The organism is Pseudomonas sp. BR20 (assembly GCF_050780135.1).
Taxonomy (GTDB): Bacteria; Pseudomonadota; Gammaproteobacteria; order Pseudomonadales; family Pseudomonadaceae; genus Aquipseudomonas.
This window is the reverse complement of sequence record NZ_CP172012.1, coordinates 613,004-728,346: the sequence shown is the minus strand read 5'-3', so window position 1 is coordinate 728,346 and position 115,343 is coordinate 613,004. Positions and strand designations below refer to the sequence as shown.

98 protein-coding genes and 3 pseudogenes are annotated in these 115,343 nt (G+C 61.8%); 58 read left to right on the top strand and 43 right to left on the bottom strand.

The window, feature by feature from the left end; all coding sequences use genetic code 11:
- Positions 1-146: 146 nt before the first annotated feature.
- Positions 147-1,631, bottom strand: a complete 1,485-nt coding sequence (gene putP, locus ACHPFG_RS03190) for a sodium/proline symporter PutP (protein ID WP_131696830.1) — start codon at positions 1,629-1,631, stop codon at positions 147-149.
- The gene (locus ACHPFG_RS03185) at positions 1,621-2,010 is read right to left on the bottom strand and encodes a hypothetical protein (protein ID WP_431701585.1); all 390 of its coding nucleotides are present in this window, start codon (positions 2,008-2,010) and stop codon (positions 1,621-1,623) included. Before ACHPFG_RS03185 ends, putP begins: the two co-directional genes overlap by 11 nt.
- A gap of 81 nt (positions 2,011-2,091) precedes the next feature.
- Between ACHPFG_RS03185 and putA the strand changes: the two genes are divergently transcribed.
- A complete protein-coding gene (putA, locus tag ACHPFG_RS03180; RefSeq protein WP_431701584.1) occupies positions 2,092-6,045 on the top strand; it encodes a trifunctional transcriptional regulator/proline dehydrogenase/L-glutamate gamma-semialdehyde dehydrogenase in 3,954 nt (1,317 codons plus the stop codon).
- Positions 6,046-6,275: 230 nt separating this feature from the next.
- Positions 6,276-8,078 carry an acyl-CoA dehydrogenase gene (locus ACHPFG_RS03175; protein ID WP_431701583.1) on the top strand — a complete coding sequence of 601 codons (1,803 nt, stop codon included), beginning with the start codon at positions 6,276-6,278 and terminating at the stop codon, positions 8,076-8,078.
- On the opposite strand, the gene ACHPFG_RS03170 is transcribed toward ACHPFG_RS03175, so the two are convergent.
- A complete protein-coding gene (locus tag ACHPFG_RS03170; protein ID WP_017526490.1) occupies positions 8,075-8,365 on the bottom strand; it encodes a cell division protein ZapA in 291 nt (96 codons plus the stop codon). The genes ACHPFG_RS03175 and ACHPFG_RS03170 overlap by 4 nt on opposite strands.
- Positions 8,362-8,592, bottom strand: a complete 231-nt coding sequence (locus tag ACHPFG_RS03165; RefSeq protein ID WP_003187970.1) for a hypothetical protein — start codon at positions 8,590-8,592, stop codon at positions 8,362-8,364. The genes ACHPFG_RS03170 and ACHPFG_RS03165 overlap by 4 nt, the downstream gene beginning before the upstream one ends.
- 276 nt (positions 8,593-8,868) lie before the next feature.
- Here ACHPFG_RS03165 and ACHPFG_RS03160 point away from each other — a divergent pair.
- From ACHPFG_RS03160 to trxC, 6 genes and pseudogenes are all read left to right on the top strand, one after another.
- Positions 8,869-9,639: pseudogene (locus ACHPFG_RS03160) on the top strand (MCP four helix bundle domain-containing protein); the annotation flags it as partial.
- A complete protein-coding gene (locus ACHPFG_RS03155) occupies positions 9,622-10,494 on the top strand; it encodes a methyl-accepting chemotaxis protein (RefSeq protein WP_371914633.1) in 873 nt (290 codons plus the stop codon). The pseudogene ACHPFG_RS03160 and the gene ACHPFG_RS03155, both read left to right, overlap by 18 nt.
- 233 nt (positions 10,495-10,727) lie before the next feature.
- Entirely contained in the window at positions 10,728-12,470 is a 1,743-nt protein-coding gene (locus tag ACHPFG_RS03150) for a potassium/proton antiporter (RefSeq protein WP_131696834.1), read from the top strand.
- Between the two features lie 52 nt (positions 12,471-12,522).
- A complete protein-coding gene (gene mscK / locus ACHPFG_RS03145) occupies positions 12,523-15,906 on the top strand; it encodes a mechanosensitive channel MscK (RefSeq protein WP_431701582.1) in 3,384 nt (1,127 codons plus the stop codon).
- 48 nt (positions 15,907-15,954) lie between these two features.
- Positions 15,955-17,418 carry a protein adenylyltransferase SelO gene (gene selO / locus ACHPFG_RS03140; protein ID WP_431701581.1) on the top strand — a complete coding sequence of 488 codons (1,464 nt, stop codon included), beginning with the start codon at positions 15,955-15,957 and terminating at the stop codon, positions 17,416-17,418.
- Between the two features lie 152 nt (positions 17,419-17,570).
- Positions 17,571-18,005 (top strand): thioredoxin TrxC, encoded by a 435-nt coding sequence (gene trxC, locus ACHPFG_RS03135; RefSeq protein ID WP_431701580.1) that lies wholly within the window; start codon positions 17,571-17,573, stop codon positions 18,003-18,005.
- Positions 18,006-18,093: 88 nt separating this feature from the next.
- Here the strand turns inward: trxC and ACHPFG_RS03130 are convergent, their stop codons facing one another.
- Both ACHPFG_RS03130 and ACHPFG_RS03125 read right to left on the bottom strand, forming a co-directional pair.
- Positions 18,094-18,309, bottom strand: coding sequence for a DUF6124 family protein (locus ACHPFG_RS03130; protein WP_145335944.1), 216 nt, complete (start codon positions 18,307-18,309; stop codon positions 18,094-18,096).
- A gap of 469 nt (positions 18,310-18,778) precedes the next feature.
- The gene (locus ACHPFG_RS03125; RefSeq protein ID WP_053139210.1) at positions 18,779-19,549 is read right to left on the bottom strand and encodes a ParA family protein; all 771 of its coding nucleotides are present in this window, start codon (positions 19,547-19,549) and stop codon (positions 18,779-18,781) included.
- 336 nt (positions 19,550-19,885) lie between these two features.
- Here ACHPFG_RS03125 and ACHPFG_RS03120 point away from each other — a divergent pair, with 336 nt between their 5' ends.
- Genes ACHPFG_RS03120 through ACHPFG_RS03025 form a run of 20 tightly spaced genes read left to right on the top strand, consistent with a single transcriptional unit; the run spans position 19,886 to position 37,140 of the window.
- Positions 19,886-20,605 (top strand): beta-ketoacyl synthase chain length factor, encoded by a 720-nt coding sequence (locus ACHPFG_RS03120; RefSeq protein WP_431701579.1) that lies wholly within the window; start codon positions 19,886-19,888, stop codon positions 20,603-20,605.
- A complete protein-coding gene (locus tag ACHPFG_RS03115) occupies positions 20,581-21,393 on the top strand; it encodes a lysophospholipid acyltransferase family protein (RefSeq protein WP_167655581.1) in 813 nt (270 codons plus the stop codon). The genes ACHPFG_RS03120 and ACHPFG_RS03115 overlap by 25 nt, the downstream gene beginning before the upstream one ends.
- Entirely contained in the window at positions 21,371-21,640 is a 270-nt protein-coding gene (locus tag ACHPFG_RS03110; protein ID WP_131696840.1) for a phosphopantetheine-binding protein, read from the top strand. Before ACHPFG_RS03115 ends, ACHPFG_RS03110 begins: the two co-directional genes overlap by 23 nt.
- Positions 21,641-21,649: 9 nt before the next feature.
- The gene (locus ACHPFG_RS03105) at positions 21,650-21,904 is read left to right on the top strand and encodes an acyl carrier protein (protein WP_003187949.1); all 255 of its coding nucleotides are present in this window, start codon (positions 21,650-21,652) and stop codon (positions 21,902-21,904) included.
- Positions 21,901-22,446: a hypothetical protein gene (locus tag ACHPFG_RS03100; protein ID WP_259244938.1), complete on the top strand. Its 546-nt coding sequence runs from the start codon at positions 21,901-21,903 to the stop codon at positions 22,444-22,446. The genes ACHPFG_RS03105 and ACHPFG_RS03100 overlap by 4 nt, the downstream gene beginning before the upstream one ends.
- Positions 22,443-24,113 (top strand): AMP-binding protein, encoded by a 1,671-nt coding sequence (locus ACHPFG_RS03095; RefSeq protein WP_431701578.1) that lies wholly within the window; start codon positions 22,443-22,445, stop codon positions 24,111-24,113. Before ACHPFG_RS03100 ends, ACHPFG_RS03095 begins: the two co-directional genes overlap by 4 nt.
- Positions 24,106-24,840: a glycosyltransferase family 2 protein gene (locus ACHPFG_RS03090; protein WP_339541801.1), complete on the top strand. Its 735-nt coding sequence runs from the start codon at positions 24,106-24,108 to the stop codon at positions 24,838-24,840. Before ACHPFG_RS03095 ends, ACHPFG_RS03090 begins: the two co-directional genes overlap by 8 nt.
- Positions 24,837-25,772, top strand: coding sequence for a glycosyl transferase (locus ACHPFG_RS03085; protein ID WP_431701577.1), 936 nt, complete (start codon positions 24,837-24,839; stop codon positions 25,770-25,772). The genes ACHPFG_RS03090 and ACHPFG_RS03085 overlap by 4 nt, the downstream gene beginning before the upstream one ends.
- Positions 25,756-27,297: an HAL/PAL/TAL family ammonia-lyase gene (locus ACHPFG_RS03080; RefSeq protein WP_131696845.1), complete on the top strand. Its 1,542-nt coding sequence runs from the start codon at positions 25,756-25,758 to the stop codon at positions 27,295-27,297. Before ACHPFG_RS03085 ends, ACHPFG_RS03080 begins: the two co-directional genes overlap by 17 nt.
- Positions 27,290-27,715: an acyl-CoA thioesterase gene (locus tag ACHPFG_RS03075; protein WP_431701576.1), complete on the top strand. Its 426-nt coding sequence runs from the start codon at positions 27,290-27,292 to the stop codon at positions 27,713-27,715. The genes ACHPFG_RS03080 and ACHPFG_RS03075 overlap by 8 nt, the downstream gene beginning before the upstream one ends.
- Positions 27,712-28,302, top strand: a complete 591-nt coding sequence (locus tag ACHPFG_RS03070; RefSeq protein ID WP_431701575.1) for an outer membrane lipoprotein carrier protein LolA — start codon at positions 27,712-27,714, stop codon at positions 28,300-28,302. The genes ACHPFG_RS03075 and ACHPFG_RS03070 overlap by 4 nt, the downstream gene beginning before the upstream one ends.
- Positions 28,292-30,604 (top strand): MMPL family transporter, encoded by a 2,313-nt coding sequence (locus ACHPFG_RS03065; protein ID WP_431701574.1) that lies wholly within the window; start codon positions 28,292-28,294, stop codon positions 30,602-30,604. Before ACHPFG_RS03070 ends, ACHPFG_RS03065 begins: the two co-directional genes overlap by 11 nt.
- Before the next feature lie 33 nt (positions 30,605-30,637).
- Complete coding sequence (locus ACHPFG_RS03060; RefSeq protein WP_339451423.1) at positions 30,638-31,885, top strand: NAD(P)/FAD-dependent oxidoreductase; 1,248 nt, start codon at positions 30,638-30,640, stop codon at positions 31,883-31,885.
- Positions 31,882-32,616, top strand: coding sequence for a class I SAM-dependent methyltransferase (locus ACHPFG_RS03055; protein ID WP_259244935.1), 735 nt, complete (start codon positions 31,882-31,884; stop codon positions 32,614-32,616). Before ACHPFG_RS03060 ends, ACHPFG_RS03055 begins: the two co-directional genes overlap by 4 nt.
- A complete protein-coding gene (locus ACHPFG_RS03050) occupies positions 32,613-33,095 on the top strand; it encodes a hypothetical protein (RefSeq protein WP_131696850.1) in 483 nt (160 codons plus the stop codon). Before ACHPFG_RS03055 ends, ACHPFG_RS03050 begins: the two co-directional genes overlap by 4 nt.
- On the top strand, positions 33,092-34,258 hold the full coding sequence (locus ACHPFG_RS03045) for a beta-ketoacyl-[acyl-carrier-protein] synthase family protein (protein WP_431701573.1): 1,167 nt from the start codon (positions 33,092-33,094) through the stop codon (positions 34,256-34,258). Before ACHPFG_RS03050 ends, ACHPFG_RS03045 begins: the two co-directional genes overlap by 4 nt.
- Entirely contained in the window at positions 34,255-34,716 is a 462-nt protein-coding gene (locus tag ACHPFG_RS03040; protein WP_431701572.1) for a 3-hydroxylacyl-ACP dehydratase, read from the top strand. The genes ACHPFG_RS03045 and ACHPFG_RS03040 overlap by 4 nt, the downstream gene beginning before the upstream one ends.
- Complete coding sequence (gene fabG / locus ACHPFG_RS03035; RefSeq protein ID WP_431701571.1) at positions 34,713-35,441, top strand: 3-oxoacyl-ACP reductase FabG; 729 nt, start codon at positions 34,713-34,715, stop codon at positions 35,439-35,441. The genes ACHPFG_RS03040 and fabG overlap by 4 nt, the downstream gene beginning before the upstream one ends.
- Complete coding sequence (locus tag ACHPFG_RS03030; RefSeq protein WP_431701570.1) at positions 35,441-36,667, top strand: beta-ketoacyl-ACP synthase; 1,227 nt, start codon at positions 35,441-35,443, stop codon at positions 36,665-36,667. The genes fabG and ACHPFG_RS03030 overlap by 1 nt, the downstream gene beginning before the upstream one ends.
- Positions 36,668-36,693: 26 nt before the next feature.
- A complete protein-coding gene (locus ACHPFG_RS03025) occupies positions 36,694-37,140 on the top strand; it encodes a hypothetical protein (protein WP_431701569.1) in 447 nt (148 codons plus the stop codon).
- 64 nt (positions 37,141-37,204) lie between these two features.
- On the opposite strand, the gene ACHPFG_RS03020 is transcribed toward ACHPFG_RS03025, so the two are convergent.
- The gene (locus tag ACHPFG_RS03020) at positions 37,205-38,098 is read right to left on the bottom strand and encodes a LysR substrate-binding domain-containing protein (RefSeq protein WP_431701568.1); all 894 of its coding nucleotides are present in this window, start codon (positions 38,096-38,098) and stop codon (positions 37,205-37,207) included.
- 172 nt (positions 38,099-38,270) lie between these two features.
- Between ACHPFG_RS03020 and ACHPFG_RS03015 the strand changes: the two genes are divergently transcribed.
- Positions 38,271-39,497: an MFS transporter gene (locus ACHPFG_RS03015; RefSeq protein ID WP_431703435.1), complete on the top strand. Its 1,227-nt coding sequence runs from the start codon at positions 38,271-38,273 to the stop codon at positions 39,495-39,497.
- A 115-nt stretch (positions 39,498-39,612) separates the two neighbouring features.
- On the opposite strand, the gene hemE is transcribed toward ACHPFG_RS03015, so the two are convergent.
- The 10 genes and pseudogenes from hemE to pilM all read right to left on the bottom strand — a co-directional run bounded on the left by hemE (position 39,613) and on the right by pilM (position 54,051).
- On the bottom strand, positions 39,613-40,680 hold the full coding sequence (gene hemE, locus ACHPFG_RS03010) for a uroporphyrinogen decarboxylase (RefSeq protein ID WP_131696858.1): 1,068 nt from the start codon (positions 40,678-40,680) through the stop codon (positions 39,613-39,615).
- A 242-nt stretch (positions 40,681-40,922) separates the two neighbouring features.
- A complete protein-coding gene (locus ACHPFG_RS03005; protein ID WP_092489391.1) occupies positions 40,923-42,341 on the bottom strand; it encodes an FAD-dependent oxidoreductase in 1,419 nt (472 codons plus the stop codon).
- Between the two features lie 32 nt (positions 42,342-42,373).
- Positions 42,374-46,819, bottom strand: a complete 4,446-nt coding sequence (gltB, locus tag ACHPFG_RS03000; RefSeq protein ID WP_431701567.1) for a glutamate synthase large subunit — start codon at positions 46,817-46,819, stop codon at positions 42,374-42,376.
- A 351-nt stretch (positions 46,820-47,170) separates the two neighbouring features.
- A complete protein-coding gene (locus ACHPFG_RS02995; protein WP_131696860.1) occupies positions 47,171-48,724 on the bottom strand; it encodes an SPOR domain-containing protein in 1,554 nt (517 codons plus the stop codon).
- Between the two features lie 10 nt (positions 48,725-48,734).
- Positions 48,735-49,835: a 3-dehydroquinate synthase gene (gene aroB / locus ACHPFG_RS02990; RefSeq protein WP_122673881.1), complete on the bottom strand. Its 1,101-nt coding sequence runs from the start codon at positions 49,833-49,835 to the stop codon at positions 48,735-48,737.
- A gap of 125 nt (positions 49,836-49,960) precedes the next feature.
- The gene (gene aroK / locus ACHPFG_RS02985; protein ID WP_003171222.1) at positions 49,961-50,479 is read right to left on the bottom strand and encodes a shikimate kinase AroK; all 519 of its coding nucleotides are present in this window, start codon (positions 50,477-50,479) and stop codon (positions 49,961-49,963) included.
- A 4-nt stretch (positions 50,480-50,483) separates the two neighbouring features.
- Positions 50,484-51,740 (bottom strand): annotated as a pseudogene (locus ACHPFG_RS02980) (type IV pilus secretin PilQ); the annotation flags it as partial.
- 138 nt (positions 51,741-51,878) lie between these two features.
- Positions 51,879-52,850: a pilus assembly protein PilP gene (locus ACHPFG_RS02975; RefSeq protein ID WP_431701566.1), complete on the bottom strand. Its 972-nt coding sequence runs from the start codon at positions 52,848-52,850 to the stop codon at positions 51,879-51,881.
- A complete protein-coding gene (locus ACHPFG_RS02970) occupies positions 52,847-53,398 on the bottom strand; it encodes a PilN domain-containing protein (RefSeq protein WP_431701565.1) in 552 nt (183 codons plus the stop codon). The genes ACHPFG_RS02975 and ACHPFG_RS02970 overlap by 4 nt, the downstream gene beginning before the upstream one ends.
- Entirely contained in the window at positions 53,395-54,051 is a 657-nt protein-coding gene (pilM, locus tag ACHPFG_RS02965; protein WP_431701564.1) for a type IV pilus biogenesis protein PilM, read from the bottom strand. Before pilM ends, ACHPFG_RS02970 begins: the two co-directional genes overlap by 4 nt.
- Before the next feature lie 221 nt (positions 54,052-54,272).
- Between pilM and ACHPFG_RS02960 the strand changes: the two genes are divergently transcribed.
- The gene (locus ACHPFG_RS02960) at positions 54,273-56,732 is read left to right on the top strand and encodes a penicillin-binding protein 1A (RefSeq protein WP_431703434.1); all 2,460 of its coding nucleotides are present in this window, start codon (positions 54,273-54,275) and stop codon (positions 56,730-56,732) included.
- A gap of 148 nt (positions 56,733-56,880) precedes the next feature.
- Here ACHPFG_RS02960 and ACHPFG_RS02955 read toward each other — a convergent pair whose 3' ends face one another.
- From ACHPFG_RS02955 to rpmE, 3 genes are all read right to left on the bottom strand, one after another.
- Positions 56,881-58,149: a malic enzyme-like NAD(P)-binding protein gene (locus tag ACHPFG_RS02955; RefSeq protein WP_027605010.1), complete on the bottom strand. Its 1,269-nt coding sequence runs from the start codon at positions 58,147-58,149 to the stop codon at positions 56,881-56,883.
- Positions 58,150-58,329: 180 nt separating this feature from the next.
- Positions 58,330-59,136, bottom strand: a complete 807-nt coding sequence (locus ACHPFG_RS02950) for a thermonuclease family protein (RefSeq protein ID WP_431701563.1) — start codon at positions 59,134-59,136, stop codon at positions 58,330-58,332.
- Positions 59,137-59,150: 14 nt separating this feature from the next.
- Entirely contained in the window at positions 59,151-59,384 is a 234-nt protein-coding gene (rpmE, locus tag ACHPFG_RS02945) for a 50S ribosomal protein L31 (RefSeq protein WP_005784030.1), read from the bottom strand.
- A gap of 228 nt (positions 59,385-59,612) precedes the next feature.
- Here rpmE and ACHPFG_RS02940 point away from each other — a divergent pair, with 228 nt between their 5' ends.
- From ACHPFG_RS02940 to ACHPFG_RS02895, 10 genes are all read left to right on the top strand, one after another.
- Positions 59,613-61,832, top strand: coding sequence for a primosomal protein N' (locus tag ACHPFG_RS02940; RefSeq protein ID WP_431701562.1), 2,220 nt, complete (start codon positions 59,613-59,615; stop codon positions 61,830-61,832).
- A 110-nt stretch (positions 61,833-61,942) separates the two neighbouring features.
- Positions 61,943-63,679 (top strand): arginine--tRNA ligase, encoded by a 1,737-nt coding sequence (argS, locus tag ACHPFG_RS02935; RefSeq protein ID WP_027605013.1) that lies wholly within the window; start codon positions 61,943-61,945, stop codon positions 63,677-63,679.
- Between the two features lies 1 nt (position 63,680).
- A complete protein-coding gene (locus tag ACHPFG_RS02930) occupies positions 63,681-64,382 on the top strand; it encodes an SPOR domain-containing protein (RefSeq protein ID WP_027605014.1) in 702 nt (233 codons plus the stop codon).
- Positions 64,383-64,640: 258 nt separating this feature from the next.
- Positions 64,641-65,171, top strand: a complete 531-nt coding sequence (gene hslV / locus ACHPFG_RS02925) for an ATP-dependent protease subunit HslV (protein ID WP_010563201.1) — start codon at positions 64,641-64,643, stop codon at positions 65,169-65,171.
- A gap of 37 nt (positions 65,172-65,208) precedes the next feature.
- On the top strand, positions 65,209-66,546 hold the full coding sequence (gene hslU, locus ACHPFG_RS02920) for an ATP-dependent protease ATPase subunit HslU (RefSeq protein WP_131696866.1): 1,338 nt from the start codon (positions 65,209-65,211) through the stop codon (positions 66,544-66,546).
- Between the two features lie 149 nt (positions 66,547-66,695).
- Complete coding sequence (locus ACHPFG_RS02915; RefSeq protein ID WP_027605016.1) at positions 66,696-67,073, top strand: gamma-butyrobetaine hydroxylase-like domain-containing protein; 378 nt, start codon at positions 66,696-66,698, stop codon at positions 67,071-67,073.
- A 249-nt stretch (positions 67,074-67,322) separates the two neighbouring features.
- Positions 67,323-69,002 carry a class II poly(R)-hydroxyalkanoic acid synthase gene (phaC, locus tag ACHPFG_RS02910; RefSeq protein WP_131696868.1) on the top strand — a complete coding sequence of 560 codons (1,680 nt, stop codon included), beginning with the start codon at positions 67,323-67,325 and terminating at the stop codon, positions 69,000-69,002.
- A 146-nt stretch (positions 69,003-69,148) separates the two neighbouring features.
- Positions 69,149-69,994, top strand: a complete 846-nt coding sequence (phaZ, locus tag ACHPFG_RS02905) for a poly(3-hydroxyalkanoate) depolymerase (RefSeq protein ID WP_027605018.1) — start codon at positions 69,149-69,151, stop codon at positions 69,992-69,994.
- A gap of 88 nt (positions 69,995-70,082) precedes the next feature.
- Positions 70,083-71,765 (top strand): class II poly(R)-hydroxyalkanoic acid synthase, encoded by a 1,683-nt coding sequence (gene phaC / locus ACHPFG_RS02900; protein WP_431701561.1) that lies wholly within the window; start codon positions 70,083-70,085, stop codon positions 71,763-71,765.
- 27 nt (positions 71,766-71,792) lie between these two features.
- Positions 71,793-72,413, top strand: coding sequence for a TetR/AcrR family transcriptional regulator (locus ACHPFG_RS02895; RefSeq protein WP_131696870.1), 621 nt, complete (start codon positions 71,793-71,795; stop codon positions 72,411-72,413).
- Here the strand turns inward: ACHPFG_RS02895 and ACHPFG_RS02890 are convergent, their stop codons facing one another.
- A complete protein-coding gene (locus tag ACHPFG_RS02890; RefSeq protein WP_431701560.1) occupies positions 72,414-73,109 on the bottom strand; it encodes a response regulator in 696 nt (231 codons plus the stop codon).
- Positions 73,110-73,430: 321 nt separating this feature from the next.
- Between ACHPFG_RS02890 and ACHPFG_RS02885 the strand changes: the two genes are divergently transcribed.
- The 6 genes from ACHPFG_RS02885 (at position 73,431) to ACHPFG_RS02860 (ending at position 79,792) form a co-directional block, all read left to right on the top strand.
- Positions 73,431-74,009, top strand: a complete 579-nt coding sequence (locus ACHPFG_RS02885) for a fimbrial protein (RefSeq protein WP_131696871.1) — start codon at positions 73,431-73,433, stop codon at positions 74,007-74,009.
- Positions 74,010-74,031: 22 nt separating this feature from the next.
- Positions 74,032-74,817 (top strand): fimbrial biogenesis chaperone, encoded by a 786-nt coding sequence (locus ACHPFG_RS02880; RefSeq protein ID WP_431701559.1) that lies wholly within the window; start codon positions 74,032-74,034, stop codon positions 74,815-74,817.
- Between the two features lie 40 nt (positions 74,818-74,857).
- Positions 74,858-75,586 (top strand): fimbrial biogenesis chaperone, encoded by a 729-nt coding sequence (locus tag ACHPFG_RS02875; RefSeq protein ID WP_431703433.1) that lies wholly within the window; start codon positions 74,858-74,860, stop codon positions 75,584-75,586.
- Positions 75,587-75,763: 177 nt separating this feature from the next.
- Positions 75,764-78,301, top strand: coding sequence for a fimbria/pilus outer membrane usher protein (locus ACHPFG_RS02870; RefSeq protein ID WP_431701558.1), 2,538 nt, complete (start codon positions 75,764-75,766; stop codon positions 78,299-78,301).
- A 3-nt stretch (positions 78,302-78,304) separates the two neighbouring features.
- On the top strand, positions 78,305-79,246 hold the full coding sequence (locus ACHPFG_RS02865; RefSeq protein ID WP_184745478.1) for a fimbrial protein: 942 nt from the start codon (positions 78,305-78,307) through the stop codon (positions 79,244-79,246).
- Between the two features lie 18 nt (positions 79,247-79,264).
- The gene (locus ACHPFG_RS02860; RefSeq protein WP_259244510.1) at positions 79,265-79,792 is read left to right on the top strand and encodes a fimbrial protein; all 528 of its coding nucleotides are present in this window, start codon (positions 79,265-79,267) and stop codon (positions 79,790-79,792) included.
- An 87-nt stretch (positions 79,793-79,879) separates the two neighbouring features.
- Here ACHPFG_RS02860 and ACHPFG_RS02855 read toward each other — a convergent pair whose 3' ends face one another.
- The 3 genes from ACHPFG_RS02855 to ACHPFG_RS02845 form a co-directional block, all read right to left on the bottom strand.
- Positions 79,880-80,848: a phasin family protein gene (locus ACHPFG_RS02855; protein ID WP_431701557.1), complete on the bottom strand. Its 969-nt coding sequence runs from the start codon at positions 80,846-80,848 to the stop codon at positions 79,880-79,882.
- Between the two features lie 12 nt (positions 80,849-80,860).
- Entirely contained in the window at positions 80,861-81,283 is a 423-nt protein-coding gene (locus ACHPFG_RS02850; RefSeq protein WP_145335905.1) for a phasin family protein, read from the bottom strand.
- Between the two features lie 105 nt (positions 81,284-81,388).
- Entirely contained in the window at positions 81,389-81,664 is a 276-nt protein-coding gene (locus ACHPFG_RS02845) for a polyhydroxyalkanoic acid system family protein (RefSeq protein WP_339451448.1), read from the bottom strand.
- Between the two features lie 145 nt (positions 81,665-81,809).
- On the opposite strand from ACHPFG_RS02845, the gene ubiE reads away from it, so the two are divergent.
- The 12 genes and pseudogenes from ubiE (at position 81,810) to ACHPFG_RS02785 (ending at position 91,906) form a co-directional block, all read left to right on the top strand.
- A complete protein-coding gene (ubiE, locus tag ACHPFG_RS02840; protein ID WP_003171186.1) occupies positions 81,810-82,580 on the top strand; it encodes a bifunctional demethylmenaquinone methyltransferase/2-methoxy-6-polyprenyl-1,4-benzoquinol methylase UbiE in 771 nt (256 codons plus the stop codon).
- Entirely contained in the window at positions 82,580-83,203 is a 624-nt protein-coding gene (locus ACHPFG_RS02835) for a ubiquinone biosynthesis accessory factor UbiJ (RefSeq protein ID WP_431701556.1), read from the top strand. Before ubiE ends, ACHPFG_RS02835 begins: the two co-directional genes overlap by 1 nt.
- Complete coding sequence (ubiB, locus tag ACHPFG_RS02830) at positions 83,200-84,804, top strand: ubiquinone biosynthesis regulatory protein kinase UbiB (RefSeq protein ID WP_431701555.1); 1,605 nt, start codon at positions 83,200-83,202, stop codon at positions 84,802-84,804. The genes ACHPFG_RS02835 and ubiB overlap by 4 nt, the downstream gene beginning before the upstream one ends.
- 41 nt (positions 84,805-84,845) lie before the next feature.
- On the top strand, positions 84,846-85,238 hold the full coding sequence (gene hisI, locus ACHPFG_RS02825; RefSeq protein WP_012721796.1) for a phosphoribosyl-AMP cyclohydrolase: 393 nt from the start codon (positions 84,846-84,848) through the stop codon (positions 85,236-85,238).
- Positions 85,239-85,240: 2 nt separating this feature from the next.
- On the top strand, positions 85,241-85,573 hold the full coding sequence (locus ACHPFG_RS02820; RefSeq protein ID WP_027605032.1) for a phosphoribosyl-ATP diphosphatase: 333 nt from the start codon (positions 85,241-85,243) through the stop codon (positions 85,571-85,573).
- 26 nt (positions 85,574-85,599) lie between these two features.
- Entirely contained in the window at positions 85,600-85,878 is a 279-nt protein-coding gene (locus tag ACHPFG_RS02815) for a twin-arginine translocase TatA/TatE family subunit (protein ID WP_003171180.1), read from the top strand.
- Between the two features lie 10 nt (positions 85,879-85,888).
- Positions 85,889-86,299: a Sec-independent protein translocase protein TatB gene (tatB, locus tag ACHPFG_RS02810; RefSeq protein WP_167655604.1), complete on the top strand. Its 411-nt coding sequence runs from the start codon at positions 85,889-85,891 to the stop codon at positions 86,297-86,299.
- Positions 86,296-87,087, top strand: a complete 792-nt coding sequence (gene tatC, locus ACHPFG_RS02805) for a twin-arginine translocase subunit TatC (protein ID WP_027605034.1) — start codon at positions 86,296-86,298, stop codon at positions 87,085-87,087. Before tatB ends, tatC begins: the two co-directional genes overlap by 4 nt.
- Positions 87,084-87,791 carry a 16S rRNA (uracil(1498)-N(3))-methyltransferase gene (locus ACHPFG_RS02800; RefSeq protein WP_431701554.1) on the top strand — a complete coding sequence of 236 codons (708 nt, stop codon included), beginning with the start codon at positions 87,084-87,086 and terminating at the stop codon, positions 87,789-87,791. The genes tatC and ACHPFG_RS02800 overlap by 4 nt, the downstream gene beginning before the upstream one ends.
- A 125-nt stretch (positions 87,792-87,916) precedes the next feature.
- Positions 87,917-88,927: pseudogene (locus ACHPFG_RS02795) on the top strand (methyl-accepting chemotaxis protein); the annotation flags it as partial.
- A gap of 33 nt (positions 88,928-88,960) precedes the next feature.
- A complete protein-coding gene (locus ACHPFG_RS02790; protein ID WP_371929138.1) occupies positions 88,961-89,833 on the top strand; it encodes a methyl-accepting chemotaxis protein in 873 nt (290 codons plus the stop codon).
- Between the two features lie 165 nt (positions 89,834-89,998).
- A complete protein-coding gene (locus tag ACHPFG_RS02785) occupies positions 89,999-91,906 on the top strand; it encodes a methyl-accepting chemotaxis protein (protein ID WP_431701553.1) in 1,908 nt (635 codons plus the stop codon).
- 12 nt (positions 91,907-91,918) lie between these two features.
- Here ACHPFG_RS02785 and ACHPFG_RS02780 read toward each other — a convergent pair whose 3' ends face one another.
- The 19 genes from ACHPFG_RS02780 to hutU form a co-directional block, all read right to left on the bottom strand.
- On the bottom strand, positions 91,919-92,653 hold the full coding sequence (locus ACHPFG_RS02780) for an amino acid ABC transporter ATP-binding protein (protein WP_027605038.1): 735 nt from the start codon (positions 92,651-92,653) through the stop codon (positions 91,919-91,921).
- A complete protein-coding gene (locus ACHPFG_RS02775; protein WP_431701552.1) occupies positions 92,646-93,605 on the bottom strand; it encodes an amino acid ABC transporter permease in 960 nt (319 codons plus the stop codon). Before ACHPFG_RS02775 ends, ACHPFG_RS02780 begins: the two co-directional genes overlap by 8 nt.
- 94 nt (positions 93,606-93,699) lie before the next feature.
- Positions 93,700-94,497 (bottom strand): transporter substrate-binding domain-containing protein, encoded by a 798-nt coding sequence (locus tag ACHPFG_RS02770; protein WP_041160821.1) that lies wholly within the window; start codon positions 94,495-94,497, stop codon positions 93,700-93,702.
- A 210-nt stretch (positions 94,498-94,707) separates the two neighbouring features.
- Positions 94,708-95,517 (bottom strand): transporter substrate-binding domain-containing protein, encoded by an 810-nt coding sequence (locus ACHPFG_RS02765; RefSeq protein WP_431701551.1) that lies wholly within the window; start codon positions 95,515-95,517, stop codon positions 94,708-94,710.
- Positions 95,518-95,704: 187 nt separating this feature from the next.
- Positions 95,705-98,275, bottom strand: coding sequence for a glucans biosynthesis glucosyltransferase MdoH (gene mdoH, locus ACHPFG_RS02760; protein WP_431701550.1), 2,571 nt, complete (start codon positions 98,273-98,275; stop codon positions 95,705-95,707).
- Positions 98,268-99,947, bottom strand: a complete 1,680-nt coding sequence (locus ACHPFG_RS02755; protein ID WP_431703432.1) for a glucan biosynthesis protein G — start codon at positions 99,945-99,947, stop codon at positions 98,268-98,270. Before ACHPFG_RS02755 ends, mdoH begins: the two co-directional genes overlap by 8 nt.
- 323 nt (positions 99,948-100,270) lie before the next feature.
- Positions 100,271-100,708, bottom strand: coding sequence for a D-aminoacyl-tRNA deacylase (dtd, locus tag ACHPFG_RS02750; RefSeq protein ID WP_431701549.1), 438 nt, complete (start codon positions 100,706-100,708; stop codon positions 100,271-100,273).
- On the bottom strand, positions 100,705-101,676 hold the full coding sequence (gene pip, locus ACHPFG_RS02745; RefSeq protein WP_027605045.1) for a prolyl aminopeptidase: 972 nt from the start codon (positions 101,674-101,676) through the stop codon (positions 100,705-100,707). The genes dtd and pip overlap by 4 nt, the downstream gene beginning before the upstream one ends.
- Before the next feature lie 103 nt (positions 101,677-101,779).
- Positions 101,780-102,709, bottom strand: a complete 930-nt coding sequence (locus ACHPFG_RS02740) for an alpha/beta hydrolase (RefSeq protein ID WP_431701548.1) — start codon at positions 102,707-102,709, stop codon at positions 101,780-101,782.
- A 138-nt stretch (positions 102,710-102,847) separates the two neighbouring features.
- Positions 102,848-103,795: a choline ABC transporter substrate-binding protein gene (locus ACHPFG_RS02735; protein ID WP_431701547.1), complete on the bottom strand. Its 948-nt coding sequence runs from the start codon at positions 103,793-103,795 to the stop codon at positions 102,848-102,850.
- Between the two features lie 130 nt (positions 103,796-103,925).
- The gene (gene hutG / locus ACHPFG_RS02730) at positions 103,926-104,726 is read right to left on the bottom strand and encodes an N-formylglutamate deformylase (protein WP_431701546.1); all 801 of its coding nucleotides are present in this window, start codon (positions 104,724-104,726) and stop codon (positions 103,926-103,928) included.
- A gap of 11 nt (positions 104,727-104,737) precedes the next feature.
- A complete protein-coding gene (hutI, locus tag ACHPFG_RS02725) occupies positions 104,738-105,943 on the bottom strand; it encodes an imidazolonepropionase (protein ID WP_184745495.1) in 1,206 nt (401 codons plus the stop codon).
- Positions 105,944-105,958: 15 nt separating this feature from the next.
- Positions 105,959-107,497: a histidine ammonia-lyase gene (hutH, locus tag ACHPFG_RS02720; RefSeq protein ID WP_431701545.1), complete on the bottom strand. Its 1,539-nt coding sequence runs from the start codon at positions 107,495-107,497 to the stop codon at positions 105,959-105,961.
- A 33-nt stretch (positions 107,498-107,530) separates the two neighbouring features.
- Positions 107,531-109,039 carry a histidine ammonia-lyase gene (hutH, locus tag ACHPFG_RS02715; RefSeq protein ID WP_431701544.1) on the bottom strand — a complete coding sequence of 503 codons (1,509 nt, stop codon included), beginning with the start codon at positions 109,037-109,039 and terminating at the stop codon, positions 107,531-107,533.
- Between the two features lie 117 nt (positions 109,040-109,156).
- The gene (locus tag ACHPFG_RS02710; protein WP_051429333.1) at positions 109,157-109,981 is read right to left on the bottom strand and encodes a quaternary amine ABC transporter ATP-binding protein; all 825 of its coding nucleotides are present in this window, start codon (positions 109,979-109,981) and stop codon (positions 109,157-109,159) included.
- Positions 109,978-110,829: an ABC transporter permease gene (locus ACHPFG_RS02705; protein WP_017738813.1), complete on the bottom strand. Its 852-nt coding sequence runs from the start codon at positions 110,827-110,829 to the stop codon at positions 109,978-109,980. The genes ACHPFG_RS02710 and ACHPFG_RS02705 overlap by 4 nt, the downstream gene beginning before the upstream one ends.
- Positions 110,830-110,900: 71 nt before the next feature.
- The gene (locus ACHPFG_RS02700) at positions 110,901-111,866 is read right to left on the bottom strand and encodes an ABC transporter substrate-binding protein (RefSeq protein WP_431701543.1); all 966 of its coding nucleotides are present in this window, start codon (positions 111,864-111,866) and stop codon (positions 110,901-110,903) included.
- Positions 111,867-111,935: 69 nt separating this feature from the next.
- Complete coding sequence (locus ACHPFG_RS02695) at positions 111,936-113,396, bottom strand: purine-cytosine permease family protein (RefSeq protein ID WP_131696896.1); 1,461 nt, start codon at positions 113,394-113,396, stop codon at positions 111,936-111,938.
- A 141-nt stretch (positions 113,397-113,537) separates the two neighbouring features.
- Positions 113,538-115,208 (bottom strand): urocanate hydratase, encoded by a 1,671-nt coding sequence (gene hutU, locus ACHPFG_RS02690; RefSeq protein ID WP_053140434.1) that lies wholly within the window; start codon positions 115,206-115,208, stop codon positions 113,538-113,540.
- Between the last annotated feature and the right edge of the window lie 135 nt (positions 115,209-115,343).

Here is a 115,343-nt window from a genome sequence, read left to right as displayed (position 1 = left end):
AGCGCGCCCCAAACAAATCAGTAAAACCCTACGCGCGAGCGTAGGAGTCCTACTCAATCAAGCTCAAATCGCACGCAAAAAAAAGGCCCGCCATCCGTAGGACGCGGGCCTTCTTTTAATTCATTGAGCGCTCAGCGCCCGGCGAATCACTTATTGAGGTTGTAGTCTTTTTCCGCCGCATCAAAGCGCTCGACCATACCGGCTGTCGGCGCGCCCAGCTTGCTCACGACGTAGATCGCCAGGCTGGCGAAGATGAAGCCTGGGATGATTTCGTACAGGCCCAGCAGTTCGAAGTGCTTCCACACGATCACGGTGATCGCGCCGACCAGGATGCCGGCCAGTGCGCCGTTGCGGGTCATGTTTTTCCAGATCACCGAGATCAGCACCACAGGGCCGAACGCAGCGCCGAAACCGGCCCAGGCGTAGCTCACCAGGCCCAGCACACGGTTGTTCGGGTTGGCAGCCATGGCGATGGCGATCAAGGCCACCAGCAGTACCATCAAGCGGCCGACCCACACCAGTTCAACCTGGGAAGCGCTTTTGCGCAGGAAGGTCTTGTAGAAGTCTTCGGTCAGGGCGCTGGAACATACCAGCAACTGGCAGCTCAGGGTGCTCATGACGGCCGCGAGGATGGCCGACAGCAGGACACCAGCAACCCATGGGTTGAACAGGATCTTGGCCAGCTCGATGAACACACGCTCAGGGTTTTCAGTCACCGGGCCTGCCACTTCCGGGTGCGCCGAGAAGTAAGCAATACCGAAGAAGCCCACCGCCACGGTGCCGCCCAGGCACAGGATCATCCAGGTCATGGAGATGCGACGCGCGTTGGCGATCGACTTCACCGAATCCGCCGCCATGAAGCGCGCGAGGATGTGCGGTTGGCCGAAGTAACCCAGGCCCCAGCCCATCAGCGAGATGATGCCGATGAAGGTGGTGTTTTTCAGCATGTTGAAGTTGTCGGGGTTCTTGGCTTCGATGGCCAGGAAGGTGGTGTCGACGCCACCGGTGGCCAGCAGCACAATGATCGGCGTGAGGATCAACGCGAAGATCATCAGCGTGGCTTGTACGGTGTCGGTCCAGCTGACTGCCAGGAAACCACCCACAAAGGTGTAGGCAATCGTCGCCGCAGCGCCGGCCCACAGCGCGGTCTCGTAGGACATGCCGAAGGTGCTTTCGAACAGGCGGGCACCGGCCACGATGCCGGAAGCGCAGTAGATGGTGAAGAACACCAGGATCACTACGGCAGAGATGATCCGCAGCAGGCCGCTTTTATCTTCGAAACGGCTGGAAAAGTAATCCGGCAGCGTCAGGGCGTCGCCGTTGTGCTCGGTCTGTACCCGCAGGCGACCGGCCACGAACAGCCAGTTGAGGTAGGCACCGACGATCAGGCCGATGGCGATCCAGCTTTCCGACAGGCCGGACATGTAGATCGCGCCCGGCAGGCCCATCAACAACCAGCCGCTCATGTCGGAAGCACCGGCTGACAAGGCAGTCACCACGCTACCGAGGCTGCGACCGCCCAGGATGTAATCGGAAAGGTTGTTGGTGGAGCGATAGGCCATGAAGCCGATCAGCACCATTGCTGCGATGTAGATCACGAACGTGATCAGGGTTGGATTACTAACGCTCATAGAAGTGACGCCCTGGCTTTGTTTTTATGTAGCGGCGGTCTGTCAGACGGCCACCCACTGGAAGTAGGTAAACGTAACTGCGTGCCGCGCATTTATGACTGACGTTTCCCCAGGAAAGCCGCCAGCCGATGAACCAGACCATACAGTCGGTTGCACCTTGGGCGCGAATGCTATTCAACAAAGTAAATAAGGTGCAACCAGTTTCTTGGGAATAAGTTGCACCTAAGTGTAAAACACGTAAAACACCGGTTTTTTGCTCCTTTTCGGAGCAAGAACAGCCGATCTCAGAAGCAAACGCACCAGGGCGAAGCGGATTCCGTCCAGGGCCGTTTTTTTTCCGATCAACCGTCGAAAAATTCATGAATAAAATGGGTTGCACCCGGTTGCACCTCTTCCTGCGCAAAGCTAATCTTGCCGGCAGCTGATGCCACTCGGTAGTGGCACCCATGAGGATAAGAAAATGGCTACGACCACCCTTGGGGTCAAACTCGACGACCCGACCCGCGAACGCCTGAAAGCGGCCGCGACCTCCATTGATCGCACGCCGCACTGGCTGATCAAGCAGGCGATTTTCAATTACCTGGAGAAACTGGAGGGTGGCGCAACCCTGACCGAGCTCAATGGCTTGAGCAACAAGGATGCTGAGGACGCCGGCGAAGTCCAGGCCGACCACGCCCACCAGTGCTTCCTTGAGTTCGCCGAGAGCATCCTGCCGCAATCCGTCCTGCGCGCTTCGATCACCGCCGCTTACCGTCGCCCCGAGCCGGAAGTGGTGCCAATGCTGATCGAGCAGGCTCGCCTGCCGGTGCAAATGGCCGAAGCCACCAACAAGCTCGCCGCTTCGATTGCCGAAAAACTGCGCAATCAGAAGAGTGCCGGCGGCCGTGCCGGTATTGTTCAGGGCCTGCTGCAAGAATTCTCGCTGTCGTCCCAGGAAGGCGTGGCCCTGATGTGCCTGGCCGAAGCGCTGCTGCGGATCCCGGACAAAGGCACCCGCGACGCCCTGATCCGCGACAAGATCAGCACCGGCAACTGGCATCCGCACCTGGGCAACAGCCCGTCGCTGTTCGTCAACGCCGCCACCTGGGGCCTGCTGCTGACCGGTAAACTGGTCGCCACCCATAACGAAGCCGGCCTCACCTCGTCCCTGAGCCGCATCATCGGCAAAAGCGGCGAGCCGATGATCCGCAAGGGCGTCGACATGGCCATGCGCCTGATGGGCGAGCAGTTCGTGACCGGCGAAACCATCGCTGAAGCCCTGGCCAACGCGAGCAAATTCGAAGCCAAGGGTTTCCGCTATTCCTACGACATGCTCGGTGAAGCCGCCCTTACCGAACACGACGCGCAGAAATACCTGGCCTCGTACGAACAAGCCATTCACTCCATCGGCAAAGCCTCCCACGGCCGTGGGATTTATGAAGGCCCGGGCATCTCCATCAAACTGTCGGCACTGCACCCGCGTTACAGCCGTGCGCAGTACGAACGGGTGATGGATGAGCTGTACCCGCGCCTGCTGTCCCTGACCCTGCTGGCCAAGCAATACGACATCGGCCTGAACATCGACGCCGAGGAAGCCGACCGCCTGGAGCTGTCGCTGGATCTGCTCGAGCGCCTGTGCTTCGAGCCACAACTGACCGGCTGGAACGGTATTGGCTTCGTGATCCAGGCCTACCAGAAGCGTTGCCCGTATGTGATCGACTACGTAATCGACCTGGCGCGCCGCAGCCGCCATCGCCTGATGATCCGCCTGGTAAAAGGCGCGTACTGGGACAGCGAGATCAAGCGCGCCCAGGTCGAAGGCCTGGAAGGCTACCCGGTATACACCCGCAAGGTGTACACCGATGTTTCCTACATTGCCTGTGCACGCAAACTGCTGTCGGTACCGGAAGTCATCTACCCGCAGTTCGCTACGCACAACGCCCATACCCTGTCGGCGATTTACCATATCGCCGGTCAGAACTATTACCCCGGCCAGTACGAGTTCCAATGCCTGCACGGCATGGGTGAACCGCTGTACGAGCAGGTAGTAGGCAAAGTTTCCGAAGGCAAGCTCAACCGTCCATGCCGCGTATACGCACCGGTCGGCACTCACGAAACACTGCTGGCTTACCTGGTGCGTCGCCTGCTGGAAAACGGCGCCAACACCTCGTTCGTCAACCGCATCGCCGACCAATCCATCTCGATCCAGGAGTTGGTGGCCGATCCAGTGGCCAGCATCGAGCAGATGGCGACGCTGGAAGGCGGCTTCGGCCTGCCGCACCCGCGTATCCCGCTGCCGCGTGACCTGTACGGCAGCGACCGCGCCAACTCGGCCGGTATCGACCTGGCCAACGAACACCGCCTGGCATCGCTGTCCTGCGCCCTGCTGGCCACCGCGCACAACGACTGGAAGGCCGCGCCGATGCTCGGTTGCGCCGCCAGCGATCAAGCGGCGGCACCGGTATTGAACCCGTCCGACCTGCGTGACGTGGTCGGCCACGTGCAAGAAGCCACCGTCGAAGACGTCGACAACGCGATCCAGTGCGCCATCAGCGCTGGCCCGATCTGGCAGGCCACTCCGCCCGCCGAACGCGCCGCGATCCTGGAACGTGCCGCCGACCTGATGGAGGGCGAGATCCAGCCACTGATGGGCCTGCTGGCTCGTGAAGCCGGCAAGACCTTCGCCAACGCCATCGCCGAAGTGCGTGAAGCCGTGGACTTCCTGCGCTATTACGCGGTGCAGGCCCGCAACGACTTCACCAATGACGCGCACCGCCCATTGGGCCCTGTGGTGTGCATCAGCCCGTGGAACTTCCCACTGGCGATTTTCAGTGGGCAAGTGGCTGCTGCACTGGCCGCCGGCAACCCGGTCTTGGCCAAGCCTGCCGAACAAACCCCGCTGGTCGCCGCCCAAGCCGTACGCATCCTGCTGGAAGCGGGTATTCCGGAAGGCGTGCTGCAATTGCTGCCGGGCCAGGGTGAAAGCGTCGGTGCCCGCCTGGTGGGTGATGATCGCGTCAAAGGCGTGATGTTCACCGGTTCCACCGAAGTCGCGCGCCTGCTGCAACGCAACGTCGCCGGGCGCCTGGATGCCCAAGGCCGTCCGATCCCGCTGATCGCCGAAACCGGCGGCCAGAACGCAATGATCGTCGATTCCTCGGCACTCACCGAACAAGTGGTCATCGACGTGGTGTCCTCGGCCTTCGACAGCGCCGGCCAACGTTGCTCGGCCCTGCGTGTGTTGTGCCTGCAGGAAGATTCGGCAGATCGCGTGATCGAAATGCTCAAGGGCGCCATGGCTGAATGCTGCCTGGGCAACCCGGAGCGCCTGTCGGTGGACATCGGTCCGGTGATCGACGCAGAAGCCAAGGCCGGCATCGAGAAACACATCCAGGCCATGCGCGACAAAGGCCGCAATGTGTACCAGGTGGCGATTGCCGACGGTGAAGAAATCAAGCGCGGCACCTTCGTGATGCCCACCCTGATCGAGCTGGAAAGCTTCGACGAACTGCAACGGGAGATCTTCGGCCCGGTGCTGCACGTGGTGCGCTACAAGCGCAAGGAGATCGACCAGCTCATCGGCCAGATCAACGCCTCCGGCTATGGCCTGACCCTGGGCGTGCACACCCGCATCGACGAGACCATCGCCAAGGTGATCGACAACGTCAATGCCGGTAACGTCTATGTGAACCGCAACATTGTGGGTGCCGTGGTCGGCGTGCAGCCGTTCGGCGGCGAAGGCCTGTCGGGCACCGGTCCGAAAGCCGGTGGTCCGCTGTACCTGTACCGCTTGCTGTCGACCCGTCCTACCGATGCGATCGAGCAATCCTTCGTACGTGGCGACAAACTGGCGGCACCGGATGTACGTCTGCGCGATGCCATGAGCCAACCGCTGACCGCCCTGAAAACCTGGGCCGACAGCAATAAGTTCAGCGAACTGAGTGCCCTGTGCAGCCAGTTCGCCGCACAATCCCAAAGCGGTATCACCCGTCAGTTGGCTGGCCCGACCGGCGAGCGCAACAGCTACGCCATCCTGCCCCGCGAGCACGTACTGTGCCTGGCGGACGTAGAAGGTGATCTGTTGACTCAACTGGCGGCGGTATTGGCAGTCGGCGGTTCGGCGGTATGGCCGGAAACCGACCTGACCAAGGCGGTGTTCCCACGCTTGCCCAAGGAGATTCAGGCGAAAATCAAGCGCGTGGCCGACTGGACCAAGGACGAAGTGGTGTTTGACGCCGTTCTCCATCACGGGGATTCCGACCAACTGCGTGCGGTGTGCCAGCAAGTGGCCCAACGTGGTGGCGCGATTGTCGGGGTACATGGTTTGTCCCAAGGCGAAACAACAATTGCCTTGGAGCGCCTCGTGATCGAGCGTGCGTTGAGCGTTAACACCGCAGCTGCCGGCGGTAATGCCAGCCTGATGACCATCGGCTAACCCTGAAAATGCGGTAAACCCTGTGGGAGGGGGCTTGCCCCCGATAGCGGAGTGTCAACCAGTACATCTGATACTGACACACTGCTATCGGGGGCAAGCCCCCTCCCACATTTGATCGCATTTCAATTCCCCTCCCCTCGTTCTGCCTCTTCATCACCCAGATCAATCTTGCTATCCAGTCTTTATTCGCGCACTTAGACTCAGGCCAATTCCTCCAAAGGTAAGCCGCCATGTCCGAGACGCTGCTCAGTTCCCGCAATCTGGCTTTCGAGCTGTACGAAGTCCTCGATGCCGAGGGCCTTACCCAGCGCGAGCGGTTTGCCGAGCACAATCGCGAAACCTTCGATGCGGCCATCAGCACGGCCCGCAACATTGCCGAGAAGTACTTCGCGCCACACAACCGCAAAAACGACGAGAACGAACCACGTTTTGAGGACGGTAAGGCGATTCTGATTCCGGAAGTGAAACCGGCGGTGGATGCGTTCCTTGAAGCCGGCTTCCTCAATGCGGCCCGCAGCTTCGAAGCCGGTGGCATGCAGTTGCCGACCCTGCTGTCTCAAGCCTGCTTCGCTCACTTCCAATCCGCCAACGCGGCCTCGACGTCCTACCCGTTCCTGACCATGGGTGCCGCCAACCTGATCGAAAGCTTCGGCAGCGAGGAGCAAAAACAGCGCTTCCTGCAACCGATGATCGACGGGCGTTTCTTCGGCACCATGGCCCTGACAGAACCCCACGCAGGTTCGTCGCTGTCGGATATTCGTACCCGCGCCGAGCCCGCGGCTGACGGCAGTTATCGCCTCAAGGGCAACAAGATCTTCATCTCCGGCGGCGACCACCCGCTGTCGGAAAACATCGTGCACATGGTGCTGGCCAAATTGCCGGACGCGCCGGCCGGGGTGAAGGGCATTTCGCTTTTTATCGTGCCCAAGTTCCTGGTCAACGATGATGGCAGTCTGGGCGAACGTAACGATGTCCTGCTAGCCGGGTTGTTTCACAAGATGGGCTGGCGGGGCACCACGTCCACGGCGCTGAATTTCGGCGATAACGGTAACTGCGTCGGCTATCTGGTGGGTAAGCCGCACCAGGGCTTGAGCTGCATGTTTCAGATGATGAACGAGGCGCGCATCGGTGTGGGCATGGGCGCGGTGATGCTCGGCTACGCCGGCTACCTGTATTCCCTGGAATACGCCCGCGAACGCCCGCAAGGCCGCCTGCCCGACAGCAAAGACCCAAGCACCGCGCCGGTCTCGATCATCCAGCACGCCGATATCAAGCGCATGCTCCTGACCCAGAAAGCCTACGTCGAGGGCGCCTTCGACCTGGGCCTGTACGCCGCGCGCCTGTTCGATGACACCACGACGCTGGAAACCGAGGCAGAGCGTAAACAGGCCCACGAACTGCTGGACCTGCTCACGCCCATCGTCAAATCCTGGCCCTCGGAGTTCTGCCTCAAGGCCAACGAGCTGGCAATCCAGATCCTCGGCGGCCACGGCTACACCCGCGAATACCCGGTGGAGCAGTACTACCGCGACAACCGCCTGAACCCGATCCACGAGGGCACCCATGGCATCCAGTCCCTGGACTTGCTGGGGCGCAAATTGGCGCAGAACGGCGGCGCGGGGCTCAAGCAACTGATCCGGCTGATCGCCGACACGGGCTCGCGGGCACAGGCATATCCAGGCCTGACGGCGTTAAGAGAACCGCTGGAACACCTCGTGGCCCGTCTGCAAAGCGTGACGATCGGCCTGCTGACGGATCTCGCCCAGGGCAAGGTCAACAGCAGCCTGGCGAACTCGGCGTTGTACCTGAAGGTATTCGGGCACACGGTAATTGGCTGGCGCTGGCTGGAACAGGCGATTCGCGCCGAAGAAGGGCTGGCCAAGGGCAATGTGGCCGATGTCGCCTTCTATAAAGGCAAGCTCCAGGCCGCCCGGTATTTCCTGACCTGGGAAGTACCGGGCTGCCATCATGAACTGGCGATTCTGGAGGCACGGGATGATACGTGCCTGGGGATGCAGGATGAGTGGTTCTAGGGCTGGATCGCCTTGGAAATCACCTCGACCGTGGCGCTGACTTGCTCTTGGTAACGGTCGAGTTCCTGCTGGTGAGCCTGCTGCATTTCGATCTGCTCGGCGCACAGGTTCAGCGCCGCCAGCACCAGTAGCTTGTCACCGATCAGGGTCGGGTACTTTTTCTTGGTGGTGGCCAGGGAGGCCTTGAGCATGGTCACGGCGTGCATCAGGGTTTTATCTTCCCCGGCCGGGGCCTTGATCGAGTAATCCTCTCCGAGAATCGAAACGACCTTTATCCCTTCATTCATGCGCTGACAGGGCCTGCGCTCACGCGCTCAACCAGCGCCTGGATACGCGCTGCCGTCGCGCCGTGCTTTTCTTCCTGTTCCATCAGGTTCAGTTGCAGGCTGTCGTTCTCATCCTTGGCGCGAGCCAGTTCGGCCTTGAGGGATTCGTTGCTGCCCAGTAGCTCCTGATTCTGCTGTACCAGGTCGCTGACCAGTTGTTCCAGTTGGCTGAGGGATGCTTCTAACATTTTGATTTCTCGGGCTTTTTCAAAGGGCGGTGACGATAAAGAAAATTCACCTCGGATGCCAGGGTTATCCCTGGCGCGCAGCCCGTTTTTTAAGGGCCGGGCCACGCTTTCGAGCCTTAGTGACTGCATTTCCCCCATCTGGTTCCTGAATCCGCGCAACCCCTCGTCAGATGCGACAAAAACGCACAGCCCCCTTTAGACTTTAGTCGTAGGTCCGATAGAGAGGCACACCCCGTCTCATGACCGCACGGATTGCGCCTCTCCCAGGATTTTCGCATGTCGCTTCGTAATATGAATATCGCTCCGAGGGCCTTCCTCGGCTTCGCGCTTATTGGCGCGTTGATGTTGTTTCTGGGCGTGTTCGCCCTGAACCAGATGAGCAAGATCCGTGGCGCCACCCAAGACATCACCCAGTCCAGCGTGCCAAGCATTCGCGCCTTGGATGAGTTCACCCAACTGACCCTGCGCCTGCGCGTGCTGTCGTACCGCTTGCTGACCAACCGCGAGCCGGACGTGCAGCAAAAGACCCTGGAAGCCTTCGAACTGCGCAACCAGCAGATCCGCACCGCCCAGGGCGTCTACGAGAAACTGATCGACAGCGGCGAAGAACGCTCGATCTACGACGAATATATGCGCCTGCTTACCCAGTACCAGCAGATTGAAGCGCGTATGAAGAGCCTGTCGCGCGCCAACCAGATCGATGAGCTGCGCAACCTTCTCAACACAGAACTGTTGAACAACTCCGAACAGGTCAACATGGTGCTCAACCGCCTGCTGGACTACAACAACAAGGCCGCCCTGGCCACCAATCAACAGGCCGAAGACCAGTACAACATGGCCTTTGACTGGGTGATTGGCCTGCTGGTGGTCGCCACGGCGCTGACGATGTTGTTCGCCTGGCTGCTGACCCGCAGCATCACCCTGCCGATTTCCCAAGCGCTCGAAGCGGCTGAAGAAGTTGCCGAAGGCAACCTGACGCGGCCGATCAAGGTCGACGGCAATGACGAAGCCGGGCGCCTGTTGGCCGCCATGGCCAAGATGCAGGACAAGCTGCGCGACACCCTGCAACGCATCGCCGGCTCCGCCACGCAACTGGCCTCCGCCGCCGAGGAGCTGAACGCCGTCACCGACGAAAGCGCCCGTGGCCTGACCCGACAAAACAACGAAATCGAACAAGCGGCCACCGCCGTTAACGAGATGACCAGCGCCGTCGAAGAAGTCGCGCGCAATGCGGTGAGCACTTCTGAAGCCTCGCGCAACGCCACCACCTCAGCCGGTGACGGCCGTGACCTGGTGCAAGAGACCGTCAGCGCCATCGAGCGCATGAGCGGCGATGTGCAAGCGACCGCCACGCTGATTGGCGAGCTGGCCAATGAGTCGCGGGATATCGGCAAAGTGCTGGACGTGATTCGCGGCCTGGCCGACCAGACCAACCTGCTGGCCCTGAACGCGGCGATTGAAGCCGCGCGCGCCGGGGAAGCCGGTCGCGGGTTCGCGGTGGTCGCCGATGAAGTGCGGGCGTTGGCCCATCGCACCCAGCAGTCCACCAGCGAGATCGAGCGAATGATCGGCAGTATCCAGGCCGGCACCGAGCACGCGGTGGACTCGATGCGCAACAGCACCGAGCGGGCGGAATCGACGCTGAACATCGCCAAAGGCGCGGGAATGTCGTTGGATACCATCAATACGGCGATTGTCGAGATCAACGAGCGCAACCTGGTCATCGCCAGCGCAGCGGAAGAACAGGCGCAGGTAGCGCGGGAAGTGGACCGCAACCTGGTGAACATTCGTGATCTGTCGGTGCAGTCGGCGACCGGTGCCAGCCAGACCAGTGCGGCCAGCAGTGAGCTGTCGCGCCTGGCGGTGGATTTGAATGGGATGGTCGGCCGCTTCCGCCTCTAACTGCCTGCACTGGCTTGAAATGTGGGAGGGGGCTTGCCCCCGATAGCGGTGGGTCAGTTACAGATAAGCTGACTGACATACCGCCATCGGGGGCAAGCCCCCTCCCACATTCAGATCTGCGCCCGGCGTTAAAAGCTTTTTGACAGCACAGCAATTCAACAGGTTAGAATCCCTGGCACGCAGACTGCATGGTCAGTTTGCGTCCCGTCTTATTTGCTCATGGAGTACTGCCTTTGAATGCGACGACCATCAACAGCCTGTTCTTGATCGGCGCGTTGCTGGTGAGTGCGAGCATTCTGGTGAGTTCTCTTTCCTCGCGCCTGGGCATCCCGATCCTGGTGATCATCCTGGCCGTGGGCATGGTCGCCGGCGTCGATGGCGGCGGCATCATCTTCGACAATTACCCGACTGCCTACCTGGTGGGCAACCTCGCCCTTGCTGTGATCCTGCTCGACGGCGGCTTGCGCACGCGGGTGGCGAGTTTCCGCGTGGCACTCTGGCCGGCATTGTCCCTGGCCACGGTGGGGGTGTTGATTACCACCGGCCTCACCGGCATGGCGGCGGCCTGGCTGTTTGACCTCAATATTATTCAAGGCCTGCTGATCGGTGCGATTGTCGGCTCAACCGACGCCGCAGCCGTATTCTCGCTGCTGGGCGGCAAGGGCTTGAACGAACGGGTGACCGCCAGCCTTGAGATCGAATCCGGCAGCAACGACCCGATGGCGGTGTTCCTCACCGTCACCTTGATCGACATGCTCGCCAGCGGCCAGACCGGCCTGCACTGGAGCCTGCTGACCCACCTGGTGCGCGAGTTCGGCATCGGTGGCATCGTCGGCCTCGGCGGCGGCTGGTTGATGCTGCAGATGGTCAACCGCATCAACCTGGCCACCGGCCTGTACCCGATCCTGGTAATCGCCGGTGGCCTGTTCGTGTTCGCCCTGACCAACGCCCTGCATGGCAGCGGCTTCCTCGCCGTGTACCTGTGCGGCCTGGTGATCGGCAATCGCCCGGTGCGTAGCCGTCATGGCATTTTGCATATGCTCGACGGTATGGCCTGGCTGGCACAGATCGGTATGTTCCTGGTGCTGGGCCTGCTGGTCACGCCCCATGATTTGCTGCCGATTGCCCTGCCGGCCCTGGGCCTGGCGCTGTGGATGATCCTGTTTGCGCGACCGCTGTCGGTGATGGTCGGCCTGCTGCCGTTCAAGGCGTTCCATGGCCGCGAAAAGGCCTTTATCGCCTGGGTCGGCCTGCGTGGCGCGGTCCCCATCATCCTGGCGGTGTTCCCGTTGATGGCGGGCCTGCCCCATGCGCAGCTGTACTTCAACCTGGCGTTCTTTATCGTGCTGGTGTCGCTGCTGGTACAGGGCACCAGCCTGCCGTGGGTGGCCAAGCTGCTGAAAGTGACCGTTCCGCCGGACCCGGCGCCGATCTCCCGCGCCGCCCTGGAAGTGCACGTCACCAGCGAGTGGGAGCTGTTCGTCTACCGCCTGGGCGCAGAAAAATGGTGCATCGGCGCGGCCCTGCGTGAGCTGAAAATGCCCGAAGGCACGCGCATCGCTGCCCTGTTCCGTGGCCAGCAACTGCTCCATCCGTCGGGTAGTACGGTGCTGGAAGTCGGCGATTTGCTCTGCGTGATCGGCCACGAACACAACCTGCCGGCCCTGGGCAAACTGTTCAGCCAGGCACCGCAGCGCGGCCTCGATTTGCGTTTCTTCGGTGACTTCGTACTCGAAGGCGACGCCCAACTGGGCGCGGTTTCGGCGCTGTATGGCCTCAAGCTGGAAGGGATCGACCCGGACATGCCGCTGAGCCGCTTCATCACCCAGAAAGTCGGCGGCGCGCCTGTGGTGGGCGACCAGGTGGAGTGGAACAACACCATCTGGACCGTCGCGGTCATGGACGGGAACAAGATTGGCAAAGTCGGCGTCAGATTCCCCGAAGGAAGTCGCCCGGCCCCCGGACTCTTCCTCTAAACTGCGGGGCGACAGCACGCCCCCGATTCTTCACCTTGCTCGATCGGTCTCTATGCCTACCCTGCGCACTTTTCTCGCCACTGCCCTGCTGGGCCTGACCCTTTGTGTCGGCAGCGTCTACGCCGCCGACCCGCCCAGCGCCGACGCCATCCAGCAAACCCTGGACAAGCTGCCTGATCGCAAGCTGCCCGACGCCGACATGAAGGCGCTGCAGTCGATCCTGCAACAGACCCTGACCTACCTGGGCAACAAGCAGGATTACGAACAGCGCCTGGTCGACCTCAAGCGCCAGTTGGAAGACGCCCCGCGCCAGACCAGCGAGAACCAGCGCGAACTGACCCGGCTCAAGGCCACCAAGATCATTCCGGTCGCCCAGCGCTACGCCACCCTGCCGGTACCGCAGCTCGAGCAACTGCTGGTGCAGCGCACCACCCAGCAAGGCGACCTGCAAAAAGACCTGGCCGAAGCCAACAGCCTGACCATCGCGGCCCAGACCCGCCCCGAGCGTGCCCAGACCGAAATCAGCAGCAGCCAGACGCGCATCCAACAGATCAATTCGACCCTCAAGGCCGGCAAGGACAATGGCAAAGCCCTCAGCGGCGACCAGCGCAACCAGCTGAATGCCGAACTCGCCGCACTGAATGCCCTGATTCCCCTGCGCCGCCAGGAACTGGCCGGCAACAGCCAACTGCAAGACCTGGGCAACAGCCAGCACGACCTGGTGGTGGAAAAGACCGCGCGCCTGGAACAAGAGATCCAGGACCTGCAAACCCTGATCAACCAGAAACGCCTGGCCCAGTCCCAACAGACCGTTACCCAGCAGTCCATCGAAGCGCAAAAGGCCGGCGGCAGCAGCCTGTTGGCCACGGAAAGCGCGGCCAACCTGAAGCTGTCCGACTACCTGCTCAAGAGCACCGACCGCCTCAACGACCTGACCCAGAAGAACCTGCAGACCAAACAGCAACTGGACACCGTGACCCAGAGCGATTCGGCCCTGGACGAGCAGATCAACGTGCTCAAGGGCAGCCTGCTCCTGTCGAAAATTTTGTATAAGCAGAAACAAGCGCTGCCCCGCCTGACCGTGGACCGCGACCTGGCGGACGACATCGCCAACATTCGCCTGTACCAGTTTGAGGTCAACCAACAGCGCGAGCTGATCAGTTCCCCCAGCACCTATGTGGATAACCTGCTGGCCAACCAGCCGCCGGCCGACGTCACCCCGCAACTGCGGCGCACCCTGCTGGAACTGGCGATTACCCGCAGCGACCTGCTGGAGCGCCTGAGCCGTGAGTTGAGCGCGCTGCTCAACGAATCCATCACCCTGCAACTGAACCAGAAACAACTGCTCAGCACCGCCACCACCCTGCGCGCGACGCTCGATGAACAGATGTTCTGGATCCCCAGCAACAAGCCGCTGGACACCGAGTGGCTGGAAACCGTGCCGGCGCACCTGAGCAAGCAAGTCACCACCCTGCCCTGGGCCTCCAGCGTCAGCGAGTTGTACGACGGCCTGACCCAGCGCCCGCTGCTGTTCCTGCCGTTGCTGCTGTTGATCGGCGCGCTGCTGTGGCGACGCAAGGCCCTGTACCAACGCCTGAACAAGGTCCACCTGGACATCGGTCACTTCAAGCGCGATAGCCAGTGGCACACACCGCAAGCCATCTTGATCAATATCCTGCTAGCCATGCCCGTATCGTTGGGCCTGGCGCTGTGCGGCTACGCGCTGCAGATCGACGCCCGCGGGCAAAACGCCAACCTGGGTTCAGCCCTGCTGCAACTGGCCCAGGCGTGGCTGGTGTTCTACACCGCCTACCGCATCCTGGCGCCGGGCGGCGTGGCCGAGTTGCACTTCCGCTGGGAAAAGCCCCAAGTCGAATTCCTCCAAGGCTGGGTGCGCAAACTCGGGCTGGTGGTGCTGGCCCTGGTGGCCGTGGTGGCCATCGCCGAGCACCAACCGGCAGCACTGGCCGACGACGTGCTGGGCATCGCCGTGGTCCTGACCTGCTACGCCCTGATGGCCTGGTTGCTGGGGCGCCTGCTGCTGCACAGCCCGACCCACGAAAAAGCCTCGCTGTTCCGCAAAGCCGTGGGCCTGGTGTTCACCGCGCTGCCGATCGCGCTGTTTATCGCCGTGTGCTTTGGCTACTACTACACCGCGCTCAAGCTCAGCGACCGGTTGATCAACACCCTGTACCTGCTGATGTTCTGGCTGGTCATCGAAGCCACCTTCGTCCGCGGCCTCGGCGTTGCCGCCCGGCGCCTGGCCTATTCCCGCGCCCTGGCCAAACGCCAGGCGGCCAAGGAAGCGGGTGACGGCGAAGCGGTGATCGAAGAACCGACCCTGGACATCGAGCAGGTCAACGAACAGTCCATGCGCCTGATTCGCCTGGCCCTGCTCGGCGGTTTTATCGCCGCGCTGTACTGGGTGTGGTCGGACCTGATCTCGGTGTTTTCGTACCTGGATAACGTCACCCTGTACGAATACACCAGCGGCACCGGTGCCAATATCAGCATGGTGCCGATCAGCATCGGCGACTTGCTTGGCGCGCTGATCATCATCGGCATCACCTTCGCACTGGCGCGTAACCTGCCGGGTTTGCTGGAAGTACTCGTACTGTCCAAGCTCGACCTGGCCCAGGGCAGCGCCTACGCCACCACCACATTGCTGTCTTACGTGATCGCCGGCGTGGGCTTCGTGTCCACACTGTCCACCCTCGGCGTGAGCTGGGACAAGTTGCAGTGGCTGGTCGCCGCGCTGTCGGTGGGCCTGGGCTTCGGGATGCAGGAGATCTTCGCCAACTTCATCTCCGGCATCATGATCCTGTTCGAACGCCCGGTGCGGATCGGCGACACCATCACCATCGGCAACCTGTCGGGTACGGTGAGCAAGATCCGCATCCGCGCCACCACCATCACCGACTTCGACCGCAAGGACATCATTGTCCCCAACAAGACGTTCATTACCGGGCAACTGATCAACTGGTCGCTGACCGACACCATCACCCGCGTCACCCTCAAGCTGGGCGTGGACTACGGCTCCGACCTGGACCTGGTGAAGGAATTGTTGCTCAAGGCCGCGCGAGAAAACCCGAGGGTGTTGAAGGAACCCGAACCCCATGTGTACTTCCTCAACTTCGGCGAAAGTACGCTGGACCACGAACTGCGCATGCACGTGCGCGACCTCGGCGACCGCAACCCGGTGATCGACGAAGTGAACCGCTTTATCAACCGCGAGTTCAAGAACCACCACATCAACATCTCCTTCCGGCAGATGGAGGTGTACCTCAAAAACCTCCACGGCCAGGAATACAAGCTGGTGCCGGTGGAAGACGAGAAGAGAACCATCGTCGGGCCGGCCGAGGCGCAAGATGTGCCAGAGCCGCCGGCGGGCAAAGTGGCGGATGCACCCGAGCCACCACCCAGCAAACTCGACTAAACGCCCTATCCCCAGCAGAATGCTCGGACATTCTGCTGGAGATGGCCGGTGAAAGCCCTCGACGAACTGACCTTCGACAACCGCTTCGCACGCCTGGGCGACGCGTTCTCAACCCACGTATTGCCCGAGCCCCTCGACGAACCGCGCCTGGTGGTGGCAAGCAATGCCGCCATGGCCCTGCTCGACCTAGACCCGGCGGTGGCCGAAACACCGGTGTTTGCCGAGCTGTTCAGCGGCCACAAGCTGTGGGCCGAAGCCGAGCCGCGGGCGATGGTCTACTCCGGGCATCAGTTTGGCGGCTACACCCCGCAGTTGGGCGATGGCCGCGGGTTGCTGCTGGGCGAGGTGTACAACGCGGCCGGCGAACACTGGGATCTGCACCTGAAAGGCGCCGGGATGACGCCCTACTCGCGCATGGGCGATGGCCGCGCGGTGCTGCGCTCGTCAATCCGGGAGTTTTTGGCCTCCGAAGCGCTGCATGCACTGGGCATCCCCAGCAGCCGCGCGTTGTGCGTGATCGGCTCCAGCACCCCGGTCTGGCGGGAGAAGCAGGAACGTGGGGCGATGGTGCTGCGCTTGGCGCCCAGCCATGTCCGCTTTGGTCATTTCGAATATTTCTACTACACCAAGAAGCCCGAACAGCAGGCCGAGTTGGCCGAACACGTGCTGAACCTGCACTACCCCGAGTGCCGGGAACAGCCCGAGCCCTACCTGGCGATGTTCCGCGAAATCGTCGAACGCAACGCCGAGATGATCGCCAAATGGCAGGCCTATGGTTTCTGCCACGGGGTGATGAACACCGACAACATGTCGATCCTGGGCATCACCTTCGACTTCGGGCCGTTTGCGTTTCTCGACGACTTTGACGCGCACTTCATCTGCAACCACTCGGACCATGAAGGGCGCTATTCCTTCAGTAACCAAGTGCCCATCGGCCAGTGGAATCTCAGCGCGCTGGCCCAGGCGCTCACGCCATTTATCAGCGTCGACGCCTTGAAAGAAGCCCTTGGCCTGTATCTGCCGCTGTACCAGGCCCACTACCTGGACCTGATGCGCCGCCGACTGGGGCTGACCACTGCCGAAGACGACGACCAGAAGCTGGTGGAGCAGTTGCTGAAGCTGATGCAGAACAGCGGCGTGGATTACACGCTGTTCTTCCGGCGGCTTGGGGATGAATCGGCGGCGCTGGCGGTGGCGAAGCTGCGCGATGATTTTGTCGACCTCGCCGGTTTTGATGCCTGGGCAGGACTGTACAAGGCTCGTGTTGAGCGGGATGGGGATTACAGCGAGGAACAGCGCCGTGAGCGGATGCACGCAGTGAACCCGCTGTACATCCTGCGTAACTACCTCGCACAGAACGCTATCGCTGCCGCCGAATCAGGCGATTACAGCGAAGTGCGGCGGTTGCATGAGGTGCTTTCCAAACCGTTCGAGGAGCAGGCGGGGATGGAGCAGTACGCGCAACGACCGCCGGATTGGGGCAAGCATTTGGAGATCAGTTGTTCGTCGTAAGAAAGAGAGGCTGTGGCGAGAGAGCTTACTCCCGCAGGGCTGCTGCGCAGCCCAACGCGGGGCAAGCCCGCTCGCCACAGTCATGTATCTATCTTGATAACTATCGGCGCTGACTCCAAATAGAGACTATTGGCCATACTCAGGAGCCCACCATGTCCGACCCTCTCGTTATCCCCTGCCCCCATTGCAATGCCCTCAACCGCATCCCCGGCGAACGCCTGGGTGATACGCCCAAGTGCGGGCGTTGCAAGCAACCGGTTCTACTGAGCAAGCCTTTCGAGCTGAAGCAAGGCGACTACGCCAGTCAGATCAAGGGCGATTTGCCGTTGCTGGTGGACGTGTGGGCCGATTGGTGTGGGCCGTGCAAGTCGTTTGCGCCGGTGTTCGAGCAGGCGGCCGGGCAGTTGGAAGGCAAGTGCCGGTTGGCCAAGCTGGACAGCGAGGCCAACCAGCAGCTGTCGGCGCAACTGGGGATCCGGTCGATCCCCAGTCTGATTCTGTTCAAGAACGGCCGCGAAGTGGCGCGCCAGAGCGGGGCGTTTCCGTTGCCGCAGTTGATGAGTTGGTTGCGTAGCCAGGGGGTGTAACCGGACCTTGAGAACAAGGCTGGACAGTGTGGGAGGGGGCAAGTCGAATCGTCGCACCGCCCCTCCCACATTTGACCGAGTGTTATCTTCAGGCCACGGGGGCTTCGCGGTCCATTATCTGGCCGACCAGCATTACGCCAAGTTCGCTCAATTGGTGGATAGCCAGGGCCACGTCGCGGTGTTCGCCGGTGAGGTCGTTGGACAGGTTGAGTAACAGGGTGCGGACGGAGGAGAAGGTTTCGTAGCTGTTGAGGATGAGGGTTTCGGTGGGGAGGTTGGCTGTAACGGTATAGAGGTTAACCATGGATCGTCTCCGAGTAGTGGAGCCGCAACCGGCCGCTACTAAACGGAGGGTGGCAGCTGTACGCAGGTTAGTAGACCGGGGAGACGCAACCGGCGCGCTCGAAGCGCCCTCCGTACAGCCACCATCAAATTCAGGAAGCTCCTGATCGACGAATTGCCGTACGTCTCACCTCGGGCTACTAAACCCGATCACTGAACATTCAGTGACCGCAGAACCTTAGAGATGCCCATCCAGACGCACAAGCCGGCGGATTCTGGCGTACCTGTAGGCAACGATACAAGCCACACCCCCTCTAGCCAGACCCTTCCTACAGCCTCTGTGGGAAAAATCCAATCCCCGACTGAAATGCAATTCAAATGTGGGAGGGGGCTTGCTCCCGATGGCGGTGAGTCAGTCAAAGTATTCGTGACTGATACACCGCCATCGGGAGCAAGCCCCCTCCCACAGGGATTCTTTGTTGCCTTCGAGGTCAGGCGTTTTCCAGCAGGTTATGCAACTCCACAAATTGCAGAGTGAGCTTGTGCCGTGGGTCCAGGTGGATCAGCGGCTTGTTCTCCTGGTGCGACTCGCGCATGCGTACCGAGCTGGCCAGGTACACCGGCAGCACCGGCAAGCCTTCGGCAATCAACTCATCGAGCATTTGCTGCGGCAGGCTCGCCCGCGCCTGGAACTGGTTGACCACGATACCTTCGACTTCCAGGCCTTCGTTGTGGTCTTCCTTCAATTCTTCGATTTCGGCCAGCAGGCCATACAGGGCCTGGCGCGAGAAGCTGTCGCAATCGAAGGGAATCAGCACACGATCAGCGGCAATCAGCGCCGAAACCGCATAAAAGTTCAGGGCTGGCGGGGTATCCAGGTAGATCCGGTCGTAATCCTCGCTCAGCTCATCCAGCAGCTTTCGCAGCTTGTTGATCTTGTGCTTGGCTTCAAGCTTGGGCTGCAAGTCCGCGAGTTCGGCGGTCGCGGTGATGACGTGCAGGTTGTCGAAGGGTGTTTCGTAGATATCCACCTTGTTCTTCTTCGAAAACGGCCCGGAAGACAGGGTTTGCTTGAAAAAGTCCGCGATCCCCATAGGGATGTCATCGCCGGTCAGCCCGGTGAGGTACTGGGTCGAGTTGGCTTGTGCATCGAGGTCCACCAACAGGGTTCGATAGCCTTCGCTGGCGCTGACCGCCGCCAGGTTGCAGGCAATGCTGGACTTACCAACACCGCCTTTTTGATTGAACACCACGCGCCGCATGGAAAAACCTCCGTGTATCAATGAATGTCCGAGTGTAGAGGGCAAAAGCGCCTGTTAGCTACCTCGTTCATCGATGCATTGCTGCATCGCATCTGCCCTGTCATACGTCGCGGACAAGTGAAAAGGAAGTGTCCGACGATCCAACTTGCCCCCCATTGAAGGACAATCTGTAAATCTTCCCCACTATTTGTAATCGGCCGTGCACATTTCTTTACCAAAGTTTGCTAGAACCCCACGGCACCGGGATAATGCGCGCCATTCGGCGATTGCTCCCTGTCCCGGTATTCGGGGCCAAAAGCCGCACATGGAAGCCCGCAGGGGCGGGATAACTTCTCAGTGATCAACTTCAACATCGCCCAATGGCGTGCCTGGGCTCCTGGCCTGGAAAGCGCGGACGACTGGCACGCCTGGTGCCAGGCCCCGGTGTTGCTGCCTGCCAGCGATGCGTCCCCCGACGTGTCATTCCTGCCGGCCATGCAGCGCCGCCGCCTGAGCCGCCTGGCACGCATGGCATTCAGCGTGGGCTGGCCGTTGGCCGAAGGCCTGCAAGACCTGCCGCTGGTGTTTATTTCCCGGCATGGCGAAACCCCGCGCACCCTGGACATCCTCAGTGACCTGGCCAACGACCAGCCGCTGTCGCCGACCCAATTCAGCCTGTCGGTGCATAACGCGGTGATTGGCCTATGGTCGATCCTGCGCAATGAAACCAGCGAGATGACGGCCCTCGCCGCTGCAGGCGATGGCCTGGAGCACGGCATGCTCGAAGCCGCCGCGCTGCTCAATGAAGGCGCCTCGGCAGTATTGCTCGTGATCACCGAAGAACAGCCACCCGAGGCCTACGCCAGTTGGATCGTTGACGTGCCCTTCCCCTACGCCCTCGGCCTGCTGCTGACACCAGGCGACGAGTGGCAACTGGAACTCACCGCGAGCACTGTCCAACTCACTCAAACCCAGTGGCCCCACGCCCTGAACCTGCTACGCACCCTGCTCACCGAACAGGGCGCCTGCCAACATGCCTGGAAGAACCGTGTATGGAACTGGCAACGCAAGCCGTGAACGAAAAGCCACGGGATGCCTACTACTGGCGCCTGTTCGCCACTGCCGCCAGCTTCTTCGTGTTTGGCGTCGGCGGGTTGTGCCTGCGTTTGCTGGTGTTTCCCTTGCTCAGCTGCCTGCCGGGCAACGTCGAAAGACACCAGCGCCGCGCCCGTCATACCATCAGCAAGCTGTTCTGGTTCTTTATCCGCATGATGCAGCGCGCCGGGGTGCTGACCTACAGCGTCGAAGGCGCCGAAAGGCTCGGCCAGCCGGGCCAGATGATCATCGCCAACCACCCGTCGCTGATTGACGTGGTGTTCCTGATCGGCCTGATGCGCCAAACCAATTGCGTGATCAAGCAGAGCCTGTTTCAAAACCCGTTCACCCGTGGCCCGGTGCGCGACGCGGGCTATATAAGCAACGACGGCAGCGCGGACATGCTCGACGCCGCCGCCGACGCCCTGCGCGAAGGCCAGACGCTGATCATCTTTCCCGAGGGCACCCGCACCACACCCGGCGTGGCGCCCGCCTTTCATCGCGGGGCCGCTGCCATTGCGCTGCGTGGTGCGACAATCATCACCCCGGTGGTGATCAAGGTCAGCCCCACCACCCTGACCAAGGCCGAACCCTGGTATCGCATCCCGAAACGCCGTTTTCACTTCAGTTTGCGGGTGGGTGCCGATATAGAACCACAGGCGTTCGCAACACTGGGGCCCGCGCCCCAGGCCTCACGCAAGCTCAACGATTACCTGCACCACTATTTCATTAAGGAGCTCGCCGAAGATGAGCGACCAACAACGCCTTGAGCACGACATAAAGATGCTGATCATCGAGGCCCTGGGCCTGGAGGACATCAGCGCCGACGACATCGGCAGCGACCAGACCCTGTTCGGCGAAGGCCTGGGCCTGGATTCGGTAGACGCCCTGGAATTGGGCCTGGCGATCCAGAAAACGTACGGCATCAAGATCGATGCCGACGCCAAGGACACACGCGATCACTTCACCAACGTGGCCAGCCTTGCGGCGTTCGTCACGGCCAGACAGGCAGCTTGAGACCGGACCATGCAAACTCGTGACGATATTTTCAACACCCTGCGCGATGCCTTGGTGGAACTGTTTGAACTGCCGCCGGAACGCGTCACCCTCGACGCCAACCTGTACCAGGACCTGGAAATCGACAGCATCGATGCCGTGGACCTGATCGACCATATCAAGCGCCAGACCGGCAAGAAGATCGCTGCCGAAGAGTTCAAGGCCGTGCGCACCGTGAACGACGTGGTTGAGGCGGTGTACCGTCTGGTCCAACCCGCCGCATGAGCCGGCTGATCGGCCTTGGCCTGTTGTTGGCGGGGCTGCTGTACCCCTTTGCGGTGTATTACGGCACCGAGCACTTTGCGCCGTGGCAGTTCGGGTTGCTGCTGGGCAGCCTGTGGCTGCTGCGCGCGGTCACTGGCGCTTCGCGCCCCGGCAGCCGCTGGATGGCGTTGGCGGTGATCGTGTTTTGCCTGGCCCTGGCCTGGTTCGATAACCCGCACCTGTTGCGCTGGTACCCGAGCCTGGTCAGTGCGTTCATGTTGGCGCTGTTCGGCCTGAGCCTGAAATACGGCCCGCCGATGGTAGAGCGCCTGGCACGCATGACCGACCCGGTACTGCCGCCAAACGCGATTGTGTATACGCGCCAGGTCACCGTGGTGTGGTGCGTGTTTTTTCTGTGTAATGGCCTGCTGGCCGCCGCCCTCACCCTATGGGCGCCGTTGAGCTGGTGGACGTTGTACAACGGCTTGATCGCCTACGGGCTGATGGGGCTGTTGTTTGCCGTGGAATGGCTGGTACGACAAAGGGTTCGAGGCCGCGTATGAATGGGTTGAATCTTGAGCACCTGTTGCTCGAGCCGCTGGAACAGCGTTTGGTGACCACCGAACCTGCGATGAATCACGCCCAGCTGTGGGAACACTCCCTGAGCCTGGCGGCCGGGTTGCAAGCGCGTGGCATCCAGCGCCTGGCCCTGCACCTGGAAGACGCAGGCCTGCTGGCAATTGCACTGCTGGGCGCCTGGCGCGCCGGGGCCAGCGTGCTGCTGCCCGCCGATCTGCAACCCCAGACCCGCCAACGCTGGGACGCGGTTGTCGACGCCTGGCTGACTGAAGCGCCAGACCTGGACGCGTTGTATCAAGCGCCGTTGAGCCCGGCCGCCCTCGACCTGGACACCTGCCAACTGAGCCTGTGCACCTCCGGCTCCAGCGGCGAACCCAAGCGTATCGACAAGACCCTGCGCCAACTGGCCAATGAGGTCCAGGCCCTGGAAGCGTTGTGGGGTGCAGACCTTAAAGACGCCTGCATCATCGGCAGCGTCGCCACCCAGCACATCTACGGTTTGCTGTTCCGCGTGCTGTGGCCGCTGTGCGCCGGTCGCAGCTTTGTGCGCCGCCAGCTGGCTTTTCCGGAAGACATGCAACGCGCCAGCCGCGAATACCCGCAATTCGCCTGGGTCGCCAGCCCGGCGCTGCTCAAGCGCATGGGCGACAACCTCGATTGGCCAGCGCTTAGCCAGGTATCGCGGGTGTTCTCGTCGGGCGGTGCCTTGCCCATCGAGGCGGCCAGCAGTCTTTACGAGCGCTTGCAGCAATGGCCGACAGAGATTCTCGGCAGCTCGGAAACCGGCGGCATTGCCTGGCGCCAGGGCGCGCAACCCTGGCAGCCGTTCGCCGATATACACCTGAGCCAGGATGCGGACGGTGCACTGCGCATCGCTTCGCCTTACTTGCCCGTCGGGCATATAGAACAAACCGCTGACGCGGCGCGCATCCATGCCGATGGTCGCTTCGAGCTGCTCGGACGCCTGGACCGTATCGTCAAGCTGGAAGAAAAACGCATCTCCCTGCCCATGCTCGAACAGGCGCTGATGGCCCACCCGTGGGTCGCCGAAACGCGCCTGGGGGTGGTGCAGGAAAACCGTGCATCACTCGGTGCGCTGGTGGTGCTCAGTGCCGACGGCCTGCACGCCCTGCGCAACCAGGGCCGACGCACCGTCACCCACACCCTGCGCCAACATTTGAGCCAGCATTGCGAAGCCCTGGCGCTGCCGCGCCGCTGGCGGCTGCTGCGCCAGCTGCCACTGAATGCCCAGGGCAAACTGCCCCAGGCCGATGTGGCCGCGTTGCTGCTGGCGCCCCGGCCAAAAGCACCGGAAGTGCTGGAGCAAATCGAAGTCGATGGCGAATGGACCGTGCAGATGATCGTCCCGCCGGACCTGGCCTACTTCAGCGGGCACTTTCCGGTCACACCTGTGCTGCCCGGCGTGGTCCAAGTGGAATGGGCATTCAACCTGGGCCAGCAACTGCTCGACCTGCCCGCGACCTTTGTCGGCATGGAAGTGCTCAAGTTCCAGCAACTGGTACGCCCCGGCGATCGCATCGAACTGCACCTGCGCTTCGACCAGGAACGCAGCAAGTTGTATTTCGCCTACCGCAACGGCGTCGCGGCCTGCTCCAGTGGCCGGATCCAATTGGAACCCGCCCATGCATAACCCCTGCGCCCTGATCCCGGTCTACAACCACGAGGCCGCCGTGCCCGCCGTGGTCCGCAGCCTGTTGAGCAGCGGCCTGCCGTGCCTGTTGGTCGACGACGGCAGCAGCCCAGCCTGCGCAGCGGTACTGGCGCAATTGGCGGACCTGGATAACGTCACCCTGCTGACCCTGCCGAACAATCAAGGCAAAGGCGGCGCGGTGATGGCCGGGTTTCGCGAGGCGGCACGCCTGGGCTTCAGCCACGCCTTGCAGGTCGACGCCGACGGCCAGCACGACCTGCGCGAAGTCGAGACGTTTATCGACGCTTCCCGCAGGCAGCCCAACGCAATCATCTGCGGCTACCCCGAATACGACGAAAGCGTGCCCAAAGGCCGTTTGTACGCGCGTTACCTGACCCACGTGTGGGTGTGGATCAACACCCTGTCGCTGCAGATCCGCGACTCGATGTGCGGCTTTCGTGTGTACCCGCTGGCCCCGGTGCTGGCCCTGATGGACTCCGCCTACATCGGCACGCACATGGACTTCGACTCCGACATCCTGGTGCGCCTGGCCTGGCGTAACCAGCCGATGCGCTGGCTGCCGACCCAGGTGCATTACCCTGCCGACGGCCTGTCGCACTTCCGCCTGTTCCGCGACAACGTACGCATCAGCGCCATGCACACCCGACTGTTCTTCGGCATGCTGGTGCGTGCACCGCTGATCCTGTGGCGACGGTGGCAGGCATGAGCGACAGCACCAAGCACTGGGCCGACCGCGAAGAGCGCGGCAGCTACTGGCTGATGAAATTCACCGCCCTCGCCGCCAAGGTCCTCGGCCGCCGCCTGCTGAGCCCGGTGCTGTATGGCATCGTGTTGTACTTCTTCCTGTTCGGCCGCACCGCGCGCCAGAGCGCCTGGCAATACCAGCAGCGCCTGGCCGACTGGAGCAGGCGCGACGAACTGCGCCCCAGCCAGCGCAAAGTCTTCGCCCAGTTCATGGCCTTCGCCGACGCCCTGCTCGACAAACTCGACGTGTGGAACGGCAAGCTGCGCCTGGAACAGATCGAGATCAACGACCCGGCGAAACTGCGCGGGCAACTGCGCGGCGAGCGCGGCCAGATGCTGGTCGGCGCACATTTGGGCAACCTCGAAGTGTGCCGCGCGCTGGCGGAAATCGGCGAAAAGGTCACCATGAACGTGCTGGTGCACACCAAGCACGCCGAACGCTTCAACCGCCTGCTGGGCGAAGCCGGTGCCACCCACTTGCGCCTGATCCAGGTCAGCGAGCTGGACCCTGCCACCATGCTGCTGCTCAGCCAGCGCCTGGACGACGGCGAGTGGCTGGCGATTGCCGGCGACCGCGTGCCCTTGCATGGCGGGCGCACGGTGCGCGTGGATTTCCTCGGCCATGACGCGGCCTTCCCCCAAGGCCCGTGGCTGCTGGCGGGCCTGCTGAAGTGCCCGGTCAACCTGCTGATGTGCCTGAAACACCAAGGCCGCTATCGCCTGACCATCGAGCCCTTCGCGCAATTGATCGAATGGAAGCGCAGTACCCGCGAGCAGGTCATCGCCCTGTGGACCGCGCGCTACGCCGCACGCCTGGGCCAGTTCTGCCTGGAAGCGCCCCAACAATGGTTCAACTTTTACCCTTTTTGGAAGACCGATGACGACGCATCTTGAGCCGGTAACCTTTGGCGAACGCCCCCTGCGCATCGAGGACGTGCTGGCCCTGGCCAACCGTCAGGTGCCTACCCAGCTGCAAAGCGATGCCGCGTATCGCCAACGCATTGCCAAGGGCGCGCAGTTCCTCGACTCGCTGCTGGACAAGGAAGGCGTGATCTACGGCGTAACCACCGGCTACGGTGACTCCTGCGTGGTCGCGGTGCCGTTGCAACATGTCGAGGCCCTGCCCCGTCACCTGTACACCTTCCACGGTTGCGGCCTGGGCAAGTTGCTCGACGCCCAAGCCACCCGTGCGGTGCTGGCGGCGCGCTTGCAGTCGCTGTGCCACGGTGTCTCCGGGGTGCGCGTGGAACTGCTGGAGCGCCTGCATGGGTTCCTCGAACACGACGTGCTGCCGCTGATCCCGGAAGAAGGCTCGGTGGGCGCCAGCGGTGACCTGACGCCGTTGTCCTACGTGGCCGCGACCCTGTCCGGCGAGCGCGAAGTGCTGTTCCGTGGCGAGCGTCGCCTGGCCGCCGACGTGCACCGCGAACTTGGCTGGGAGCCGCTGGTACTGCGGCCCAAGGAAGCCCTGGCGCTGATGAACGGCACCGCGGTGATGACCGGCATCGCTTGCCTGGCCTTTGCCCGTGCCGACTACCTGCTGCAACTGGCCACACGCATCACCGCGCTGAACGTGGTGGCGCTGCAAGGCAACCCGGAACACTTCGACGAGCGTCTGTTCGCCGCCAAGCCACATCCGGGGCAGATGCAAGTCGCCGCCTGGCTGCGCAAGGACCTGGCGATCGACGCGCCGACCGCGCCGCTGCATCGCCTGCAGGATCGCTACTCGCTGCGCTGCGCGCCCCACGTCCTCGGCGTGCTGGCGGACAGCCTGAACTGGCTGCGCTCGTTTATCGAGATCGAGCTGAACAGCGCCAACGACAACCCGATCATCGACGCTGAGGAAGAGCGCGTGCTGCATGGCGGGCATTTCTACGGTGGGCATATCGCCTTTGCCATGGACAGCCTCAAGACCCTGGTGGCCAACGTCGCCGACCTGCTCGACCGCCAGCTCGCGCTGCTGGTGGACGTGCGCTACAACCACGGTCTGCCGAGCAACCTGTCCGGCGCGCCGGCTGACCGCGCGATGATCAACCATGGCTTCAAGGCCGTGCAGATCGGCACCAGCGCCTGGACCGCCGAAGCGCTGAAAAACACCATGCCGGCCAGCGTGTTCTCGCGCTCCACCGAGTGCCACAACCAGGACAAGGTGAGCATGGGCACCATCGCCGCCCGCGATGCGATCCGCGTGCTGGAACTGACCGAACAGGTCGCCGCCGCCACCCTGCTCGCCGCCAACCAGGGCGTGTGGCTGCGTGCCCAGGCCGACGACGCACGCCCGTTGCCACCGGCGCTGGCGGCCATGCATGCAGAGCTGGCCCAGGACTTCCCGCCGGTCATCGAAGACCGCGCCCTCGAAGGCGAACTGCGCCTGTGCCTGCAACGCATCGCCGAGCAACACTGGAGGCTGCATGCGTAGCCCTGGCGTATTGCACAGCGACACCGAAATCCTCGTGCCGTTTTTTGACGTCGACACCATGAACGTCGTCTGGCACGGGCATTACGTGAAGTACCTGGAAGTCGCACGCTGCGCGCTGCTGGACAAGATCGGCCACAACTACACGGCGATGCTCGAAGCCGGCTACGCCTGGCCGGTGATCGACATGCAACTGCGCTATGTGCGCGGTGCGGTGTTCGGCCAGACGATCAACGTGCGCGCCAGCCTGGTGGAGTGGGAGAACCGCTTGAAGGTCAACTACCTGATCACCGACCTGGCCAGCGGCGAGCGTCTGACCCGCGCCAGCACTGTGCAGGTAGCGGTGGAAATCGCCAGTCGCGAGATGCAGCTGGCCTCGCCCAAAGTATTCACCGACGCCGTCGAAAGGGCCTTGTCATGAAACTGATCACCTTCCTCGGCGCGTTGCTGCTGTCGCTTCAAGCCCAGGCCTTCGACCTGCAACAACTCAGCGATCAACTGGCAAAGCCAACGGTCATTCACGGCAGCTTCATCCAGGAAAAACACCTGCGTGCGCTGCCGCAACCGTTGGTCAGCAAGGGCACCTTCGTCCTGGCCAAGGACCACGGCCTGCTGTGGCTGCTGAAAACCCCGCTGCAGCAGGATTACCGCATCAGCGCCCAGGGCATCGCCCGCCGTGACGCCAACGGCTGGCAACTGCTGCCGAACAAGAGCGCCGGTACCGAACAGAACCGTCTGTTCCTCGCCGTGCTCCAGGGCGACAGCAGCGGCTTGCAGCGTGACTTCGAGCTGCAACTGCAAGGCGAAGCCCGGCAATGGAAGCTCACGCTGATCCCGCGTTCACTGCTGCTCAAGCAGGTATTCACCCAGATCAATATCGACGGCGGTGAGCTGGTACACACCATCGAACTGCTGGAAACCCAAGGCGACAGCACCGTACTGCGCATGCAGGACAGTACCGCCGGCCAGCCATTGAGCGACGCGGAGCAACACGACTTTGCCCAGTGAGCGTCTATTGCCGCGCCTGTTCCTGATCCTGCTGGTGGCCGTGCTGGCCCTGGCCGGCTGGCAGTGGCGCGACGGCGCACCGCTGTCGGCCAACCTGATGGAGCTGGTGCCGGGCAGCACGCCGGACGCTTTGGAGTTGCAAGCCGAACAGCGCATGCAGGAGCCGCTCAACCGCGAAATACTGGTATTGGTGGGGCACGCCGATCGCCAGCAAGCGGTGGCCGTGGCGCAGCAATTGGGCGAACGCTGGCAGGCCAGCGGCTTGTTCGAGAAGGTCCAATGGAACCTGCAAGCCGACCTGCCGGCGCTGCGTGAGCAGTTGCTGCGCGGGCGGCTGGCGATGCTCTCGGCCAAGGACCGCGAACAACTGATCGACCACCCCGACGCGTTCATCCAGCAACGGGTGCAGTCGCTGTTCGACCCCTTTACCGGCTTCAGCCTGGTGCCGAGCCAGGACGACTGGCTCGGCCTGACCGGGCGCATCCAGAACAGCCAGCCGCAACACGGCTCGGTGCAACTGGACATCGGCAGCGGCGCCTTGATCGCCGATGCCGACGGCAAGAGCTGGGTGCTGCTGCGCGCACGCACCACCGGCAATGCCTTCGACATGAAACTGCCGCTGCAAGTGGCGGATTTGCTCCAGGCCAGCCGCACGCAGGCCAGTGAACACGGCGCGCAATTGCTCGCCGCCAGCGGTTTGCTTTACGCGGCGAACGGCCAGCAGCAGGCCACGCGGGAAATCACCTGGGTTGGCGGTGGCGCCACCATCGGCATCCTGCTGTTGCTGTTGCTGGCGTTCCGCCGCTGGCGAGTGCTGCTGGCGTTTGTGCCGGTGCTGGTGGGCATGCTGTTTGGTGCCGTCGCTTGCGTGGCGCTGTTCGGCCATATGCATGTGATGACCCTGGTGCTCGGCTCCAGCCTGATCGGCGTCGCGGTGGATTACCCGCTGCACTACCTGTCGAAAAGCTGGAGCATGAACCCCTGGCGCAGTTGGCCGGCATTGCGCCTGACGCTGCCAGGGCTGAGCCTGAGCCTGGCCACCAGTTGCATTGGCTACCTGGCGCTGGCCTGGACGCCGTTTCCGGCCTTGACGCAAATCGCGGTGTTCTCCGCCGCGGGTCTGATCGGCGCCTACCTGTCAGCGGTGTGCCTGCTGCCGGCACTGCTCAAGGGTGTCGAACTGCGTCCGGCGCAGTGGCCGCTACGCATTGCCGAGTGCCTGTGGCTGGTGCGGGCTTCCTTGCTCAAGCGCGTGCCGAGCCCATTTTTGCTGGCATGGGTACTGTTGTTCTGTGCCGGCGGCCTGTGGCAGCTGAACAGCAAAAACGATATTCGCCAGTGGATCGGCGCGCCACCGCAGTTGCTGCAAGAGGCACAGGCGGTGGCACGCATTACCGGTTTCCAACCCACCAGCCAGTTTTTCCTGATACGTGCGGATAACCAGCCGCAGTTGCTGGAGCGGCAAGCCGCCCTGGGCCAACGCCTGGACCAATTGGTGAATATGGACAAGCTCCAGGGTTACCTGGCGCTCAACCAACTGGTCAGCCTGCCCGCCGAACAACAGCAGCTGCGCGATGCCCTGAGCGCACTTCCACAGCATTGGCAGCCACTGTTGGACCTCGGCGTGCCCGCCAGCGCCCTGCAAGCCGAAGTCGCGCAACTGCAAGCGCTGCCTACCGAAGACATCGACGCTGCGCTGGCGGGGCCGTTGGCCGAACCCTGGCGCACGCTGTGGCTCGGCCCGGTGGACGGCGGTGTGGCGGCCATGGTCAGCCTGCAGGGCTTGAACAACCCGGCGCTGTTGCGGGTGCAAGCCGTGGATCTACCCGGCGTGCAGTTGGTGGATCGCCTCGGTGATTTGAACCGTGTATTCGCCGACACGCAGATCAGCGCCGCCGAATTGAAGTTGATGTCGTGCGTGCTGATCGTGCTGTTACTGATCCTGCCGTTCGGTTTTAGCGGTGCCTTGCGCATCGTCGCCCTGCCGTTGCTGGCGGCGCTGTGCAGCCTGGCCAGCCTGGGTTGGCTGGGCCAGCCGTTGACCCTGTTCAGCCTGTTCGGGTTGCTGCTGGTCACGGCCATCAGTGTCGACTATGCGATTTTGATGCGCGAACAGATCGGCGGCCCTGCTGTCAGCCTTTTAGGCACACTGCTGGCGGCACTGACAACCTGGTTGTCATTCGGCCTGCTGGCGGTGTCCAGCACCCCCGCAGTGAGTAATTTCGGCCTGTCGGTCAGCCTGGGTCTGGCATTCAGCTTTATGCTGGCGCCCTGGGCCGGCCAACGGAAACATGCCTCATGAATGTAGTTATCGCCAAAGCGGCAAGGAGCCCTCGTGCCCATAGTTGAAATGGAACGTCGCCAGGTGGTGGTGATTGGTGCCGGGCCATCCGGCGCGATTGCCGCCGCGCTGTTGAAGCGCAAAGGGCATGATGTATTGATCATCGAGCGCCAGCATTTCCCGCGCTTCTCGATCGGCGAAAGCCTGCTGTCGCACTGCATCGATTTCATCGAAGAAGCCGGCATGCTCGACGCCGTGCAGGCCGCGGGTTTCCAGGTAAAAAACGGTGCCGCGTTTGCCTGGGGCGAGCGTTACAGCGCATTTGATTTCGGTGACACCTTCAGCAACGGCAAACCGACCACCTTCCAGGTGCAGCGCGGCGAGTTCGACAAGTTGCTGGCCGATCAGGCAGCCCAGCAAGGCGTCGACATCCGCTACGGCGAAACCATCGTCGGCGTGGATTTCTCCGGTGAGTGTCGCTACCTGCATGTGCGCCGCGAGAACGGCAGCGAGTACCACATCAAGGCCAAGTTCGTGCTCGATGCCAGCGGCTACGGCCGTGTGCTGCCGCGCCTGCTCGACCTGGAGGCGCCGTCGAATTTCCCGCTGCGCCAGGCAGTGTTCACCCACGTTGAAGACCGCATCGAACACCCAGGCTTCGACCGCACCAAGATCCTGATAACCACACACCCTACGAAGCGCGACATCTGGTTCTGGACCATCCCGTTCAGCAACGGTCGCTGCTCGGTGGGCGTGGTTGCGGCCAAGGAGCATTTCGACGGTCGCGACGCTGACCTCGACGCCTGCCTGCGCGGCTTTATCGACGAAACCCCGAGCTTGTCCGGCGTGCTGCATAACGCCGTATGGGACACGCCAGCGCGCACCATCGGCGGCTACTCGGCCAACGTCAAAACCCTGCACGGCCCGGGCTTTGCGCTGCTGGGCAATGCGGCGGAATTCCTCGACCCGGTGTTCTCCTCCGGCGTGACCATCGCCATGCGTTCGGCGAGCATGGCCGCTGGCGTGCTGCATCGTCAGCTCAAAGGCGAGACCGTAGACTGGCAAACCGAGTTTGCCGAGCCGCTCAAGCGCGGTGTCGACACCTTCCGCTGCTACGTCGAAGGCTGGTACGCCGGTACGTTCCAGGATGTGATTTTCCACGCCGGCAGCTCACCGGAAATTCGCCGGATGATCAGCTCGATCCTCGCTGGCTATGCGTGGGACGAGCGCAACCCGTTCGTCAGTGAGCCCAAGCGGCGGTTGCGGATGTTGTCGGAAATTTGTGCAGGGGATCCCGCGTGAGCAGTCGGTACTTAAGTAAGAACTATGTTGAGGAAACCAAGTTCGGCTTCTGGTTCCTACGCAGCCACACGTGGCAGCACCATGTGTTGCGCGTGGCGATCAATGACTTGCGCAGCCGCTTCAGCGAACCCCTGCCCGAGGCCCCGGTGTTGCTGGACGCCGGTTGCGGCCAGGGCAAATCCTTCAAGTTGCTGCAGCAGGTGTTTGCGCCTTCACGCCTGATCGGCCTGGATGCCGACCCGCACAGCCTGGAACTGAGCCGCCAGGAAGCCGCTCGCCAAGGCCTGGACGTCGAGCTGATCGGCAGTGACTGCGCCACCCTCGACGTGCCGGATGCCAGTGTCGACATCCTGTTCTGTCACCAGACCTTCCATCATCTGGTCGAACAGCAACGTGCGTTGAGCGAGTTCTATCGGGTGCTCAAGCCTGGCGGTTACCTGTTGTTTGCCGAATCCACCGAAGCCTATATCGACACCTGGGTGATCCGCTGGCTGTTCCGCCACCCGATGCACGTGCAAAAAAGCGCCGAAGAATACCTGGAGATGCTCCGCGAGCAAGGCTTCACCTTCGGCCCGCAGAACATCTCGTACCCGTACCTGTGGTGGAGCCGCTCCAGCGACTTCGGCCTGTTGGAACGCTGGGGGTTGCGCAAGGCGCCGCCGGTGGGCCAACGCGAAGAAACCCTGGTCAACTGCGTGGCGCGCAAACCCCTGGCGAGCACCACACCATGATCCGCCTGCTGTTGATGGGTTGCCTGTTGCTGCTGAGTGCCTGCGCCAGCCAGCCGCCGCTGCCTGAAAAAACCCCGGCCCTGACCCTGCCGCTGCAATTGCATGTGCAGCGCCTGGAAGGCGGCCAGAGCCAGGACTGGCTGCTGGTGATCCAACGCGAAGGCGCTGGCATTCGCTGGTCGATGATGGACCCGCTGGGCATCCCCCAGGCTCGGCAAAAACTGATCGATGGCCAGTGGCAGGCCGATGGTCTGCTGCCGCCCAATCCTCAGGCGCGTGAGCTGTTTGCCGCCCTGTTGTTTGCCTTGAGCTCGGCGGATGAGGTGCGCGCACTCTATCCCGGCGCCCAGGCGATGGGCCTCACGCGCACCCTGCCGGGCCATTGGCAAATCGTCTATCAATCCTCAGAGGTGTTCAGCGTGAACATGGCAGGCCAGCCCCTGAGCTACCGTATTACGCCACTCGGTGCCGCCCGATGACCGCCTACCTCAACGCCCTCGGCGTGATCTGCGCCCTCGGTCGGAACCCGGCTGAAGTCAGCCGCAGCCTGTTTGCCGGTGATTGCTCAGGCATGCGCGCTGAAAGTGGCTGGGTGCCGGAGCGCGTATTGCCGGTGGCGGGTGTGCACGGCGAGCTGGCGATTATCCCGGTGGAGCTCGGCCAGCAGAGCAGCCGCAACAATCAGTTGCTGCTGGAAGCGGCGTTGCAGATCGAAAGCGAGATTCGCCAGGCCATCCACACCTACGGCGCCTCACGGGTCGGCATTGTGCTGGGCACCAGCACCTCGGGCATCGATGAAGCCAGCCGCGGCATCGCCCAGTATTTACGCGACAAGCACTTCCCCGGCGACTATGACTACCAGCAACAGGAACTCAGCGCGCCGGCGAATTTCCTCGCCGACTGGCTGCAACTGAGCGGCCCGGCCTATGTGATCTCCACCGCCTGTACGTCCAGCGCCCGCGCGCTGATGAGCGCCCAGCGCCTGCTCGACCTGGGGGTATGCGATGCGGTGATCTGCGGCGGCGTGGACAGCCTGTGCAAGTTGACCCTCAACGGCTTCAGCGCGTTGGAAGCAGTGTCCAACGAGCGCTGCAATCCATTTTCGGTGAACCGCAACGGCATCAATATCGGTGAAGCGGCGGTGCTGTTTGTGATGAGCAAAGCCCCTGCGCCCATTGCCCTGCTGGGCAGCGGTGCAAGTAGCGATGCGCACCATATCTCCGCGCCGGAACCCACCGGCAAAGGCGCGTTGCAAGCGATGCGCAAGGCGCTGGCCAGCGCGAAGCTTGCGCCCGAGCAGATCGGCTACCTGAACCTGCACGGCACCGCCACCCAACACAACGACGCCATGGAAAGCCTGGCCGTCGCCAGCCTGTTCCCCAAAGGCGTGGCCTGCTCGTCGACCAAACCCATGAGCGGCCACACCCTGGGCGCGGCCGGTGCGCTGGAAGCCGCGTTCTGTTGGCTGAGCCTGGCTCACGGCCGGGTGCCGCCCCATGTGTGGGACGGCCAGGCCGACCCCACGCTGCCCGCCTTGCAATGGGCTCTCAGCGGCGAAACCCTGGATAAACCCTGCCTGATGAGCAACTCGTTTGCCTTCGGCGGTAACAACGTCAGCCTGATAATCGGAGCCGCCCCATGACCGATTGGCCACTCGCCGAACTGCTGCCCCACGCGGGCGACATGATCCTGATCGACCAGGTGCTGTCGTTCGCTGAAGAGCAGATCCACACCCGCCTCACCGTCAAGCCGGGCGGCCTGTTCAATCGCCCTGACGGCAGCCTGCCGGCCTGGGTCGGTATCGAGCTGATGGCACAAAGCGTCGCCGCCTACGCCGGCTGTCGCGCCCGTCAAAAGGGTGAAGAGGTGGAACTGGGCTTCCTGCTCGGCACACGCAAGTTCGAGTGCAACGTGGAACACTTCCCGGCCGGCGCCGAGTTGAACATCCACGGCCTGCGCTCCCTGGAAGACGACAACGGCATGGGTGTGTTCGAATGCCACTTGAGCGGTGACGGTATCCAGGCCAGCGCGCGCCTGAACGTATTTCGACCGCCCCAGGCGGCCAACTATTTAGATGACTCGAAGGACGAAACGCCATGACTGAACCCGTACTGGTCACCGGCTCCAGCCGTGGCATCGGCCGCGCCATTGCCCTGCGCCTGGCCCAGGCTGGGCATGACATCGTGCTGCATTGCCGCAGTGGTCGGGCCGAAGCCTGCGCGGTACAGCTCGAGATCGAAGCCTTGGGCCGCCAGGCGCGGGTGCTGCAATTCGATGTGGCCGACCGCGCCGCGTGCAAGGAAATCCTTGAAGCCGACGTGGAGCAACACGGCGCTTATTACGGCGTGGTGCTCAACGCCGGCCTGACCCGCGACGGCGCCTTCCCGGCCTTGTCGGAAGACGATTGGGACTTGGTGATGCGCACCAACCTCGATGGTTTCTACAACGTGCTGCACCCGGTGATGATGCCAATGATTCGGCGTCGCGCGGCCGGGCGTATCGTCTGCATCACCTCGGTCTCGGGACTGATCGGCAACCGTGGCCAAGTCAACTACAGCGCCTCCAAGGCCGGCCTGATCGGTGCGGCCAAGGCGTTGGCCATCGAGCTGGGCAAGCGCAAGATCACCGTCAACTGCGTCGCACCCGGCTTGATCGACACCGCCATGCTGGATGAAAACGTACCGGTGGAAGAACTGATGAAGATGATCCCGGCGCAACGCATGGGCACCCCGGAAGAAGTCGCCAGTGCGGTGAATTTCCTGATGTCGGCCGAAGCCGGCTATATCACGCGCCAGGTCCTGGCCGTGAATGGAGGCCTGTGCTGATGAAACGCGTCGTCGTCACCGGCATGGCCGGCATGACCTCCCTGGGCAGCGACTGGGACACCATCGCCGCCAACTTTCGCGCCAACCGCAGCGGCATCCGGCGCATGGACGAGTGGGATCGCTTTACCGAATTGAACACGCGCCTGGCCGGGCCGATCGATGATTTCGTCGTGCCCGCCCACTGGACGCGCAAGCAGCTGCGCAGCATGGGCCGCGTCTCGCGCCTGGCGGTGTGGGCGGCGGAGCAGGCGTTAAAGGATGCCGGGTTACTGGGTGATGAATCGATCAAGGATGGGCGCATGGGCGTCGCTTGCGGCTCATCCACCGGCAGCACCGACGAGATCAAGGCGTTCGGCAATATGCTGCTGAACTCGGTGGCCGAGGGGCTGAATGCCAACTCCTATGTACGCATGATGCCGCACACCACGGCGGCGAATATCAGCATTTTCTTTGGCCTCACCGGGCGGCTGATCCCCACGTCCAGCGCCTGCACCAGCGGCAGCCAGGGCATCGGCTACGCCTATGAGGCGATCAAGTTCGGTCGCCTGCCGTTGATGCTCGCCGGCGGCGCCGAGGAGCTGTGCCCCACCGAAGCCATGGTGTTTGATGCGCTCTACGCCACCAGCCTGAAGAACGATGCACCGCAGACCAGCCCCCGCCCCTACGACAGCGGTCGCGATGGCCTGGTGATCGGCGAAGGCGGCGGCATGCTGGTGCTCGAAGAGCTGGAACACGCACTGGCGCGGGGTGCGCATATCCATGCCGAGATCGTCGGCTTTGGCAGCAATGCCGACGGCCAGCACACCACCCGCCCGGAACAGAAAACCATGCGCCGCGCCATGGAACTGGCCCTGGAAGATGCGGGCCTGGAGCCTGTCGCCATCGGCTACGTCAACGGCCACGGCACCGCCACCGACCAGGGCGACATCGCCGAAACCCAGGCCACCAGCAGCCTGTTCGGCAGCCGCATGCCGATCAGCTCGCAGAAAAGCTTCCTCGGCCACACCTTGGGTGCGTGCGGGGCGCTGGAGTCATGGTTCAGCATCGAGATGATGAACCGCGACCAGTACGTGCACACCTTCAACCTGGATTCCGTCGACCCGCAATGCGGCGTGCTGGATTACCTGCAGGGTGAATTTCGCGAGATGCACCACGACTACGTGATGAACAACAACTTTGCCTTTGGCGGCGTTAATACGTCGCTGATCTTCCGCCGCTGGTCCTGACTTTTTAATCGATTGGAGAATACGGAATGTCTTCCTTGCTACGCGCTACGCTGATCACCCTGGCCCTGCTGACCACCGCCGGCTGTACCAGCAAACCGATCCTCAACACCCAGCACGACCTACCGGCCGATGCCCAGGTCAGCGAAGAGAAAATGAAAAAGGTGATCGTCAACGCCCTGCAAAAACGCGATTGGACAGTGCAACGCCTGAGCCCGCAACTGGTACAGGCCGAAATCACCGTGCGCAACCAGTACTACGCGGCCATCGACATCCGCTACACCCGCAACAGCTACGCCATCACCTACCGCGACAGCCGCCAGCTGGGCTACAAGGACGGCAAGATCCATCGTAACTACAACCGTTGGGTGAACAATCTGGACAGCGACATCATGGCGGGATTGCGCAGCAATGGCGTGAGTGGTGAGGCAGGGTCGGCGGCGCAGTTGTTCGAGCAGACGGGCACCTCAAAGTAAAACCAAAGCCAGGCACAACCTCTGTGGCGAGCGGGCTTGCCACAGAGAGCCCGTTCACGGTGAATTATTGCACCGCCCTACGCGTCAACAACTCCACAAACGCCTTCGCCATCGGCGTTTGTGCGCCTTTGCGCTGCACCAGCCATACCGCCGTCACCGCCTCCTGATCCAGCAAGGTGCGATAGACCACGCCATCGATCCGTATCCGTTGATAGGACGCCGGCAACACCGACACGCCCAAGCCCGCCGCCACCAAACCGATAATGGTCATCGCCTCCCCCGCTTCCTGGGCGAAGTGCGGGCTGAAGCCGGCGTCACGACACAGACTGAGCAACTGCGCATAAAGACCACTGCCGTAAGTGCGCGGGAAAAATACGAATGGCTCTTGCGCCAGCTGCGCCAGGGGCAGCCCGCGCTCAGTGCCTTGCACCAATGGGTGGCCGGCATTCAGGACAGCGACCAGCGGTTCACGCATCAGCTCGATCACACTCAACGAGTCCGGCAGCGGCAACGGGCGCATCAGCCCAACCTGAATCGACTCATCCACCAGCGATTCGGCCACTTCGGTGCTGCTCATTTCCTGCAGGTTCAGGTGCACGGCCGGGAAGGCCTGGCGAAACGCAAAGATCGCCTGCGGGATGCTGGAGTTGAACGGCGCCGACGAGGTGAAGCCGATCTTCAACTCGCCCAGCTCCCCCAATTGCGCGCGGCGAGCCACATCCGCCGCCTTGTCGACCTGGGCCATTACCAGCCGTGCCTCGTGCAGGAACAGGCGCCCGGCCTCGCTCAGTTCGACCCGACGATTGGTACGCTCGAATAAGCGAGCCCCCACCTCCTGCTCCAGCGCCTGGATCTGCTGGCTCAGCGGCGGTTGCGAGATGCCCAGCACCTGCGCGGCGCGGCCGAAGTGCAGCTCTTCGGCAACGGCGATGAAGTACCGCAGATGACGTAATTCCATGCCAGCCTCATTAGGTCGTAAAAGCTATCAAACAGGTCGAACAATATATTGGAAAGAATCATTAGCCAGCTATATTCTTTTTCACATTGCCGGTCCTGGCACGCCCTTCCTCCCCGAGGTCCCCGTGAAATCTGCTGTCGCCCCATACGCTCAAGAAGTCCCACCCACCGCACTGGATGAGGTGGTGGCCCAGCTCAACGACGCGTATATCGAAAAAGGCACGCCGATGTTCATGCGCACGGTGCTGGCATTGTTCTCCGGCGGTTTCGCCACGTTCGCCCTGCTGTATTGCGTGCAGCCGATGATGCCGGCACTGTCCCACGAGTTCTCGATCAATGCGGCGCAGAGCAGTCTGATCCTGTCCGTGTCCACGGCGATGCTGGCGCTGGGCCTACTGATTACCGGGCCGATTTCCGACACCCTGGGGCGCAAGCCGGTGATGGTCGCCGCGTTGTTCTGCGCCGCACTGGCAACCATCGCGAGCGGCTTGATGCCGTCCTGGGAAGGGATCCTGCTGATGCGTGCGCTGGTGGGCCTGTCCCTGAGCGGCCTGGCTGCCGTGGCGATGACTTACCTGAGCGAAGAGATCCACCCCCAGCACATCGGCCTGGCCATGGGCCTGTACATCGGCGGCAATGCCATCGGGGGCATGAGCGGGCGCCTGATCATCGGCGTACTGATCGACTTCGTCAGCTGGCACACCGCAATGCTGATCATCGGCGCCCTGGCGCTGATTGCCGCCACGGTGTTCTGGAAGATCCTCCCCGAATCGCGCAACTTCCGCGCCAGCAGCCTCAAGCCGCGCAGCCTGGTAGATGGCTTCGTCATGCACTTCAAGGACGCCGGCCTGCCGTGGCTGTTCCTTGAAGCCTTCCTGCTGATGGGCGCGTTCGTGACGATGTTCAACTACATCGGCTATCGCCTGCTGGCGGACCCGTACGATCTGAGCCAGGCCGTGGTGGGCCTGCTGTCGCTGGTGTACCTCTCGGGCATCTACAGCTCGGCGAAAATCGGCTCCCTGGCCGACCGCCTCGGCCGCCGCCGCGTGCTGTGGGCCACCATTGTGCTGATGCTCGCCGGCATGGCCCTGACTCTGTTCACCCCGCTGTGGCTGGTGGTGCCGGGCATGCTGATCTTCACCTTCGGCTTCTTTGGCGCCCACTCGGTGGCCAGCAGCTGGATCGGGCGCCGCGCAGTGAAAGCCAAGGGGCAGGCGTCGTCGCTGTATCTGTTTTGCTATTACGTGGGATCGAGCATCGCCGGCACCGCGGGCGGGTTCTTCTGGCACTTCGGTGGATGGAACGGCATCGGCGCGTTTATCGTGGCGCTGTTGATAGGTGCGTTGCTGGTGGCGTTGAAGCTGGCGAAGTTGCCACCGTTGGGGCGAACAGCAGCTTGAAGTACTGCTGGAAAAACCGCTTCATAGCGGTTTTTTCGCAACAGGCTTGCGCTTCATCCGTTGACCTCAAACAAAAACGCCCGGCATAAGCCGGGCGTTTTTTATTGGGCTGCAATTACTCGTGATACTGCGCCGACAACTCATGCACCGCACGCAGGAACGCGCCGGCATGCTCCGGGTTCACTTCCGGAGTGATGCCATGGCCGAGGTTGAACACGTGGCCGCTGCCTTTGCCGTAGCTGGCCAGGATGCGACCGACTTCGGTGCGGATCGCTTCCGGCTTTGCGTACAGCACGGTCGGGTCCATGTTGCCTTGCAGCGCGACCTTGTCACCGACACGACGACGGGCGTCGCCAATGTCACAGGTCCAGTCCAGGCCCAATGCATCTGCGCCAGCATCGGCGATGCTTTCCAGCCACAGGCCACCGCCCTTGGTGAACATGATGACCGGCACTTTACGGCCTTCGTGTTCACGGATCAGGCCGCTGACGATCTTGCGCATGTAGGCCAGGGAGAACTCCTGGTAAGCCGCCGCCGACAGGTTGCCGCCCCAGGTATCGAAGATCTGTACGGCTTGCGCACCGGCCATGATCTGGCCGTTGAGGTAGGACGTGACCGACTGGGCCAGCTTGTCCAGCAACAGGTGCATGGCCTGCGGGTTGTCGTAGAGCATGGCCTTGGTCTTGCGGAAGTCTTTCGACGAGCCGCCTTCGACCATGTAGGTGGCCAGGGTCCATGGGCTGCCGGAGAAGCCGATCAGCGGCACGCGGCCGTTAAGCTCGCGGCGGATGGTGCTCACGGCGTCCATCACGTAGCCGAGGTCTTTGTGTGGATCGGGGATCGGCAGGGCTTCGATATCGGCCAGGGTGCTGACGACTTTCTTGAAACGCGGGCCTTCTCCGGTCTCGAAGTACAGGCCTTGGCCCATGGCGTCAGGGATGGTGAGGATGTCGGAGAAGAGGATGGCCGCGTCCAGTTGCGGGTAGCGGTCCAGTGGCTGCATCGTGACTTCGCAGGCGAACTCCGGGTTCATGCACAGGCTCATGAAGTCGCCGGCGTGGGCGCGACTGGCGCGGTATTCCGGCAGGTAGCGACCGGCTTGACGCATCATCCACACAGGGGTGACGTCCACGGGTTGCTTGAGCAGGGCACGAAGGAAACGGTCGTTCTTGAGGGCAGTCATGTCGGCATCCGCAAAAAAAGTGCGGGCATTTTCTCAGAGCGCGACGCAAAAGGCACGGCAAGAGCGGTGCCTTTTGTCTATCGGGTTGATTTACGACAATATCTTGAACCTGCGCAAATCAAATGTGGGAGGGGGCTTGCCCCCGATTGCAGTGTGTCAGTCTCAGAATCTGTCACTGAACCACCGCTATCGGGGGCAAGCCCCCTCCCACATTTTGATCCCATTTCAACCTGGGATCAGGGTTAAACGTTCAGGTAGTCCAGGATCCCTTCGGCGGCATTGCGGCCTTCGAAGATCGCCGTCACCACCAGGTCAGAGCCGCGCACCATGTCGCCACCGGCGAAGATTTTCGGGTTGCTGGTCTGGTGCTTGTACTGGCCTTGTTCCGGGGCCACGACACGGCCCTGGCTGTCGGTCTGGATCTCGAACTGCTCGAACCACGGCGCCGGGCTTGGACGGAAACCGAAGGCGATGACCACGGCGTCGGCCGGGATGATCTCTTCGGAGCCCGGGATCGGCTCGGGGCTGCGACGGCCACGGGCGTCCGGTTCGCCGAGACGGGTCTCGACCACCTTCACGCCTTCGACGCGGTCTTCGCCAACGATGGCGATCGGCTGGCGGTTGTAGAGGAACTTCACGCCTTCTTCCTTGGCGTTCTTCACCTCTTTGCGCGAACCGGGCATGTTGGCTTCGTCACGACGATACGCACAGGTCACCGACTTGGCGCCCTGGCGGATCGAGGTACGGTTGCAGTCCATCGCGGTGTCGCCACCGCCGAGTACCACGACCTTCTTGCCTTTCATGTCGACGAAATCTTCCGGCGACTTTTCAAAGCCCAGGTTGCGGTTGACGTTGGCAATCAGGAAATCCAGCGCGTCATACACGCCCGGCAGGTCTTCACCGGCAAAGCCACCCTTCATGTAGGTGTAGGTGCCCATGCCCATGAACACGGCATCGTATTCGGCGAGCAGTTGCTCCATGGTCACGTCTTTGCCGATTTCGGTGTTCAGGCGGAACTCGATGCCCATGCCGGTGAACACTTCACGACGGTTGCTCAGTACGGTTTTTTCCAGCTTGAACTCGGGGATGCCGAAGGTCAGCAGGCCGCCGATTTCCGGGTTCTTGTCGAACACCACCGGGGTCACGCCACCACGCACCAGCACGTCGGCACAGCCCAGGCCCGCCGGGCCCGCACCGATGATCGCCACACGCTTGCCGGTCGGCTTGACCTTGGACATGTCCGGACGCCAGCCCATGGCGAACGCGGTGTCGGTGATGTACTTCTCCACCGAACCGATGGTCACCGCGCCGAAGCCGTCGTTAAGGGTGCACGCGCCCTCGCACAGACGGTCCTGCGGGCACACCCGGCCGCAGACTTCCGGCAGGGTGTTGGTCTGGTGCGACAGCTCGGCGGCGGCGAGGATGTTGCCCTCGGCCACCAGCTTGAGCCAGTTGGGAATGAAGTTGTGCACCGGGCACTTCCATTCGCAATACGGGTTACCGCAACCCAGGCAGCGGTGGGCCTGGTCGGCCGAGTGCTGGGGTTTGAAGGGCTCGTAGATTTCCACGAACTCTTTCTTGCGTTGACGCAACAGTTTCTTCTTCGGATCTTTGCGCCCGACATCGATGAACTGGAAGTCGTTATTCAGACGTTCAGCCATGTTAAAACCTCATCAAACTCTTCAGGCGCATATCACTGCGGGTTGGCACGGATGCTGGAAAGCAACGATTTCAGGTTGGCAGCCTTGGGCTTGACCAGCCAGAAACGACGCAGGTAATCATCGAGGTTTTCGGCGAGGTTACGACCCCATTCGCTGCCGGTCTCCTCGACGTACTCGTCCAGCACGTGCTGCAAGTGGTTCCGGTAGGATTCCATGGCTTCGCCGCTGATCCGCTGGATCTCGACCAACTCGTGGTTGACCCGGTCGACGAAGGTGTTGTCCTGGTCGAGCACGTAGGCGAAACCGCCGGTCATGCCCGAACCGAAGTTGTAACCGGTCTTGCCCAGTACCGCGACAAAGCCCCCGGTCATGTACTCGCAGCAGTGATCGCCAGTGCCTTCCACCACGGTGTGGGCACCGGAGTTACGCACGGCGAAACGCTCACCGGCAGTACCCGCGGCGAACAGCTTGCCACCGGTGGCGCCGTACAAGCAGGTGTTGCCGATGATGGCACTGTCCTGGGTCTTGTAGACGCTGCCTTTAGGCGGAACGATGACCAGCTTGCCGCCGGTCATGCCCTTGCCTACGTAGTCGTTGGCGTCGCCTTCCAGGTACATGTGCAGGCCGCCGGCGTTCCAGACGCCGAAGCTCTGGCCCGCAGTGCCCTTGAAGCGGAAGGTGACTGGCGCCTTCGCCATGCCCTGGTTGCCGTGCTTGCGTGCGATTTCGCCGGAGATGCGTGCGCCGATTGAACGGTCGCAGTTGCAGATATCCAGGGCGAATTCGCCACCGCTGGCGTCGTTGATCGAGGAACCGGCCATTTCGACCATTTTCTCGGCCAGCAGGCCTTTGTCGAACGGCGGGTTGCGATCCACCTGGCAGAATTGTGGCTTGTCTGCCGGGATGTGATCGCTGCCCAACAACGGCGTCAGGTCCAGGTGCTGTTGCTTGGCGGTCTGGCCTTCGAGGATGTCCAGCAGATCGGTGCGACCGATCAGCTCTTCCAACGAACGCACGCCCAGCTTGGCCAGCCACTCACGGGTTTCTTCGGCGACGTAGGTGAAGAAATTCACCACCATGTCGACGGTGCCGATGTAGTGATCCTTGCGCAGCTTCTCGTTCTGAGTGGCGACGCCGGTGGCGCAGTTGTTCAGGTGGCAGATGCGCAGGTATTTGCAGCCCAGGGCGATCATCGGCGCGGTGCCGAAACCGAAGCTCTCGGCGCCGAGGATGGCGGCCTTGATCACGTCGAGGCCGGTCTTCAGGCCGCCGTCGGTCTGCACCCGCACTTTGCCGCGCAGGTCGTTGCCGCGCAAAGTCTGGTGGGTTTCCGCCAGGCCCAGTTCCCACGGCGCGCCGGCGTACTTGATCGAGGTCAGCGGCGATGCGCCAGTGCCGCCGTCGTAACCGGAGATGGTGATCAGGTCGGCATAGGCCTTGGCCACGCCGGCGGCGATGGTGCCCACGCCCGCTTCTGCTACCAGTTTCACCGAGACCAGGGCCTGCGGGTTGACCTGTTTCAGGTCGAAAATCAGCTGCGACAAATCTTCAATCGAGTAGATGTCGTGGTGCGGCGGTGGCGAAATCAGGGTCACGCCGGGTACCGCATAACGCAGCTTAGCGATCAGACCGTTGACCTTGCCGCCCGGCAGCTGGCCGCCCTCACCGGGCTTGGCGCCCTGGGCAACCTTGATCTGCAGCACTTCGGCGTTGACCAGGTATTCCGGGGTCACGCCGAAACGGCCAGTGGCAACCTGCTTGATTTTCGAGCTCTTGATGGTGCCGTAGCGCGCCGGGTCTTCACCGCCTTCGCCGGAGTTGGAACGCGCACCCAGGCGGTTCATGGCTTCGGCCAGGGCTTCGTGGGCCTCAGGCGACAAGGCGCCCAGGGAAATACCGGCAGAGTCGAAGCGCTTGAGGATCGATTCCAGCGGTTCGATTTCGCTGATGGCCAACGGCGTGTCCAGGGTCTTCACCTTGAACAGGTCACGGATCATCGACACCGGGCGGTTATCCACCAGCGCGGTGTATTCCTTGAACTTGGCGTAATCGCCCTGCTGCACGGCGGCTTGCAGGGTGCTCACCACGTCCGGGTTGTAGGCGTGATATTCGCCACCGTGCACGAACTTGAGCAGGCCACCTTGCTGGATCGGCTTGCGCGCGCTCCAGGCTTCGGCGGCCAGGGCTTTCTGTTCGGCTTCGATGTCGACGAAACGCGCACCCTTGATGCGGCTCGGCACGCCACGGAAGCTTAGCTCGCAAACTTCTTCCGACAGGCCGATGGCTTCGAACAGCTGCGCGCCACGGTAGGAGGTGACGGTGGAGATGCCCATCTTCGACAGGATCTTCAGCAGGCCTTTGGTGATGCCCTTGCGGTAGTTCTTGAACACCTCGTAGAGGTCGCCCAGTACTTCACCGGTACGGATCAGGTCACCCAGCACTTCATAGGCGAGGAACGGGTACACCGCCGAGGCGCCGAAGCCGATCAACACCGCAAAGTGGTGCGGGTCGCGGGCGGTGGCCGTTTCCACGAGAATGTTGGAATCGCAGCGCAGGCCTTTTTCGGTCAGGCGGTGATGCACCGCGCCGGTGGCCAGCGAAGCGTGGATCGGCAACTTGCCTGGAGCGATATGACGGTCGGTCAGCACGATCTGGGTACGACCGGCGCGCACGGCTTCTTCGGCCTGGTCGGCGACGTTGCGCACAGCGGCTTCAAGGCCGAGGCTCTCGTCGTAGTTCAGGTCGATGATCTGGCGGTCGAAACCCGGGCGCTCCAGGGTCATCAGCGAACGCCACTTGGCCGGAGACACGACCGGCGAGCTGAGGATCACGCGGGAGGCATGCTCAGGCGACTCCTGGAAGATGTTGCGCTCGGCACCGAGGCAGACTTCCAGGGACATCACGATGGCTTCGCGCAGCGGGTCGATCGGTGGGTTGGTCACCTGGGCGAACTGCTGGCGGAAATAGTCGTACGGCGTACGCACGCGCTGGGACAGCACGGCCATCGGCGTGTCGTCGCCCATGGAACCGACGGCCTCGTAGCCTTGCTCGCCGAGTGGACGCAGCACCTGGTCGCGCTCTTCGAACGTGACCTGGTACATCTTCATGTACTGCTTGAGTTGGTCGATGTCGTAGAAAGCCGAACCGTGGTCGTTGTCTTCCATGGTCGCCTGGATGCGCAGGGCGTTCTTGCGCAGCCATTGCTTGTACGGGTGACGGGACTTCAAGCGGTTGTCGATCGCATCGGTGTCGAGGATCTGCCCGGTTTCGGTGTCCACGGCGAGGATCTGGCCAGGGCCTACACGGCCCTTGGCAATCACGTCTTCAGGCTTGTAGTCCCACACGCCGATTTCCGACGCCAGGGTAATGAAACCGTTGGTGGTGGTGACCCAACGTGCCGGGCGCAGACCGTTACGGTCGAGCAGGCACACCGCGTAGCGACCGTCGGTCATGACCACGCCGGCCGGGCCGTCCCACGGTTCCATATGCATCGAGTTGTACTCATAGAACGCCCGCAGATCGGGGTCCATGGTCTCGACGTTCTGCCACGCAGGCGGAATGATCATGCGCACGCCACGGAACAGGTCGATGCCGCCGGTGACCATCAGTTCGAGCATGTTGTCCATGCTCGAGGAGTCGGAACCCACGCGGTTGACCAACGGGCCGAGCTCTTCGAGGTCCATCAGATCGTTGGCGAACTTGGTGCGACGGGCCACGGCCCAGTTGCGGTTGCCGGTGATGGTGTTGATCTCGCCGTTGTGGGCGAGGAAACGGAATGGCTGGGCCAGCGGCCATTTCGGCAGGGTGTTGGTGGAGAAGCGCTGGTGGAACACGCAGATTGCGGTTTGCAGGCGCTCATCACTCAGGTCTGGATAGAAGGCGGTCAAGTCCGCCGGCATCATCAGGCCTTTATAAATGATGGTCTTGTGGGAGAAGCTGCAGATGTAGTGGTCGACATCCGCCGCGTTGGACACGGACGAGCGACGACGGGACGTGAACAGCTTGATCGCCATATCCTGGTCGCTCAGGCCGTCGCCTGCGATGAACACTTGTTCGATCTGCGGCAGGCGCTCCAGAGCCAGGCGGCCGAGCACGCTGGTGTCGATCGGCACTTTGCGCCAGCCGACCAGTTGCAGGCCGGCAGCGACGATCTCGCGGTTCATGTTCTCGCGAGCGGCTTCGGCTTTAACCGGGTCCTGGTTGAAAAACACCATGCCCACGGCGTACTGCTTGGGCAGGTCGACAGCGAAATGCTCTTTGGCGACTGCGCGCAGGAACTGGTCGGGCTTTTGAATCAGCAAGCCGCAACCGTCACCGGTCTTGCCGTCGGCGTTGATCCCACCGCGGTGGGTCATGCAGGTCAGGGCCTCGATGGCCGTTTGCAAAAGGGTATGACTGGGCTCGCCCTGCATATGGGCTATCAGGCCGAAACCGCAGTTATCCTTGAATTCATCGGGTTGGTACAGACCTGCTTTCATAGACACTTTCTCACCAGGCTGCCTCTTATATCGAGGCAAATTTCTTTTCAATTCAACCGGTTACCTTCCACGCCGAACGTACGCCGACTTAGCGGGGGCAAAAGGGAGGTCATTGTACACACCGACACAGACGCTCACAAATTTAGCGACGAAATGTCGCAAATCTATGTCGCATTTATGAAAGGTTTAAAGCGATATGCTGTGCTAGTCAAAACTTTTTTAATTCTGACCGCTACGACTCAAAAGCTACTGTAACGCAGACACCACAAAGCGCGCGGCCTGGAGGGGCTGCACGCCTTGCGATCTTTTTTGAGGTGCCGGGAGGGCGGCCTGGGTAAGGCCGCCGGATCTTCAGCGAGTTGCTGCCAGTTCTTGTTGGACGCTGGCGACAGTGCGAGGCCAAGGTTTACCAGCCTGAACCTTCGCTGGCAAGGCTTTGATGGCGGAATCAGCTGCGGCACGGCTTGGGAAGCTGCCGTAGGTGATCACGTAGAGAGGCTTGCCGTTGAGCACTTTCTTGAAATAACGGTATTCGCCGCCCTGCTCTTTCACGAACGCCTGAGCGTTGGCTTCGGAGCTGGTGCCGAGGATCTGCACGACGAAGTTGCCGGTGGGCTGGCTGCTATACCAGCTGCTGCCGGCAGCGCCAGCCTTGGCAACGGTGGCGACTGGTTTTTCAGCCGGCTTGGCGGCTGGCGCCGGAGCCGGCTTCGCCACTGGCGCCGCAGGCTTGGCGGTGGCAACGGTCGGTGCCGGGGTCGGCTTGGCGGCTGGCGCAACAGGAGTTGCTGGCGTACCTGCGGGGACGCCGGCAGGTGGCGCAGTAGTCGTCACGGTCGGCGGTGTGGCACTGGAGCCTTCCACCGGCACGCCGTCGTCGCCTTCGGAGATACCACCGGCTTCTTCGGCGAGCGGGCCGCGCATCACCGGCTGGCCCACCATCGGCAGGTTGGTCGGCTGACCGGAATTGGCGAACTCGACATTCGGCGTGGGCTTGCCCAGTGGCAACTGCGCCTGTTCGGTTGGCGCACCGGCGGTGGTCGGTGCCTTGCTGCGACCCGGAATCAACCAGGCGGCGGCAACAGCAACCACGACAACGGCGGAAATTGCCAATACGTGCTTCTTAGGCATAGTGAACCCCATCTTTGGACGCTTGACCGCAGAGCGGCTGGCAATCATGGCTTCGATCATGGCATCGCGGGCGACCTGGTTGATGGTGCCAGGCCAGCCGTCGGAGCTTTCGTGAATATCAGAGATCTGCGCAGCGGAGAAAAGTTCGATGCCCTGCCCTGCGCCTTCGAGGCGCTGGGCCAGGTATTCGCGAGTTTCTTCCTCTTCGTACGGCTGCAGTTCGATGACGTGGAACAGCTCCTGATCACCGCTGATCTGCTCCAGATCGGCGATCAACGACGATTCACCGAACAGGAACACATGGGGGCGACCTTCCGGCGTGCCCGCTGCCAGCGCCAGCAGCGCTTCCAGGGCGGATTCGTCGAGCTGCTCGGCGTCATCCACCAGCAGGTAGACTTCCTGGCCGGTCAGACCCAGTTGCACCACCTGCTTGAGGATCGCATTCGGCTCGGCAGTGGCGACATCCAGCGCCTGGGCTACCTGGCGCAGCACGCCCGCCGCATCACCGGCACCACGGGCAGACACCACCACGCTCTGTACGGACTGTTTGTTGGTGCTGGCCACCAGGGCCTGGCGCAGCAAGGTCTTGCCGCTGCCCAGCGGGCCCGTGACGACCAGCAGCAGTTGGCTGTAGCGCGCGAGATGGTGCAGTTGCCCCAGCACCGGCTTGCGCTGGGCCGGGAAAAATTTGAAACCAGGCACCCGTGGAGCAAAAGGGTCGTGGCTTAACTGGTAATGGCCGAGGAACGCCTCGTCGGCATGCAAACTAGTCATCGGGATCTTATTAACCTTTCAGCTGAGCCAGGGCGCGGTAATCCGCTCCCAGCGTGGCCTGTAAAATCTCTTTCGGATAATCGTCGGTCACTACCGCTTCGCCCATATGGCGCAACAGCACCAGTCGCAGTCGACCGTCGATCACTTTCTTGTCTATTGCCATATGTTCGAGGAAGTCCGCCTCGGTCATCTCTTCCGGCGGGATAACCGGCAAACCGGCACGCTGGAACAGGCGGATACCGCGATCCCGCTCCTGGGCGCTGATCCAACCCAGGCGTTGCGACATTTCCAACGCCATCACTGTGCCAGCCGCTACGGCCTCCCCATGCAACCACACACCATAGCCCATGTGCGTTTCGATCGCATGGCCGAAGGTGTGGCCCAGGTTCAAGGTGGCCCGTACACCGGACTCCCGTTCGTCGGCATTCACCACCAACGCCTTGGCGGCGCAGGAGCGGGAAATCGCCTCGGTGAGCGCCACCTGGTCGAGTGCGCGCAGGGCGTCCACATGCTCTTCCAGCCAGGTCAGGAAGGGTTCGTCGCAGATCAACCCGTACTTGATGACTTCCGCCAGCCCCGCCGACAGTTCGCGCGGTGGCAAGGTGTTGAGGGTTGCGGTGTCGATCAGCACGGCCTGGGGCTGGTAGAACGCGCCGACCATGTTCTTGCCCAGCGGGTGGTTGATGCCGGTCTTGCCGCCCACCGACGAATCGACCTGGGACAACAGGGTGGTCGGCACCTGGATAAAGTCCACGCCGCGCTGGTAACAGGCTGCTGCAAAGCCGGCCATGTCGCCGATCACACCGCCGCCCAGGGCAATCACGGTGGTTCGGCGGTCATGGCGTGCGGTCAGCAGGCCATCAAAGATCAGTTGCAGGGTTTCCCAGTTTTTGTGGGCTTCGCCATCGGGCAATATCACGGAGATCACTGAGTACGCCGCCAGGCTGCGGCTCAGACGCTCAAGATACAGTGGCGCGACCGTTTCATTGGAGATGATTGCCACTTGCCGCCCGGCAATATGCGGTGCCAGCAATTCAGGCTGGTCCAGCAGACCTTCGCCAATATGGATCGGGTAGCTGCGCTCGCCTAGATCGACCTTAAGTGTCTGCATGTGTCCCCGCGTTGAAGATGTATTGACGACCGGTAACGTCGATATCTGACGCCGCCTGATGGCTCTACGCCACACCCCGCAGGGTGATAGCGCGCCGCCGAGAATAGCGCATTTCGGGCCTGGCTTTAACGGGGTGGCAGCCGTTGCAGGCGCTCAAGAATGTCGAGAACCACCATCCGAGGCGGCCGTTCATCGGTTTCCACCACCAGATCGGCGATTTCCCGATACAGCGGATCGCGCAGCGCGAGCAGGTCCCGCAAGGTTTTTTCCGGGTTCGCCGTGCGCAGCAAAGGACGATTGCGATCGCGGGCGGTACGACCCACCTGCTGCTCGACCGACGCATGCAGATAGACCACCCGACCACCGGCATGCAGCGCCCGCCGATTTTCATCGCGCATCACCGCGCCACCACCGGTGGCCAATACCACGCCATCGCAACCGCACAGCTCGGCAATCATCGCCTGCTCGCGGTCGCGAAAGCCCAGCTCGCCTTCCTTATCGAAGATCCATGGGATATTGGCACCCGTGCGCAATTCAATTTCCTTGTCGGAATCTTTGAATGGCAGGCGCAGCTCTTTGGCCAGCAATCGGCCGATGGTGCTTTTTCCAGCCCCCATCGGTCCTACAAGAATCAAATTTCGCACAGAATCAACGACTCACAGCAATCGCCTGGTTATTCATAATACGCGGAGTCAGGAATACCAGCAGCTCGGATTTTTTCTCCGCCAGCACATCACGCCGGAAAAGGCGGCCAAGATACGGCACATCGCCCAAAAATGGCACTTTATCTACCACTTTGCTTTGAGTATTGGAGAAAACCCCGCCGATGACGATGGTCTCGCCATCCTTGACCAGCACCTTGGCATTCACCTCGTTTTTCTTGATCGGCGGTACGTCGTTGAGTTTATTGAGATAGTCGGGCTCATCCTTGGTGACCTTGACCACCATGATCACATGGTCATCGGGGGTGATTTGCGGCGTGACCTCCAATGACAGGGAAGCCTCCTTGAACGACACCGACGTGGCCCCTTGGGAGGTGGATTCCTGATAGGGAATTTCGGTGCCCTTTAGAATGCGCGCGGTTTCCTTGTCGGAAGTGACCACCTTGGGCTGCGAAACGATTTCGCCATTGCCGGTTTTCTCCATGGCGGTCAGTTCCAGGTCCAGCAGGAGGTTATCGGTGATGAAGGCGATCCCCAGGCCCGACGTTCCCGTGAGCGAACCCAGGTCGACAAATGGCGAGCTGGGCACGTTTTCCGGCGCCTGGGCGCCGTCCGGCAAAGGTTTCTGGATACCACCAGCCGCCCAATTCCCTCGATTGAGCCGCCCACCCCAACGCGCGCCCAGGTTTTTGTCGTAGTCGACGTTGGCCTCGACGATCCGTGCTTCGATCATCACCTGGCGCACCGGCACATCCAGTTGCGCAACGATCCGTCGCAACTCTTCCAGGCGCTCGCCAGTCTGGTAGGCAATGATGTTATTGGTGCGGTCATCCACCGCCACTGAACCACGCTCATCGGTCGTGCCTTCAAAGCCGCTCACCGACTGAAACAGCTTGGCCAGGTCGGCCGCCTTGGCGTAATTGACTTGCAGTAGCTCACGGCGCAGCGGCGCCAGGTCAGCCATCTGCTTGCGCGATTCCAGCGTCAGCAGTTCGCGCGCGGCCAACTCCTCGGCAGGCGCCACCAGCAGGACGCCAGCCTTTATCCGCTTATCCAAGCCCTTGGTTTGCAGCACCAGGTCCAGCGCCTGATCCCAGGGCACACCTTTGAGCCGTAGGGTGATAGAGCCCTGCACGTCATCGCCGACCACCAGATTGAGGCCTGCCACGTCGGCGATCTGCTGCAAGGCAGCGCGCAGCCCGATGTCCTGGAAGTTGAGGTTCAATTTGTCACCGCTATAGGCACCGGACACCGCGCTGCCGGGAGGCGGTAACTGGATCAGGTCCACGCGGTTGGGCACAGCTGCAGCCATCGGTGCCGTGAACGCTATCCATAGCGCCACACCGAAGGACGAGAAAGTCCTTTTCATTGTTTGGTTCCGTTATGAGTTGACGTTTAGCACGAGGGTTCGAGGGCGCTCCAGCCATGCGCCCTGTTCATCGGGAAATAACTCGACCAGTTCGATATGGCCGTCATGAATCGCTGTGACTCGACCATGATCCGGCCCCACATAGTCGCCGACTGCCAGGCGATGCACGGTTGAGGCTTGGCGCAGCAAGGCGAAGGTCTGCGTCCCACGGGACAACGTGCCGACCATCTCGAACTGATCCACTGGGTGGCCTTCCAAGGCTTCGCGCGGTCGAGCGAGGTCCGGCGCAGCGGCCGTCCGCCCTGGCGCACGCTCGACTTGCAGGGCAATGGGTTGGAACGGATCACGAATACCTGAGGCGCCGTATACAAAGGATTGCCCTTGCATGACAGCCGTGTCCCGCTTGATGCCTTGTCGCTCATGCCAATAAGTCTTGGCCAGCAGATCAAGGTGCAGCAGTTTGCCGTCACGTCGCATGGCAATATCGTGCGCCGTGGCGATTCGCGAAAGGCTACCCAGGGCACTCACAAACGTCGCCAGGTCGTGATAGGTACCGGTGGCGCCGATGCGAACGGGCTGTTCGTGATAGAACGGCCGAGACAGCTTATCCAACGGAGTGACGCTCTCAATCACCAAACCGTTGGCCAGCGCCATCCTGGCGATGTCTTCAAGAAAGCCGGGCATTTCGGACTCTTCCGGCATTTGCTGCAAAAGCCCGCTGACCTTCTCCTGCATAAGCTGGACCTGGCGAGCCCGCCCTTCAAGATTGGCCGCCAAGACGGCTTTTTCCGCGAGTTGCTGCTGCAAGCTCACTTCCTGCACCTGGACCTCACGCAAGCGCTCCCGCGACGGGCTGAGGTACACAAGGTCGCCCACCAGCAGCACCACGCCGGCCAACGCGCAGCCCAGCAAGATCTTGCCGGGTAAGGGCCATTTGGCAGCAGTGTGAGTCAGCGCGGAAAATTCGAGCCAGGGCCGGCTCATGGCTGGGCCTCGGACGATTCGCCCTGGCGCACCATCAACTGGAATTCATTATTGCCGCGAGTGCCGTCGGTTCGTACGTGTTGCAGGCGAGTGGCGTGGGCGCCCTCGGATGCCTCCAGGCGTCGCATCAACTGGGCAATATCCTGGCTGGATTCAGCACTGCCGCTGATACTCACCGTATCGCCTTTCGCCACGACTTCATGCAAATGCACACCGTCAGGCACCGCACGGGCCAACTGATCCAGCAGTTGTGCACCGGCCGAGCGATTATCGTGCAGGTCTTGCACGACTTTCATACGCTCCGCCAATTGCTGGCTTTGCACCTGGAGGTCGTCAATGGTCTTGATACGCGAGTCCAGGACGCCGACGTCCTTACGCACATGATCGTTTCGCGTCACCTGCCGGTCGATCGCCTGGTCGATCACCTGGTCTGCCAGCCACACCGTCGCGAGCGCCACGCAGGCAAACGCCACCAGCAGCACGAGGAAATATTTACGCCGCCGTTCAGCCAGCGCCTGGCGCCAAGGCAAAAGATTGATTCGTGTCATCCAGCGAAACTCCTCAGGGCCAACCCGCAAGCGACTCCCATCCCAGGGGCGTCCACGATCCACTGTGCACCATCGACTCGATGGCCCGGCGTAAAGCTGGAGAAATCCTGACGGCAAGCGCGCGCCAATGCAAACCCTTCGACATCCACCACCCTGGGCACCAGCCCCGCCAAGGCCAAAACGGCTTCACGGACCTCGACGTGTTCCTTGGGACACGCCGCCAACAACACCTCGACCCGCGCGGGATCCTGTGTCGATGGCCCCTGAACCTGAAAGTCCAGCGCCACCTCGTCCAGCGGGTAGGGAATATATTGATCTGCCTCCATCTGGATCCTCCAGGCCATTTCGTCGTCGCCAAGCCCCGCCTGCATTTCAATTACCTGTGTAATGACCGAAGGACCGGAAACCGCGACTGCCGCCTGCCTGGTTGACGTCCGCAGCCTGGACAGTGCCATGTACAGCGCATGGCCTATGCCTTCCAGGTCCAGCCAGACGCCGTCGGCTACTGCCTGGGCCGGCAGCGCCTGTGTGGCGTAGCCCTGCACGGTGTAACGGTTGGCTGAACAGCTCAGCTCTACCAGCCTGATCCCTGCCTCATTGATGTCGACGCCAAGGACGGTGTCGACTTTTCGCCTGAAAAATCCCTTTCCCATAAAACTCCCCAAAGCTTTCCCTGTCTTAACGCCTGATTGCCGCTGGACGCCCTGCATTCGGTCGACTTGTTGAGCCGGCGCGAATGACGCCCCAAGGCGAAAAATGCTTTAATGCCCAGCGTTTTTCCCCGCTTTTTATCTGCAGCTCGGGTCGATCCATCGTTTGCCATGCATGCCCCGACGCGTAACCCATTCTTTTCTCTGGAAATCCAAAAGCCTTGATCCGTCTGCTGAAGTTTTTCGGGTACTCCATTGTCGCGATCGTCTGCGGGCTGCTGCTCGTACTCAGCGGGGCCTACCTCTACCTTAGTCCGGGTTTACCGTCCGTAGAGGCTCTCAGAAGTATCCAGTTGCAGATTCCTTTGCGGGTCTACAGCAGCGATGAAAAACTGATCGCGGAGTTCGGCGAAATGCGCCGCACACCGATCCGTTTTGCCGACATTCCACCTAATTTCATCAGCGCGTTGCTGTCGGCCGAAGACGATAATTTTGCCAACCACTATGGCGTCGACCCCAGCAGCCTGGTGCGCGCCGCCACGCAATTGGTAAAAAGCGGACACATTCAATCCGGTGGCAGCACCATCACCATGCAGGTGGCGAAGAATTTCTTCCTTACCAGCGAACGCAGTTTTTCGCGCAAGGCCACTGAAATCCTGCTGGCATTGCAGATCGAGCGTCAGTTGACCAAGGACGAGATCCTTGAGCTGTACGTCAACAAGATCTACCTGGGCAACCGCGCCTACGGCATCGAAGCCGCTTCCCAGGTCTACTACGGCAAGTCGATTCGTGACGCCAGCCTGGCGCAGATGGCCATGATTGCCGGCCTGCCGAAGGCCCCTTCGCGCTTCAACCCCCTGGCCAACCCGGCGCGCAGCAAAGAGCGGCGTGACTGGATCCTGGGGCGCATGTACAAGCTGGGCAAGATCGACCAGGCCGCCTATGAAAGTGCGGTGGCCGAGCCGTTGAACGCCAGCTACCACGTGCCGACGCCGGAAGTGAATGCCCCGTATATCGCTGAAATGGCGCGTGCCGAGATGGTCGGCCGTTATGGCAGCGAGGCCTACACCGAAGGCTTCCGCGTGACCACGACGGTTCCGAGCGATTTGCAGGACATCGCCAATGACTCGGTGCATTCCGGCCTGATCACCTACGACCAACGCCACGGCTACCGAGGCCCTGAGTCGCGCCTGCCGGGCAAGACCCTGAGCGCCTGGACGGCCGAGCTGGGCAAACAACGTGCGATCAGCGGCCTGGAACCGGCCATCGTCACTCAGGTGAAAAAAGATGGCGTACAGGTACTGACCCGCACCGGCGAGGCTCACGTGGCCTGGGACAGCATGAAATGGGCGCGCCCGTTCCTGAACACCAACAGCATGGGCCCGATGCCGAAGCAGCCGTCGGATGTCGCGCAAGTGGGTGACCTGATCCGCGTGCAACGTCAGAAGGACGACAGCCTGAAGTTCAGCCAGGTGCCGCTGGCCCAGGGCGCACTGGTATCGCTGGACCCGCAGAACGGTGCAATCCGCGCCCTGGTGGGTGGCTTCGCCTTCGAACAGAGCAACTACAACCGGGCCACCCAGGCCAAGCGCCAGCCGGGCTCGAGCTTCAAGCCGTTCATCTACAGCGCAGCCCTGGATAACGGTTACACCGCCGCCAGCCTGGTCAACGATGCGCCCATCGTGTTTGTCGACGAGTACCTGGACAAAGTATGGCGTCCGAAGAACGACACCAACACCTTCCTCGGCCCTATCCGTATCCGTGAGGCGCTGTACAAGTCGCGTAACCTCGTGTCGATCCGCTTGCTTCAGGCGATGGGGGTAGGCAAGACCATCGACTACATCACGCGCTTTGGCTTCAACAAGTCGGACCTGCCGCCGAACCTGTCCCTGGCCCTGGGCACCGCGACCCTCACACCGATGGAAATCGCCACCGGCTGGAGTACTTTCGCCAACGGCGGCTACAAGATCGCACCGTACCTGATCGACAAGATTGAAAGCCGCAACGGCGACACCCTGTTCACCGCCAACCCACCGCGAGTGCCGGGTGACGTGGTCAACGGCGTAGCTGCGACGGATGGCCTGGCGGCGCCAAGCAATGGCGGTATCACCATCGAGCCGACCCCAGGTACCGCGCCAGCCGCCAATGCTGCTGCACCCGAACCGCAAGTACCTGCCGTGGCCGAGCGCATTGTGGATGGGCGTACCACCTATATCCTCAACAGCATCCTGGAAGACGTCATCAAGAAGGGGACCGGCCGACGCGCCCTGGCCTTGGGCCGCGCGGACATCGCGGGCAAGACCGGTACCACCAACGAATCCAAGGACGCCTGGTTCTCCGGCTATAACGCCGACTACGTGACCACCGTGTGGACCGGCTACGACCAGCCGGAAAGCCTTGGCCGCCGCGAGTTCGGTGGCACCGTCGCGCTGCCGATCTGGATGAGCTACATGGGCGCCGCCCTGAAGGACAAGCCGCTGCACACCCAACCGGAGCCGGAAGGTATCCTCAGCCTGCGGATCGACCCGGTCAGTGGCCGTGCGGCTTCGCCGAGCACGCCGAATGCGTACTTTGAACTGTTCAAGAGCGAAGACACGCCGCCGTCGGTCAATGAGCTGGGCAACGGCGTCGTACCGGGCAGCCCGTTGCCGGCGGATGAGGCTGCACCGATCGATCTGTTCTAACCTGGACCTCAAGCCTACGCAGAACCCAATGTGAGAGGGGGATTGCCCCTCCCACATTGGGCTCTCCACAAGGCTTGGATTAATTACCACACAGCAAAAAGCCCCGACTCGCGAGAGCCGGGGCTTTTTGTTGGTGCGCTACAACGGCTTAGCCGTTGAACACATCATCCACGCTTTGCAGCGGGTAGTTTTTCGGATACGGCAGGGTGGCCACACCGGTCTCGATCGCGGCTTTGGCCACGGCATCGGAGATCAGGGTGATCAGGCGCTTATCCATTGGTTTCGGAATGATGTACTCACGACCGAATTCCAACTTGGCGCCACCGTAGGCGTCGCACACGTCCTGAGGCACCGGCAGCTTGGCCAGCTCACGCAGGGCGTTGGCGGCAGCCACTTTCATCTCTTCGTTGATGCGCTTGGCGCGAACGTCCAGGGCACCACGGAAGATGAACGGGAAGCCCAGTACGTTGTTGACCTGGTTCGGGTAGTCCGAACGACCGGTGGCCATGATCACGTCGTCGCGGGTGGCGTGGGCCAGTTCCGGGGCGATTTCAGGATCAGGGTTGGAGCAGGCGAACACGATCGGGTTGGCCGCCATGGACTTCAGGCCTTCAGCGCTCAGCAGGTTCGGGCCGGACAGGCCAACGAACACGTCGGCACCGTTCAGGGCGTCAGCCAGGGTGCGCTTGGAGGACGGGTGGGCAAACATCGCCTTGTATTGGTTCAGGTCGGTACGCTCGGACTGGATCACGCCCTTGCTGTCGACCATGTAGATGTTTTCCAGCTTGGCGCCCATGCTGACGATCAGCTTCATGCAGGAGATGGCTGCAGCGCCGGCGCCCAGGCAGACGATCTTGGCGTCAGCCAGGGTTTTGCCAGCGATTTCCAGGGCGTTGATCATGCCGGCAGCGGTGACGATCGCGGTGCCGTGCTGGTCATCGTGGAATACCGGAATGTCGCACTGCTCGATCAAGGCCTTTTCGATCTCGAAGCACTCAGGTGCCTTGATGTCTTCCAGGTTGATGCCACCGAAGGTGATGGAGATGCGCTTGACGGTGTCGATGAAAGCCTGCGGGCTCTCGGAATCGACTTCGATGTCGAAAACGTCGATGCCGGCGAAGCGCTTGAACAGCACGCCTTTACCTTCCATGACTGGCTTGGAGGCCAGTGGGCCGAGGTTACCCAGGCCCAGAATCGCGGTGCCATCGGAAATCACTGCAACCAGGTTGCCCTTGCCGGTGTACTTGTACGCCAGTTCAGGGTCGCGGGCGATTTCACGTACGGGCTCGGCCACGCCAGGGCTGTAGGCCAGCGACAGGTCGCGGGCGGTGGCGGTGGCTTTGGTGAGCTCTACACTCAGCTTTCCTGGACGAGGATGGGCATGATATTCGAGAGCGGCAGTTTTCAAATCAGACATATCGGCATTCCGCTTTTACTGTTGGTCGACGGACCGCCGAGGATACTCGTGTCGTAAAGTCCCTACAAGACTGGGCAGTCACAGGTGTCAAGGGCCCTGCAGTAAGACTTTCGGCCAAGAGCCACGGTATACAAGGGCTTAACTGTTCACAATCGCATTAAAAAATGTCTACAATTTTTCTCAAGACGAGGTTTTCAACATGCCCGGATCGGTCAACGGGAGGAGCCAGCGGGCCTGGCCATTTTTGAGCCCTCCCCGGCGCGAGCGATCCTGCACCCAGCCACGCGCTTCGACAGCGCGGCCTTGCAGACCATTGAGCGTGGCAGCATCGAATTGGCTGATCAGAGCAGGAGCGATGCGTAATACCACTGATCCCTGCATCTCAATCCAGATACCACCACGATTGCGCGTTACCTGACTGACCCGGCCGCTGACCACGGCAAACCCGGAGCGCTTGAGGTGCGCCACGGATTGCACCGGTGATTGGCGCCACAGGCCCAGCCGCGCGTTGCGGGCGCTGTTCTCCGCCGCCTGCTGACAGGCGACGAGATCGACATTGGGGGCCACGCCGACCTGGAACCCCAGGCCCTCGGCCAACAGTTGCGCCTCCAGGTTCTTGCCGTCGGCACCATAGAGATGGGCCAGGGTGCGGCCGTAATGATCCTTACCCTCACGCCCCGGCACCAGGCCGACACGACCACCGCTGGCCTGCACCAACGCCTGCAGACGCTGACGCGCCGCGACCGCAAAAGGCTCGTCGGCGCGCCCCTTCCTGCCGGTTTCCGGGGCATTGATACCGATCATCCGCACACTGCGGCCATCCTTGAGGCGCACCGTGTCGCCATCCACCACCCGCTGCACTTCCACGCGGGCCAGGGCCGCTGGCGCCGGGCAAAACACCTGAGCCTGGGCCGCCGACAACCAAATCGCAGGCACAAAAAAGGCGCCCACAAGGGACGCCTTTTTCAACAGCTGGCAAAAGCCCATAAGGCTTTTGAGCCTTACTCTGCTGGAGTAGCAGCAGGCTTCTTGCCGAAAGCACCAAAGCGATCTGCGAAGCGCTGTACACGGCCGCCGGTGTCCAGAGTTTTCTGCTTACCGGTGTAGAACGGGTGGCACTCGTTGCATACGTCAGTACCCAGTGGCTTGCACAGGTTCGAGCGAGTTTCGAACTTGTTGCCGCAGCTGCAGGTCACTTCGATGGTTTCGTACGCTGGATGGATATCGGCTTTCATGGTGACTTCCTCGGGCTAGCGTGCCGCCACTCGACACTATTGTCGAATACCGCACGTAATTAGGCCGCGGATTCTACCAGACCTTTTTAAACGCGCAAGCGGCGACACCCGTCGGGTGTCAACATAAAAGCACCTTTCATCAGAAAACTGGCGGCTACCCCAAGCCTCCCGCTGTCTGCTAGGCTCCCGCCCCTGCGCCACCGCCTGCCTTTATATGAGACTCCCCGCGTGCCCGACGCCATTTTGCGCCTAGCCCTGCCCTCGCCCCTGCGCCGCCTGTTCGACTACCGGGCTCCGGCCGGTGTGCTGCGGGCGCAGTTGCAGCCAGGCATGCGCGTGCGCGTGCCGTTTGGCCGCCGGGAGATGATCGGCATCCTAGTGGAAGTCGCCGACCACAGCGAAGTGCCGGCCGAGAAACTCAAGCCGGCCATCGCCATGCTCGACGCCACGCCACCGCTGCCGCCCGCGCTGTTCAAGCTGTGCCTGTGGACCGCCCAGTATTACCAGCACAGCCTCGGTGACACGTTGAGCTGGGCATTGCCGGTGCTGTTGCGCCAGGGCGAACTGGCCGAAGCGCGTCAGGAACGCTTCTGGTCGACGGTGCCCGGCGCACGTCTCGACGACCCGCGCATCGCCCGCGCACCGCGCCAGCGTGAAGCCCTGGCGACCCTGGCCCAGCATCCCCATGGCGTCGCCCATCAGCTATTGAGCAAGCTGATGCTGAGCAAGGACAGCCTCGACTTGTTGCTGGCCAAGGGTTTGGTGCAGGTGGAAATCCGCAAGCACGCCCCCGACCCGCGCCACGAACACTGGCTGGCCCAGCCCGAACTGCCGCTGAACCCTGAACAACGCGCCGCCTATGAAGCGATTCGCGCAGGCGCAGGCAGCTTCCATGCGTTCCTGCTGGCCGGCGTCACCGGCAGCGGCAAGACCGAAGTCTATTTGCAGCTGATCCGCGAAACCCTGCAGGCCGGCAAACAGGCACTGGTGCTGATCCCCGAGATCAACCTGGGCCCGCAGACCCTGGCGCGCTTCGAACAGCGTTTCAATGCGCGCATCGCCCTGGTGCACTCGGCGATCAATGACCGTGAGCGCCTGGAGTCGTGGCTGGCGGCGCGGGATGGCGAAGCCGACATTATTATCGGCACCCGCTCGGCGTTGTTCACGCCGATGAAAAATCCCGGGCTGATCATCATCGACGAGGAGCACGACGGCTCCTATAAACAACAGGAAGGCCTGCGCTACCACGCCCGCGACCTGGCACTGGTGCGCGCGCGTCAGGAAGACATCCCGATTGTGCTGGGCTCGGCCACACCGTCCCTGGAAAGCCTGCACAACGCCTACACTGGTCGTTACGGGCTCCTGCGCTTGAACGAGCGGGCCGGCGGCGCCAAGCAACCCCGCTTCCTGCGCCTGGACGTAAAAAGCCGGCCGCTGGACAGCGGCATTTCCGGGCCGATGCAACAAGCTATCGGCCAGACCCTGGCGGCCGGCCAGCAGGTCTTGGTGTTTCTCAACCGCCGAGGCTTTGCACCGACACTGCTGTGCCATGACTGCGGCTGGATGTCCGAGTGCGAACGCTGCGATGCGCGCATGACCGTGCACCAGCGCCATGGCGAGCTGCGTTGCCACCATTGCGGCCATGTGGAGCGTGTACCGCGCCACTGCCCGCAGTGCGGCAAGGTCGACCTGCGCCCGGTGGGCGCAGGCACCGAGCGCGCCGAGGAGCGCCTGGGCATTTTGTTCCCGGACTATCCGGTCCTGCGGGTCGACCGCGACAGCACGTCGCGCAAGGACGCGATGAACCAGCTCTTCGCCACCATCCAGAAGGGCCAGCCGTGCATCCTGGTGGGTACGCAGATGCTCGCCAAAGGGCACCACTTCCCACGGGTGACCCTGGTGTCGATCCTGGATGCCGACGGCGGCCTGTTCTCCGGCGACTTCCGCGCCAGCGAACGCATGGCGCAGTTGATCGTGCAGGTCGCCGGCCGCGCCGGGCGTGCCGAAGAGCCGGGCAAGGTGATTATCCAGACTCACCTGGCCGACCATCCACTGCTGATTCAACTGACAGAACAAGGCTACTTTGCCTTCGCCGAACAGGCGCTGAGCGAACGCCGCTCCGCCGGCCTGCCGCCCTTTGCACACTTGGCACTGCTGCGCGCCGAAGCCCATAAACCGGGGCAGGCCGAGGGCTTTCTGGATGAAGCCTGCAGCGCAGCCGAACGCTTGCTCGGCGAGCTGGGGCTGAGCGGCATCGAGCTGCTTGGCCCGGTGCCAGCGCCCATGGAGCGTCGTGCCGGGCGTTATCGTGCCCAGCTACTCTTGCAGGCAACGTCCCGCGCACCGCTGCATCGGCTATTAAGTAGCTGGTTGCTTGCGCTGGAGCAAATGCCGAGTGGCCGCCAGGTGCGATGGTCGTTGGATGTAGACCCGGTAGATTTGTATTAAGCCTGGCCACAGGTCCTGCGAAGGTTGGCAAGCCCGCCCTCGCCACGGATAATGCCCAGCTTTTCCACCTGCGCATCGCGCGCCGCCGCTTGCGGTCGAAAGAGAACACCATGAAAGACACCATTCGCCAGCTGATCCAACAAGCCCTCACCCAACTCGTCAACGAAGGTGTGTTGCCTGAAGGCCTGACGCCGGCGATCCAGGTGGAAAACACCCGCGACAAGACCCACGGCGACTTCGCCAGCAACATTGCGATGATGCTGTCCAAGCCGGCCGGCATGAAGCCGCGCGACCTGGCGGAGAAAATCATCGCCGCGCTGCCCGCCGACGAGAGTGTTACCAAGGCCGAAATCGCCGGCCCGGGCTTTATCAACTTCTTCCAGAACACCCAGGCCCTGGCGTCACGCCTGGATGCAGCCCTGGCCGACGCCAGGATCGGCGTGCGCAAGGCCGGCCCGGCTCAGCGCGTGGCCATTGACCTGTCGGCGCCCAACCTGGCCAAAGAGATGCACGTCGGCCACCTGCGCTCGACCATCATCGGCGACGGTGTGGCACGGGTGCTGGAATTCCTCGGCGACACCGTGATCCGCCAGAACCATGTGGGCGACTGGGGCACCCAGTTCGGCATGCTGATGGCTTATCTGCAGGAAAACCCGATCACCAGCAACGAGCTGTCGGACCTGGAGAACTTCTACCGCGCCGCCAAGAAGCGTTTCGACGAATCCGAGGAGTTCGCCGATCGCGCGCGCGGCCTGGTGGTCAAGCTGCAAGCCGGCGACAAGGAATGCCTGGAACTGTGGGGCCGCTTCCGCGAGATCTCGCTGTCCCACTGTCAGGAAATCTACGAGCTGCTCAACGTCAAGCTGACCATGGCCGACGTAATGGGCGAAAGCGCCTACAACGACGACCTGATCAACGTGGTCAACGACCTCAAGGCCAAGGGCCTGCTGGTCGAGAGCAACGGCGCGCAGTGCGTGTTCCTCGAAGAATTCAAGACCGCCGACGGCGAGCCGCTGCCGGTGATCATCGTCAAGGCCGATGGCGGCTACCTCTATGCCACCACCGACCTGGCGGCCGTGCGCTACCGCAGTGGTGTACTCAAGGCCGACCGTGCGCTGTATTTCGTCGACCAACGCCAGGCCCTGCACTTCCAGCAGGTGTTCGAAGTGGCACGTCGCGCCGGTTTCGTCACCCACCCGATGCACATGGAGCACATGGGCTTCGGCACCATGAACGGCGCCGACGGCCGCCCGTTCAAGACCCGCGACGGCGGCACCGTGAAGCTGATCGACCTGCTCAACGAAGCCCAGGACCGTGCCTACAACCTGGTGAAGGAAAAGAACCCGGAGCTGGCCGAAGCCGACCTGCGCAACATCGCCCGCGTGGTGGGGATTGGCGCGGTGAAATACGCCGACCTGTCCAAGCACCGCACCAGCGACTACAGCTTCAACTTCGAACTGATGCTCAACTTCGAGGGCAACACCGCGCCGTACCTGCTGTACGCCTACACCCGCGTGGCCGGTGTGTTCCGCAAGCTGGGCAAGGACTTCAGCGAAGTCGAAGGCCGGATCGTGCTGGACGCGCCCCATGAACAGGAACTGGCCGCCAAGCTGGCGCAATTCGGCGAAGTGCTGAACAGCGTCGGCGAGAAAGGCACGCCGCATATCCTCTGCACCTACCTGTACGAAGTCGCCGGGTTGTTCTCCAGCTTCTACGAGAACTGCCCAATCCTCACTGCCGACGACGAAGCCCAGAAGCAAAGTCGCCTGCGCCTCGCCGCACTGGCTGGACGGACCCTCAAGCAAGGCCTGGAACTGTTGGGCCTGGAAACTCTGGAGCGTATGTAAGTTGGCTGCCAAGAAAAAACCTGCACCCAAGCGCGGCGCCAGCCGCTACCAGGCCCCGGCGAAGAAGCCGATCCCGGGCTGGTTGTGGATGGCCATCGGCCTCACGGTTGGCGCGTTTATCGTGTTCCTGATGAAGCTGGACCCAGGCCAGGGCGATGACGTCAAACGCGTCAAGCAGGAACAGCAGAAGGCCACGAAAATGGCTGAAGCCAACAAGACTGCGCCGAGCCCAACGGCACCGGTAAAGCCGAAGTACGACTTCTATACGCTGCTGCCGGAATCGGAAGTGATCGTGCCACCTGACGCCGTGCCGGAGAAAACCCTGCCGACGCCGCAAGTGCCGACCACCCCGGTAACCCCGGCAGAAGCAGCGAAAATCGACACCGCGCGGGCCCAGGCAGCACTGGCCGGGATTACTCCGCCGCCAGCACCGCCGGTTGCGGAGACCAAAGCCGCCCCTGTGACCAAGTTCTTCCTGCAAGCGGGCTCCTTCCCGAAACAGGCGGACGCGGATCGCGTGCGTGCGCAGATCATTCTGCTGGGCCAGACGGTGACGGTGGAGTCCGGCACGGTGAAGGACGCGACCTGGTATCGCGTACTGGTGGGGCCGTTCAGCAACCGCGAACAGCTGACCGTGGCGCAGAAACAATTGGCCGGGGCAGGGTTTAGCAACCTGTTGTTACAACAGCGCCAGAGCCGCTGATTCGGGCTCAACTTCGATCAAAATGTGGGAGGGGGCTTGCCCCCGATGGCGGTGTATCAGTCACCAGATTCATTGACTGACACTCCGCTATCGGGGGCAGGCCCCCTCCCACATTTGGTTCTGCAGCGCTCTGAAATGTGCGTCAGACCGATAAACACCACTCGTCCGCCATAAACCCCTATGGTTGAAATCCCCCCCGCCACCCCCATATGAGTTTCCATCAGGGCATTTTCGCCCCGCTGCGTGGAGACTCTCCCCTTGACCACCATCGTTTCAGTACGTCGCCACGGCAAAGTCGTCATGGGCGGCGACGGCCAGGTTTCCCTGGGCAATACCGTGATGAAAGGCAACGCCAAGAAAGTCCGTCGCCTGTACCACGGCCAGGTTCTCGCCGGGTTTGCCGGTGCCACCGCCGACGCCTTCACCCTCTTCGAGCGTTTCGAAGGCCAGCTGGAAAAACACCAGGGCCACCTCGTACGCGCCGCTGTCGAACTCGCCAAAGAATGGCGCACCGACCGCTCCCTCAGCCGCCTGGAAGCCATGCTGGCCGTCGCCAACAAAGATGCGTCCCTCATCATCACCGGTAACGGCGATGTGGTTGAGCCTGAACATGGCCTGATCGCCATGGGCTCCGGCGGTGGTTATGCACAAGCCGCAGCCAGCGCACTGTTGAAGAAGACCGACCTGTCGGCCCGCGAAATCGTCGAGACTGCCCTGGGCATCGCCGGCGACATCTGCGTGTTCACCAACCACAACTTCACCATTGAGGAGCAGGACCTCGCCGAGTAAGCCGTAGGCTTATTCCCGCTTGAGGCCGCCAAACACTATGTCCATGACTCCCCGCGAAATCGTCCATGAACTCAATCGCCATATCATCGGCCAGGACGATGCCAAGCGCGCCGTTGCCATCGCGCTGCGTAACCGCTGGCGCCGGATGCAACTGCCCGAAGAATTGCGCGTTGAAGTAACACCGAAGAACATCCTGATGATCGGCCCGACCGGCGTCGGTAAAACCGAGATCGCACGACGCCTGGCCAAGCTGGCCAACGCGCCGTTCATCAAGGTCGAAGCCACCAAGTTCACCGAAGTCGGCTATGTGGGCCGCGATGTCGAGTCGATCATTCGTGACCTGGCCGACGCTGCCCTCAAGCTGCTGCGCGAACAGGAAATGACCAAGGTCAGCCACCGCGCCGAAGACGCTGCCGAAGAACGCATCCTCGACGCCCTGCTGCCACCGGCGCGCATGGGCTTCAACGAAGACGCAGCACCGGCCTCGGATTCCAACACCCGCCAGCTGTTCCGCAAGCGTCTGCGTGAAGGCCAGCTGGACGACAAGGAAATCGAGATCGAAGTCGCTGAAGTCTCGGGCGTCGACATCTCCGCACCGCCTGGCATGGAAGAGATGACCAGCCAGCTGCAGAACCTGTTCGCCAACATGGGCAAGGGCAAGAAGAAAAGCCGCAAGCTCAAGGTGAAGGAAGCGCTGAAGCTGGTGCGCGACGAAGAAGCCGGGCGCCTGGTGAATGAGGAAGAACTCAAGGCCAAGGCCCTGGAAGCGGTTGAACAGCACGGCATCGTGTTTATCGACGAGATCGACAAAGTGGCCAAGCGCGGCAACTCCGGCGGCGTCGATGTATCCCGCGAAGGTGTGCAGCGCGACCTGCTGCCGTTGATCGAAGGCTGCACCGTCAATACCAAGCTGGGCATGGTCAAGACTGACCACATCCTGTTTATCGCTTCGGGTGCGTTCCACCTGAGCAAGCCAAGCGACCTGGTGCCCGAGCTGCAAGGTCGCCTGCCGATTCGCGTAGAGCTGAAGGCGCTGACCCCGGGCGACTTCGAGCGCATCCTCAGCGAACCGCATGCGTCGCTGACCGAGCAATACCGCGAGCTGCTGAAAACCGAAGGGCTGGGCATCGAGTTCCTGCCGGACGGTATCAAGCGGCTGGCGGAGATTGCCTGGCAGGTCAACGAGAAGACCGAGAACATCGGTGCCCGACGCCTGCACACGCTGCTTGAGCGCCTGCTCGAGGAAGTGTCCTTCAGCGCCGGCGACATGGCAGGCTTGCAGAATGGCGTAGCGATCAAGATCGATGCCGACTACGTCAACAGCCACTTGGGCGAATTGGCGCAGAACGAGGACTTGTCGCGGTATATTCTGTAAGCCTCACACAGAACTGCTTTGCTTCAAATGTGGGAGGGGGCTTGCCCCCGATAGCGGTGGATCAGTCAGCTTATCTATAGCTGCCCCACTGCAATCGGGGGCTAGCCCCCTCCCACGTTTTTAAGCCGGTTTATTCAAGAGCACCTCATATGGCCAAGTTCCCTACCGCTGTAAACCTGCACAAAACCTCCAACACCCTAGGCCTCACCTACGGCCCCGACGAGGTTTACCAGTTGCCCGCCGAACTGCTGCGGGTGCATTCGCCTTCCGCCGAGGTCCAGGGCCACGGCAAACCTATCCTGCAGTTCGGCAAGCTCAACGTGCGCCTGACCAAGATCGAACCGGCCGGCCAGTACGCCCTGAAATTGACCTTCGACGACGGGCATGACAGCGGACTGTTCACCTGGGACTACCTCTACCAGTTGGCCGTGCGTCAGGATGCGTTGTGGGCCGATTATCTTGCCGAGCTCAAGGCGGCCGGAAAAACCCGCGACCCGAGTGAATCGGTCGTGCGGCTGATGCTCTAGCTCAGGCCTCTTGCTCTTTAGAGGGCATTTTCTAATTTCATCTGCTTGAATGCCCTGTCGCGTGGCCAACGATTGGCCCGCTTGCGAAAAAAATTAAACTCGGGTAACCAATGGAACTGGCAAGTTCCCTGCATTTGACGATGCGGTATCAACGGTCACCCGAGTCGCAGTACCTGGCTTGTGTTGTGTATCGAAACCTGGTGCGCAGCGGTACCCGGTACTCGTCTTTCGGACAATGGAGCGTCGTAGATGAGTAACAAGAACAACGATGACTTGAAACGCCAGGCCTCGGAAAACACCCTGGGGCTCAACCCGATCATCGCGTTACGTAAAAAGGATTTACTGGCCTCGGCCAAGATGGTGCTGACCCAAGCCATCAAGCAGCCGTTGCACAGCGTCAAGCACGTCGCCCACTTTGGCGTTGAATTGAAGAACGTGATGTTCGGCAAATCGCAGCTGCAGCCCGAAAGCGATGACCGTCGCTTTCACGACCCCGCCTGGAGCCAGAACCCGCTCTACAAACGCTACCTGCAAACCTACCTGGCGTGGCGCAAGGAACTGCATGACTGGATCGGCGACAGCAACCTGTCGGAACAGGACATCAGCCGCGGCCACTTCGTGATCAACCTGATGACCGAAGCCATGGCGCCCACCAACAGCGCGGCCAACCCGGCGGCGGTCAAACGCTTCTTTGAAACCGGCGGCAAGAGCCTGCTCGACGGCCTGTCGCACCTGGCCAAGGACATGGTGCACAACGGCGGCATGCCGAGCCAGGTCAACATGGGCGCGTTCGAAGTCGGCAAGACCCTGGGCATCACCGAGGGGGCGGTGGTATTTCGCAACGACGTGCTGGAGCTGATCCAGTACAAGCCGATCACCGAACAGGTGCACGAACGCCCGTTGCTGGTGGTACCGCCGCAGATCAACAAATTCTACGTATTCGACCTGAGCCCGGAGAAGAGCCTGGCGCGCTTCTGCCTGCGCAATGGGCAGCAGACCTTTATCGTCAGTTGGCGCAACCCGACCAAGGCCCAGCGCGAATGGGGCCTGTCGACCTATATCGAGGCGCTCAAGGAAGCGGTCGATGTGGTCACGGCAATCACCGGCAGCAAGGACATCAACATGCTCGGCGCCTGCTCCGGCGGCATCACCTGCACCGCCCTGCTGGGCCACTACGCGGCGCTGGGTGAGAAGAAGGTCAACGCCCTGACCCTGCTGGTGAGCGTGCTGGACACCACCCTGGACACCCAGGTGGCGCTGTTTGTGGATGAACAGACCCTGGAAGCGGCCAAGCGCCACTCCTACCAGGCCGGCGTGCTGGAGGGCCGCGACATGGCCAAAGTGTTCGCCTGGATGCGCCCCAACGACCTGATCTGGAACTACTGGGTCAACAACTACCTGCTGGGCAATGAGCCGCCGGTGTTCGACATCCTGTTCTGGAACAACGACACCACGCGCTTGCCGGCGGCGTTCCACGGCGACCTGATCGAGCTGTTCAAAAACAACCCACTCGTGCGCGCCAATGCCCTGGAAGTGTGCGGCACGCCGATCGACCTCAAGCAGGTCACGGCCGATATTTACTCACTGGCCGGCACCAACGACCACATCACGCCATGGCAGTCGTGCTACAAGTCGGCCCAGCTGTTTGGCGGCAAAGTGGAATTCGTACTGTCCAGCAGCGGGCATATCCAGAGCATCCTCAACCCGCCGGGCAACCCCAAGGCGCGCTACCAGACCAGCGATGGCTTGGCAGGCAAGCCGTTGGAGTGGCAGGAGAATGCGACCAAGCACACCGATTCCTGGTGGCTGCACTGGCAGGCATGGCAGGCGGAGCGAGCGGGCAAGCTGAAGAAGGCGCCGACGACTTTGGGTAACAAGACCTATGCCGCAGCGGAAGCCGCCCCAGGGACTTACGTACACGAACGCTGAATTGAAATGCGTTCAAATGTGGGAGGGGGCTTGCTCCCGATTGTGGCGTGTCAGGCACAACATCTGAAACTGGCCCACGGCTATCGGGAGCAAGCCCCCTCCCACACTGACTGCATTCCAGCTGTAACACTTCACAGGGTCTGAGCATGCCGCAACCGTTCATCTTCCGTACCATCGACCTGGATGGCCAGACCATCCGCACGGCGGTACGCCCGGGCAAGCCCCACTTGACGCCGTTGCTGATCTTCAACGGCATCGGCGCCAACCTTGAGCTGGTGTTTCCGTTTGTCCAGGCCCTGGACCCGGACCTGGAAGTGATCGCCTTCGATGTGCCGGGCGTGGGCGGTTCCTCGACGCCCAACCGGCCCTATCGCTTTCCCGGCCTGGCCAAGCTCACTGCACGCATGCTGGATTACCTGGACTATGGCCAGGTGAATGCGGTGGGCGTGTCCTGGGGTGGCGCCTTGGCACAGCAGTTTGCCTACGACTACCCGGAGCGCTGCAAGAAGCTGATCCTGGCGGCGACCGCGGCCGGTGCCTTTATGGTGCCGGGCAAGCCGAAGGTGTTGTGGCTGATGGCCAGCCCCCGGCGCTACATCCAACCGTCCCATGTGGTGCGCATCGCACCGATGATTTATGGCGGCTCGTTCCGCCGCGATTCGAAACTGGCGGCCGAGCACGCGAGCAAAGTGCGCTCGGCCGGCAAGCTGGGCTACTACTGGCAGCTGTTCGCAGGGCTGGGATGGACCAGCATCCATTGGCTGCACAAGATCCGCCAGCCCACCCTGGTGCTGGCCGGGGACGACGACCCGCTGATCCCGCTGGTCAACATGCGCATGCTGGCCTGGCGCATTCCCAACGCACAGTTGCACATCATCGATGACGGCCACCTGTTCCTGATCACCCGGGCTGAAGCCGTGGCGCCGATCATCATGAAGTTTCTCGAGGAGGAGCGCATGCGGGCCGTGATTCACCCGCGACCAGCGGTGTAAGGACCACACCGCCGCGCAACTTGCCGAGAACCGACTATGGTTCTGAATTGGCGTGCCTGTTGATGGCTTGACGAAGGAGTGTTGGCTCATGCGAGAAAGACCCGTGACGAACCCGGCGCCCACCCCTGCCGCGTTCATCAACGCACAAAACGCGATCACCGGCCTGCGCGGTCGGGATGTGTTGTCGACCCTGCGCAGCGTTGCCGCCCACGGCTGGCGCAACCCGGTGCATACCGCCCGTCACGCCCTGGCCCTGGGCGGTCAGCTGGGGCGCGTGCTGCTGGGTGAAACCGTGCACGAGCCCAACCCACGGGACAGCCGCTTCAGCGACCCGACCTGGGCGCTCAACCCGTTCTACCGACGTAGCCTGCAAGCCTATTTGAGCTGGCAGAAGCAGACCCGCCACTGGATCGATGACAGTTCACTGAGTGCCGATGACCGCGCCCGCGCGCACTTTGCCTTCGCCTTGATCAACGACGCGGTGTCGCCCTCCAATACCCTGCTCAACCCGCTGGCCATCAAGGAGTTGCTCAACTCCGGCGGCAACAGTGTGGTGCGCGGCGTGAGCAACCTTTTCGATGACCTGCTGCACAACCACGGCCTGCCACGCCAGGTGAGCAAACAAGCGTTCGAGGTTGGCAAAACCGTGGCCACCACCCCAGGCTCGGTGGTGTTTCGCAATGAGCTGCTGGAGCTGATCCAGTACAAGCCCATGAGCGAAAAACAATACGCCAAGCCGCTGCTGATCGTGCCGCCGCAAATCAACAAGTACTATATTTTCGACCTGAGCCCGGCCAACAGCTTTGTGCAATACGCCCTCAAGAACGGCCTGCAAACCTTCATGGTGAGTTGGCGCAACCCAGACGTGCGCCATCGCGAGTGGGGCTTGTCCACCTATGTGGCGGCGCTGGAAGAAGCGCTCAACGTCTGCCGGGCCATCACCGGCGCCCGCGAGGTCAACCTGATGGGCGCCTGCGCGGGGGGCCTGACCATCGCCGCCCTGCAAGGCCACTTGCAAGCCAAGCGCCAGCTGCGGCGCATCTCCAGCGCCAGCTACCTGGTGAGCCTGCTGGACAGCCAGATCGACAGTCCTGCCACGTTGTTCGTCGACGAGCAAACCCTGGAAGCAGCCAAGCGCCGTTCCTACCAGGAAGGCGTGCTCGACGGCCGCGACATGGCCAGGGTGTTCGCGTGGATGCGCCCCAATGACCTGATCTGGAACTACTGGATCAACAATTACCTGCTGGGCAAGGAGCCGCCTGCGTTCGACATCCTTTATTGGAACAACGACAACACGCGCCTGCCCGCCGCGCTGCATGGCGACCTGCTCGATTTCTTCAAGCACAACCCCCTGAGCCATCCCGGTGGCCTGGAGGTGTGCGGCACGCCCATCGACTTGCAGAAGGTCACGGTGGACAGCTTCAGCGTGGCCGGGATCAACGACCACATCACGCCGTGGGACGCGGTGTATCGCTCCACGCAATTGCTGGGTGGTGAACGGCGCTTCGTGCTGTCCAACAGCGGGCATATCCAGAGCATCCTCAACCCCCCGGGCAACCCCAAGGCCAACTACGTCGAAAACCCCAAGATGAGCAGCGACCCACGCGCCTGGTACTACGACGCCAGCCACGTCGAAGGCAGCTGGTGGCCACAGTGGCTGGCGTGGATCCAGCAGCGCTCGGGCGTACAGCGCGAGACCCTCACTGCCCTGGGCAACCAGAATTACCCACCGATGGAAGCGGCGCCGGGCACCTACGTGCGCGTGCGCTGAGCTCAACGATCAGATTAAGAAGACTGGATGAAGACCCGCGACCGTATCCTTGAATGTGCCCTGCAGTTGTTCAACCAGAAGGGCGAACCGAACGTGTCGACCATGGAGGTGGCCAATGAAATGGGGATCAGCCCCGGCAACCTCTACTACCATTTCCATGGCAAGGAACCGCTGGTCATTGGCCTGTTCGAGCGTTTCCAATCTGAGCTGGCGCCGCTGCTCGACCCACCGGCGGACGCGCAACTGCAGGCCCAGGATTACTGGCTGTTCCTGCACCTGATCGTCGAGCGCATGGCCCAGTACCGGTTTCTGTTCCAGGACCTGTCGAACCTGGCGGGACGTCTGCCAAAGCTGGCCAAAGGCATTCGCAACCTGCTCACGGCGCTCAAACGCACCCTGGCATCCTTGCTGGCGAGGTTGCAGGCGGCCGGGCAAGTGGTCAGCGATACTCAAGCGCTGGGGCAACTGGTGGAACAGATCACTATGACCCTGCTGTTTTCCCTGGATTACCAACGCATTCTTGACCGTGAGGGCGAGGTTCGGGTGGTGGTGTACCAGATCATGATGCTGGTAGCACCGCACCTGCTGACATCGGCACGGCTGGCGACTGAACGGTTGGCGCTGCGTTATCTGGAGGATCAGGATTAACTACCCAAGCTGCCCGAACCGGTGAGTAAACTTGAACAGTTCACTGTCGTTCCTGATCCCCAGTTTTCGATAGGCTGATTGTTTTTGCGTACTGATCGTACTTGCACTACGCGAAAACTTTTGCGCAATTGAATTCACGGACATACCGTCCAGAAAACAACGCAATACTTCCTGCTCTTTAGGCGTCAGACACTCGTTGAACCGCAGTGGTATTGAAAAATCTGTTTCCGATTTGATCTTTCCCCCCTCCAACACGGACTGTACACCCTGCAACGCGGGCACCATACAAAGCTGCAGGTAGATCCGTCCCTGGGCGACCGTTCGGATAGCCGTGATCAACTCCGTCAGGTTCTGGCTTTTCCCCATAATCCCCCTGCATCCCGCCTTCAACGACAAAGAAACAATGGCAGGCGTGTAGTGCGAACACACAATCAAGAGCCTGCAGGTGCTGAAGCGCCGGTGCAGTACCTGGATCAGGCTGAGGCCATCGCTGTCCGATGGTGCGAGGATAAAGTCCATCACCACGACATCGGCCGGCCGCTGCTTAAGGGCTTCCAGCAGTTCCCTGCCTGTTCCGAAGGAACCGATCACAGCGAGGTCGGCTTCTTTGCTCAACCCCAACTCGATGCCCTGCCGAACCATCTCGTGGTCATCCAACAGCATGACGGTATGCGCAGTGGATATTGAAGTAGCCATAATTACACCCATATAAGTGAATACAGCACCGCCCCCATAATCGCTCTGGTTAAATACACGGTATACCCAGTTACAGCCCAGGATCAATACGACAACTCAGCAAGTTAAAGTCCTTCAGTCATAACTTACAGACAATTCCCAGTACTACAGAAAACACCTACATAAGTTGAAAGCAACTTATCGAACGATCACGAGATGAGTCTCGTTAGTTCTCTATAGATACCGCTCGGCAAACGCGACAAATTAGGGCACCCCGCCAGTCGAGAGATCAGTGCTTTTAACTGCGATGGGCCATACCTATGAATCACGACTGGGAACACCATGAAAGTTAACCTCCTCTCCACGGTTGCGGCCATTCTGGTCTTGACCGCCGTCGCCTCACAATCGGCATACGCAGCAGATGGCATTATCAAGTTCAGCGGTCTTGTGACCGACCTGACTTGCACGGTAGAAGGTGCGGCCCCCGGCTCTGGCGCAATCGTCAAGGACGTCAACCTGGGCGGCGTCTCGGCGGCACGCCTGGCAAGCGCTGGCAGTCGCGCCAACCCGACAGGCTTCACCATCCGTATCGGAGCGCCAGGCGAAGGCAGTTGCACCAACGGGCGCACCGCCATGGTTGCCTTCGATCCGACCAGCCCGGCCATTGATGTGGCGACCGGGCGCTTGAACATCGACGGCTACGACGACCCGACCGACACCAGCAGCGCCAAGAACGTACAGGTGGAAGTGACTCAGCGCGATGGCACGCCGATCAACGTCTACACCGAGAAATCGGCAGGCGCGGTGATCGTCGACAACCAGGCAGTCATCCCACTGGCGGCGCAGATGTACGCAAGCGGCCCCGCAACCGAAGGTAAGGTCAACACCCGTGTGGGCTTTTTGATCGAGTACGCCGAGTAAGGCATTCCAGAGGCCTGAAACGATGAAAAGAATCGCCTGCCTGATGCTGGCTGCTACCGCTGCTTGCGCGTGGCTCTCGCTGCTGCCGCTTCCTGCTCGGGCAGGCGTGATCATCCATGGCACACGCTTGATCTACCCCATGCAGCAGCAGGAAGTCGTGGTGCGCCTGGAGAACAAGGGGCCACTTCCGGCGCTGGTGCAAACCTGGCTGGACACGGGCGACCGGCATTCGACACCGGCAACAGCACACACACCTTTCATTCTTTCGCCACCGATCTTCCGCATTGAACCGCGCCAGCAACAAGCCTTGCGCCTCCGCTATGTTAGAGGCGCCTTGCCGACCGACCGCGAAAGCCTGTTCTGGCTGAACGTGCTGGAAGTACCTCCGCTCGCCGCCGACGCCGCACAGAAAAACCAGATTGAATTGTCGTTCCGCACCCGTCTGCGTGTGTTCGTGCGTCCGCAGGCATTGCCCTACCCAGTCGACAGCGCCGCCGAGAAGCTGCAATGGAAGCTGGTAGCCCATGAACAGGGGTTCGCCCTGCAAGCCACCAATCCTACGCCGTACCATATTTCCCTCGCCTCGATTGAGTTGCTGAGCGGCGGCAAGCGGTTCAGTAAGGCTGCAAACAAAGCTGTCGATGACAGCCTGCTGATGCCTGCCGGCGACGTGAAACTGTTTGTGCTGCCCCTGCTACGCCATCAGCCGGTCGATACGCCTACGGTCGAGTTCAGCACCGTCAGCGATTTTGGCGCCCGAGTACCTCACTCGGCCCGCCTTACCCTTCATCCGCAGGATGATCGATAACATGCCTGCCACCACCCGCTCACACTTACCGCTGCAGTGCATGGCGTTGATGCTTGCGCTGTTGACCACGCTCACGGCGCAGGCGAGCGTGGTCATCAACAGCACCCGAATTGTTTACCCGCAGGACGACAAGGAGGTGAGCATCAGGCTGCACAGCAAGAACCAGGCACCGGTGCTGATCCAGGCCTGGCTGGACAACGGCGATGAGTATTCAACGCCGGATCTGGCGACAGCGCCCTTCATTCTCACACCGCCGATCTTTCGCATGGAGCCAGGCAAGCAACAGGTTGTACGCCTGGCCTACACCGGCGAGGCCTTGCCGTCGGCACAGGAAAGCCTGTTCTGGTTCAACGTGCTGGAAGTGCCCTCACGATCGCATGGCGGCCAACCGGGCGATCAGTTGCAATTCGCCTTCCACTCACGAATCAAGTTGTTTTGGCGCCCGTCGAACTTGCCTTACGGGGTCGAGGCAGCGCCTGGAAAGCTGCTGTGGCGGTCTGTCTCGACCGAGCAGGGCCTGGCGCTGGAAGTCCTTAATCCCACGCCTTACCACGTGACATTCGAACGCATCGAAGTGCGGGTGGCAGGGCGGCGTCATGTCCGAGAACCCGCAGCGTCGAGTGCCGAGAACATGGTGACGCCAGGTGGGCGCGCCCGCTTTGAGTTGCCTCGCCTGCCTCCCCCGATGGGCAGCGCTGCAAGCGTGGAGTTCCAGACGCTCGACGACTTTGGGGTCAAGACCCACCACAGCGCAGAGATCTCTCCATGACAACCGTTCTTATGTAGCAATCCCGCTGCGCCTTATTGAACACACCTTAGGTTGATGCCCATTCAGTGGGCAGGGACGCCCTGTGCCGAGATTCGGGGAGCCCGGTTTATGGAAACGTGAAAAATGAGTTTGTACCCGCCCGCCAGGCTCGCAAGCCGGCCCCGTTTAAAGCAGACGATGCGTAGCTTGCTGCTGGTGAGCGGCGCCCATGCCATGGCCGCCAATAGCGCAGAACAGGTCGAGTTCAACCCGGCTTTCTTCGCGGGTGGCCGGGCCAGCCTGCAGATCGATATTGCAAAGTTCGGCCAAGGTAACGTCGTGCTACCTGGCAACTATCGCACCGACATTTATCTCAACGGCCAGTGGATCGGGCGTGAAAACCTAACCTTCAGCGCGGTCGAAGGACAGCAAACGGCGCAGCTGTGCCTGGAGCGCGATGCGCTGCTCAGGTTTGGCATTGACCTGGATTCCAATGAGCTCAATCAGGCCTCCCACATGCCGTTTGCGCGCTGTGCGCAGATCGGGACCTATCTGCCGGGTGCCAGCAGCCAATTCGATTCAGGCGAAAACCGCCTCGACCTGCAAGTGCCGCAGGTTTACCTGGCGCGCAAGGCGCGGGGCTATGTCGACCCGCGGCACTGGGACAGCGGGATCGACGCCGCCTTTGTACGGTACAACGCCAATACGTTCGCCACCCAGGCCGGTACGCGCACACTCGGCTCCAGCTACCTGGGCCTGAACACCGGACTCAACCTTGGCGATTGGCACTGGCGCCATACTGGCAGCTACAGCCATTCAGAGGTCGCCTCGGGTTATCAAAGCAGCGCCACCTACGTGCAACACGAAGTGAGCCGGTTGCAGTCACAGCTGATGGCGGGTGAGATCTACACACCGGGGGAACTGTTCGATAGCGTACGTCTGCGCGGTGCCAGCCTGTTCAGCGATGATCGGATGCTGCCCGACTCCCTGACCGGGTTTGCGCCGGTGGTACGTGGCGTTGCCGAGACCAACGCGCGGGTCAGCGTGCGCCAACGCGGCGTGCTATTGGACGAAGTATCTGTAGCGCCCGGCCCGTTTGTCCTCAACGACCTGTTCCCCACCGGGTATGGAGGCGACCTGAGCGTCACCATTACCGAGGCCGATGGCCGCCAGCGCGAGTTCATCGTGCCGTTCGCCGCCAACGCCAACCTGCTGCGCCCCGACCACCACCGCTACGCATTGAGCGTTGGCCAACTGGATGAAATAGGTCTGCATCACCCTCCCACGTTGATGCAGGCCACTTATCAGCTGGGCCTGAGCAACCTGCTGACCGGGTACACCGGCGCGACGATTGGCGAGGACTACCAATCGCAGTTGCTGGGTACCGCGTTCAATACCTCAATGGGTGCGCTGTCGTGCGACCTGACCCATTCGAACGCCCATGTACCAGGTCACGGGTCACGCCAGGGGCGAAGCGTACAACTGCGCTACAGCAAGAATTTCACGGACACCGGCACCCATTTCGCCCTCGGGGCTTACCGCTACTCCACTGAGGGGTTCCTGAATGTGGGCGATGCGGCACACGTTCGTGACTTGGCCATCGACGGGCTGACCCCGGATAACCTGTCGCGGCTACGCAACAGGATGGACATCAGCCTCAACCAGAACCTGAGCAACGGCTCCGTGTACCTGACCGGTTCTTCGCAACACTATTGGAATCGCGACCATGGCAACCTGACCTTCACCACCGGGTACAGCGGCACGTGGCGGGGCCTTCACTATCTGCTGAGTGCACAGCGCAGCCGTGATCTGCGCAGTGAACGCGTGGACAAGCAACTGGAACTCACCTTGAGCCTGCCACTGGGCAGCCACGCCCACTCGCCGACCTTGACCACCACGGCCTATCGAGGCGGTCAAGGCAGCGGTGAGCGCGTCAGCCTGGGTGGGAGCGTGGGCGAGCGCGGTGAGTTCAGCTATAGCGTCAGTGCCAACCGGACCCAGGACAGCAACAACGCTACCAGTGCCGACATGAAATACCAGACCAGCCAGGGCGTACTGTCCGCCAGTCATGGTAAGAGCAGCGCGTACCGCTCCACATCGCTTGGCATGACCGGCGGTATTGTCGCCCACGCAGGCGGTGTGACCTTCGCCCCAGAACTCGGCGATACCCTCGGCATCGTCCAGGCGCCTGACGCCCAAGGCGCACAAATCAATGGCAACCACAGCGCGAAAATCGGGAAAAGCGGCTTCGCGGTGGTGCCCCACCTCACACCCTACCGCCAGAACATCGTGGAACTGGACCCCAAGGAATTGTCCACCGACGTGGAACTCAAGACCGCCGCCCGGAATGTCGCCCCGCGCGCCGGTGCAGTGGTGCAACTGCAGTTCGAGACGCTCAGCGGCCAGGCCTTGTTGATCACGGCACGGCGCGAGGATGGCAGCCCGCTGCCGTTTGGTGCGGATGTGTTCGATGAGGACGGCGCCAGCGTCGGGGTTGTCGGGCAGGGCGCCAAGGCCTTCGTCCGGGTGTCTCGCCCGCGGGGGAAGTTGACGGTCAAGTGGGGGAGCAGTAATTCGGCGATGTGCCGGATGCGCTACGAAGTGGAAGCAAAGACGCCAGCCAAGGACTCAGCTCGATTATTGCAACTGGACGGGGGCGCTTGCGAGGTCGTTGGCGATCTCATCGTGCAGCCATTTGCCAATGATCTGGCCAACTTGCGCTCATCGTGGAACTGAAAAATGAAGCACTCTATTCAATTCATTTCGACCCTACTGGTGTTCAACCTGCCCATCGCTGCTCAAGCGGCGTGTGACAGGTATCAGAACGCCACACTCACCCTCACCCTTCCTTCCACAATCACCGTGCCGGACAGTCTCCCGGTGGGCGCTGAAATTATCATTCGGGAATTCAGTGGTACGGCGCCCGCTTTTACCGCGTATTGCAGCTCCACTTTACTGACGATCATCGGGCGATACCAAGCAAGGGTTGCAGGTTACCCAAACATCTATCAGACCGAGGCTTCAGGTGTGGGCGTACGCTTGCGCATCCGAGATGCAAGCGGACTCTATCCTTTCTTTGCCATGATTAACCAACAAGTCCCATACAGCGGCCCCTACACCAGCTTCACGGCCGCGGAGCTGAGGTTCCATAAAGTCGGGCCGGTAACAGGCCAGACAGTGCCCGCCGGAAACATTTGGGTGAGGCGATGGGATAACCACCCAGAGAGTTTCACCCTGAGACTCGGCAACCCCGTGCGCTTTGTCAGCCCCGCCGCCACCTGCGACCTGGCGACTGGCGACGTCAACCGCACGATCACCCTCGACCCCGTTAAAGTCAGCACGCTTCAAGACGCCACTTACGCAAACCAACGTAACTTCGAACTTACTGCAAACTGCGCACACGCATCCAACGTCACTTTTCGTTTTTCCGGAACCCCCGCACCGGGCAATGACCGGCTCTTCGCCAATACGGGCAGCGCCGGTGGCGTTGCCCTGTGGCTGTACTCGCGAATTGGCGGGGGTATCCAGAACATTCTCGCCGACGGCACCGAAAACACGCGCACGGTGCCGGTCTCGGGCGGCCGCGCCGTGTTGCCGCTCGGCGCGGCCTATCACCAGAACGGCACGGTCAGACAAGGCACGCTCATCGCCACCACCACCGTCAGCATCACCTACAACTAAAAACCTGAGGATCATGGAATGAGGATTCGAGCCCTGCCCCTGCTGCTGGTAATCACCGCGAGCCTGGCCACCACTGTGGTCCATGCCGCGACTACGGGCACCTTGCGCTTTACCGGCCAAGTCAATGCCGGTACGTGCAACCTGGCTGCCGGCGACGAAAACCGTACCATCACACTGCCGACTATCAAGATTTCCGACTTTGGCGCGACTTCCAGCGCGGGCGCGTTTGATTTCGAGATCTCTGCCGATTGCGAATCGGATTTACGCAACGTGATTTTCCTGTTCGCAGGCACCGCCTCAACGGGGAACGCCGCGCTGTTTTCCAATACGGGGACGTCAAAGGGTACTGCCCTTCAACTACTGCACCGCGTCTCTCCCGCTTATGCCATTCCTGCCAACGGTACCCCCGCCCAGCGCAGCCGGACCATTGCAACGAGCAGCAACAAGGCCGTGATCCCCCTGACAGCGGCGTATCACAAAACCGGCGCAGCGATCACCCAAGGCACCCTGGCCAGCGCAGTTACCGTTTCGATCACCTACAACTGACCGAGCTTGGGCCCACGATCACAGGGTAAGCGCGCAAAAAAATGCCCAGCCTTTGCAGGCCGGGCATTTTTACGTGTCCCGGAAAAGTCAGGACTGACTGGTTGGCGTCGGGGTTACCGGCGTTGCAGTCGGGGCAGCAGCAGGCGTCGGTGCCGACACCGAGTTGGCTGTCGAAGCAGAAGGCGCCGTGGTTGCGGGCTTGGCGGCAACAGCTGGCTTCGGCGCTGCTGGTTTTTTCGCTACAGCTGGCTTCTTCGCAGCAGCAGGTTTTGTTGCCGGCTTGGTCACCGGCTTCGCGGCAGCAGGCTTGGCTGCAGATTTAACAGCGGCTGGTTTGGCGGCTGCGGTTTTGGCCGCGGGCTTGGCGGCCGGTTTTGCGGCGGCCTTGGCTGCTGGCTTAGCCGCAGGTTTGGCAGCCGCTTTCGCAGCCACGGGTTTAGCGGCAGGCTTGGCAGCCGGTTTGGCCGCTGCAGTTTTGGCGGCGGGCTTAGCAGCCGCTTTTGCCGGGGCCTTGGCCGCTGGTTTTGCAGCTGGCTTGCTGGCAGCTTTCACCAACGGTTTGGCGGCCGTTTTGGCCGCAGGTTTGGCAGCGGCGGTTTTAGCGGCAGGCTTGGCAGCTGGTTTAGCGGCAGCCGCTTTCACTGGAGCCACTTTGGCACCGGTCAGTTTTTCGATTTGCTTGGTCAGGGTATCGACCTTGCTGTGCAGGGTCTTCAGCTCAGCTTTACTTGGCACGCCCAGGCGCGAAATAGCACTGTTGAGGCGCTTGTCCAGAGCCCCTTCGAGTTCGCCCCAAGTACCCAATACCTGTTTCTTCGCATCACTGATGCGCGAACCGGCAGTCGCTTTAGCAGCACCTACTTGTTTACCCACTGCGCTCTTGGTCAACTTTTCGGCCTTCTCGCCGTCTTTAACCAAGGTTTCGAAGAGTTTGCTGCCGTCACTGTCGATCTTCGAGTAAACGCCTAAACCAGCCAGCCAGATCTTGCGGGAATATTCTTCAACTTTCCCGACCCACGAGCTGCCTTCTTTCTGAGTAGTCTTTTTAACAGCCATCCCGATGTCTCCTTAGTGTTTACGCGCGACACGTTCGAGCAATGCCGTCAGCTCTTCGAGCTTAGCAGAGAGTGTCTCCACGTCATGTTTAGACGCAATGCCAATTCGATTCAAGGCACTGGCAACGCGAGTATCAAAAGCTTTTTCAACTTTATCCAGCTGAACTTCTACCAGACCTTTGACCGCGGAGACATTACTCTTTACTTGATCAATCTGACTGTTGGCCGCATCAAGTTGTTCCACTGCAACTTTTTTGCCTTTACTTTCAATATGTTGACCCGCTTTAACCAGCTCTTTGAAGTAGTCGCCGCCCTCGCTGCCGACCTTCGCGTAGGCACCAAGACCCGCCAACCAGATCTTGCGGGCGTAGGTTTTAACGTCACTCAAAGCGCCGGTCTGAGCATCGATTTTTTTCTTCAGGATAACTTTGGCCATGGTGCACCTCACGCAGGATAGGGGGGAGGAACGGCCCGCAGGAGTTGAGGGCTTGGGCACAAAGTAGGCTGGAAAATTAGAATCGGCACCCTAAGTACTCGCGGATCAGGCCAAGGCTTTATCCAGGGCTTTCTCGATTTCGGACTTGATGGTGCCACTCATGGCCGACATCAACAGGCCCAGTTCCACATCAATGCGCAGCGAATCATCCGCCACTAATACCGTGCCTTTAACCCCTGAACGCTTGAGGTTCAAGGTATCGCCAGACCACGAAGGCTCCAGGCCATATTGCTCCTGGAGTTTGTGCGCCAACTTTTCGGCCTTTGCGCGTGCCGCTTCTTTACCCAGGGAATGCGCACGCTCAACGGTTATACGGGCCATTGCAATGACTCCTCTTTAATAGGGATTTGAATACCTTGAATGCGGCAAAAGGTCTCGGTGCCCGCCTATCTTACCTGCAGCCTTGCCAAGACAAAGCAGGCCTTGGGGATTATCATGTCCCGCATTCTCTTTTGGTGACAGCGATATGACTGATCAGCGCAAAGGCAGCGATGCCGAACCCACCACTCACTTCGGTTTCAAGAACGTCCCGGAAAGCCAGAAAGCGGAAAAAGTCGCTGAGGTGTTCCACTCCGTGGCGGCCAAGTACGACCTGATGAACGACGTGCTCTCCGGCGGCATGCACCGCCTGTGGAAGCGCTTCACCATCGAGCTGTCGGGTGTACGCACCGGCAACCGCGTGCTGGACATCGCCGGCGGTACGGGTGACCTGGCGGCCAAGTTCTCCAAGCTCGTCGGCCCTACCGGCCAGGTGGTGCTGGCGGACATCAATGGCTCGATGCTCAAGGTCGGCCGCGATCGCCTGCTCGACAAGGGCGTGGCCGGCAATATCGAATTCGTCCAGGCCGACGCTGAAAAGCTGCCGTTCCCCGACAACCATTTCGACTGCGTGACCATCGCCTTCGGCCTGCGCAACGTGACCCACAAGGAAGACGCGATCCGCTCGATGCTGCGCGTACTCAAGCCGGGTGGGCGCCTGTTGGTGCTGGAGTTCTCCAAGCCGACCAACGCGCTGATGTCCAAGGTCTACGACACCTACTCCTTTGCCTTCATGCCGTTGATGGGCAAGCTGATCACCAATGATGCCGAGAGCTACCGCTACCTGGCCGAATCGATCCGCATGCACCCCGACCAGGAAACCCTGAAGTCGATGATGGTAGAGGCCGGTTTCGACCGTGTGACCTACCACAACATGACCTCGGGTATCGTCGCCCTGCACCGCGGCATCAAGCCCTGATGCTGCTCAAAGGCCTTCTCGCCAGCGTCGAACACGGCCTCAATCGTGTACTGCGCCTGGACAGCACCGCCCTGGCGCGGCTCGCGCACTTGAACGGCAAGGTCATCGCCGTGGACTGCACCAGCCCCGCCCTGCAGCTGTTTATCCTGCCGAGCGATGAAGGCCTGTTGCTCGCCACTCAATGGGCCGCTGAAGCCGACTGCACCCTGCGTGCACCGGCCACCAGCCTGTTGCACCTGGCGCTGAGCCGCAACAAGACCGCCATCCTCCATGGCCCCGAAGTGCACCTGGAAGGCAACAGTGCGGTACTGATGGACTTGGCTGCCGTACTCCAAGACCTGGAACTGGACTGGGAATACGAGCTGTCACGCTGGATCGGCCCCGTCGCCACCCAGTTGATCAGCGGGCACCTGCGCAGCCGCACGCGCTGGTACCAGCAGGGGTTCGCCAGCCTCAACCAGAACCTCGCCGAATACCTGAGCGAAGAATCGCGCACCCTGGTCGGAGAACGCGAAGCGCAAGCGCGCTTTCGTGAACTCGACAAGGCCAAAATCGACCTGGAACGTCTCGAGGCCCGCTTCGAGCGCCTGAGCCGTTCCCTTGATCCAAGCGATAACGCATGAAGCTGCTCGCCGTCCGCCGTTTGTTCCGTATCCAGCGCGTCGTAATCCGCTACCGCCTCGATGACCTGCTGTTCGCCCTGCCCTTGCCATGGTTCCTGCTGGCCGTGCGCTATGTGCTGCCGTGGCGCTGGCTCCCGCGCAAACAGCTGGAGCTGAGCCGGGGCGCGCGCCTGCGCCTGGCGCTGCAGGACCTGGGGCCGATCTTTATCAAGTTCGGGCAGATCCTCTCCACGCGCCGCGACCTGCTGCCCGAAGACATCGCCGACGAACTGATGCTGCTGCAGGATCGCGTGCCGCCGTTCGATTCGCAGCAATCGATGAAGCTGATCGAAGAGCAACTGGGCAAGAAGATCAGCGAGGTGTTCAGCCGCTTCGACGTTGAACCGCTGGCCTCGGCCTCGGTGGCGCAAGTGCACGCCGCGCAGTTGAAGACCGGCGAAGAAGTGGTGGTGAAAGTGATCCGCCCGGGCCTCAAGCCGATCATCGGCCAGGACCTGGCGTGGCTGTTTATCCTCGCCCGCGCCGCTGAACGTTTCTCCGCGGATGCGCGCCTGCTGCACCCGGTGGATGTGGTTGCCGACTACGAAAAAACCATCTACGACGAACTCGACCTGCTGCGCGAGGCGGCCAACGCCAGCCAGCTCAAGCGCAATTTCGAAGGCTCGCCGCTGCTGTACGTGCCGCAGGTGTATTGGGACTGGTGCCGCCCGAAAGTGTTGGTGATGGAGCGCATCTACGGCGTGCAGGTCACCGACCTCGCGACCCTGGCCGACCAGCGCACCGACATGAAGATGCTCGCCGAGCGCGGCGTGGAGATCTTCTTCACCCAGGTGTTCCGCGACAGTTTCTTCCACGCCGACATGCACCCCGGCAATATCTTCGTCAGCACCGTCAACCCGTGGAGCCCACAGTACATTGCGATCGACTGCGGCATCGTCGGCAGCCTGACCCCGGAAGACCAGGATTACCTCGCGCGCAACCTGTTCGCCTTCTTCAAGCGCGACTACCGCCGCGTGGCGCAGTTGCACATCGATTCGGGCTGGGTGCCGGCGGAAACCAAGCTCAATGAATTCGAAGCGGCGATCCGCACGGTGTGCGAGCCGATCTTTGAGAAACCACTGAAGGATATCTCCTTCGGCCAGGTGCTGATGCGTCTGTTCCAGACCGCGCGGCGCTTCAATATGGAAGTGCAGCCGCAGTTGGTCTTGCTGCAAAAGACCTTGCTGAACATCGAAGGCCTGGGTCGTCAGCTGTACCCGGACCTTGACCTGTGGAACACCGCGCAGCCTTTCCTGGAGCGCTGGATGCGCGAGCGCATGAGCCCCAAGACCATGCTGGGCAACTTGCATAGCCAGATGGAACAACTGCCCCACCTGGCCAACATGACCCGCGACCTGCTGGAGCGCATGTCCCAGCCCCACGCCAAAGACCCGGAACCGCCATGGCGCAAGCGCAAGGACGATTGGTTCCTGCGCCTGCTGGGTGCCGCGCACCTGGTCGGTGGCGTGATGCTGGCCATTGGTGGGCCGCTGAACCAACTGGGCCACTGGCCGGCCGGCATCATGGTCGCCGTGGGTGTTTATCTGATCGTGCGTCGATAGCCCATCCGGTTATACACTGTCGCAAATTGCCGGAGCCGAAGATGAAAGACTGGCTGGACGAGATCAAGTGGGACAGTGACGGCCTGGTGCCGGCCATTGCCCAGGACTACAAGACCGGGCGCGTGCTGATGATGGCCTGGATGAACCGCGAGGCCCTGAGCCTCACCGCCACTGAGCAGCGCGCCATTTACTGGTCACGTTCCCGTGGCAAACTGTGGCGCAAGGGCGAAGAGTCCGGGCACGTGCAAACCCTGCACGAGATGCGCATCGACTGCGACGCCGACGTGGTGATCCTCAAGGTCGAGCAGATCGGCGACATAGCCTGCCACACCGGCCGCCACAGCTGCTTCTATCGCGTGTTCGAGAACGGCGAATGGAAGGTTGTAGAGCCGGTGCTCAAAGACCCGCACGCCATCTACTCCGCAGGACACTGACCATGAGCGATACCCTGAACCGTGTGGCCCAGGTGCTGGAGGACCGCAAAGGTGCGGACGCCGACAGCTCCTACGTCGCCAGCCTGTACCACAAGGGCCTGAACAAGATTCTGGAAAAACTCGGCGAAGAGTCCATCGAGACCATCATCGCTGCCAAGGACGCGCAAATCAGCGGCGATTGCAGCGATGTAATCTATGAGACCGCTGACTTGTGGTTCCATAGCCTGGTCATGCTCGCCCAACTGGGGCAGCATCCACAGGCCGTGCTGGATGAACTGGACCGTCGCTTCGGCTTGTCCGGGCATGCCGAAAAGGCCTCGCGCCCGTCCGCTTGAATAACTTTTACTAGAGGATTTGCAGCATGGGCATTTTTGACTGGAAACACTGGATCGTCATTCTGGTGGTGGTGGTACTGGTATTCGGCACCAAGAAACTCAAAAACCTCGGCACCGACGTGGGCGAGTCGATCAAGGGCTTCCGTAAAGCCATGAACGACGATGAGAAGCCTGCCGACCCGGCCGCCAATCCGGTGCCACCGGCCCAGCCTGTACACCCGCAGGCCACCCAGCCGATCACCGAGCGTCGTACCTTCGACGTGCAGGCTGAAAAAGTCGAAGAGCCGACCCGCAAAGACTCGTGAGCACTGACTAATGTTTGGTATCAGCTTCTCTGAACTGCTGCTCGTCGGCCTTGTTGCCTTGCTGGTACTGGGGCCGGAACGCCTGCCCGGCGCCGCGCGCACAGCCGGCCTGTGGATCGGGCGCCTGAAACGCAGTTTCAACGCCATCAAACAGGAAGTTGAACGGGAAATCGGCGCCGACGAGATTCGCCGCCAACTGCACAACGAACATATTCTGTCGTTGGAGCAGGAAGCCCGGAAGATTCTGTCCCCGGTACAGGAACCCACCAAGCCGGTGGAGCCTGTGGCCGAGCACAGCATCGCGCCCGCGGTTGAAACTACGCCCGCCACCCCGACCCCGACCGCTCCAACCGAGCCTGCGCCGACGCCTGTTGCGTCGCCCGCGCCCCATGACCCTACATTGCCGCCGCGAGCCCCATGAGCGCTGATAAACCGGAAAACGACCAGCATATGCCGCTGGTCTCGCACTTGACCGAGCTGCGGACCCGCCTGCTGCGTTGCGTGGCGGCGATCTTCGTGATCTTTGCCGGGCTGTTCGCCTTCACCCAGCAGATCTACACCTTCGTCTCCACGCCACTGCGCCAGTACCTGCCGGCCGGTGCGACGATGATTGCCACCGATGTGTCATCGCCGTTCCTCACGCCGTTGAAGCTGACCATGATGGTTTCGCTGTTCCTGGCGATCCCGGTGATCCTGCACCAGATCTGGGGCTTTATCGCGCCTGGCCTGTACAAGCATGAGAAGCGCATCGCGGTGCCGTTGCTGGTGTCGAGCATCCTGCTGTTCTACACCGGCATGGCCTTCGCCTACTTCCTGGTATTCCCGTTGATCTTCAAGTTCTTCGCTGCCGCCACTCCGGCCGGCGTGGAGATGATGACCGACATCACCAGCTACCTCGATTTCGTGATGACGCTGTTCTTCGCCTTTGGCGTCGCCTTCGAAATCCCCGTAGCCGTGGTGCTGCTGGTGTGGATCGGCGTGGTCAACGTGCAGTACCTGAAGAAGATCCGCCCGTATGTGATCATCGGTTGCTTCGTGGTCGGCATGATCCTCACGCCGCCGGACATTTTCTCCCAGACCCTGCTGGCCGTGCCGATGTGGATGCTGTTCGAGATCGGCATCCTGTTCAGCGGCTTGATCAGCAAGCGTGGCGATCACCCGGATGACCAACCCGCCGACGACGACCAGCCGCCAGCGACCCAGCCGTGAACCTGCTGTTGCTGTTCGATGCCGACTTTATCGCGGCCGATCGAGTGATCCTGCGTGATCGGCGCCTGGTGCATATGCAGGAAGTCCACCGCGCCGCCGTGGGCGACAGCCTGCGGGTCGGGCGCCTTGGCGGGTTGATGGGCAACGCGCAACTGCTGCGCCTGGAAGCCCGCGAAGCCGAACTGCAAGTAAGCTTCGACCAACCGCCACCGGCCAAACTGCCCCTGACCCTGCTGCTGGCCTTGCCACGCCCGAAAATGCTGCGCCGGGTGCTGCAAACCGTGGCAGCCATGGGCGTGCCGAAAGTAGTGCTGGTCAACAGCTACCGGGTGGAAAAAAGCTTCTGGCAAACCCCCTTCCTGGAACCCGACGCGATTCGCGAGCAACTGATCCTCGGCCTGGAACAGGCGCGGGACACGGTGCTGCCGGAAATCGTTATCGAAAAGCGCTTCAAACCTTTCGTCGAAGACCGCCTGCCAACCATGACCGAAGGCACCCTTGGCCTGATCGGCCACCCCGGCGACTACCCACCCTGCCCCCGTGGGCTGGATGAGCCGGTCACCCTGGCCATAGGCCCGGAAGGTGGCTGGATCCCCTATGAGGTGGACCTGCTGGCCAAGGCCGGCTTGCAGCCGGTGCAATTGGGCGCCCGCATCCTGCGCGTCGAAACCGCCGTCACCGCCCTGCTCGCCCGCCTTTTCTAACCACAACGCATCACCCGTGGGAGGGGCTGCCCCCTCCCACAGGGGCACCGCGTCGCTACAGAATTCCGTAGGCAGGCCGATAACCCGTGAATAAGTCAAAGCCTGGTTCCAGGGGAGTTCGCAGCATGTATCGTTGGTTAGCCGAAAAACTGGGGAATGTGAGCGTCAAAACCAAACTGGCCGTGGGCTTTGGCCTGGTATTGATCCTGACGCTGGTGATCACCTTCACCGGCTGGACCGGCCTGGGCAGCGTGATCAGCCGGGGCGACAAGCTGGGTTACATCTCCAGCCTCAATGAGCTGACCAAGGACCTGCGCCTGGCGCGCCTGGACTACGAAATGCGCCGGGGCGAACAAGGCCCCTCGGCGGTCAACGAGCTGATGAGCAAGCTTGAAAGCGGCCTGAAAACCGCCGACACCTTGATCGATCAACCCGCCGACAATCTGCTGGTGGACGAGCAATTGGCAGCGATCGCCCAATACAAGCGCGCGTTCGACGACATGGCCCAGGCCGGCGCCAACCGTGAAAACGCCCGCAGCAAGCTGGGCGATACAGCCGACAATGCAGTGCTCAAGATCGGCGAGATCGAAAAAGCCCTGCTGCAAGGCGACAGCGTTACCCAGTTCGACAGCGTGGTCGAGCTGAGCAAGCTGATCCAGCAGGCGCGCTTCCAGGTGCGCGGCTACACCTACAGCGGCAAGGTTGAAGCAGAACAACCAGCCCTGAACGCCATCGACAATGCCCTGAAGAAAATAGTCACCCTCAATGGTACGTTGCCTGAGCAATACGCAACCAACCTGCAACAGGCCAGCGTGTCGCTGCAAGCCTATCGCGCCGCAGTCAGCCAGTACCGTGACTCCCAGGTCGCGAGTGCCGTCGCCATGAAAACGATGGGCGAGCAGGGCGATATCTTGCTCGAACGCAGTAAAAAACTGACCCTTTCCCAAACCGTCGTGCGCGATGCCGACGCCGCGCAGGCCAAGACCCTGTTGCTGCTGGCCGCGGTGCTGGCCCTGGTCTTCGGGCTGGTAGCAGCCTGGGTCATCACGCGGCAGATCATTCTTCCGCTGAACCAGACCCTCGAAGTTGCCGAGCGCGTTGCCTCGGGTGACCTGAGTCACAACCTCATTTCACTGCGCCAGGATGAATTGGGCCAACTGCAACGCGCCATGCAAAGCATGACTGTGGGCCTGCGCGAGTTGATCGGCGGCATCAGCGAAGGTGTCACCCAGATCGCCAGCGCCGCCGAGCAACTATCGGCCGTGACCGAGCAGACCAGCGCCGGGGTCAACAGCCAGAAAGTCGAGACCGACCAAGTGGCCACCGCCATGAACGAAATGGCCGCGACCGTGCAGGAAGTGGCGCGCAATGCCGAAGAAGCGTCCGAAGCCGCCGCAGCGGCTGACCAGCAGGCCCGCGAAGGCGACAAGGTGGTCGGTGAAGCCATCGCCCAGATCGAACGCCTGGCCACTGAAGTCGGCAACTCCACCGTCGCCATGGCCGATCTGAAACGCGAAAGCGACAAGATCGGCAGTGTGCTCGACGTGATCAAGTCGGTGGCACAGCAAACCAACCTGCTGGCTCTCAACGCCGCCATTGAAGCAGCGCGGGCCGGTGAAGCCGGACGTGGCTTCGCAGTGGTGGCCGATGAAGTGCGCAGCCTGGCCCAGCGCACCCAGAAGTCCACCGAAGAGATCGAGGAACTGATTGCCGGCCTGCAAAGCGGCACCCAGCAGGTGGCGAACATCATGGACAATAGCCGTGGCCTCACCGATAGCAGTGTCGAGCTGACGCGCCGCGCCGGCAGCGCCTTGGAAAACATCACACGAACGGTATCGACCATCCAGGCGATGAACTCCCAGATCGCCACCGCTGCCGAACAGCAGAGCGCCGTAGCGGAAGAGATCAACCGCAGCGTGCTGAACGTGCGCGATGTGTCGGAACAAACGGCTGCCGCCAGCGAAGAGACCGCCACGTCGAGCACCGAACTGGCACGCCTGGGCACCCATCTGCAAACACTGGTCGGCCGCTTCCGGGTCTGACCCCCTCCCCGCGCGGCGACCTGTCCTGGGTCGCCGCCTGCGACCTCTGAAATTTCCTACACGTTTATCAGCCCCACCTCTGCGTCAAGAGAACTAGCGTTCAATTCAGCTCAATGTGCTTGCGCATGTCGAGAACGCCCACTGTTCACTTGTCGGAGGTTAATCATGCTTCGTCGAATGACTCATCTGTTGGGTGACGCCAGTGTCACCCTCAAACTCGCCCTGGGTTTCTCCTTGGTACTGGCCCTGAGCTTCGTGATTGCCGTGACCGGCTGGCAAGCCCTGGCTGCGTCCCTTTACCGCTCGCAAACGCTGACCGTACTCGCGCAACTGGCGGTGGCTGGCGAAGAACTGCGGGCCGACAGGATCATTTACCGCACCCTGGACGACCCCACCAGTTTCAATCGATTGAGTGTGAGCACGGTAAAGATCGACGGGCTTCTGGTGGAGCTTTCCAGTCGGCTCAAAGTGCCAAAATCCATTGGGTATCTGCAGGAGATGGCCCGCATCAATGTAACGTTCAAAACCACCCTCAAGGACGTCCCCTCACTGGTTGAGAAACGCGAAAACGCCCGGGAGCAACTGAAGCAGACCACCACGCGGACCGGTGATGTCCTGGCCCAACTCGCAAGCGATCTCCCGGACCAGGACGACACAAAGGCCCTGGATGCCATCGAAGACCTGCGCCAAGCCATCGAACAGGCCGAAGATCGTGCCCAGAGCCCTGCCTGGGCCGCCAGTTCGCTGGATGCCTACGCCCAGGCCGTCAGCGACGCCGAGCGCAACCTCGAACTCGCCCAGGCAGCCGTGGCAAAACTGCCGGTCGATAGCGGCGTGCTGAAAAACGCCGTGCTCAGCATTCGCACCCACCTGACACGCCTCAAGGACACCCAACTCGCCACCGAAAACACGCAAAACCAGTTGGAGCAGCAGTTGGATCAGTTGCTCGGGCAGAGTGATCTCTTGAGCCAGGACCAGACCCAACGACGCGACAGGGAAGCCGAGCAGGCCCGCACCCAAACCCTGGGCATTACTGCTGCTGCGTTGCTCTTCGGCGCCCTGGCCGCCTGGGTGATTGCCGGGCAAATCGTCAAGCCGCTGCGTAGGGCGCTGACAGTCGCCAATCGCATTGCCGAGGGCGACCTGAGCCAAGATGTGCAGACCCGACGCCGGGATGAGCTGGGCCAGTTGCAAAGCAGCATGACCCAAATGACGCTTAGCCTGCGGGGGCTGATTGGCAACATCAGCGACAACGCGAGGCAAATCGCCAGCGCTGCCGAAGAGCTTTCCACCGTGACCGAACAAACGCGTGCCGGGGTGAACAATCAGCGCGATGAAACCGAGCAGGTCGCAACCGCGATGAATCAGATGCTCGCCACCGCCCAAGAGGTTGCGCGCCATGCCGAGCAGGCGTCGATCGCTGCCGGCCAGGCCAATCAACAGACTGAACTGGGCGATCAGGTGGTGACGGATGCCGTGGCGCAAATCGAGCACCTTGCCCATGAAATGGCGCGCGCAGGCCAGGCCATGATAGGGCTGCAACGGGAAAGCCAGAAAATCAGCAGCGTGCTGGATGTGATCAAGTCTGTGTCACAGCAGACCAACCTGCTGGCGCTCAACGCCGCGATAGAAGCCGCTCGCGCCGGCGAGGCCGGTCAAGGGTTCGCGGTGGTCGCCGACGAGGTGCGCGGTCTCGCCCAACGGACCCAGCAGTCCGCAGAGGAAATCGAAGAGCTGATTGGAGGCCTGCACAGCGGTACACAACAGGTGGCCGACATCATGGACTACAGCCGCACCCTGACCGACAACAGCGTCGGCCTGGCCCGCAACGCCGGGGACTCCCTCACGGAGATCGCCCGCACGGTGGCGGTCATCCAGGAAATGAACCCGCAGATCGCCGCAGCGGCAGAGGAGCAAAGTGCAGTGGCCGAAGAGATCAATCGCAGCGTATTGAAAGTGCGCGACGCCTCGGAGCAAGCCGCCGCCGCCAGTGAACAGACGGCAGCGGCCAGTGTCGAACTGGCGCGGCTGGGAACGGATTTGCAGCAGTGCGTGGGGCGGTTCAAGGTATGAACGCCCCGCGACCTATAGCACTTGACGCAGGAACGCCTGGGCGCGCGGGTCTTTAGGCGCCGCGAAGAACTCGGCCGGGGCCGCATCTTCGAGCAACTTGCCATGATCGAAGAACAGCACCCGGTCCGCCACTTCACGGGCAAAGCCCATTTCGTGGGTGACGCAGACCATGGTCATGCCTTCCAGGGCCAGGGTCTTCATGACATCCAGCACCTCACCGACCATTTCCGGGTCCAGGGCCGAGGTGGGCTCGTCGAACAGCATCACCTTGGGTTCCATCGCCAACGCCCGGGCAATCGCCACGCGCTGTTGCTGTCCGCCGGAAAGCCGTGATGGAAACTCGTTGGCTTTCTGCGCAATTCCGACCTTTTCCAGGAGTGCCAGGGCTTTGGCTTCGCGCTCCTTCTTGCCGCGCTTGCGCACGACTTTTTGCGCCAGGCACAGGTTCTCCAACACGGTCATGTGGGGGAACAGGTTGAAGTGCTGGAACACCATGCCGACTTCACGCCGATAGGCGTTCACATCGGTTTTCGGGTCGGCCAGTTGCAAGCCATCGATGCTCACCGAACCCGAATCGAACTCTTCCAGGCCATTGAGGCAACGCAGGAACGTGGACTTGCCGGAACCGGACGGGCCGATTACCACCAGCACTTCGCCCTTGGCCACCTGAGTGGTCACATGGTCCACCGCGCGCACCACGTGCCCGCGGGTATCGAAGACTTTTACCAGATCGCGGACTTCAATCACTTTGCGCGAGCCTCCGCTCAAGCCGGCTGGCCATTTTCGACAGCGGCAGGTTGATCAGCAGGTACAACCCTGCAACGCAGAACAGGATTTCAAACGGCGAGAACGAGGTGGTGATCACTTCGCGACCGCTTTTGAGCAGCTCGGTAATGGCGATCACCGAGACCAGCGAGGTGTCTTTCACCAGGCTGATGAATTGCCCGGCCAGGGGCGGCAGCACGCGCTTGAAGGCCTGCGGCAGCACCACATGGCGCATCGACTGGCTGGCGCTCAGGCCCAGGGAGCGAGCCGCCTCGTTCTGGCCACGGGTGATGGACTGGACACCCGCGCGGACGATTTCCGCCACATAGGCCCCGGTGAACAGCGACAGCGCGGCGATCCCGGCAAACTCCCGGGACAAGTTGAGCACCGTGCCGATAAAGAAATAGAAAATGAAGATCTGCACCAATAGCGGCGTGCCACGCACCAGCTCGACGTAGATCGTCGACAGATCGCGCAGGGTCGGGTTAGTGGACAGTCGGCATAACCCGGTGGCAAGGCCAATCGCCAGGCCGAGGATCCCGGACACCACCGACAGCCACAACGTGGTCCACAAGCCCCACATCAACGGGCCCAACGCCCAATGGCGGTTAACACCGATGACATCGCCTTCGGCCAAATCATCGCCGCGCGCCACTTGCAGGCTGTTGTCGGCCACACTCACGCGTTGTTCGACGCCGGCATCGTTGCGCAGGGTGACTTCGGCCACATCGCCTTTGCGGACCAGCTCGACGACAGTCGAGATGTCTGCGGCACGCTGGGCCTCTTCGGCCTGGTAGGCGAAGTATTGCGGCACACGGTTCCAGCGCCATTCGTAGGACATCAGCGAGGTGGCGTAATACAACGCGCCGGCCAGGCCAACCAGCACAACCACGGTCAGCAGGTGCCAGGGCCATTGGGCTTTTTTCTGTTTCATTTACTCAGCATCCAAAAGAATCGTGGCACGCACACCTGAGGTGGCGAGCGGGCTTGCCACATCAAGCCCCCTCACAACAGAAAACAGTCCCGCTTTATTCCATGTCCTTGAGCCACTCGGAGCTCTTGAACCACTTGTCATGGATGCGATCGTAGGTGCCGTCGTTCTTGATCTGGTGCAGGAAGTTATTGATGAAGTTGATGCTGTCGTAGTCACCCTTCTTCAGGCCGAACGCCAGCGGTTCAAAGGTGAAGGGTTCTTCGAGGAACACCAGCTTGCCGTTACCGACTTTCTTCTCGGCGACCACGTTGTACGGCGCGTCATACACGAAGGCATCGGCCTTGCCGTTGACCACGTCCAGCACACCTTCCTGCTCGTTGTCATAGCCGTGGTACTTGGCCTTGGAGATCAGCTTCTTGGCGACCATCTCACCGGTGGTGCCGAGCTTGGAGGTCAGGCGGTATTTCTCGTCGTTCAGGTCTTTGTAGGACTTGATGGTGCCTTCCAGCTCCTTGCGGATCAGCAGGGTCTGGCCGACTACGATGAAGGGTTCGCTGAAGTTCAGGCGCAGATTGCGTTCCTGGGTCAGGGTCATGCCGCTGCCGATCATGTCGAACTTGCCGGTCAGGAACGCGGGGATGATGCCGTCATAGCCGGTGGACACCAGCTCCAGCTTGACGCCCATGGACTTGGCCATGGCCTTGAGGATGTCGACTTCGAAGCCGATGATTTCCCCGCGCTTGTCGGTCATTTCAAACGGCATGTAGGTCGGGTCCATGCCGACTTTCAGCGTGCCGCGCTTGACCGCATCGTCGATGGCACCGGCCTGGGCGGCATTGGCCGCGACCAGCGCGGTGACGCCGAGCAGCAGCATCGAAAGATACTTTTTCATCATCAAGTCCCCTGAACGATTCTTATAAGGTCGGCGCGCAAAAGGGCTGCACCAATTCGGGGTGCGATCCTAACCCACTCATTGCCCGTCACAAAGGTTTCACGGGTAATTGTTATCTGCGTATGTCGGAAAAGCCCCACAACGGTGCGGCCAAATGCAGGGATAGACACTTGCGTCGGCCACATCGGCAACGGATTGATGTGTAAGAAGTTATGACTTCCAGTCAACCTCAACCATCCAGTCCATGTCCTTGAACCACTTGTCGTGCAAGCGATCGTAGGTCCCGTCCTGGGCGACCTGATTGAGGAAATGGTTGATCCAATTAAGGCTGTCAAAATCGCCTTTCTTCACGCCAAACGCCAAGGGTTCAAAGGTGAACGGCTGTTCAAGCGCCAGCAGCTCGCGGTTTTCCGGCAAGCTCAGGGCAATCAGGTTGTACGGCGCATCATAAATAAAGGCATCGGCGGCGCCGTTCACCACTTGGCGCACGGCTTCCTGTGGCGTTGCAAAAGCGCTCAACCGCGCCGCCCCCAGGAATCGTTGCGCCGCTGTCTCGCCAGTGGTGCCTTGGACGGTGGTGACCCGGTAAGTGGCGTCGTCCAGGTCTTCAACACTGGTGACCTTGCCCCTGAGGCTGGGGTGCAGCAACACGGTTTGCCCCACCACGATAAAGGAGTCGCTGAAATTGAGCTTCAGGTTGCGCTCCTGGGTGACGGTCATGCCGCTGCCGATCAGGTCGAACTTTTTCGCCTGCAGCCCAGGCAGCAGCTCGGTGTAGGGCACGCTGACCAATTCAAGCTCCACGCCCAGGGCCTGGCTCATCACCTTGAGCAGGTCGATTTCAAAGCCAACGATACGCCCCTGTCTATCGGTCATTTCAAAGGGGATGTAGGTGGGCGTGGTGCCAACTTTCAGCACACCACGCCGAACCGCGTCGTCGATGGCACCGGCCTGCACCAGACCTCCGTGAATCAATGCAATAACGCCGATCAGCAATGCCGAACAATACCTTTTGATCATGAATCCCCCTGTGACCGAGTCAAATTTGGGGGGCGATCCTACCCCACTCACGGGCACGTAAATACGCCTCGAACAAGGGTCTTTTGTTTCGAAATAACAAGGAGTTAGGGCGATAAAGAAGAAGATGGAAACGCTGTAGGACCAGCGCTTCGAACGCCCCCGAAGTGAACCCTCGGGGGCGCCTGAATCAGGCCGGTTGGGCCTGGAATGACAGCGGTTGCAGCGGCAGCAAAGGCGCGTGCGGGTCGGCCTTGATCGAATCACGCCAGGCAGCGAGCCACTCGGCATGCCCTTCGCTCCAGATCTGCTCGTGCAAGCGGGCCAGGGCTACCGGGTCGCTGAGCAACGCCAGGCGTTCGCCGTTGTTGAGGCCGGCAGGGCCGACTTTCAATGCGTGGCGCACACGTTCGGCACGCAGGTACTCGATCGGCTCGGCCTGACCGTGACGCGAGGTTGCCAGGGCACAGGCCAGGGCGTTCTGCTGCGGGTCGACCACCGAACGCACAAAGCCATCTTTCAGCGCGTGCCAACGGTTTTCGTGGGTGTACTTGTCGGTGGACAGCAGTGCCTGCGGCGGATTGTATTCCTCAGGAATCAGGAACAGGCTCTCATCGCGGGACTTCAAGCCAAGGTTGACCCGACTGGAGATCACCGACACCGGGATCGACAGCATCAGCGAACCCACGATCGGTACCAGCCACCACAGGAAGCTCGGGTTCAGCCACACCACCAGCAGCGCCCAGAAGAATCCCAGCAAGGTCTGCGTGCCGTGACGCTTGATCGCTTCGCCCCACGGGGTGGAGTCGTCATCACGCTGCGGCGAGTTCCAGGTCGCGGCCCAGCCGAGGAACGCGGCGAGTACGAAACGGGTGTGGAAAATCATCCGCACCGGCGCCAGCAGCATGGAGAACAGCATCTCCAGCAGCATCGACATCGTCACCTTGAACTTGCCGCCGAACTCTTTAGCGCCCTTGGCCCAGATCAGGATGATGCTCAGCAATTTCGGCAGGAACAGCAGCACGATGGTCGTGGAGAACAGCGCCACCGCCTTGTCCGGATGCCATTGCGGCCACAGTGGGTACAACTGGCGTGGCGCCATGAAGTACTGCGGCTCCATCAGCGTGTTGACCGCCAGCAAGGCCGTCGACAGCACCAGGAACAGGAACCACAACGGTGCCGACAAGTAGGACATCACGCCGGTCAGGAACACCGCGCGGTGCACCGGGTGCATGCCCTTGACCAGGAACAGGCGGAAGTTCATCAGGTTGCCGTGGCACCAGCGACGGTCACGCTTGAGTTCATCCAGCAGGTTCGGCGGCAGTTCTTCATAGCTGCCCGGCAGGTCGTAGGCAATCCACACGCCCCAGCCGGCACGGCGCATCAGCGCCGCTTCAACGAAGTCGTGGGACAGGATGGAACCTGCGAATGCACCTTTACCCGGCAATGGCGCCAAGGCGCAGTGCTCGATAAACGGTTTCATGCGGATGATCGCGTTGTGACCCCAGTAGTGGGATTCACCCAGCTGCCAGAAGTGCAGGCCGGCGGTGAACAGTGGGCCGTACACGCGGGTGGCAAACTGCTGCATGCGCGCATACAGGGTGTCCATGCCCGACGCACGTGGCGCGGTCTGGATAATCCCGGCATCCGGCGTGGCTTCCATCAGGCGCACCAGGCTGGTCAGGCATTCGCCGCTCATCACGGAGTCGGCGTCGAGAACGACCATGTACTTGTAGTCACCGCCCCAACGACGGCAGAAGTCGTCGAGGTTGCCGCTTTTACGCTTCACGCGACGGCGACGGCGGCGATAGAAGATCTTGCCGAAGCCACCCGCCTCACGGCAGACGTCGAGCCAGGCTTGCTGCTCGGCGATGCAGATGTCGGCTTCGTTACTGTCGCTGAGCACGAAGAAGTCGAAACGATCGAGGTCACCGGTAGCGGCCACCGATTCGAACGTCGCGCGCAAACCGGCGAATACGCGCGGCACGTCTTCGTTGCAGATCGGCATGACCAGCGCGGTGCGCGCGTCTTTCGGGATCGGCTCATCGCCGGCACTTTTACCGGAAATCCGGTATTTATCGTGGCCGGTGAGCAGTTCGAGGAAGCCCATCAATGCGGTCCAGAAACCGGCCGAGACCCAGCAGAACAAGATCCCGAACATGATCAGGATGCTGGTTTGCAGGGCGTAAGGCAGCACCTGGGTGGCGGTTTGCAGCAGGGTCTGGTTGCGGATCTCGTCGAAGTCGACCAGCGACCAGCCTTGGTACGGCATGATGCCTTTCATGTACCAGCCGGCCACGATGGTCTGGCCGAGCATCAGCACCAGCAGAATGTAACGCCGAATCGAACCCACGGTACGCCAGCGGGCTGCCGGCAATACGCGCTCATCCTTCGGCGGGGCCGGCGGATTGCTGCGGCCGGTGATCCGACGCCAGCCGCGCACCAGGATATTGGTGCGCCAGGGTTCAGGCACCACGCGGGTACGCCGAATCGGCGGCGTGGCTTTGAGGCACACACGCCCACTGGCGTCGAGCCCCAGCATTTCAGCGTCTTGCAGCTCTTCAGCCGTACTGAGGGTCAACCGGCGACCCACCGACGCCTGGGCGGCGTCGACAGGCGCATCAAACACTTTGGACGACAAGCGCTCGTGCAACTCGGTGAAGGATGTGCAGCCCGCCAACTCGGCGCGCTGCTCAGCGGTCATCGGAAGATGCGCCAGGTACTCGGACAGAGTCTCTGGCTGGATTTGAGAATTACTCATCGGCAGGCAACTGATAGCTCCAGGTTTCGGTCAGGACTTGCTCGGTCTTGATCGGCTCCGGCGTGGCTGGGGCAGCTTCTGGCTGCTTGGCTTCCTTGTCTTTCGCGTCTTTCTTGGCCTGTTTCTCGTGTTGCTTGGCCAGGACCTTGTCGGCCTTGAGCACTTGAGTCGAAACCTTCTCGGGCTCGGGCTGCACGATGTCCTGCACCAGCGACGCACGCATCTCGGTCGGCTTGCCTGCGTCCTTGATCTTCAGGCGCAGGGTCAGGCGCCAGCCTTTGGTGTGCTCGTTGTAACGCACGCTGTTTTCTACCAGTTCAGCGTTGTCACCCACGCTCACCTGGCTGCGCACCGGGGCGTCCGGCAGCAGTTTTTTCAGGGCCGGGCCTTCGAAGTCCACCAGGTACGCGACGCTGCCATCCGGCTGACGGATCAGGTTGGATTGCTTCACGTCACCGGTGGAACGCAGGGTCTGCTTGACCCAGGCGCTGTCCGGCGAGTGGAACGCGGCGTCGTCGAGGGTCCAGTGCAGGCGATAGGCTACGTCGAGGGGCTTGCCGACTTCCGGCAGTTCGGCCGGGCTCCAGAACGCAACGATGTTGTCGTTGGTTTCATCGGCAGTCGGGATCTCGACCAGGTCGACGGAGCCCTTGCCCCAGTCGCCTTCAGGCTCGATCCACGCGCTTGGGCGCTTGTCGTAGTTGTCGTCGAGGTCTTCGTAGTGGCTGAAGTTGCGACCGCGTTGCAGCAGGCCGAACCCACGCGGGTTCTCCACGGTGAAGTTGCTGACCGACAGGTGTTTAGGGTTGTTCAGAGGGCGCCAGATCCACTCGCCATTGCCGGCATGGATCGACAGGCCGCTGGAATCGTGCAACTCGCGACGGTAGTTGAGCACCTTGGACGGCTGGTTGGCGCCGAACAGGAACATGCTGGTCAACGGGGCAACGCCCAGCTTGCTGACCTTGTCACGCAGGAACATCTGGGATTTCACATCGACAACCGTGTCGGTGCCCGGACGCAGGATCAGGCGATAGGCACCGGTGGCGCGTGGCGAATCCAGCAAGGCGAAGATCACCAGGTGCTTGTCACCCGGTTTCGGACGCTCGATCCAGAACTCGGTGAAGCGCGGGAATTCTTCACCCGACGGCAGCGCGGTATCGATCGCCATGCCACGGGCGGACAGGCCATAGACCTGATCCTTACCGACGACGCGGAAATAGCTGGCGCCGAGCATGGTCATGATTTCGTCTTGCTTGTCGCCCTTGTTGATCGGGTACAGCACACGGAAACCGGCATAACCCAGCTGTTCGGTGGCTTTAGGATCAAACTTCACGTCGCCGAAATCGAAGCGAGCCGGGTCGTATTTGATTTCCTGGACGCTGTCGGCGGTCACTTCGTTGATTTTCACCGGTGTATCGAAATGCATACCCTGGTGATAGAAGGACAACTTGAACGGGGTGTTTTGATCGGCCCATTCGGCTTTTTCGTTGCGGAAACGAATCTTTTGGTAGTCCGCGAACTTCATTTCGCGGAATTCGTTCGGCAGATTGCTGCGCGGAGCTTCGTATTTCTGCCCGGCCAGCTCTTTTGCCTTGGCCGACACATCGTCCAGACTGAATGCCCACAGTTGACCCGCGCCGAACAGGCAAAACAGGGCAGAGCCCGTCACCAGTGCGTTTCGTAACCGTTTGGCAGACAATTTTGGTGCATTACAGGGACTAACAATCACGAGCAACCCTCGCCGAAAACAGATCAAAAAACCAACGGCCAGCTATCTATATGCCAGGTTGGCGAGCATTGTTCCGACTCCCCTGGGGCAAAATGATTCCCCTGAGGCCGTCGGACAAGTCTCTACCTAAGTCAAAAATGGACCAAACAACGCTGATCCCCGTAGCGCGCGATTATCTAGTAGCCCGCGAAACAACGCATCAGGGACAACGAAGTATTTGTAGCGAAACCCTACGTTTTTAGGCATTAAAGTCGTTTTTAATACATTCATGTCTGTAAGAGAAAGGTCACAGGGCCATCATTGACCAAATGCACCTGCATATCTGCGCCAAAACGCCCCGAGGCCACCTTGCCATGCAATTGTTGCGCTTGTAACAGCAAGTGATCAAAAAGCGCCGCTCCCAGGGCCGGCGGCGCGGCGGTGGAGAAGCTTGGCCGCAGGCCGCTCTTGGTATCCGCCGCCAGGGTGAACTGCGACACCAGCAGCAATCCCCCATCGATAGCCTTCAACGACAGGTTCATCTTGCCCTCGTCGTCGCTGAACACCCGGTAGTTAAGCAGCTTGTGCAGCAGTTTGTCGGCGCTCGCGGGCGTATCTGAAGGTTCGACGGCCACCAGCACCAGCAAACCCTGTTCGATCGCCCCTACAATTTCGCCCGCCACTTCGACACGGGCGCCGCGCACCCGTTGCAGCAGGCCCTTCATGCTTCTTCTGGCGGTAGATCAAGCAGGCGCCGTGCCATTTCGCCGGTCGCGCGTACCAGTGCATCGGTAATACCAGGCTCGGACGCCGCATGCCCCGCTTCACGGATGACCTGCAGTTCGCTGTTCGGCCATGCCTGATGCAGCTCCCAGGCGTTATCCAGCGGGCAGATCATATCGTAGCGGCCATGGATGATTACGCCAGGCAGATGGGCGATCTTGTGCATATCGCGAATCAGCTGGTTGGGCTCCAGGAAGGAGTTGTTGGTGAAGTAGTGACACTCGATACGCGCAATGGACAGCGCACGCTGAGGCTCGGAAAAACGCTCCACGTGCTGCGGGCTCGGGCACAGGCCCAGCATGCGCCCTTCCCAGCCGGACCAAGCCTTGGCGGCGTGCATCTGGGCGATCTGGTCGTTGCCGGTCAGGCGTTTGTGGTAGGCCGCGATCATGTCGTGACGCTCATCGGCAGGAATCGGAGCGATGTAGTCCTGCCAGTAATCCGGGAACAGGCGGCTGGCACCAGCCTGGTAGAACCATTCGATGTCCTGCGGGCGGGCGAGGAAAATACCGCGCACGATCAGGCCATGCACACGTTCAGGGTGGGTTTGCGCGTAGGCCAGGGCCAGGGTCGAGCCCCAGGAGCCGCCGAACAGCACCCATTTGTCGATGCCAAGATGTTCGCGGATGCGCTCAAGGTCGGCGACCAGGTCCCAGGTGGTGTTGTTTTCCAGGCTGGCGCGCGGGGTGGAACGGCCGCAGCCACGCTGGTCGAAGGTAACGATGCGGTACAGGTTGGGATCGAAATAGCAGCGGCTCTGGGCATCGCAACCGGCGCCAGGGCCACCGTGGATGAATACGACAGGCAAGCCTTCGGGGGAGCCACTTTCATCGACGTAGAGCGTGTGGGTGTCATCGACGGCCAGATCGTGCCGGGCGTAGGGTTTGATCTGCGGGTACCAAGTCTGCATTGCGCGCTCCGTAGGGGGTCGGGTTCATCCCTGGGGGGACGTCTTTTATTTTGCCGTCTGGCACTATAAACCCGAATTGTGCAATGAGCATGTCCTTGAGCGCTTAGACCTGTGTCAGCCCTTCACTCCTCAGGTAATTCAGCAGATAACCGTACAGCCGATCCACCTCCGGGGCCTGGCCGCGCGCACGTAAACAGCCGTGGACCAGGCCTTTGCCCGGATACAACAGCGCAGGCACACCAGCCTGTTGCAGACGCTCGGCATACAGCACGCCGTCGTCGCGCAGCGGGTCGAATTGGGCCACGGCGATCAAGGCCTTGGGCAAACCACTGAAATCCTCGGCCAGCAGCGGCATGGCATAGGCTGATGCCGTGTCCGCACCGCGCAGGTAAAGCGCCAGGTAGCCATCGGTGTCGGCGCTGCTGAGCAACGGCGCGTCCCTGCAGTCACGGCGCGATGGCAAATCGGCCGGGCCGCCCAGTCCGGGGTAAATCAGGACCTGTGCGCGCGGCATAGGCTGGCCATCATCGCGCAAGCCCAGGCACAACGCCGCCGCCAGATTACCGCCCGCACTGTCACCCACCACCGCCAGGCGTTGCCGGTTGATGGCGTGCGGGCACTCCCCTGCCTGGATCGCCTGCCACACCGCGCGGCAGTCGTCGTAGGCAGCCGGGAACGGGTGCTTGGGCGCCAGGCGGTAGTCGATGGCGATTACCAGCACCTGAAGGGCATTGACCAGCTCGAAACAGATGAAGTCATGGGAATCCAGGCCGCCGACCACCCAGCCGCCGCCGTGTATATAGAGGAGGCATGGCCAGCCATCGGCGGGCGGCGGTGTTGACGGCAGATAGCTGCGCGCGCCCACGCCGGCCAGGGTGAAGTCCGCGAGCTGCAAGCCTCCCGGTTTGGGCGGGGTGAATGCCTGGCACATGCGGTCGTAACTTTGGCGCAGGCCCGCCGGGGAAGAGTCGTTGCCGGCGAAGGACGTGGTTTTTTCGATGAAGGCGGCGAGTTGCGGGGATAGTGGGTACATACGCAATGATCTCTGGCACAGCAGGTTCAAGGCCTGCGGGGGCTTGCTTGCGATTGTGGTGGATCAGTCACCGGATAGGGTGTGAGGCATGGCGCTATCGGGGGCAAGCCCCCTCCCACCGTTGGGGCTGCATTTGGCTTAGGGTTTGAGGTAGGCCTGGAGCGACGCCAAGCCATCGCTGCCATCAAATGCTGTAACCCCGGCCAACCAGCGCTGCAAATCCTCGGGGTGGTCGCGCAGCCATTGCCTGGCCACGTCCTGCGGCGACTGGCGCTCCATGATCGGCACCATCAACTGGCTTTCCTGGGCGGCAGTGAAGGTCAGGTTCTCGAGCACGCGGTTAGCGTTGGGACAACGCTCGGCAAAATCCGGTGCGGTGACGGTGGAGACCGTGGCGCGGCCCTCATCAGGGCCGAACACATCTTCGCTGCCCATGAGATAGGCCATTTTCATGTTGATGTTCATCGGGTGTGGGGTCCAGCCGACAAACACCACGAACTCCTTGCGGTTCACCGCGCGTTGCACGGCGGCCAGCATGCCCGCTTCACCGGAGGCCACCAGCTTGAAGCCGCCCAGGCCGAAGTGGTTGGTGTCGATCATTTTCTGGATATCGGTATTGGCGCCGCTGCCGGGCTCGATGCCGTAGATCTTGCCGCCGAGTTTGTCCTTGAAGCGGGCAATGTCGGCAAAGGTCTTCAGCCCGGCGTCAGCCACGTATTGCGGCACGGCCAGGGTGGCCTGGGCGTCGGCCAGGCTGGGCTTATCAAAAACCTTGACCTGCCTGGCGGCCAGGAACGGCGCGATGTTGTTGTCCATCGCCGGTTTCCAATAGCCGAGGAACACGTCCAGGCGTTTGTCGCGAATGCCGGCGAAGATGATCTGCTGCACAGCGCTGGTCTGTTTGCTGTCATAGCCCAGGCCGTTGAGCAGCACGTCGGCCATGCCCGAGGTGGCGAGCACATCGGTCCAGCTGACCACGCCCATGCGGATGGATTTGCAGGAGGCCGGCTCGGCGGCCATGGCTTGGGCACTGAGCAGTGCCGCGCCGGTGAGGGTCAACAGGTAACGGTTGAAGAGTCTTTTCATGAAAAAGGTCTCACTCGGCAGCTTTATTGTGGGAAGTGGCGTCTGGTGCGCCGTATCCACAACCTTACCGAGCGAGGCCTCTCTCAACACGACCTGTGGCGACTGTGAGTTGCACAGTGGCGACCGTTCGTCACCCGTAGCGCTTGCCCCCCCACGCCAGCACGCCTTCCAGCAGCTGCTTCAACACCACTTGCGTCGGCTCGGCCAGATCCGGGCGATAGCGGAACGGCTCGAACTCCTCCATATACGCGCTCTGGCATAACTCCAACTGCACAGCATGGATATCCTGCGCCGGGTTGCCGTAATGGCGGGTGATATGGCCGCCCTTGAAGCGCCCGTTCAAGACGTGGGTGTACTGAGGATGGGTGGCGCAGATGGCCTCGAGCTGGCTGGCCAGTTCCGGATCACAGGCGGCGCCGTTGAAGGTGCCCAGGTTGAAGTCCGGCAGTTTGCCGTCGAACAGGTGCGGGATCACCGAGCGGATCGAGTGCGCATCGAACAGCAGCGCATAACCGAACTCGGCCTTGAGCCGTGCCAGTTCTTCTTGCAACGTGCGGTGGTAAGGGCCCCAGATCTTTTGCAGGTAGCTGGCGCGTTCGGTCTCGCTCGGCTCCAGCCCCTCGCGGAACAACGGCACGCCGTCGAACAATGTGGCCGGATACAGACCGGTGGTGGCGCCTGCATACAATGGCTTGTCGTCGGACGGACGATTCAAGTCGATGACGAACCGCGAATACTCGGCCGACAAGGTGCTGGCGCCCAGTTCATCGGCGAAGTCATACAGCGTGGGGATGTGCCAATCGGTGTCCGGCAGGCTTTGCGCTTCGGGGATCAACCCGGCTTCCACCACAGGCGTCAGGCGCAGGCCGGCGTGGGGCATGCTGATCAGCAGCGGCACACGGCCTTGTTTGAAGTTCAGAACCTTATCCACAGCAATGCTCCTTACACAGTGACGTCGACGCCGTGGCGCACGACGCGTTTATCCAGCTCGCCACCCAGCCAGTAGGCCAGGTCGGCGGGGCGATCAATCTGCCAGGCGACAAAGTCGGCGACCTTGCCCACTTCCAGGGACCCATGGGTGTCGCCCATGCCAAGGGCGGTGGCCGCATGTTGCGTGGCACCGGCCAGGGCTTCTTCCGGGGTCATGCGGAACAGGGTGCAGGCCATGTTCAGCATCAGGCGCACCGACAACGCTGGCGAGGTGCCTGGGTTGAGGTCGCTGGCGATGGCGATCTTCACGCCGTGCTTGCGCAGGGCGTCCATCGGCGGCAGCTGGGTTTCGCGCAGGAAGTAGAACGCGCCCGGCAGCAAAACGGCGACGGTGCCGGCAGCGGCCATGGCGATGGCGTCTTCTTCGGTCATGAATTCCAGGTGGTCCGCCGACAGCGCGTGGTAACGCGCCGCCAGGCTGGAGCCGTGCAACGACGACAACTGCTCGGCATGCAGCTTCACCGGCAGGCCGAGTTGCTGGGCGACCTTGAACACGCGCTCGACCTGCTCGGTGGAAAACGCCAGGTATTCGCAGAACGCATCCACCGCGTCCACCAGCCCTTCCGCCGCCAAGGCCGGCAGCATCTCGGCGCAGATGTGCTCGATGTAATCGTCGGCGCGATCCTTGTACTCCGGCGGCAATGCATGGGCCGCCAGGCACGTGGCGCGCACGCTGACCGGCAGCGCGTCGCCAAGGCGCCGAGCCACCCGCAACATCTTGCGCTCGTTGGCCAGGTCCAGGCCGTAACCGGACTTGATCTCCACCGTGGTCACGCCGTCGCGCAGCAGGCTGCGCAAGCGCTTGTGGGCGCTGGCGAAGAGTTCATCCTCCGTCGCGGCGCGGGTGGCGCGCACGGTGCTGGCAATACCGCCGCCCTTGGCCGCGATGTCGGCATAGCTCACGCCCTCGAGGCGCTGCTCGAATTCGCCGCTGCGATTGCCACCAAACACCGTGTGGGTGTGGCAGTCGATCAGCCCGGGAGTGACCCACGCGCCTTGCAGGTCATGCACCTGGGCGTAATCCGCCGTCGGTACTTCGCTGCGCGGGCCGATCCACTCGATGAGCGAACCTACGGTGACCATGGCCGCATCCTCGATGATCGAGTATTTGCCCTGGGCCATGGTTGCGACGTGGCAGTGCTGCCAAAGGGTTTTCATCCGACACTCCTAGGGTTACAGGCTCGGCAGCAACTTGGCCGGCACCAGCTCATTCAGGCAGCGGCTGGCGAGCAGTTCACTGGCGGCGATGATGTCCGGGGCGAAGAAGCGGTCCTTGTCGTAGAACGCCACTTTGGCGCGCAGGATGCCACGGGCTTTTTCCAGTTTCGGCGAGGTTTTCAGGCCTTCACGCAGGTCCAGGCCCTGGCACGCAGCCAGCCATTCCACCGCGAGGATGCCGCGCGTGTTCTCGGCCATTTCCCACAGGCGCTTGCCGGCTGCCGGGGCCATCGACACGTGGTCTTCCTGGTTGGCGGACGTCGGGATGCTGTCGACGCTATGGGGATGGGACAGTGCCTTGTTCTCGCTGGCGAGTGCTGCAGCGGTCACCTGGGCGATCATGAAGCCGGAGTTCACCCCGCCATTGCCCACCAGGAACGGCGGCAGTTGCGACATGTGCTTGTCCATCATCAGCGAGATACGACGCTCGCTCAGGGAGCCGATTTCAGCGATGGAGAGGGCCATGTTGTCAGCGGCCATGGCCACCGGTTCGGCGTGGAAGTTGCCACCGGAGATCACGTCCCCCTCAGCGGCAAATACCAACGGGTTGTCGGACACGGCGTTGGCTTCGACCACCAGCACCTCGGCCGCCTGGCGCAACTGAGTCAGGCAGGCGCCCATGACTTGTGGCTGGCAGCGCAGGGAGTACGGATCCTGCACCTTGTCGCAGTTCTGGTGCGACTGCGACACCTGGCTGCTCTCACCCAGCAGGTCACGGTAGGCCGCCGCCGAATCGATTTGCCCACGTTGACCGCGAGCCGCATGAATACGTGCGTCGAACGGCGAGCGCGAGCCCAGCACCGCCTCCACGGTAAGGCCGCCGCACGCCAGGGCACCGGCGAACAGGTCTTCGCCTTCGAACAGGCCACGCAAGGCATAGGCGGTGGACACCTGGGTGCCGTTGAGCAGCGCCAGGCCTTCCTTGGCGGCGAGGGTCAGCGGCGTCAGGCCGGCGACTTTCAGCGCGTCGGTGGCCTGCAGCCATTCGCCCTTGTAGCGCGCCTTGCCTTCGCCCAGCAGCACCAGGGACATGTGGGCCAACGGCGCCAAGTCACCGGAAGCGCCCACCGAGCCTTTCAACGGAATATGCGGGTACACCTCGGCGTTGATCAGCGCGATCAGAGCGTCGATCACCTGCCGGCGAATCCCGGAGAACCCACGGCTGAGGCTGTTGACCTTGAGCACCATGACCAGCCGTACCAGCGCATCGCTGATCGGCTCACCGACGCCGGCGGCGTGGGACAACACCAGGGAACGCTGGAGGTTTTCCAGGTCTTCGCTGGCGATGCGGGTCGAGGCCAGCAGGCCGAAACCGGTGTTGATGCCATAGGCGGTGCGGTTCTCGGCGAGAATCTGCTCCACGCAGGCGACACTGGCTTCGATCTGGGCCGAGGCACTGTCATCCAGGCTGAGGGTTACCGGCTGCTGGTAGATGGCTCGCAGTTGGGCAAGGCTCAGTTGGCCTGGAATCAGGTTTAGCGCAGTCACATTCATACTCCTTGTGAATTATTCTTTTGAAATACGTGTTCAGTGCAGATTCGGTAATGCGGTGTCCTTGAGCACCTTGGCGGCAGCCGCAATATCCGGCGCCAGCCAACGGTCCTGCTCATAGGCGGGTACCACTTCACGCAGCAGGCGCCAGGCACTGTCGGTGCCCGCCCCGAAGCGTTGGTCTTTCAAGAATTCGAAGGCCTGGGCCGCCAGCAGGTACTCGATGGCGAGGATCTGGGTGACGTTGGCCAATACCTGGTGCAGCTTGAGCGCGGCGTTGGTGCCCATGCTCAGGTGGTCTTCCTGCAGCCCCGAGGTGACGAAGTTGTCGAGCACCGCCGGTTGCGCCAACTGGCGGTTCTGTCCGCACAGTGAAGCGGCGACGTACTGCACGATCATCATCCCGGAGTTGACCCCGGGGTTGCTCACCAGGAACGCCGGCAGGCCACTGACGTGCGGGTTGATCAGGCGGTCGAGACGGCGTTCGGCGACCGAGCCGATTTCGGCCATGGCAATCGCCAGCATGTCGGCGGCCAGGGCGACGGACTGGCCGTGGGGGTTGGCCTGGGACACCACGCGGTAGTGGTCCGGTGTGCCGAGCACCAGCGGGTTGTCGGTGACGCTGTTGAGTTCGGTCTCGATCTGGCGAGTCGCGTGCTCCACCTGGTCGCGCGCCGCGCCGTGGATCTGCGGGATCGAGCGCAGGCTCAGGGCGTCCTGGGTGCGGATACCTTTGCTGCTGGCGATCACTTCACTGCCATCGAGCAACGCACGCAGGTTGCTGCCGACATGCTGCATGCCCGGGTGCGGCTTGAGGGCGATGATTTCTTCGTCGAAGGCGTCGATCTGGCCGCGCTGGGCCTCAAAGCTCATGGCGCCGATCACGTCGGCCCATTGCAGCAAATGATGGGCGTCGGCCAGGGCCAGGCAGCTCAGGCCGGTCATGCACGGCGTGCCGTTGACCAGGCACAGGCCGTCCTTGGCCCCGAGTACCACCGGCTGCAAACCTTCTTCGTCCAGGGCCTGTTGCGCCGGGACGATCTGGCCGCGATAGCTCACATCACCCACACCCAGCAGCGCCACGCCGACATGGGCCATATGGGTCAGGTAACCCACCGAGCCCTGGGACGGTACTTGCGGCGTGATGCCGTGGTTGAGCAGCGCCAGCAACGAATGCACCACCTGCGGATGCAGGCCGGATTTGCCGTGGCTGTAGTTGATGACCGCCGCGCAGATAATCGCGCGGGTCTGCTCGTCGCTGAGGACCGGGCCGACGCCACAGGCGTGGCTCAACAGGGTATTGCGCGACAGCTGGCTCAGTTGCTCGCCTTTAAGCGACACGTTGCACAAGGCGCCCAGGCCGGTGTTCACGCCGTAGGCGCGTTCGCCGCTGGTGACGATGCGCTGCACGATGGCCTGGGCATTGTCGATACGCGCCCAGGCCTGGCCAGAGAGTTCAAGCACCGCACCGTGACGGGCCACGGCGACCACGTCCTGCCAGCGCAGGGGGGTGTCGGCGATGATGATTTTTGCTGCCTGGGACATTGTTGACCTCTTCATATTCTCTACAGCTTTGCCGGCCTCATCGGGGGCAAGCTCCCTCCCACTGGGGAATGCATTCAAAATGTGGGAGGGAGCTTGAGCCTCACCACAGAACCTGGGTCAGACCACCGCCGCGCGCCGCTGAACAAACCGATCCACATACTCATCCGCCGGCGAATGCAGGATCTCCCGGGGGGTGCCGACCTGGATCAGCCTGCCGTCCTTGAGGATCGCGATGCGGTTGCCGATACGCACGGCCTCGTCGAGGTCGTGGGTGATGAACACGATGGTCTTGTGCAGGGTCTTTTGCAGCTCGAGCAACTGGTCTTGCATTTCGGCGCGGATCAGCGGGTCGAGGGCACTGAAGGCTTCGTCCATCAGGATGATGTCGGTGTCAGCGGCCAGGGCGCGGGCCAGGCCGACACGCTGGCGCATGCCGCCGGAGAGCTGGTGCGGGTACTTGTTTTCGTAGCCCTTGAGGCCCACGGTTTCGATCCAGTGCAGCGCGCGTTCAGCGCAGACCTGCTTGGTTTCGCCACGCACCTTGAGGCCGTAGGCGACGTTGTCGAGTACGCTCTTGTGGGGCAGCAGGCCGAAGCTCTGGAACACCATGCTGATCTTGTGTCGACGGAATTGGCGCAGGGCGTCCATGTCCAGTTGCAGGATGTCTTCGCCGTCCACCAGGATCGCGCCGCTGGTGGGGTCGATCAGGCGGTTGAAGTGGCGCACCAGCGTGGATTTACCCGAGCCTGACAGGCCCATGATCACGAAGATCTCACCGGTGCCGATGCTCAGGGACAAATCGTTCACGCCGACCACGCAACCGGTCTCGGCCAGCACCTGGTCCTTGGTCTTGCCCTGGCCAACCATCGCCAGCGCCTCCTTGGAGCGGGCGCCGAAGATCTTGAAGACGTTTTTAACTTCGATTTTGCTGACAGTAGTCATTTGCTCGCCTCATGCCGTGGACGACCATAGGCCTGGGTAATGCGGTCGATGACCACTGCGAGAATCACGATCGCCAGCCCGGCTTCGAGGCCACGGCCGACGTTGAGGGTCTGGATGCCGACAAGCACGTCTTCACCCAAGCCACGGGCGCCGATCATCGAGGCGATCACCACCATCGACAAAGCCATCATGGTGGTCTGGTTGATACCGGCCATGATGCTCGGCAGCGCCAGCGGCAATTGCACGCCAAACAGCTGTTGCCAGCGGTTGGCACCGAAAGCATTGATGGCTTCCATGACTTCGCCGTCGACCTGGCGAATCCCCAGGTCGGTGAGGCGAATCAGCGGCGGCGCGGCGTAGATCACCGTGGCGAAGATCGCCGGCACCTTGCCCAGGCCGAACAGCATCAGCACCGGGATCAGGTACACAAAGCTGGGCATGGTTTGCATGATGTCGAGCAACGGCATCAGCACCGAGCGCAGGCGATTGCTGCGCGCCGACAGGATGCCCAGCGGGATGCCGATCAACACCGAGATCACCGTGGCGACCATCATCAACGCGAGGGTCTGCATCAGCTTGTCCCACAGGCCGACCGCGCCCACCAGGAACAGCAAACCGACGATCACCGCCGTGGTCAGCACCTTGCGGGTGGCATGCCAGGCAACACCGCCGACGATGGCCAGCATCAGCCACCAGGGGGCGGCACGCAGCAACCCTTCCAGGTTGACGATGGCCCACAGCAGGGTGTCGGAGATGTGCCGGAACACATCGCCGTAGTTGGTGACCAGTGAATCCACCCAACCATTGACCCAGTCGGCGATGGAAAACGTAAAACTTTCAGGAAACATAGCGTGCTCTCGATCCAGTGGGTTGTGGCCAGGCGCCCGGCTACCCATGAGGGTAGCCGTGCACACTTGACCTACAAGGCCGCGTCGATTTTCTTGGCTGCCTCGTCGCTCACCCAGGCGTGCCAGACTTCAGGATGTTCCTTGAGGAAAATTTTCGCCAGTTTCGGCGACTCAATGCGCTCCTTGGCCATGCGCCCCAGGTTCTGGTTCAGCAGGTCGATGGGCAGGTTGACTTTTTCCAGCACGGCCACCAGTTCCGGGGCTTGTTCGTGGAAGGTCTTGGACAGGCCGACCTTGATGCTCACGGTCTTATCCACACCGGGCTTTTCTTCCAGCTTGACCAGGTCGACCTGGCCCATCAACGGGGTTGGCGACCAGTAGTAGAACAGGATCGGCTCGCCGCGCTTGTAGCTCGACAGCACTGCCGCATCCAGCGCCGGGCCGGTGCCTGGGCGGAAGTTGGTGTAGGTGCTTTCCAGGCCATAGCTCTTGAGCATTTCGCTGTTGTCCAGCTCGCAGGTCCAGCCGGCCGGGCAGTTGTAGAAACGGCCCTTGGACGGTTCTTCCTGGTCCTTGAACACCGAGGCGTACTTGGCCAGGTCGGCGATGTTTTTCAGGCCCGGCGCCTTGGGTTCAAGCTTGCGCTTGGCGTCGCCTTCGATCACGTAGCGCGGTACGTACCAGCCTTCGATAGCGCCCACCACAGGGGCACCGACACCGACGACTTTGCCGGCCTTCTCGGCCTTGTTCCAGACTTCGCTGCGGCCGACCCATTCTTCGGCAAACACTTGGATGTCGTTGCTGCTCAGGGCGTTTTCCATGGTGATGGAGTTGCCTGGCAGGCTGTCGGTTTTGCAGTCGTAGCCTTTTTCCAGCACGGTTTGCAGGATGTCGGTGAGCAACATGCCGCTTTCCCAGTTCAGGCCGGCGAATTTCACCGGTTTTCCGGATTCACACCAACCGGCCGCCTGGGCGCCAGCAGTGGCCAGCACGCCCGCAGAGAATACGGTGGCCAACAGGGTCTTATGCATTTTCATTGTTGTGACGCTCCCAATCATGAAATGGATTACGGCAGTCAGTAGGCATCCAGCCCTGTCCACGTCCCCTCAGGCCTGTGCAACCAGCCCGTTTGTCGTCGTTGGTACAGCGCCCTGCTCTTTCGGCAGGATCAGGTGTTCAGGGTGTGCGGCGGGCCACTTTTTCGCAGCCCAGTAGTAAAGCGCGGCGGGGAGTACCAGGCCGATGATCCAGGAAATATCCACATCACCCAGGGCCGCCACCAGGGGACCTGTGTAGAACTTGGTGGAGATGAACGGCAATTGCACCAACACACCGAAGACATACACGCTGATACCGAGCAGGTTCCAACGGCCATAGCGCCCGTTTGGATCGGCCAGCGCCGGTACGTCGTAGCGATCGCGGGTGATGCAGTAGTAGTCAACCAGGTTGATCGCGCTCCATGGCGTAAAAAACGCCAGCAGGAACAGGATGAAGGACTTGAACGCCCCCAGGAACGAGTGCTGCCCGAGCAAGGCGATCAGGGTCGCCGTACCGACGATGACCAGCACGAAAAACAACCGCTGCAAGCGCGTGACCTCCAGGCGACCGCGAAAGCCGCTGATGATGGTGGCAATGCACATGAAGCTGCCGTAGGAGTTCAGCGTGGAGATAGTGACTTTGCCGAACGCGATGCTGAAATACAGCAGCGCCGCAGTCGCCCCCGTACCACCCAGGCCCACGATGTAGGCCACTTCGTGGCCGGCAAATTGCCCGTTGGACATGGCCGCGGCAAACACGCCGAGGATCATCGCCACCTGTGCACCCACCACCGAACCTGCACCTGCGGCAAGAAAGGTTTTCACCGAGGACGTCGTGCTCGGCAGGTAGCGTGAATAGTCCGCCACGTATGGGCCGAAGGCGATTTGCCAGGAGGCCGCGAGCGACACCGCCAGCAGGAAGCTGCTCCAACTGAAGTGCCGGATTTGCAGGAGTGCGCCCACGTCGGCCTGGCTCATCAGACGGCTGAACAGGTAGACAAAGGCAATCACGCCAATGACGCTGGCAACGCGGCCGATGAAGTGGATCACCCGGTAACCGAGCACCGTGACCAGCACGATGACACTGGCGAAGATCAGGATCCCGACGCTGTCGCTGACGCCAAACAACTGGCCCAGGGCCTGACCGGAAAGCACGGTGCCCGTTGCGGTGAAACCGAGGTACATCAAGCAGACCAGTACGATCGGGATCGCCGCGCCGTACACACCGAACTGCACCCGGCTGGAGATCATCTGCGGCAGGCCCAGCTTGGGGCCCTGTGCCGCATGCAACGCCATCACGCCGCCGCCCAGCAGTTGACCGATCAACAGACCGATCAACGACCAGAACACATCACCGCCCAGCACCACGGCCAGGGCCCCGGTGACGATCGCGGTGATCTGCAGGTTGGCACCCAGCCACAGGGTGAACTGGCTCAATAGACGACCGTGTCTTTCCGCTTCCGGGATGTAGTCGATCGAACGTTTCTCGATCAACGGGGTGGTGCTTGCACGCGCGTCACTTGCAGCCATGGGTGTTCAACCTCTGATGGATTGTTTTGGGGTCGCCGCCGCTCAACGGTGGGAGGGGGCTTGCTCCCGATAGCAGTGGGTCAGTCACCAGACCTATTGGCTGATACACCGCCATCGGGAGCAAGCCCCCTCCCACATGGGTTACTTGATCATTGGAAGATTGAGGCCCTGCTCTTTGGCGCAGTCGATGGCGATCTGGTAACCCGCGTCCGCATGGCGCATCACACCGGTGGCCGGGTCGTTATGCAGCACGCGGGCAATGCGCTCGGCCGCTTCGTCGGTACCGTCACAGACGATGACCATGCCGGAGTGCTGGGAGAAGCCCATGCCCACGCCGCCGCCGTGGTGCAACGAAACCCAGGTCGCGCCGCTGGCGGTGTTGAGCAAGGCGTTGAGCAGTGGCCAGTCGGACACGGCGTCGGAGCCGTCCTGCATGGATTCGGTTTCGCGGTTGGGGCTGGCGACCGAGCCGGAGTCCAGGTGGTCGCGGCCGATCACTACCGGTGCCGACAACTCGCCGCTGCGCACCATCTCGTTGAACGCCAGGCCGAGCTTGGCGCGTTGGCCCAGGCCAACCCAGCAGATACGCGCCGGCAGGCCCTGGAAGCTGATGCGCTCGCGCGCCATGTCCAGCCAGTTGTGCAGGTGCGCGTCGTCGGGGATCAGTTCTTTGACTTTGGCGTCGGTCTTGTAGATGTCCTGCGGGTCACCCGACAGCGCAGCCCAACGGAACGGGCCGATGCCACGGCAGAACAGCGGGCGGATGTACGCCGGTACAAAGCCTGGGAAGTCGAACGCGTTTTCCACGCCTTCTTCCTGGGCCATCTGGCGGATGTTGTTGCCGTAGTCGAAGGTCGGGATGCCTTGTTTCTGGAATTCCAGCATGGCTTTGACGTGCACCGCCATGGACTGCTTGGCGGCCTTGATCACGGCAGCCGGTTCGGTCTTGGCGCGGGCGCGGTATTCGTCCCAGGTCCAGCCGGCCGGCAGGTAACCGTTGAGCGGGTCGTGAGCGCTGGTCTGGTCGGTGACCATGTCCGGGCGCACGCCACGCTTGACCAGTTCCGGCAGGATTTCAGCGGCGTTACCCAGCAGCGCGATGGAGATGGCCTTGCCCTCCTTTGTGTACTTGGCGATGCGGGCCAGGGCGTCGTCGAGGTCGGTGGCTTGTTCGTCGACGTAGCGGCTGTTGAGGCGGAAATCGATGCTGACCTGCTGGCATTCAATGTTCAGCGAGCATGCGCCGGCAAGGGTTGCGGCCAGAGGCTGGGCACCGCCCATGCCGCCGAGGCCGGCGGTGAGGACCCAACGGCCCTTAAGGTTTGAATCGTAGTGCTGGCGACCGGCTTCAACGAAGGTTTCGTAGGTGCCCTGGACGATGCCTTGGCTGCCGATGTAGATCCAGCTGCCGGCGGTCATCTGGCCGTACATGGCCAGGCCCTTGGCATCCAGTTCATTGAAGTGCTCCCAGCTGGCCCAGTGCGGCACCAGGTTGGAGTTGGCGATCAGCACGCGCGGGGCATTGCTGTGGGTCTTGAACACGCCGACCGGCTTGCCGGATTGCACCAGCAGGGTTTCGTCGTCATTCAGGTTGGTGAGGCTCTCGACGATCTGGTCGTAGCACTCCCAGTTGCGCGCTGCACGGCCAATACCGCCGTACACCACCAGTTCTTTGGGGTTCTCGGCCACTTGCGGGTCGAGGTTGTTCATGAGCATGCGCAGCGGCGCTTCAGTCAGCCAGCTTTTGGCAGTGAGCTTGTTACCGCGGGCGGCGCGGATTTCGACGTCACGGTATTTTGTAGGCTTGGTCACAACAAGAACTCCTCGGCGATCGATGCGCGAACATTGATGGTGCGAAGGAGAGTCTTACGCACACATCTTTACTTGTACATACAAGCATATGCAATCAAGCGGCCAACTTTCTGAGCGAGGTGATTGGATTTTTTT

Coding starts and splice junctions, on each gene's coding strand:
- putP (WP_131696830.1), bottom strand. CDS start 1,631: ATGAGCGTTAGTAATCCAACCCTGATCACGTTCGTGATCTACATCGCA.
- putA (WP_431701584.1), top strand. CDS start 2,092: ATGGCTACGACCACCCTTGGGGTCAAACTCGACGACCCGACCCGCGAA.
- ACHPFG_RS03175 (WP_431701583.1), top strand. CDS start 6,276: ATGTCCGAGACGCTGCTCAGTTCCCGCAATCTGGCTTTCGAGCTGTAC.
- ACHPFG_RS03170 (WP_017526490.1), bottom strand. CDS start 8,365: ATGAATGAAGGGATAAAGGTCGTTTCGATTCTCGGAGAGGATTACTCG.
- ACHPFG_RS03165 (WP_003187970.1), bottom strand. CDS start 8,592: ATGTTAGAAGCATCCCTCAGCCAACTGGAACAACTGGTCAGCGACCTG.
- ACHPFG_RS03155 (WP_371914633.1), top strand. CDS start 9,622: ATGGCCAAGATGCAGGACAAGCTGCGCGACACCCTGCAACGCATCGCC.
- mscK (WP_431701582.1), top strand. CDS start 12,523: ATGCCTACCCTGCGCACTTTTCTCGCCACTGCCCTGCTGGGCCTGACC.
- trxC (WP_431701580.1), top strand. CDS start 17,571: ATGTCCGACCCTCTCGTTATCCCCTGCCCCCATTGCAATGCCCTCAAC.
- ACHPFG_RS03130 (WP_145335944.1), bottom strand. CDS start 18,309: ATGGTTAACCTCTATACCGTTACAGCCAACCTCCCCACCGAAACCCTC.
- ACHPFG_RS03125 (WP_053139210.1), bottom strand. CDS start 19,549: ATGCGGCGCGTGGTGTTCAATCAAAAAGGCGGTGTTGGTAAGTCCAGC.
- ACHPFG_RS03115 (WP_167655581.1), top strand. CDS start 20,581: ATGGAACTGGCAACGCAAGCCGTGAACGAAAAGCCACGGGATGCCTAC.
- ACHPFG_RS03110 (WP_131696840.1), top strand. CDS start 21,371: ATGAGCGACCAACAACGCCTTGAGCACGACATAAAGATGCTGATCATC.
- ACHPFG_RS03105 (WP_003187949.1), top strand. CDS start 21,650: ATGCAAACTCGTGACGATATTTTCAACACCCTGCGCGATGCCTTGGTG.
- ACHPFG_RS03100 (WP_259244938.1), top strand. CDS start 21,901: ATGAGCCGGCTGATCGGCCTTGGCCTGTTGTTGGCGGGGCTGCTGTAC.
- ACHPFG_RS03095 (WP_431701578.1), top strand. CDS start 22,443: ATGAATGGGTTGAATCTTGAGCACCTGTTGCTCGAGCCGCTGGAACAG.
- ACHPFG_RS03090 (WP_339541801.1), top strand. CDS start 24,106: ATGCATAACCCCTGCGCCCTGATCCCGGTCTACAACCACGAGGCCGCC.
- ACHPFG_RS03085 (WP_431701577.1), top strand. CDS start 24,837: ATGAGCGACAGCACCAAGCACTGGGCCGACCGCGAAGAGCGCGGCAGC.
- ACHPFG_RS03080 (WP_131696845.1), top strand. CDS start 25,756: ATGACGACGCATCTTGAGCCGGTAACCTTTGGCGAACGCCCCCTGCGC.
- ACHPFG_RS03075 (WP_431701576.1), top strand. CDS start 27,290: ATGCGTAGCCCTGGCGTATTGCACAGCGACACCGAAATCCTCGTGCCG.
- ACHPFG_RS03070 (WP_431701575.1), top strand. CDS start 27,712: ATGAAACTGATCACCTTCCTCGGCGCGTTGCTGCTGTCGCTTCAAGCC.
- ACHPFG_RS03050 (WP_131696850.1), top strand. CDS start 32,613: ATGATCCGCCTGCTGTTGATGGGTTGCCTGTTGCTGCTGAGTGCCTGC.
- ACHPFG_RS03045 (WP_431701573.1), top strand. CDS start 33,092: ATGACCGCCTACCTCAACGCCCTCGGCGTGATCTGCGCCCTCGGTCGG.
- ACHPFG_RS03040 (WP_431701572.1), top strand. CDS start 34,255: ATGACCGATTGGCCACTCGCCGAACTGCTGCCCCACGCGGGCGACATG.
- fabG (WP_431701571.1), top strand. CDS start 34,713: ATGACTGAACCCGTACTGGTCACCGGCTCCAGCCGTGGCATCGGCCGC.
- ACHPFG_RS03030 (WP_431701570.1), top strand. CDS start 35,441: ATGAAACGCGTCGTCGTCACCGGCATGGCCGGCATGACCTCCCTGGGC.
- ACHPFG_RS03025 (WP_431701569.1), top strand. CDS start 36,694: ATGTCTTCCTTGCTACGCGCTACGCTGATCACCCTGGCCCTGCTGACC.
- ACHPFG_RS03020 (WP_431701568.1), bottom strand. CDS start 38,098: ATGGAATTACGTCATCTGCGGTACTTCATCGCCGTTGCCGAAGAGCTG.
- hemE (WP_131696858.1), bottom strand. CDS start 40,680: ATGACTGCCCTCAAGAACGACCGTTTCCTTCGTGCCCTGCTCAAGCAA.
- ACHPFG_RS03005 (WP_092489391.1), bottom strand. CDS start 42,341: ATGGCTGAACGTCTGAATAACGACTTCCAGTTCATCGATGTCGGGCGC.
- gltB (WP_431701567.1), bottom strand. CDS start 46,819: ATGAAAGCAGGTCTGTACCAACCCGATGAATTCAAGGATAACTGCGGT.
- ACHPFG_RS02995 (WP_131696860.1), bottom strand. CDS start 48,724: ATGACTAGTTTGCATGCCGACGAGGCGTTCCTCGGCCATTACCAGTTA.
- aroB (WP_122673881.1), bottom strand. CDS start 49,835: ATGCAGACACTTAAGGTCGATCTAGGCGAGCGCAGCTACCCGATCCAT.
- ACHPFG_RS02975 (WP_431701566.1), bottom strand. CDS start 52,850: ATGAGCCGGCCCTGGCTCGAATTTTCCGCGCTGACTCACACTGCTGCC.
- ACHPFG_RS02970 (WP_431701565.1), bottom strand. CDS start 53,398: ATGACACGAATCAATCTTTTGCCTTGGCGCCAGGCGCTGGCTGAACGG.
- pilM (WP_431701564.1), bottom strand. CDS start 54,051: ATGGGAAAGGGATTTTTCAGGCGAAAAGTCGACACCGTCCTTGGCGTC.
- ACHPFG_RS02955 (WP_027605010.1), bottom strand. CDS start 58,149: ATGTCTGATTTGAAAACTGCCGCTCTCGAATATCATGCCCATCCTCGT.
- ACHPFG_RS02950 (WP_431701563.1), bottom strand. CDS start 59,136: ATGGGCTTTTGCCAGCTGTTGAAAAAGGCGTCCCTTGTGGGCGCCTTT.
- rpmE (WP_005784030.1), bottom strand. CDS start 59,384: ATGAAAGCCGATATCCATCCAGCGTACGAAACCATCGAAGTGACCTGC.
- argS (WP_027605013.1), top strand. CDS start 61,943: ATGAAAGACACCATTCGCCAGCTGATCCAACAAGCCCTCACCCAACTC.
- hslU (WP_131696866.1), top strand. CDS start 65,209: ATGTCCATGACTCCCCGCGAAATCGTCCATGAACTCAATCGCCATATC.
- ACHPFG_RS02915 (WP_027605016.1), top strand. CDS start 66,696: ATGGCCAAGTTCCCTACCGCTGTAAACCTGCACAAAACCTCCAACACC.
- phaC (WP_131696868.1), top strand. CDS start 67,323: ATGAGTAACAAGAACAACGATGACTTGAAACGCCAGGCCTCGGAAAAC.
- phaZ (WP_027605018.1), top strand. CDS start 69,149: ATGCCGCAACCGTTCATCTTCCGTACCATCGACCTGGATGGCCAGACC.
- phaC (WP_431701561.1), top strand. CDS start 70,083: ATGCGAGAAAGACCCGTGACGAACCCGGCGCCCACCCCTGCCGCGTTC.
- ACHPFG_RS02895 (WP_131696870.1), top strand. CDS start 71,793: ATGAAGACCCGCGACCGTATCCTTGAATGTGCCCTGCAGTTGTTCAAC.
- ACHPFG_RS02890 (WP_431701560.1), bottom strand. CDS start 73,109: ATGGCTACTTCAATATCCACTGCGCATACCGTCATGCTGTTGGATGAC.
- ACHPFG_RS02885 (WP_131696871.1), top strand. CDS start 73,431: ATGAAAGTTAACCTCCTCTCCACGGTTGCGGCCATTCTGGTCTTGACC.
- ACHPFG_RS02880 (WP_431701559.1), top strand. CDS start 74,032: ATGAAAAGAATCGCCTGCCTGATGCTGGCTGCTACCGCTGCTTGCGCG.
- ACHPFG_RS02875 (WP_431703433.1), top strand. CDS start 74,858: ATGGCGTTGATGCTTGCGCTGTTGACCACGCTCACGGCGCAGGCGAGC.
- ACHPFG_RS02870 (WP_431701558.1), top strand. CDS start 75,764: ATGCGTAGCTTGCTGCTGGTGAGCGGCGCCCATGCCATGGCCGCCAAT.
- ACHPFG_RS02865 (WP_184745478.1), top strand. CDS start 78,305: ATGAAGCACTCTATTCAATTCATTTCGACCCTACTGGTGTTCAACCTG.
- ACHPFG_RS02860 (WP_259244510.1), top strand. CDS start 79,265: ATGAGGATTCGAGCCCTGCCCCTGCTGCTGGTAATCACCGCGAGCCTG.
- ACHPFG_RS02855 (WP_431701557.1), bottom strand. CDS start 80,848: ATGGCTGTTAAAAAGACTACTCAGAAAGAAGGCAGCTCGTGGGTCGGG.
- ACHPFG_RS02850 (WP_145335905.1), bottom strand. CDS start 81,283: ATGGCCAAAGTTATCCTGAAGAAAAAAATCGATGCTCAGACCGGCGCT.
- ACHPFG_RS02845 (WP_339451448.1), bottom strand. CDS start 81,664: ATGGCCCGTATAACCGTTGAGCGTGCGCATTCCCTGGGTAAAGAAGCG.
- ubiE (WP_003171186.1), top strand. CDS start 81,810: ATGACTGATCAGCGCAAAGGCAGCGATGCCGAACCCACCACTCACTTC.
- ACHPFG_RS02835 (WP_431701556.1), top strand. CDS start 82,580: ATGCTGCTCAAAGGCCTTCTCGCCAGCGTCGAACACGGCCTCAATCGT.
- ubiB (WP_431701555.1), top strand. CDS start 83,200: ATGAAGCTGCTCGCCGTCCGCCGTTTGTTCCGTATCCAGCGCGTCGTA.
- hisI (WP_012721796.1), top strand. CDS start 84,846: ATGAAAGACTGGCTGGACGAGATCAAGTGGGACAGTGACGGCCTGGTG.
- ACHPFG_RS02820 (WP_027605032.1), top strand. CDS start 85,241: ATGAGCGATACCCTGAACCGTGTGGCCCAGGTGCTGGAGGACCGCAAA.
- ACHPFG_RS02815 (WP_003171180.1), top strand. CDS start 85,600: ATGGGCATTTTTGACTGGAAACACTGGATCGTCATTCTGGTGGTGGTG.
- tatB (WP_167655604.1), top strand. CDS start 85,889: ATGTTTGGTATCAGCTTCTCTGAACTGCTGCTCGTCGGCCTTGTTGCC.
- tatC (WP_027605034.1), top strand. CDS start 86,296: ATGAGCGCTGATAAACCGGAAAACGACCAGCATATGCCGCTGGTCTCG.
- ACHPFG_RS02790 (WP_371929138.1), top strand. CDS start 88,961: ATGCAAAGCATGACTGTGGGCCTGCGCGAGTTGATCGGCGGCATCAGC.
- ACHPFG_RS02785 (WP_431701553.1), top strand. CDS start 89,999: ATGCTTCGTCGAATGACTCATCTGTTGGGTGACGCCAGTGTCACCCTC.
- ACHPFG_RS02775 (WP_431701552.1), bottom strand. CDS start 93,605: ATGAAACAGAAAAAAGCCCAATGGCCCTGGCACCTGCTGACCGTGGTT.
- ACHPFG_RS02770 (WP_041160821.1), bottom strand. CDS start 94,497: ATGAAAAAGTATCTTTCGATGCTGCTGCTCGGCGTCACCGCGCTGGTC.
- ACHPFG_RS02765 (WP_431701551.1), bottom strand. CDS start 95,517: ATGATCAAAAGGTATTGTTCGGCATTGCTGATCGGCGTTATTGCATTG.
- mdoH (WP_431701550.1), bottom strand. CDS start 98,275: ATGAGTAATTCTCAAATCCAGCCAGAGACTCTGTCCGAGTACCTGGCG.
- dtd (WP_431701549.1), bottom strand. CDS start 100,708: ATGAAGGGCCTGCTGCAACGGGTGCGCGGCGCCCGTGTCGAAGTGGCG.
- pip (WP_027605045.1), bottom strand. CDS start 101,676: ATGCAGACTTGGTACCCGCAGATCAAACCCTACGCCCGGCACGATCTG.
- ACHPFG_RS02740 (WP_431701548.1), bottom strand. CDS start 102,709: ATGTACCCACTATCCCCGCAACTCGCCGCCTTCATCGAAAAAACCACG.
- ACHPFG_RS02735 (WP_431701547.1), bottom strand. CDS start 103,795: ATGAAAAGACTCTTCAACCGTTACCTGTTGACCCTCACCGGCGCGGCA.
- hutI (WP_184745495.1), bottom strand. CDS start 105,943: ATGAAAACCCTTTGGCAGCACTGCCACGTCGCAACCATGGCCCAGGGC.
- hutH (WP_431701545.1), bottom strand. CDS start 107,497: ATGAATGTGACTGCGCTAAACCTGATTCCAGGCCAACTGAGCCTTGCC.
- hutH (WP_431701544.1), bottom strand. CDS start 109,039: ATGTCCCAGGCAGCAAAAATCATCATCGCCGACACCCCCCTGCGCTGG.
- ACHPFG_RS02710 (WP_051429333.1), bottom strand. CDS start 109,981: ATGACTACTGTCAGCAAAATCGAAGTTAAAAACGTCTTCAAGATCTTC.
- ACHPFG_RS02705 (WP_017738813.1), bottom strand. CDS start 110,829: ATGTTTCCTGAAAGTTTTACGTTTTCCATCGCCGACTGGGTCAATGGT.
- ACHPFG_RS02700 (WP_431701543.1), bottom strand. CDS start 111,866: ATGAAAATGCATAAGACCCTGTTGGCCACCGTATTCTCTGCGGGCGTG.
- ACHPFG_RS02695 (WP_131696896.1), bottom strand. CDS start 113,396: ATGGCTGCAAGTGACGCGCGTGCAAGCACCACCCCGTTGATCGAGAAA.